Origin of the sequence: Bradyrhizobium sp. WSM2793 (assembly GCF_000379585.1) — a bacterium.
Classification (GTDB): domain Bacteria; phylum Pseudomonadota; class Alphaproteobacteria; order Rhizobiales; family Xanthobacteraceae; genus Bradyrhizobium.
This window is the reverse complement of sequence record NZ_KB902835.1, coordinates 1-109,873: the sequence shown is the minus strand read 5'-3', so window position 1 is coordinate 109,873 and position 109,873 is coordinate 1. Positions and strand designations below refer to the sequence as shown.

114 protein-coding genes (1 of these 114 cut by a window edge) are annotated in these 109,873 nt (G+C 64.4%); 59 read left to right on the top strand and 55 right to left on the bottom strand.

What is annotated here, in order from left to right:
* From A3AS_RS0139915 to A3AS_RS49730, 7 genes are all read right to left on the bottom strand, one after another.
* Positions 1–257: the 5' end (the start) of a DMT family transporter gene (locus A3AS_RS0139915; protein ID WP_026202861.1), read on the bottom strand. It extends 655 nt beyond the left edge of the window; the window shows 257 of its 912 coding nt (coding positions 1–257); it begins with the start codon at positions 255–257; its stop codon lies beyond the left edge, outside the window.
* An 80-nt stretch (positions 258–337) separates the two neighbouring features.
* Positions 338–1,207, bottom strand: a complete 870-nt coding sequence (locus tag A3AS_RS0139910) for a DMT family transporter (RefSeq protein ID WP_018323017.1) — start codon at positions 1,205–1,207, stop codon at positions 338–340.
* Between the two features lie 14 nt (positions 1,208–1,221).
* Positions 1,222–2,103, bottom strand: coding sequence for an NAD(P)-dependent oxidoreductase (locus A3AS_RS0139905; RefSeq protein ID WP_018323016.1), 882 nt, complete (start codon positions 2,101–2,103; stop codon positions 1,222–1,224).
* A 2-nt stretch (positions 2,104–2,105) separates the two neighbouring features.
* Positions 2,106–3,237 (bottom strand): peptide chain release factor 2 gene (gene prfB, locus A3AS_RS0139900; protein WP_099091752.1). Its coding sequence is split into 2 segments (ribosomal slippage): positions 2,106–3,167 and positions 3,169–3,237, totalling 1,131 coding nucleotides; the frame shifts between segments, so codons are not numbered across the junction.
* A gap of 107 nt (positions 3,238–3,344) precedes the next feature.
* Entirely contained in the window at positions 3,345–5,855 is a 2,511-nt protein-coding gene (locus A3AS_RS0139895) for a penicillin-binding protein 1A (protein WP_018323014.1), read from the bottom strand.
* A 255-nt stretch (positions 5,856–6,110) separates the two neighbouring features.
* The gene (locus tag A3AS_RS0139890; protein WP_018323013.1) at positions 6,111–7,406 is read right to left on the bottom strand and encodes an N-acetylmuramoyl-L-alanine amidase; all 1,296 of its coding nucleotides are present in this window, start codon (positions 7,404–7,406) and stop codon (positions 6,111–6,113) included.
* 616 nt (positions 7,407–8,022) lie between these two features.
* Positions 8,023–8,856 carry a hypothetical protein gene (locus A3AS_RS49730; RefSeq protein ID WP_245283402.1) on the bottom strand — a complete coding sequence of 278 codons (834 nt, stop codon included), beginning with the start codon at positions 8,854–8,856 and terminating at the stop codon, positions 8,023–8,025.
* On the opposite strand from A3AS_RS49730, the gene A3AS_RS0139885 reads away from it, so the two are divergent.
* Together A3AS_RS0139885 and A3AS_RS0139880 are read left to right on the top strand one after the other, a co-directional pair.
* A complete protein-coding gene (locus A3AS_RS0139885; protein WP_245283401.1) occupies positions 8,812–11,175 on the top strand; it encodes a ribonuclease E/G in 2,364 nt (787 codons plus the stop codon). The two genes, A3AS_RS49730 and A3AS_RS0139885, sit on opposite strands and share 45 nt — an antisense overlap.
* A gap of 68 nt (positions 11,176–11,243) precedes the next feature.
* Positions 11,244–12,476: an FAD-binding oxidoreductase gene (locus A3AS_RS0139880; protein WP_018323011.1), complete on the top strand. Its 1,233-nt coding sequence runs from the start codon at positions 11,244–11,246 to the stop codon at positions 12,474–12,476.
* Positions 12,477–12,561: 85 nt separating this feature from the next.
* On the opposite strand, the gene A3AS_RS0139875 is transcribed toward A3AS_RS0139880, so the two are convergent.
* From A3AS_RS0139875 to A3AS_RS0139865, 3 genes are all read right to left on the bottom strand, one after another.
* Positions 12,562–13,896 carry a dicarboxylate/amino acid:cation symporter gene (locus A3AS_RS0139875; RefSeq protein WP_018323010.1) on the bottom strand — a complete coding sequence of 445 codons (1,335 nt, stop codon included), beginning with the start codon at positions 13,894–13,896 and terminating at the stop codon, positions 12,562–12,564.
* Between the two features lie 85 nt (positions 13,897–13,981).
* Positions 13,982–14,539 carry a biotin transporter BioY gene (locus A3AS_RS0139870; protein WP_018323009.1) on the bottom strand — a complete coding sequence of 186 codons (558 nt, stop codon included), beginning with the start codon at positions 14,537–14,539 and terminating at the stop codon, positions 13,982–13,984.
* A gap of 89 nt (positions 14,540–14,628) precedes the next feature.
* A complete protein-coding gene (locus A3AS_RS0139865; RefSeq protein ID WP_018323008.1) occupies positions 14,629–15,816 on the bottom strand; it encodes a pyridoxal phosphate-dependent aminotransferase in 1,188 nt (395 codons plus the stop codon).
* A gap of 177 nt (positions 15,817–15,993) precedes the next feature.
* On the opposite strand from A3AS_RS0139865, the gene A3AS_RS0139860 reads away from it, so the two are divergent.
* The 10 genes from A3AS_RS0139860 (at position 15,994) to aat (ending at position 25,863) form a co-directional block, all read left to right on the top strand.
* The gene (locus A3AS_RS0139860; RefSeq protein WP_020508823.1) at positions 15,994–17,394 is read left to right on the top strand and encodes a M48 family metalloprotease; all 1,401 of its coding nucleotides are present in this window, start codon (positions 15,994–15,996) and stop codon (positions 17,392–17,394) included.
* Positions 17,395–17,482: 88 nt separating this feature from the next.
* Positions 17,483–18,250, top strand: coding sequence for a DsbA family protein (locus tag A3AS_RS0139855; protein ID WP_018323006.1), 768 nt, complete (start codon positions 17,483–17,485; stop codon positions 18,248–18,250).
* A gap of 208 nt (positions 18,251–18,458) precedes the next feature.
* Entirely contained in the window at positions 18,459–19,259 is an 801-nt protein-coding gene (locus A3AS_RS0139850; protein ID WP_018323005.1) for a DUF1236 domain-containing protein, read from the top strand.
* 258 nt (positions 19,260–19,517) lie between these two features.
* Entirely contained in the window at positions 19,518–19,985 is a 468-nt protein-coding gene (gene aroQ, locus A3AS_RS0139845) for a type II 3-dehydroquinate dehydratase (protein WP_018323004.1), read from the top strand.
* A 37-nt stretch (positions 19,986–20,022) separates the two neighbouring features.
* Positions 20,023–20,511: an acetyl-CoA carboxylase biotin carboxyl carrier protein gene (gene accB / locus A3AS_RS0139840; protein ID WP_018323003.1), complete on the top strand. Its 489-nt coding sequence runs from the start codon at positions 20,023–20,025 to the stop codon at positions 20,509–20,511.
* 81 nt (positions 20,512–20,592) lie between these two features.
* Entirely contained in the window at positions 20,593–21,951 is a 1,359-nt protein-coding gene (gene accC / locus A3AS_RS0139835) for an acetyl-CoA carboxylase biotin carboxylase subunit (protein ID WP_018323002.1), read from the top strand.
* A 107-nt stretch (positions 21,952–22,058) separates the two neighbouring features.
* Positions 22,059–23,576 (top strand): CHASE3 domain-containing protein, encoded by a 1,518-nt coding sequence (locus A3AS_RS0139830; protein WP_026202860.1) that lies wholly within the window; start codon positions 22,059–22,061, stop codon positions 23,574–23,576.
* Between the two features lie 5 nt (positions 23,577–23,581).
* Complete coding sequence (locus A3AS_RS0139825; protein WP_018323001.1) at positions 23,582–24,022, top strand: response regulator; 441 nt, start codon at positions 23,582–23,584, stop codon at positions 24,020–24,022.
* Positions 24,019–25,122 carry a sensor histidine kinase gene (locus tag A3AS_RS0139820; protein WP_018323000.1) on the top strand — a complete coding sequence of 368 codons (1,104 nt, stop codon included), beginning with the start codon at positions 24,019–24,021 and terminating at the stop codon, positions 25,120–25,122. The genes A3AS_RS0139825 and A3AS_RS0139820 overlap by 4 nt, the downstream gene beginning before the upstream one ends.
* Positions 25,123–25,182: 60 nt before the next feature.
* Positions 25,183–25,863, top strand: a complete 681-nt coding sequence (gene aat, locus A3AS_RS0139815; RefSeq protein ID WP_018322999.1) for a leucyl/phenylalanyl-tRNA--protein transferase — start codon at positions 25,183–25,185, stop codon at positions 25,861–25,863.
* 16 nt (positions 25,864–25,879) lie between these two features.
* Here the strand turns inward: aat and A3AS_RS0139810 are convergent, their stop codons facing one another.
* Positions 25,880–26,914 (bottom strand): DUF2155 domain-containing protein, encoded by a 1,035-nt coding sequence (locus A3AS_RS0139810; RefSeq protein WP_026202859.1) that lies wholly within the window; start codon positions 26,912–26,914, stop codon positions 25,880–25,882.
* A 209-nt stretch (positions 26,915–27,123) separates the two neighbouring features.
* On the opposite strand from A3AS_RS0139810, the gene A3AS_RS0139805 reads away from it, so the two are divergent.
* Positions 27,124–28,071, top strand: coding sequence for an alpha/beta hydrolase (locus tag A3AS_RS0139805; RefSeq protein ID WP_018322997.1), 948 nt, complete (start codon positions 27,124–27,126; stop codon positions 28,069–28,071).
* A gap of 32 nt (positions 28,072–28,103) precedes the next feature.
* Positions 28,104–29,108 (top strand): hypothetical protein, encoded by a 1,005-nt coding sequence (locus A3AS_RS0139800; RefSeq protein WP_018322996.1) that lies wholly within the window; start codon positions 28,104–28,106, stop codon positions 29,106–29,108.
* On the opposite strand, the gene A3AS_RS0139795 is transcribed toward A3AS_RS0139800, so the two are convergent.
* Positions 29,105–30,043: a GlxA family transcriptional regulator gene (locus tag A3AS_RS0139795; RefSeq protein ID WP_018322995.1), complete on the bottom strand. Its 939-nt coding sequence runs from the start codon at positions 30,041–30,043 to the stop codon at positions 29,105–29,107. The genes A3AS_RS0139800 and A3AS_RS0139795 overlap by 4 nt on opposite strands.
* A 95-nt stretch (positions 30,044–30,138) precedes the next feature.
* Between A3AS_RS0139795 and A3AS_RS0139790 the strand changes: the two genes are divergently transcribed.
* Both A3AS_RS0139790 and A3AS_RS0139785 read left to right on the top strand, forming a co-directional pair.
* Positions 30,139–30,825: a DJ-1/PfpI family protein gene (locus A3AS_RS0139790; protein WP_026202858.1), complete on the top strand. Its 687-nt coding sequence runs from the start codon at positions 30,139–30,141 to the stop codon at positions 30,823–30,825.
* Between the two features lie 82 nt (positions 30,826–30,907).
* Positions 30,908–31,627, top strand: coding sequence for a DUF899 family protein (locus tag A3AS_RS0139785; RefSeq protein WP_018322993.1), 720 nt, complete (start codon positions 30,908–30,910; stop codon positions 31,625–31,627).
* Positions 31,628–31,991: 364 nt separating this feature from the next.
* Here A3AS_RS0139785 and A3AS_RS0139780 read toward each other — a convergent pair whose 3' ends face one another.
* Positions 31,992–32,399, bottom strand: a complete 408-nt coding sequence (locus A3AS_RS0139780) for an NADH:ubiquinone oxidoreductase subunit NDUFA12 (RefSeq protein ID WP_018322992.1) — start codon at positions 32,397–32,399, stop codon at positions 31,992–31,994.
* Positions 32,400–32,642: 243 nt separating this feature from the next.
* Between A3AS_RS0139780 and A3AS_RS0139775 the strand changes: the two genes are divergently transcribed.
* From A3AS_RS0139775 to A3AS_RS0139765, 3 genes are all read left to right on the top strand, one after another.
* Positions 32,643–33,311: a BA14K family protein gene (locus tag A3AS_RS0139775; protein WP_018322991.1), complete on the top strand. Its 669-nt coding sequence runs from the start codon at positions 32,643–32,645 to the stop codon at positions 33,309–33,311.
* A 369-nt stretch (positions 33,312–33,680) separates the two neighbouring features.
* Positions 33,681–34,103: a response regulator gene (locus A3AS_RS0139770; RefSeq protein ID WP_018322990.1), complete on the top strand. Its 423-nt coding sequence runs from the start codon at positions 33,681–33,683 to the stop codon at positions 34,101–34,103.
* Positions 34,100–36,358 (top strand): CHASE3 domain-containing protein, encoded by a 2,259-nt coding sequence (locus tag A3AS_RS0139765; protein ID WP_018322989.1) that lies wholly within the window; start codon positions 34,100–34,102, stop codon positions 36,356–36,358. Before A3AS_RS0139770 ends, A3AS_RS0139765 begins: the two co-directional genes overlap by 4 nt.
* A 93-nt stretch (positions 36,359–36,451) precedes the next feature.
* Here the strand turns inward: A3AS_RS0139765 and A3AS_RS0139760 are convergent, their stop codons facing one another.
* Complete coding sequence (locus A3AS_RS0139760) at positions 36,452–38,029, bottom strand: sensor histidine kinase (RefSeq protein WP_018322988.1); 1,578 nt, start codon at positions 38,027–38,029, stop codon at positions 36,452–36,454.
* A gap of 541 nt (positions 38,030–38,570) precedes the next feature.
* Here A3AS_RS0139760 and A3AS_RS0139755 point away from each other — a divergent pair.
* Positions 38,571–39,542 (top strand): ABC transporter substrate-binding protein, encoded by a 972-nt coding sequence (locus tag A3AS_RS0139755; protein WP_018322987.1) that lies wholly within the window; start codon positions 38,571–38,573, stop codon positions 39,540–39,542.
* A gap of 8 nt (positions 39,543–39,550) precedes the next feature.
* Positions 39,551–41,350 (top strand): adenylate/guanylate cyclase domain-containing protein, encoded by a 1,800-nt coding sequence (locus tag A3AS_RS0139750; RefSeq protein ID WP_018322986.1) that lies wholly within the window; start codon positions 39,551–39,553, stop codon positions 41,348–41,350.
* A gap of 19 nt (positions 41,351–41,369) precedes the next feature.
* Here A3AS_RS0139750 and A3AS_RS0139745 read toward each other — a convergent pair whose 3' ends face one another.
* Positions 41,370–42,266 (bottom strand): DMT family transporter, encoded by an 897-nt coding sequence (locus tag A3AS_RS0139745; RefSeq protein WP_018322985.1) that lies wholly within the window; start codon positions 42,264–42,266, stop codon positions 41,370–41,372.
* Positions 42,267–43,027: 761 nt separating this feature from the next.
* On the opposite strand from A3AS_RS0139745, the gene A3AS_RS0139740 reads away from it, so the two are divergent.
* Positions 43,028–46,801: a vitamin B12-dependent ribonucleotide reductase gene (locus tag A3AS_RS0139740; RefSeq protein WP_018322984.1), complete on the top strand. Its 3,774-nt coding sequence runs from the start codon at positions 43,028–43,030 to the stop codon at positions 46,799–46,801.
* A 302-nt stretch (positions 46,802–47,103) separates the two neighbouring features.
* Entirely contained in the window at positions 47,104–48,018 is a 915-nt protein-coding gene (locus A3AS_RS49725; protein ID WP_157644517.1) for a restriction endonuclease, read from the top strand.
* Between the two features lie 57 nt (positions 48,019–48,075).
* On the opposite strand, the gene A3AS_RS0139725 is transcribed toward A3AS_RS49725, so the two are convergent.
* Complete coding sequence (locus tag A3AS_RS0139725) at positions 48,076–48,978, bottom strand: hypothetical protein (RefSeq protein WP_018322981.1); 903 nt, start codon at positions 48,976–48,978, stop codon at positions 48,076–48,078.
* Positions 48,979–49,728: 750 nt separating this feature from the next.
* Between A3AS_RS0139725 and A3AS_RS0139720 the strand changes: the two genes are divergently transcribed.
* The gene (locus A3AS_RS0139720) at positions 49,729–50,244 is read left to right on the top strand and encodes a ParB N-terminal domain-containing protein (protein WP_018322980.1); all 516 of its coding nucleotides are present in this window, start codon (positions 49,729–49,731) and stop codon (positions 50,242–50,244) included.
* 172 nt (positions 50,245–50,416) lie between these two features.
* Here the strand turns inward: A3AS_RS0139720 and A3AS_RS0139715 are convergent, their stop codons facing one another.
* On the bottom strand, positions 50,417–50,887 hold the full coding sequence (locus tag A3AS_RS0139715) for an SMI1/KNR4 family protein (protein WP_018322979.1): 471 nt from the start codon (positions 50,885–50,887) through the stop codon (positions 50,417–50,419).
* 147 nt (positions 50,888–51,034) lie between these two features.
* Between A3AS_RS0139715 and A3AS_RS0139710 the strand changes: the two genes are divergently transcribed.
* A complete protein-coding gene (locus tag A3AS_RS0139710) occupies positions 51,035–51,829 on the top strand; it encodes a transglycosylase SLT domain-containing protein (protein ID WP_018322978.1) in 795 nt (264 codons plus the stop codon).
* Between the two features lie 115 nt (positions 51,830–51,944).
* A complete protein-coding gene (locus A3AS_RS0139705) occupies positions 51,945–52,949 on the top strand; it encodes a hypothetical protein (RefSeq protein ID WP_018322977.1) in 1,005 nt (334 codons plus the stop codon).
* Positions 52,950–53,106: 157 nt separating this feature from the next.
* Here A3AS_RS0139705 and A3AS_RS0139700 read toward each other — a convergent pair whose 3' ends face one another.
* The 4 genes from A3AS_RS0139700 to A3AS_RS0139685 form a co-directional block, all read right to left on the bottom strand.
* Positions 53,107–53,652 carry a hypothetical protein gene (locus A3AS_RS0139700; RefSeq protein WP_018322976.1) on the bottom strand — a complete coding sequence of 182 codons (546 nt, stop codon included), beginning with the start codon at positions 53,650–53,652 and terminating at the stop codon, positions 53,107–53,109.
* Between the two features lie 392 nt (positions 53,653–54,044).
* The gene (locus A3AS_RS0139695) at positions 54,045–54,326 is read right to left on the bottom strand and encodes a hypothetical protein (protein WP_018322975.1); all 282 of its coding nucleotides are present in this window, start codon (positions 54,324–54,326) and stop codon (positions 54,045–54,047) included.
* Positions 54,327–54,576: 250 nt separating this feature from the next.
* A complete protein-coding gene (locus A3AS_RS0139690) occupies positions 54,577–55,113 on the bottom strand; it encodes a helix-turn-helix domain-containing protein (protein ID WP_018322974.1) in 537 nt (178 codons plus the stop codon).
* 162 nt (positions 55,114–55,275) lie between these two features.
* Positions 55,276–55,923, bottom strand: a complete 648-nt coding sequence (locus A3AS_RS0139685; RefSeq protein WP_018322973.1) for a hypothetical protein — start codon at positions 55,921–55,923, stop codon at positions 55,276–55,278.
* Positions 55,924–56,313: 390 nt separating this feature from the next.
* Here A3AS_RS0139685 and A3AS_RS48720 point away from each other — a divergent pair, with 390 nt between their 5' ends.
* Together A3AS_RS48720 and A3AS_RS0139675 are read left to right on the top strand one after the other, a co-directional pair.
* Complete coding sequence (locus A3AS_RS48720; RefSeq protein WP_177237474.1) at positions 56,314–56,487, top strand: hypothetical protein; 174 nt, start codon at positions 56,314–56,316, stop codon at positions 56,485–56,487.
* Between the two features lie 99 nt (positions 56,488–56,586).
* Positions 56,587–56,937 (top strand): zinc ribbon domain-containing protein YjdM, encoded by a 351-nt coding sequence (locus A3AS_RS0139675; RefSeq protein ID WP_018322971.1) that lies wholly within the window; start codon positions 56,587–56,589, stop codon positions 56,935–56,937.
* 7 nt (positions 56,938–56,944) lie between these two features.
* Here the strand turns inward: A3AS_RS0139675 and A3AS_RS0139670 are convergent, their stop codons facing one another.
* Together A3AS_RS0139670 and A3AS_RS0139665 are read right to left on the bottom strand one after the other, a co-directional pair.
* Positions 56,945–57,865: a DMT family transporter gene (locus A3AS_RS0139670; RefSeq protein ID WP_018322970.1), complete on the bottom strand. Its 921-nt coding sequence runs from the start codon at positions 57,863–57,865 to the stop codon at positions 56,945–56,947.
* A gap of 80 nt (positions 57,866–57,945) precedes the next feature.
* Positions 57,946–58,368: a nuclear transport factor 2 family protein gene (locus A3AS_RS0139665; protein ID WP_026202856.1), complete on the bottom strand. Its 423-nt coding sequence runs from the start codon at positions 58,366–58,368 to the stop codon at positions 57,946–57,948.
* A gap of 125 nt (positions 58,369–58,493) precedes the next feature.
* Between A3AS_RS0139665 and A3AS_RS0139660 the strand changes: the two genes are divergently transcribed.
* Entirely contained in the window at positions 58,494–59,054 is a 561-nt protein-coding gene (locus A3AS_RS0139660) for a bifunctional transcriptional activator/DNA repair enzyme AdaA (protein WP_026202855.1), read from the top strand.
* An 18-nt stretch (positions 59,055–59,072) separates the two neighbouring features.
* On the opposite strand, the gene A3AS_RS48715 is transcribed toward A3AS_RS0139660, so the two are convergent.
* The 4 genes from A3AS_RS48715 to A3AS_RS0139640 all read right to left on the bottom strand — a co-directional run bounded on the left by A3AS_RS48715 (position 59,073) and on the right by A3AS_RS0139640 (position 60,417).
* Positions 59,073–59,219: a hypothetical protein gene (locus A3AS_RS48715; protein WP_183230836.1), complete on the bottom strand. Its 147-nt coding sequence runs from the start codon at positions 59,217–59,219 to the stop codon at positions 59,073–59,075.
* Between the two features lie 292 nt (positions 59,220–59,511).
* Complete coding sequence (locus tag A3AS_RS0139650) at positions 59,512–59,760, bottom strand: hypothetical protein (RefSeq protein WP_018322966.1); 249 nt, start codon at positions 59,758–59,760, stop codon at positions 59,512–59,514.
* A gap of 172 nt (positions 59,761–59,932) precedes the next feature.
* Complete coding sequence (locus A3AS_RS0139645) at positions 59,933–60,187, bottom strand: hypothetical protein (RefSeq protein ID WP_245283399.1); 255 nt, start codon at positions 60,185–60,187, stop codon at positions 59,933–59,935.
* 65 nt (positions 60,188–60,252) lie between these two features.
* Entirely contained in the window at positions 60,253–60,417 is a 165-nt protein-coding gene (locus A3AS_RS0139640) for a Flp family type IVb pilin (RefSeq protein ID WP_026202853.1), read from the bottom strand.
* Positions 60,418–60,750: 333 nt separating this feature from the next.
* Here A3AS_RS0139640 and A3AS_RS0139635 point away from each other — a divergent pair, with 333 nt between their 5' ends.
* The gene (locus A3AS_RS0139635) at positions 60,751–62,055 is read left to right on the top strand and encodes a hypothetical protein (RefSeq protein WP_026202852.1); all 1,305 of its coding nucleotides are present in this window, start codon (positions 60,751–60,753) and stop codon (positions 62,053–62,055) included.
* Positions 62,056–62,058: 3 nt separating this feature from the next.
* Here A3AS_RS0139635 and pdxY read toward each other — a convergent pair whose 3' ends face one another.
* Together pdxY and A3AS_RS0139625 are read right to left on the bottom strand one after the other, a co-directional pair.
* Positions 62,059–62,877, bottom strand: a complete 819-nt coding sequence (gene pdxY / locus A3AS_RS0139630) for a pyridoxal kinase (protein WP_018322964.1) — start codon at positions 62,875–62,877, stop codon at positions 62,059–62,061.
* Between the two features lie 45 nt (positions 62,878–62,922).
* Positions 62,923–63,555 carry a TetR family transcriptional regulator gene (locus tag A3AS_RS0139625; RefSeq protein ID WP_018322963.1) on the bottom strand — a complete coding sequence of 211 codons (633 nt, stop codon included), beginning with the start codon at positions 63,553–63,555 and terminating at the stop codon, positions 62,923–62,925.
* Between the two features lie 97 nt (positions 63,556–63,652).
* On the opposite strand from A3AS_RS0139625, the gene A3AS_RS44480 reads away from it, so the two are divergent.
* The 3 genes from A3AS_RS44480 to A3AS_RS0139605 all read left to right on the top strand — a co-directional run bounded on the left by A3AS_RS44480 (position 63,653) and on the right by A3AS_RS0139605 (position 65,420).
* Positions 63,653–64,318, top strand: a complete 666-nt coding sequence (locus A3AS_RS44480) for an O-methyltransferase (protein WP_018322962.1) — start codon at positions 63,653–63,655, stop codon at positions 64,316–64,318.
* A 188-nt stretch (positions 64,319–64,506) separates the two neighbouring features.
* On the top strand, positions 64,507–64,851 hold the full coding sequence (locus tag A3AS_RS0139610) for a multidrug efflux SMR transporter (protein ID WP_018322961.1): 345 nt from the start codon (positions 64,507–64,509) through the stop codon (positions 64,849–64,851).
* The gene (locus A3AS_RS0139605; RefSeq protein WP_018322960.1) at positions 64,851–65,420 is read left to right on the top strand and encodes a TetR family transcriptional regulator; all 570 of its coding nucleotides are present in this window, start codon (positions 64,851–64,853) and stop codon (positions 65,418–65,420) included. The genes A3AS_RS0139610 and A3AS_RS0139605 overlap by 1 nt, the downstream gene beginning before the upstream one ends.
* Positions 65,421–65,434: 14 nt before the next feature.
* On the opposite strand, the gene A3AS_RS0139600 is transcribed toward A3AS_RS0139605, so the two are convergent.
* The 5 genes from A3AS_RS0139600 to A3AS_RS0139580 all read right to left on the bottom strand — a co-directional run bounded on the left by A3AS_RS0139600 (position 65,435) and on the right by A3AS_RS0139580 (position 69,851).
* Entirely contained in the window at positions 65,435–65,755 is a 321-nt protein-coding gene (locus A3AS_RS0139600) for a hypothetical protein (RefSeq protein WP_018322959.1), read from the bottom strand.
* A 71-nt stretch (positions 65,756–65,826) separates the two neighbouring features.
* Positions 65,827–66,033, bottom strand: coding sequence for a hypothetical protein (locus A3AS_RS0139595; protein ID WP_018322958.1), 207 nt, complete (start codon positions 66,031–66,033; stop codon positions 65,827–65,829).
* Between the two features lie 267 nt (positions 66,034–66,300).
* Complete coding sequence (locus tag A3AS_RS0139590) at positions 66,301–66,528, bottom strand: hypothetical protein (protein ID WP_244550826.1); 228 nt, start codon at positions 66,526–66,528, stop codon at positions 66,301–66,303.
* 212 nt (positions 66,529–66,740) lie between these two features.
* On the bottom strand, positions 66,741–67,757 hold the full coding sequence (locus A3AS_RS0139585) for an SH3 domain-containing protein (protein ID WP_018322956.1): 1,017 nt from the start codon (positions 67,755–67,757) through the stop codon (positions 66,741–66,743).
* 171 nt (positions 67,758–67,928) lie between these two features.
* Positions 67,929–69,851: an FAD-binding monooxygenase gene (locus A3AS_RS0139580; RefSeq protein ID WP_018322955.1), complete on the bottom strand. Its 1,923-nt coding sequence runs from the start codon at positions 69,849–69,851 to the stop codon at positions 67,929–67,931.
* Between the two features lie 98 nt (positions 69,852–69,949).
* Here A3AS_RS0139580 and A3AS_RS0139575 point away from each other — a divergent pair, with 98 nt between their 5' ends.
* Complete coding sequence (locus A3AS_RS0139575; RefSeq protein ID WP_026202849.1) at positions 69,950–70,414, top strand: MarR family winged helix-turn-helix transcriptional regulator; 465 nt, start codon at positions 69,950–69,952, stop codon at positions 70,412–70,414.
* A gap of 119 nt (positions 70,415–70,533) precedes the next feature.
* Positions 70,534–70,965 (top strand): hypothetical protein, encoded by a 432-nt coding sequence (locus A3AS_RS0139570; protein ID WP_018322953.1) that lies wholly within the window; start codon positions 70,534–70,536, stop codon positions 70,963–70,965.
* A 10-nt stretch (positions 70,966–70,975) separates the two neighbouring features.
* On the opposite strand, the gene A3AS_RS0139565 is transcribed toward A3AS_RS0139570, so the two are convergent.
* The 3 genes from A3AS_RS0139565 to A3AS_RS0139555 all read right to left on the bottom strand — a co-directional run bounded on the left by A3AS_RS0139565 (position 70,976) and on the right by A3AS_RS0139555 (position 72,870).
* Entirely contained in the window at positions 70,976–71,158 is a 183-nt protein-coding gene (locus A3AS_RS0139565; protein WP_018322952.1) for a hypothetical protein, read from the bottom strand.
* A 17-nt stretch (positions 71,159–71,175) separates the two neighbouring features.
* Positions 71,176–72,162: a hypothetical protein gene (locus tag A3AS_RS0139560; RefSeq protein ID WP_018322951.1), complete on the bottom strand. Its 987-nt coding sequence runs from the start codon at positions 72,160–72,162 to the stop codon at positions 71,176–71,178.
* Between the two features lie 111 nt (positions 72,163–72,273).
* Positions 72,274–72,870, bottom strand: a complete 597-nt coding sequence (locus A3AS_RS0139555) for a L,D-transpeptidase (RefSeq protein WP_177237477.1) — start codon at positions 72,868–72,870, stop codon at positions 72,274–72,276.
* 368 nt (positions 72,871–73,238) lie between these two features.
* Between A3AS_RS0139555 and A3AS_RS0139550 the strand changes: the two genes are divergently transcribed.
* Both A3AS_RS0139550 and A3AS_RS0139545 read left to right on the top strand, forming a co-directional pair.
* The gene (locus tag A3AS_RS0139550; RefSeq protein WP_018322950.1) at positions 73,239–74,282 is read left to right on the top strand and encodes a hypothetical protein; all 1,044 of its coding nucleotides are present in this window, start codon (positions 73,239–73,241) and stop codon (positions 74,280–74,282) included.
* A gap of 374 nt (positions 74,283–74,656) precedes the next feature.
* Positions 74,657–74,887: a hypothetical protein gene (locus tag A3AS_RS0139545; RefSeq protein ID WP_018322949.1), complete on the top strand. Its 231-nt coding sequence runs from the start codon at positions 74,657–74,659 to the stop codon at positions 74,885–74,887.
* On the opposite strand, the gene A3AS_RS0139540 is transcribed toward A3AS_RS0139545, so the two are convergent.
* Entirely contained in the window at positions 74,888–75,673 is a 786-nt protein-coding gene (locus A3AS_RS0139540) for an SDR family NAD(P)-dependent oxidoreductase (RefSeq protein WP_018322948.1), read from the bottom strand.
* A gap of 130 nt (positions 75,674–75,803) precedes the next feature.
* Between A3AS_RS0139540 and A3AS_RS0139535 the strand changes: the two genes are divergently transcribed.
* A complete protein-coding gene (locus A3AS_RS0139535; RefSeq protein WP_026202847.1) occupies positions 75,804–76,193 on the top strand; it encodes a hypothetical protein in 390 nt (129 codons plus the stop codon).
* Between the two features lie 109 nt (positions 76,194–76,302).
* A complete protein-coding gene (locus A3AS_RS0139530) occupies positions 76,303–76,554 on the top strand; it encodes a hypothetical protein (RefSeq protein WP_018322946.1) in 252 nt (83 codons plus the stop codon).
* Positions 76,555–76,573: 19 nt separating this feature from the next.
* On the opposite strand, the gene A3AS_RS0139525 is transcribed toward A3AS_RS0139530, so the two are convergent.
* From A3AS_RS0139525 to A3AS_RS0139505, 5 genes are all read right to left on the bottom strand, one after another.
* Positions 76,574–76,759, bottom strand: a complete 186-nt coding sequence (locus A3AS_RS0139525) for a hypothetical protein (protein ID WP_018322945.1) — start codon at positions 76,757–76,759, stop codon at positions 76,574–76,576.
* A 177-nt stretch (positions 76,760–76,936) separates the two neighbouring features.
* Positions 76,937–77,218, bottom strand: a complete 282-nt coding sequence (gene minE / locus A3AS_RS0139520; protein ID WP_018322944.1) for a cell division topological specificity factor MinE — start codon at positions 77,216–77,218, stop codon at positions 76,937–76,939.
* Positions 77,215–78,030: a septum site-determining protein MinD gene (gene minD / locus A3AS_RS0139515; RefSeq protein ID WP_018322943.1), complete on the bottom strand. Its 816-nt coding sequence runs from the start codon at positions 78,028–78,030 to the stop codon at positions 77,215–77,217. Before minD ends, minE begins: the two co-directional genes overlap by 4 nt.
* A 19-nt stretch (positions 78,031–78,049) precedes the next feature.
* Entirely contained in the window at positions 78,050–78,748 is a 699-nt protein-coding gene (gene minC / locus A3AS_RS0139510) for a septum site-determining protein MinC (protein WP_018322942.1), read from the bottom strand.
* A gap of 303 nt (positions 78,749–79,051) precedes the next feature.
* Positions 79,052–80,068, bottom strand: a complete 1,017-nt coding sequence (locus tag A3AS_RS0139505) for an ABC transporter substrate-binding protein (RefSeq protein ID WP_018322941.1) — start codon at positions 80,066–80,068, stop codon at positions 79,052–79,054.
* A 100-nt stretch (positions 80,069–80,168) separates the two neighbouring features.
* On the opposite strand from A3AS_RS0139505, the gene A3AS_RS0139500 reads away from it, so the two are divergent.
* From A3AS_RS0139500 to A3AS_RS0139475, 6 genes are all read left to right on the top strand, one after another.
* Complete coding sequence (locus tag A3AS_RS0139500; protein ID WP_018322940.1) at positions 80,169–80,816, top strand: TetR/AcrR family transcriptional regulator; 648 nt, start codon at positions 80,169–80,171, stop codon at positions 80,814–80,816.
* 83 nt (positions 80,817–80,899) lie between these two features.
* A complete protein-coding gene (locus tag A3AS_RS0139495) occupies positions 80,900–81,670 on the top strand; it encodes an ABC transporter permease (protein ID WP_018322939.1) in 771 nt (256 codons plus the stop codon).
* Positions 81,671–81,696: 26 nt separating this feature from the next.
* The gene (locus A3AS_RS0139490) at positions 81,697–82,734 is read left to right on the top strand and encodes an NAD(P)-dependent oxidoreductase (RefSeq protein WP_018322938.1); all 1,038 of its coding nucleotides are present in this window, start codon (positions 81,697–81,699) and stop codon (positions 82,732–82,734) included.
* Positions 82,721–83,542, top strand: coding sequence for a GNAT family N-acetyltransferase (locus A3AS_RS0139485; protein ID WP_018322937.1), 822 nt, complete (start codon positions 82,721–82,723; stop codon positions 83,540–83,542). Before A3AS_RS0139490 ends, A3AS_RS0139485 begins: the two co-directional genes overlap by 14 nt.
* A gap of 6 nt (positions 83,543–83,548) precedes the next feature.
* Positions 83,549–84,604 (top strand): dihydrodipicolinate synthase family protein, encoded by a 1,056-nt coding sequence (locus A3AS_RS0139480; RefSeq protein WP_018322936.1) that lies wholly within the window; start codon positions 83,549–83,551, stop codon positions 84,602–84,604.
* Positions 84,601–85,374: an ATP-binding cassette domain-containing protein gene (locus tag A3AS_RS0139475; protein ID WP_020508821.1), complete on the top strand. Its 774-nt coding sequence runs from the start codon at positions 84,601–84,603 to the stop codon at positions 85,372–85,374. The genes A3AS_RS0139480 and A3AS_RS0139475 overlap by 4 nt, the downstream gene beginning before the upstream one ends.
* A gap of 146 nt (positions 85,375–85,520) precedes the next feature.
* On the opposite strand, the gene A3AS_RS0139470 is transcribed toward A3AS_RS0139475, so the two are convergent.
* From A3AS_RS0139470 to A3AS_RS0139460, 3 genes are all read right to left on the bottom strand, one after another.
* Positions 85,521–86,612 carry a TRAP transporter substrate-binding protein gene (locus A3AS_RS0139470; protein ID WP_018322934.1) on the bottom strand — a complete coding sequence of 364 codons (1,092 nt, stop codon included), beginning with the start codon at positions 86,610–86,612 and terminating at the stop codon, positions 85,521–85,523.
* Between the two features lie 219 nt (positions 86,613–86,831).
* Positions 86,832–87,089, bottom strand: a complete 258-nt coding sequence (locus A3AS_RS0139465; RefSeq protein ID WP_018322933.1) for a hypothetical protein — start codon at positions 87,087–87,089, stop codon at positions 86,832–86,834.
* Between the two features lie 66 nt (positions 87,090–87,155).
* Positions 87,156–88,121 (bottom strand): DUF2778 domain-containing protein, encoded by a 966-nt coding sequence (locus A3AS_RS0139460; protein ID WP_026202846.1) that lies wholly within the window; start codon positions 88,119–88,121, stop codon positions 87,156–87,158.
* A 189-nt stretch (positions 88,122–88,310) separates the two neighbouring features.
* On the opposite strand from A3AS_RS0139460, the gene A3AS_RS0139455 reads away from it, so the two are divergent.
* Both A3AS_RS0139455 and A3AS_RS0139450 read left to right on the top strand, forming a co-directional pair.
* Positions 88,311–88,742 carry a DUF1810 domain-containing protein gene (locus A3AS_RS0139455; RefSeq protein WP_018322931.1) on the top strand — a complete coding sequence of 144 codons (432 nt, stop codon included), beginning with the start codon at positions 88,311–88,313 and terminating at the stop codon, positions 88,740–88,742.
* 105 nt (positions 88,743–88,847) lie between these two features.
* Positions 88,848–90,929 (top strand): methyl-accepting chemotaxis protein, encoded by a 2,082-nt coding sequence (locus A3AS_RS0139450; RefSeq protein WP_018322930.1) that lies wholly within the window; start codon positions 88,848–88,850, stop codon positions 90,927–90,929.
* A gap of 6 nt (positions 90,930–90,935) precedes the next feature.
* On the opposite strand, the gene A3AS_RS0139445 is transcribed toward A3AS_RS0139450, so the two are convergent.
* Positions 90,936–91,526, bottom strand: coding sequence for an NADPH-dependent FMN reductase (locus tag A3AS_RS0139445; RefSeq protein ID WP_018322929.1), 591 nt, complete (start codon positions 91,524–91,526; stop codon positions 90,936–90,938).
* 50 nt (positions 91,527–91,576) lie between these two features.
* Positions 91,577–92,524, bottom strand: coding sequence for an AraC family transcriptional regulator (locus A3AS_RS0139440; RefSeq protein ID WP_026202845.1), 948 nt, complete (start codon positions 92,522–92,524; stop codon positions 91,577–91,579).
* A gap of 298 nt (positions 92,525–92,822) precedes the next feature.
* On the opposite strand from A3AS_RS0139440, the gene A3AS_RS0139435 reads away from it, so the two are divergent.
* Genes A3AS_RS0139435 through A3AS_RS0139425 form a run of 3 tightly spaced genes read left to right on the top strand, consistent with a single transcriptional unit; the run spans position 92,823 to position 95,430 of the window.
* Positions 92,823–93,932 carry a DUF2336 domain-containing protein gene (locus A3AS_RS0139435; protein ID WP_018322927.1) on the top strand — a complete coding sequence of 370 codons (1,110 nt, stop codon included), beginning with the start codon at positions 92,823–92,825 and terminating at the stop codon, positions 93,930–93,932.
* The gene (locus tag A3AS_RS0139430) at positions 93,929–94,261 is read left to right on the top strand and encodes a PilZ domain-containing protein (RefSeq protein ID WP_018322926.1); all 333 of its coding nucleotides are present in this window, start codon (positions 93,929–93,931) and stop codon (positions 94,259–94,261) included. Before A3AS_RS0139435 ends, A3AS_RS0139430 begins: the two co-directional genes overlap by 4 nt.
* A 50-nt stretch (positions 94,262–94,311) precedes the next feature.
* Positions 94,312–95,430 carry an HD-GYP domain-containing protein gene (locus A3AS_RS0139425; protein WP_018322925.1) on the top strand — a complete coding sequence of 373 codons (1,119 nt, stop codon included), beginning with the start codon at positions 94,312–94,314 and terminating at the stop codon, positions 95,428–95,430.
* Positions 95,431–95,470: 40 nt separating this feature from the next.
* Here the strand turns inward: A3AS_RS0139425 and A3AS_RS0139420 are convergent, their stop codons facing one another.
* Positions 95,471–95,674, bottom strand: coding sequence for a hypothetical protein (locus tag A3AS_RS0139420; protein ID WP_018322924.1), 204 nt, complete (start codon positions 95,672–95,674; stop codon positions 95,471–95,473).
* A gap of 560 nt (positions 95,675–96,234) precedes the next feature.
* Here A3AS_RS0139420 and A3AS_RS0139410 point away from each other — a divergent pair.
* Entirely contained in the window at positions 96,235–97,197 is a 963-nt protein-coding gene (locus A3AS_RS0139410) for an alpha/beta hydrolase (protein ID WP_018322922.1), read from the top strand.
* A gap of 46 nt (positions 97,198–97,243) precedes the next feature.
* Here A3AS_RS0139410 and A3AS_RS0139405 read toward each other — a convergent pair whose 3' ends face one another.
* Positions 97,244–97,615: a nuclear transport factor 2 family protein gene (locus tag A3AS_RS0139405; protein WP_018322921.1), complete on the bottom strand. Its 372-nt coding sequence runs from the start codon at positions 97,613–97,615 to the stop codon at positions 97,244–97,246.
* A gap of 87 nt (positions 97,616–97,702) precedes the next feature.
* Between A3AS_RS0139405 and A3AS_RS0139400 the strand changes: the two genes are divergently transcribed.
* On the top strand, positions 97,703–98,266 hold the full coding sequence (locus A3AS_RS0139400) for a TetR/AcrR family transcriptional regulator (protein ID WP_018322920.1): 564 nt from the start codon (positions 97,703–97,705) through the stop codon (positions 98,264–98,266).
* A 15-nt stretch (positions 98,267–98,281) separates the two neighbouring features.
* Here the strand turns inward: A3AS_RS0139400 and A3AS_RS0139395 are convergent, their stop codons facing one another.
* On the bottom strand, positions 98,282–98,749 hold the full coding sequence (locus A3AS_RS0139395) for a cupin domain-containing protein (protein ID WP_018322919.1): 468 nt from the start codon (positions 98,747–98,749) through the stop codon (positions 98,282–98,284).
* A gap of 200 nt (positions 98,750–98,949) precedes the next feature.
* Between A3AS_RS0139395 and A3AS_RS0139390 the strand changes: the two genes are divergently transcribed.
* Positions 98,950–99,198, top strand: a complete 249-nt coding sequence (locus A3AS_RS0139390; RefSeq protein ID WP_018322918.1) for a hypothetical protein — start codon at positions 98,950–98,952, stop codon at positions 99,196–99,198.
* 155 nt (positions 99,199–99,353) lie between these two features.
* Here the strand turns inward: A3AS_RS0139390 and A3AS_RS0139385 are convergent, their stop codons facing one another.
* Complete coding sequence (locus A3AS_RS0139385; RefSeq protein WP_018322917.1) at positions 99,354–100,229, bottom strand: MBL fold metallo-hydrolase; 876 nt, start codon at positions 100,227–100,229, stop codon at positions 99,354–99,356.
* Between the two features lie 130 nt (positions 100,230–100,359).
* Here A3AS_RS0139385 and A3AS_RS0139375 point away from each other — a divergent pair, with 130 nt between their 5' ends.
* Positions 100,360–100,893, top strand: coding sequence for a transposase (locus tag A3AS_RS0139375; protein ID WP_018322916.1), 534 nt, complete (start codon positions 100,360–100,362; stop codon positions 100,891–100,893).
* Positions 100,894–101,182: 289 nt separating this feature from the next.
* On the opposite strand, the gene A3AS_RS0139370 is transcribed toward A3AS_RS0139375, so the two are convergent.
* Positions 101,183–102,805, bottom strand: a complete 1,623-nt coding sequence (locus tag A3AS_RS0139370) for an ABC-F family ATP-binding cassette domain-containing protein (protein ID WP_018322915.1) — start codon at positions 102,803–102,805, stop codon at positions 101,183–101,185.
* Between the two features lie 613 nt (positions 102,806–103,418).
* Between A3AS_RS0139370 and A3AS_RS0139360 the strand changes: the two genes are divergently transcribed.
* The 5 genes from A3AS_RS0139360 to A3AS_RS48030 all read left to right on the top strand — a co-directional run bounded on the left by A3AS_RS0139360 (position 103,419) and on the right by A3AS_RS48030 (position 108,205).
* Positions 103,419–104,546: a TRAP transporter substrate-binding protein gene (locus A3AS_RS0139360; protein WP_018322913.1), complete on the top strand. Its 1,128-nt coding sequence runs from the start codon at positions 103,419–103,421 to the stop codon at positions 104,544–104,546.
* Positions 104,547–104,657: 111 nt separating this feature from the next.
* Positions 104,658–105,260 (top strand): TRAP transporter small permease subunit, encoded by a 603-nt coding sequence (locus A3AS_RS0139355; RefSeq protein WP_018322912.1) that lies wholly within the window; start codon positions 104,658–104,660, stop codon positions 105,258–105,260.
* Entirely contained in the window at positions 105,257–106,606 is a 1,350-nt protein-coding gene (locus A3AS_RS0139350; protein WP_018322911.1) for a TRAP transporter large permease subunit, read from the top strand. The genes A3AS_RS0139355 and A3AS_RS0139350 overlap by 4 nt, the downstream gene beginning before the upstream one ends.
* A gap of 31 nt (positions 106,607–106,637) precedes the next feature.
* Complete coding sequence (locus A3AS_RS0139345; protein ID WP_018322910.1) at positions 106,638–108,038, top strand: amidase; 1,401 nt, start codon at positions 106,638–106,640, stop codon at positions 108,036–108,038.
* Positions 108,035–108,205, top strand: a complete 171-nt coding sequence (locus A3AS_RS48030) for a hypothetical protein (protein ID WP_018322909.1) — start codon at positions 108,035–108,037, stop codon at positions 108,203–108,205. Before A3AS_RS0139345 ends, A3AS_RS48030 begins: the two co-directional genes overlap by 4 nt.
* 99 nt (positions 108,206–108,304) lie before the next feature.
* Here the strand turns inward: A3AS_RS48030 and A3AS_RS0139335 are convergent, their stop codons facing one another.
* On the bottom strand, positions 108,305–108,652 hold the full coding sequence (locus A3AS_RS0139335; RefSeq protein ID WP_018322908.1) for a hypothetical protein: 348 nt from the start codon (positions 108,650–108,652) through the stop codon (positions 108,305–108,307).
* Positions 108,653–108,706: 54 nt separating this feature from the next.
* On the bottom strand, positions 108,707–109,873 hold a 1,167-nt coding region (locus A3AS_RS0139330; protein WP_018316727.1), incomplete at its 5' end, for an efflux RND transporter permease subunit.

Sequence of the window (109,873 nt, the reverse complement as noted above, 5' to 3'; positions counted from 1 at the left end):
GGAATGACATTGTTGAGCAACCCGATCGCAACGAAGGGCTTCCAGCCCACAATGCTCTTGGGTAAGCCGATCCCCTGCATGCGCAGCAGCGGCAGCAGAATGGCCGCCCCGAGCGCGACCCGCAAGAACACCAGCGTCAACGGCGGCAATTCACGCAAGGCGGCGCCGTTGAAGAAGAACGAGCCGCCCCAGAGAACGGAGAGCACCGCGAGCAGCGACCAGTCGCGCGCGTCGATCCTGTTGTCGGTTGGGGGCATGCGTTTCACCTCGGCGCGGCTGCTCGCCTAGGACAACGCGGAAAATCTCGCCACCCGGTTTCCGACAAAATTGCTCGAGATCATCCCCGTGACTGGCGATCGCCCGCGATATCCGCAACTACCGCCCCAATCACCAACGCGCCGCCAATGAGCGCGTGGACGGCGGGTATCTCGCGGAAGGCAACCCAGATCCAGAACGGCATCAGCGGCGTTTCCAGCGTCGCGATCAGGGAAGCCTGCCCTGACGGCAGCAAGCGCGAGCCGAGCATGTAGAAGGTCAAGCCCAGCGCGACCTGAAGGCAGCCGAACATCGCGAGGATCGCGAGGCCGTTGCCGCCGACATGAGCGATGTCATGGGCGAATGGAAGGCTGACGAGGCTTCCGATGAAATTCGACAGCGCGGCTGCCGCCACCATCGACGTCTCGCGATGGCGCCGGACCACCACTGTCATGGTGGAGATGGCGAGCACCATCAGGCAACTGAGCGCGATGCCACCGAGATCGGCACCGGCTTGCACACCGCCGACCGTGATCACCACGCCGGCAAAGGCAATCAGGCTCGCGATCAGCGTGCGCCATGTCGCGGCCTCATTGAGCCACAGCCAAGCCAGCGCGGCCGCGACGAACGGCTGTGTTGCGATCAGCACCGCCACGTTCATGACGTCGGTCATCTGCAGCGCGGGAATGAACGAAATCATGCCGATCGCGGACAATGAGGCCACGAGCAGGCCTGCCTTCCCCGGCACTAGCAACTGCCGCAGCCCGGCGCGGCCTTGCATCACGACGAGGAGCATGGTGACCAGGCTGCCGGCGAACAGGCCGCGCCAGAACAGAATGGTCCAGGGATCAAACGGCAGAAGGCGCGTGAAGAACGGCGCCGTGCTCCACGCAATCGCAGCGGCGACGACGAGGGCAATGCCGAGACCGCGTTCCGAACGAGGCTGCCCCATGTGGATGCGACCGGCTAAGACGGCTTCTTCGGCCGCGACACCAGCTCGATCATCTTGCCTTCATCATCATCCGGCATCGCAGCCTTCGCCTGCGCGTAGGCTTCCACCGCGGCGCGCGAGACCAGCGGCTTGTCCGCCAAGAGGCTCTCGGCGAGCTTCACGGCGTAGGCCGCATCCTTGTGCCGCAGTGCCGCCGTGAAGGTCGCGCCGGAAAAATCGCGGGCGACCATGCGCTTGGAGTGACGCGTTACCTGCGGGCTTGCGGCCACCCCTGCCTGGATCGACTCCAGCACGAGCTTCATGTCGAGCCCGGCCTGCTCGGCGATCGCAAGGCCCTCGGCGAGGCCGGCGATCTGGATCGCCCCCATGAGATTGTTGATCAGCTTGTAGACGGTGCCGGAACCGACCGCGCCGAAATGGCGGATGGTCGAACCAATCGGTTCGAGGTAGGGCCGCGCACGTTCGAGATCGGCGGCGTCGGCGCCGACCAGCAGCGTCAGTTTCCCGGCGGCTGCCGCATCCGGCAATCCCGTCACGGGGCAATCGATGTAGATCAGCCCGCGCGCGTTGAGCTCGCGGCCCATCTCGCGGGCGTGGTCATAGGAGACGGTCGAGCATTCGATCGCGATGGTGCCGGCCTTGGCGGTTTTGGCCGCGCCCTCAGGCCCGACCCAGACCGCGCGCGAGGCCTCGTCGTCGGCCACCATGGTCACGACCGCGTCGGCATCGATGGCGGCGTCCTCGGGCGAGGTCGCCCAAAGCGCGCCGCGCGCGATCAGCTCTTCAGCCTTGGCCTTGCTGCGATTCCACACCGTCACCGTGAAGCCCGCATCGAGGTAGCGCCCGGCCATGCCATGACCCATTCGCCCCAATCCGATGAAGGCGACGCGGGGCATGGCTAGTCCACGTCCTCGATGTCGGCACCCGTGGTGCCGAAGGCGCGCTGCGCCAGCGTCGCGGCCATGAAGTCGTCGAGATCGCCGCCGAGCACGCCCGAGGTGTCCGAGGTCTGCACGCCCGTGCGCAGATCCTTCACCATCTGGTAGGGCTGGAGAACGTAGGAGCGGATCTGATGGCCCCAGCCGATATCGGTCTTGGCGGCCTGGTCGGCGGCGGCCTTCTCCTCACGCTTCTTCAACTCGATTTCATACAGGCGCGCGCGCAGCATGTCCCAGGCCTGCGCCCGGTTCTTGTGCTGAGAGCGGCCGGCCTGGCAGACCACGGCGACACCGGTCGGAATGTGCGTCAGCCGCACCGCGGATTCGGTCTTGTTGACGTGCTGGCCGCCGGCGCCGCCCGAGCGCATGGTGTCGACGCGGACGTCGGCTTCCTTGATATCGATCTTGATGCTGTCGTCGATGACCGGGAACACCTGCACGCTCGAGAACGAGGTGTGCCGCCGCGCGTTGGAATCGAACGGCGAGATGCGCACCAGGCGATGCACGCCCGCTTCCGTCTTCAGCCAGCCATAGGCGTTGTGGCCCGAGACCTGGATCGTCGCGGACTTGATGCCGGCCTCTTCGCCCTCGGACTCTTCCAGCACCTCGACCTTGAAGCCGTGGGTGTCGGCCCAGCGCGTGTACATGCGCAACAGCATCTGCGCCCAGTCCTGGCTCTCGGTGCCGCCGGCGCCGGCGTGGACTTCGAGATAGGAATCGAACCGGTCGGCCTCGCCCGACAGCAGCGCCTCGAGCTCGCGCCGCGCCACTTCCTTCTTGAGATTCTTGAGAGCCGCTTCGGCTTCCGCGACGACGCCGGCATCGCCCTCGGCCTCGCCGAGCTCGATCATGCCAATGTCGTCTTCAAGCTCCTGCTCGACCTTGCCGATGCCCGAGAGCGAATCCTCCAGCGAGGTCCGCTCCTGCATCAGCTTCTGGGCTTTCTGGGGATCATTCCAGAGATTGGGATCTTCTGCGAGCTTGTTCAGCTCGGCGAGGCGCGCCGTCGATTTCTCGACGTCAAAGATGCCTCCTCAGCAGCCCGACTGACTGCTTGATCTCTTCTACCAACCGTTCGATTTCGGCGCGCATGTCGTTCTCTGGTCTCGCGGAATCCCGCGTGCAATTGAGTGGGGGATGTAGCGGCGGCGGCTGCAAAGCGCAACCGCTGACGCGATAACGTCCCTATTGTTCTAGCCTCAGTACAGCCTGCCGGTGCCCGGCTGCATGAAGAAGCCGGAATCCGGCTGCTGCTGCTGCGAGGCCGGCATGCCGCCGCCACGCCCGTCAGCGTCGGCAACGCCAATGACCGAATAATTATCCGGCGGCGCCGTGCCCGGCTTGAAGGCCTCCAAAATGGTTCCGCCGGTCTCGCCGGGGCCGGCGCGCATGCCGGTCTTGGAGACGACGCGGACCAGCTTGATGCCGGCAGGCACCTTGAACGGAACGGCGGGCTTGTCGGCGAGCGCGAGCTTGAGGAAATCGCGCGCGATGGGAGCGGCCAGATGGCCGCCGGTGGCGGCATTGCCTTTACCCAGCGGACGCGGCTTGTCGTAGCCCATATAGATGGCGACGGCGACGTCGGGAGAGAAGCCGACGAACCAGGCGTCCTTGGCCTCGTTGGTGGTGCCGGTCTTGCCGGCGACGGGTTTGCCGACTTCCTTGATGACCGTGGCCGTACCGGCCTGCACCACGCCTTCCATCAGCTCGGTGATCTGATAGGCGGTCATGGAGTCCAGCACCTGCTCGCGGCGATCGATCAGCTGCGGCTCGGCCTGGTTCTTCCAGCCGCCCGGCGCGTCGCAGCCGCGGCATTCACGCTGGTCGTGCTTGAAGATGGTGTGTCCGTAGCGGTCCTGGATGCGATCGATCAGCGTCGGCTTCACCCGGCGGCCGCCATTGGCGAGCATCGAGTACGCCGTGACCATGCGCATCGCCGTCGTCTCGCCGGCGCCCAGCGCATAGGAGAGATAGTTCGGCAGTTCGTCATAGACACCGAAACGGCGGGCATATTCGCCGATCAGGGGCATGCCGATGTCCTGCGCGAGCCGCACCGTCACGGTGTTGAGCGATTGCCGCAGCGCGTTGCGCAGCGTCACCGGTCCCTGGAATTTGCCTGAGGAGAAGTTTTCAGGCCGCCACACGCCGGCGCCCTGCCCCTGGTCGATTTCGATGGGGGCGTCGAGCACGACGGTCGAGGGTGTATAGCCGTTGTCGAGGGCGGCCGAATAGACGATCGGCTTGAACGACGAACCTGGCTGCCGATAGGCCTGAGTGGCGCGGTTGAACTGGCTCTGGTCGAACGAGAAGCCGCCGACCATGGCGAGCACGCGGCCGGTCCAGGGATCCATCGCCACCATTGCACCGGACACTTCGGGGATCTGGCGCAACCGGTACTGGCCCTCGACCGGCTGGCCATCCTTGTAGAGCGGATCGGCATAGATGACGTCGCCGGGCTGCAGCACCTGCGACACCGCTGTCGGCGTCTTGCCTTTGGTTCCGCCCTGCACGGCTCGCGCCCACCGCACGCCGTCAACCGTGACAATGCCGGTCTCGCGCTGCTTGCTCACGGCTCCGCCAAGCTCGCGGTTCGGCTGGAAGCCGATCCGCGCCGACTGATCGCTGGTCTCCAGCACCACCGCCATGCGCCAAGGCGAGATGTCGGACAGCGACTTGATCTCGGCGAGCTTGACGCCCCAATCGCCCGAAATATCGAGCTTGCTCATGGCGCCGCGATAGCCCTGCTGCTCGTCATAGTTCACGAGGCCCGAGACCATGGCCTTGCGCGCCATGACCTGGATCTTCGGATCCAGCGTGGTGCGGACGGACAGACCGCCCTCATACAGCTTCTTCTCGCCGTAGCGCTCGAAGATGTCGCGGCGGACTTCCTCGGCAAAATATTCGCCGGCGAAGGTGTGGGCGCCGTTGGACCGGTTGGTGACGGCCAGCGGCTCCTTGCGGGCCTTGTCGGCGTCGGCCTGCTTGATCCAGCCGTTCTCCACCAGACGGTCGATGACGTAGTTGCGGCGCTCGATGGCGCGGTCGCGGTTGCGGACCGGATGCAGCGTCGCCGGCATCTTCGGCAACGCGGCCAGATAGGACGCTTCCGCCACCGTCAGCTCGTTCACCGACTTGTCGAAATAGACCAGCGAGGCGGCTGCAATGCCGTAGGCACCCAGACCGAGATAGATTTCGTTCAGATACAGCTCGAGAATCTTGTCCTTCGAGTAGGTCTTCTCGATCCGCATCGCGAGCAAGGCTTCCTTGATCTTGCGGGCGAAGGAGACCTCGTTGGTCAAAAGGAAGTTCTTGGCGACCTGCTGAGTGATGGTGGAGGCACCCTGCGGACGCCGGTTCGAGCCGTAATTCTGGATGTAGACCACGCCCGCGCGCGCCATGCCGGTGTAGTCGATGCCGCCATGCTCGTAGAAATTCTTGTCCTCGGCCGCGAGGAACGCGTTGATCACGAGCTTCGGCACCGCCTGGATCGGCAAATACAGCCGCCGCTCCTTGGCGTACTCACCGAGCAGCGAGCCGTCGACCGCGTGCACGCGGGTCATCACCGGCGGCTCGTAATCCTGAAGCTGAGAGTAGTCGGGCAAGTCCTTGGAGAAATGCCAGATCAGGCCTGCCACGGCCCCGACACCAACAAGGAACACCACCGTTCCCGCGGCGAACAGGAAGCCCATGAACCGCACCAGCAAGCGCATTATGTGTTTATCCGTTCAATCTCTGGATCAGCTCAGTATCAGCCCCTTGGCACCCAAACAGGGGCCAATCTTCACGTCACGAATTCACCGGCTTACGCAATACCATCAGTGCCGGACTTTAGACGCTTGCCGAGCGGGATTCTCTCCGATTCCGGAACCCCCTGCGGCATTTTTATAAAGCGCCGGCTGTGGCCAAACTAGGGCTTTTGCGGCGGGACGGAAAAACCCTTTCAATGCGACGATCCCCCCCGGTCGTCAATTTGACGATCCCGCCGTGGCCATCCGCTTGGTCAAGAACCCGTCGATCGCCTGCGCCATCGAGCCCACGGCACGCGACCGCCAGCCCTCGGAGACCAAATGCTCGAGATCGCCCTTATTTGAGACATAACCGATCTCGACCAGCACCGAGGGCACGTCGGGCGCCTTCAGCACCCTGAAGCCCGCCGACTTCAGGGGATGCTTGTGCATCCGTACCGTCGACTTCATCTCGCCCATCAGAAGACGGGCAAAACGGTTTGAAAAGGTGCGGGTTTCCCGCTGCGTGAGGTCGATCAGGATGTCGGCGACGTCGGTCGGCTCCTCGGCGAGGTTGAAGCCTGCGATCGCGTCCGCCCGGTTTTCCGCGTCCGCCAGCCGCTGGGCTTCGGCGTCGGACGCCTTGTCGGACAGCGTATAGATGGTCGCGCCCTGCGCATCGCCCTCGGCACGGGGCAGCGCATCAGCGTGAATAGAGACGAACAAGGCGGCCTTCAGATTCCGGGCGATCTTGGTGCGGTCATTGAGGGGAATGAAGGTGTCGTCGTCCCGCGTCATGACCACACGGTATTTGCCGGCCTTCTCCAGCTTGTCGCGGAGCGCCAGTCCAAAGGCCAGCACCAGGTTCTTCTCGCTCTCACCGCTCGACTGCGTGCCGTTGTCGATGCCGCCATGGCCGGGATCGATCACGACCACCGGGCGGCCATCGGCCTTCTGCTGCGCCGTGTCCGGGGTTGTCGTCGCGGGAGCCGTTGCAGGCTGCGCCTCGGCGATCGTGGGTCGCAGCTCGGGGCGGTTCTCAGGTGCGAGCGACTGCACGAAGGCGGTCCGGTCGACCTCCTCCAGCTCCAGCACGAGCCGGGCCGGCTGGCCGTTGGCCGCCTCCAGCACATAGGAATTGGCGATCCGGGCCGGTCCCGTCAGGTCGAACACGATTCGCGAGCCGCCGGGCATGACGAGCCCGTAGCGGAAGGCCTTGACCAGGCCGCGCCCCCCGACCCCCGTGCCCGCGGGCAGCTGAAAATTGACCTGCGGCACGTCAACGACGACCCGGTACGGGTCTGCGAGCGTGACCGCACGGAAGGTAACGGTCTGGTCGATGTCGAGAATGAAGCGGGTCTGCTTGCCGTCGCCGGCCAGCCGGGCGGCGGAGGCGACTGGAAAATTCGCTACCGCAACAGTGGGTTGCGCCTGGCTTTCTGCAGCGCTCAGGCGCGAGGAATCAGCGCACGGCAACGCTGCGGCGCACAGAAGTGCGCATCCCAGCAAAACCCGTTGATTTGTGCGGCTCGCCACCGATTCCGTGCCTCCGAGCAGCCCTTTTAACGCAATAGAACCACAGGGTTAATTGATCCTTAATGACAGAAACGCGAAACTCGCTGACTGTGACCGCCGTGCGACGCTCCCTTGCACCGATGGCTCATTCCTCGTATGTACGGAATGCTGACGGCCGATATTTCCGGTTGTGTCGCATTCAGCCTCCCGGTGCAGCGCCGGAACTCTCAAGGTTTGGGAATTCCAGCGTTTTTCCGTTCCCCTCTAAGACCAGCGCGGTGCGCGGCAGCGAGGTGGAGCGGGTCAAGCGCCGGCGGCGGACGGTCCTGGGTTACCTCTCGCGTTACCGGGACAGTTCTGACAGCGACGTAACCCATTACCCGGTCCCTTGATCCCAAGGGAGCGGTTCGTGATCCTCAAGGCGAGCGCGCTCGCGCCATGCCTGGCCAGCAGCAACTGATTGAAGGGCGGCCTCGCCGCCCAATGTTTCATACGGGCCGACGCTTGATGCGCCAGACTGTGCCGACGAATTCTGAAGGATCATTCGCGACGCTGCGGAGTGAAAATCCCGCGCGCCGCCTTGGTCCTGAAGCTTCCGGTTCGGCAAGGCGCGAGAGACGGCGTTTCGGCCTTCCCCTCACCCCCGAATCAGGTGGACCGTCGCGTCACCCGGCAGCGCAGCTAGCGCCCACGGTGAATCGCGCCCGCCGCCGCCAAGAGTTAAGACATGCCCAACAAGATGTTGATCGATGCCACCCACCCGGAAGAGACCCGGGTCGTCGTGGTCCGCGGCAATCGCGTCGAAGAGTTTGATTTCGAGACCGCGCAACGCAAGCAACTGCGCGGGAATATCTACCTCGCCAAGGTCACAAGGGTCGAACCCTCGCTCCAGGCCGCCTTCGTCGAATATGGCGGCAACCGCCACGGCTTCCTCGCCTTCAGCGAAATCCATCCCGACTACTACCAGATCCCGGTCGCCGACCGTCAGGCACTGATCGAGGCCGAGGAACAGGCCCATCGCGAGGCCGAGGAAGAGAGCGAGAACCGCTCCCACGGCCGTCGCCGTTCGCGCCACCGCAACGCCCGCCGCCGCGGTCATGGCGAGCGCGTGCGCAGCGACATCGTCGAAGGCGCAGATCCCGCGGCCCAGCCGATCGAAGGCGCGGCGCTGCCGGAGCACGCCGAGGGCGCCCTGCACGAAGGCGAGCATCTGCACGCCGACGTAGAGCATCACGGCGAGCACGAAGCTCACGATCACCACGATCATGATCATGGCGAGCATGATCACGACGATCATCATGCCCATGATGACGGGCACCTTCACGCTCACGATCATGACCATGGTCACGATGGCGAGCATGATCATCACGACCACGATCACGCCGACGAGACGCCCGCGCCTGTCGCAACGATTGGCGCCGAGCCCGTGGTCGCTGCCGAGCTGCAGGAGACCGCCGCCCCCGAAGCGCATGCGGAAGCTCTGGCTGAGGCCGTGACCTCCGCCGCTGAGCCTGCCGATGCCGTGTATGCTGCGGTCGAGAGCGCCGAGGCGCCGCATGCCGAGGCTGCGGAAACAACCGGCGAAGACGACGAGGACGAGGACGAAGACGGCGAGGAAGCCGAAGACGAAGTCGTTGAATCCGTCGGCGGCGACGACGTGCTGGAGGAGGTGCCGGAGCGCACCTTCCGCCCGCGCCGCCAGTACAAGATCCAGGAAGTCATCAAGCGCCGCCAGGTGATGCTGGTGCAGGTCGTCAAGGAAGAGCGCGGCAACAAGGGCGCGGCGCTGACCACCTACCTCTCGCTCGCCGGCCGCTATGCCGTGTTGATGCCGAACACCGCACGCGGTGGTGGCATCAGCCGCAAGATCACCAGCGCTCAGGACCGCTCGCGCCTGAAGGAAGTGGTGCAGGATCTCGACGTGCCCGAGGGCATGGGAATCATCCTGCGCACCGCCGGCGCCGCCCGCACCAAGCCCGAGATCAAGCGCGACTTCGAATACCTGATCCGGATGTGGGAGACGGTGCGCGACCTGACGCTGAAGTCGCAGGCCCCGACCCTCGTCTACGAGGAAGGCTCGCTGATCAAGCGCTCGCTGCGCGACCTTTACAACAAGGAGATCGACGAGATCTCGGTTGCCGGTGAAGCCGGTTACCGCGAAGCCCGCGACTTCATGAAGATGCTGATGCCCGCCAATGTCAGTGCGGTGAAGCAGTATCGCGACGGCCAGCCGCTGTTCTCGCGCATGGGCGTCGAGAGCCAGCTCGACGCGATGTTCTCGCCGACCGTGCAGCTGCGCTCCGGCGGCTACATCGTGATCAACCAGACCGAGGCGCTGGTCTCGATCGACGTCAACTCGGGACGATCGACCCGCGAGCACCATATTGAGGACACCGCGCTCAAGACCAATCTGGAGGCGGCCGAAGAGGTCGCCCGCCAGCTTCGCCTGCGCGACCTCGCCGGCCTGATCGTCATCGACTTCATCGACATGGACGAGAAGCGCAACAACCGTGCGGTCGAGCGCAAGCTGTCCGATTGCCTGCGGCAGGACCGCGCGCGCATCCAGGTCGGCCGCATCTCGCATTTCGGCCTGCTCGAGATGTCGCGCCAGCGCATCCGCGCCAGCGTGCTCGAGAGCTCGACCGATCCGTGCCCGCATTGCGGCGGCACCGGCCATGTCCGCTCGGTGTCCTCGGTGGCGCTGCAGCTGCTGCGCGGCCTCGAAGAGATCCTGATGAAGGGCGCGACCCACAATCTCGTGGTCCGCACCCGCACCGACGTCGCGCTGTATGTGCTGAACCACAAGCGCGGCCATCTGCGCGATCTCGAGAACGGCTTCAAGGTGACGCTGTCGGTCATCGCCGACGCAAGCGTCAGCGGGCCGCAGGCCTATCTCATCGACCGCGGCGAGCAGGTCCATACGCTGGAAGCCGCCAAGGCGCTGCTGGCGGCGCAGGCGGCAGCAAGCCCGCCGCCGATCGTTGAAGACGCCTACGACGACGAGGAATTCGATTCCGAACTCGAATCCGAGGTCGAAACCGAGGAGACCGAAGGTCTTACGGAGGAGCAGGCTGCGGGCGAGGCAGCTTCCGAGCAGGACGGCCAGCGCCGCAAGCGCCGCCGTCGCCGGCGCGGCCGCGGTGGCCAGCGCGACGGCGAGTTGCGTGAGGATAGCCCTGCCGCCCTCCCCGAGGCGGCCGTTGCGGCCGGCGAAGGCGAAGAGGATGCCGAGTCCGAGCAGGATGGCGAAGAAGGCGAGGAACAGGCGGCCCGCGGCGAGCAGCAGGGCAGCGGTGACCGTCGCCGCCGGCGTGGTCGCCGCGGCGGACGCCGTCGGCGTGGTGGCGGCGAGGACGGTCTCGCCGGCTCCATCAGCGACGAGCTCGCGGCAAATGCACCGTCGGAAGCGTCCGACGCAGTCGCCGATTTCGACGGCTTCGGCGGCGAGGCTGCGCCCTCGATTGCCCAGGCCGAACACACCGCTGAGCCTGAGGTCTCGCAGCCTGAGCCGCGCGCCGAGGTGCAGACCGAGGCGGTGCCGGCCCAGCCTCAGCCGGTTGCCGCGGAGGAAGAGCCCGCCGACGACAAGACCGCGCGGCGCCGCTCCACGGTCCGGGAAAAGGTGAGCTTCCTGTCGAGCAGCCCGATCGAGCCCGCAGCCCCGATTGCGCAGGCGCCTGAGCCGGCCGCCCCGCCGGCAGCTGAACCCGTGCCGGAACCGGCAAGCGAAACACCGGCGGCGCCACGCCGCGCCGGCTGGTGGTCGCGCCGCTTCGGCGGCGGTGAATAAAGCCGAACACTCAAGAGAAAACGCCCGGGTCAAGCCGGGCGTTTTTTGATTTGGCGAGGTCAGTTCCAATGCAAAGCGCAATTGTTCTCGGCGGCGGCATGATCGGCGTGAGCGCGGCGCTGCACCTCCAGCAGCGCGGCTGGGCCGTCAGGCTCGTCGACCGCAGGGAGCCGGGCCGCGAGACCAGCTACGGCAACGCCGGGATGATCCAGGCCGAAGCGGTCCGCCCCTATCCGATGCCGCGCGACCTTGCGACGCTGCTGAAGATCGCGACCGGCCGCACCAACGATGTGCGCTACAGCCTGTCTTCGCTTCATCTCCATATCGAGCCCCTGCTCCGCTACTGGTGGCATTCGGCCCCGAAGCGCCATCGCGAGGCCGTCGACGCATGGGCGCGGCTGATCGCCTACGCGACGAGCGAGCACGACATCCTCATTCGCGAAGCCCATGCCGACAATCTCATCCGCCGCGCCGGCTATCGCATGCTGCATCGCGATGCCGCTTCATTCGATCTGGCGATCAAGACGGCGGAGGAAGACCGCCGCGAGTTCGGCGTGAATTTTCGCGTGCTCTCCGGCAGCGAGCTTGCCAGGGTCGAGCCGGTCCTGCGCGACGATCTTCCCGGCGCGATCCATTGGCTCGACACCTGGACCGTGTCCGATCCCGGCGCGCTGGTCACGGCCTATGCCGAGCTATTCGAGCGCCGCGGCGGCGCCATTGTGCTTGGCGATGCGCAGTCGCTGCGGCAAACCGCGACCGGCTGGTCGGTCGATACGGACCAGGGGCGTCTCGACGCCGCCAACGCCGTCGTGACCCTCGGGCCGTGGTCGCCCGATCTCCTTCACAAATTCGGCTATCGCATTCCCCTGGTGCGCAAGCGCGGCTACCACATGCATTACAGCGGCGGCGCGTCGCTCGACCTGCCGCTGATCGACAAGGCCGGCGGTTATGCCATGGGGCCGATGGCCAAGGGCATTCGCATCACCACCGGAGCCGAGCTGACGAGCCCGGATGCACTCGCGACGCCCGTGCAGCTTGCCAGCGCCGAAGCATCCGCACGCGAACTGATCGACCTCGGCAAGCGCGTCGAGCCGGATCCGTGGTTCGGCACCCGCCCCTGCACGCCCGACATGCTGCCGGTGCTCGGGCAAGCTCCGCAGCATCCCGGCCTCTGGATGAATTTCGGCCACGGCCACCAGGGCTTTACCCTCGGACCTGCGACCGGGCGCCTGCTCGCCGAGATGATGAGCGGCGAGACGCCTGCGATCGATCCGATGCCGTACCGGCCGGAGCGGTTCTAGCCGAAAGAAAAAGGGCTGATCGAGCAGCTCGACCAGCCCTATGACTTCAAGGTCTGACAGCGCAGCTCGCGCCGTCAGGTCCAGATCAGTCCGTCGTGATCGCCGTCTCCATGTCGGTCGGATCGATCTGCTTGGAGAGGTTGGCGTTGAGCTTGTCGCGGTCGAGCTCACCCTCCCACCAGGCGACGATCACGCAGGCCACGCCGTTGCCGCAAAGATTGGTCAGCGCGCGGCACTCGCTCATGAACTTGTCGATGCCGAGCACGATCGCCATGCCCGGCACGAGGCGCGGATCGACCACGGCCAGCGTCGCCGCCAGCGTGATGAAGCCCGCGCCGGTGATGCCGGAGGCGCCCTTCGAGGTCAGCATCGCCACGACCAGGATGGTGAGCTGCTGGCTGAAGCTGAGATCGACGCCGAGCGCCTGCGCGATGAACAGCGTCGCCAGCGTCATGTAGATGTTGGTGCCGTCGAGGTTGAACGAGTAGCCCGTGGGCACTACCAGACCGACCACCGACTTGGAGCAGCCGAGCCGCTCCAGCTTCTCCATCATGGACGGTAGCGCGCTCTCCGAGGAGGAGGTGCCGAGCACGATCAGCAGCTCGTCCTTGATGTAGGCCAGGAACTTGAAGATCGAGAAGCCGGCCAGGCGCGCGATGATGCCGAGCACGACGAACACGAACAGCGCCGCGGTGGCATAGAAGGTCGCGATCAGACCGATCAGGTTGAGGATCGCACCGGTCCCGAACTTGCCGATGGTGTAGGCCATCGCACCGAACGCACCGATCGGTGCCGCGCGCATCACGATCGAGATGACGCCGAACACCGCATGCGCGGCATCGTCGATGAAGCTGCGGATGGTGTGGCCGCGCTCACCTAAGCTCATGATGGCGAAGCCGAACAGCACCGAGAACAGCAGCACCTGCAGGATCTCGCCCTGCGCGAAGGCGCCGACCACGGTGTCCGGAATGATGTGCAGCACGAAGTCGACGGACTTCTGGCCGGCGGCCTGCTTGGCGTAGTTCGCAACGGCCGCCTCGCTCGCCGCAGCATTGCCGAAGCCTGCGCCCGGCTTGACGAGATTGCCGACGACCAGGCCGATCACCAGGGCGAAGGTCGAGACGACCTCGAAATAGACCAGCGCCTTGACGCCGATGCGGCCGACCTTCTTGGCGTCCTGGATGTGGGCAATGCCGGAGACCACGGTGCAGAAGATGATCGGGGCGATCACCATCTTGATCAGCTTGATGAAACCGTCACCGAGCGCCTTGATCCATTCGTTGGTTGCGAACTGTGGCCACAGCCAGCCGACGATGGCGCCGAGCACGATGGCGATCAGCACCTGGACGTAGAGAACCTTGTACCACGGCTTTGCTGCGGGCGGCGCGATCGGCGCCTCTGCCATCGTTGTCGTCGTCATTGTTTCACTCCCCCTCAAAACGCTGGGCCAGCCAAGATCAACTTGGCCGGCCCTGTCAATTGGAACCGCGAACTCTTTGCGCGCTTTACCGGCGGCGCTCGATCAGCCTGCGCGCCGCCGGCATCAACGTCGCGCCAAGCGCATTCTTGACCAGCGAAGCTGCAATGAACGGCACGATGCCGACCTGCCAGGCCTTTCCAACGCCCAGCCCGAGGCCGAACGCCAGCCAGCCGAACCCGGCGGCCAGAATGACGATATGACCAACCGCCATCGCTGCAAACAGCAGCGCCACGCTGCGATCCCAGCCGCGCTCGGCGAGCCAGCCGGTCACGAAAGCGGCAGCGACGAAGCCGAACAGATAGCCCGCGGTCGGGCCAACCAGCGGTGCAATCCCACCCACCGGTCCGGCGAATACCGGCACGCCAAGCGCGCCCTCGGCGAGGTAGGCGATCATGGTTGCGCTGCCAAGACGCCAGCCATAGGCCGCGCCGATCATCAGCACGACCAGCGTCTGTAATGTCATCGGGACATAGGGCAGCGGCAGGCTGACCTTGGCTGATAGCGCCATCAAAGCGGTGCCGAGCGCAATCAGCACGACGGCACGCATCGCGCCGACGGTTTCGCCCGGCCGGGTCGGCCACATCAATGCGGCGAGAGAAGAATGTGGCGCAGCAGCGGTCGAGACAGATCGGTCAGACAAGTTGAACTCCGGTGGTGGTCGAAAACTGGCGGCTATTTAAGCCAGTGAGCGATCCGGTCAACTGCGTCGCGCATCTCCCCGGGCGAGCGTGCATAAGAAAAGCGAATGAACGATCGGCCGTGAACGGGATCGAAATCGACGCCGGGCGTGGCCGCAACGCGTGCCTGTTCCAGCATCTGCTTGGCGAACTCGAAACTGTCGGAGGTGAAGTCCGAGACGTCGGCATACAGATAAAATGCACCATCGGCCGGCAAGAACTTGCTCAGGCCGGCTTTCGGCAATCCCTCGATCAGAATTCGCCGGTTTTCCTGATAGCCGTGCTTGATCGTCTCCATCTCGGCTGCGCCGTCGAAGGCGGCCTCTGCCGCGATCTGTGACAGCGACGGCACCGAGATCGATAGGTTCTGCTGCAGCCGCTCGATCGGCCGCACCAGAATTTCGGGCACGACCATCCAGCCAACACGCCAGCCGGTCATGCAAAAATATTTCGAGAACGAGTTGATCACGAGTGCGTGCTTGGAGAGCGCGGCCGCGGTGACCGCCGGAAACGCATAATCGAGCCCGTGATAAATCTCGTCCGAGATGAAGCGGATGCCTGCGTCTTCGGCCGCCGCCATCAAGCCGGCGAGCGCTTCGCGGGACATCATCGTCCCCGTCGGATTGGCGGGGCTTCCGACCAGCACGCCCTTCAACGGCGCCTTGCGATGCGCCGCGAGCAACGCCTCGCCGGTGAGCGCATGGCGCGTCTCGTTCGTGGTCTCGATCAGCACCGGCTCGCAACCGAGCGCGGTGAGGATATGGCGATAAGGCGGATAGCCCGGCACCGTCACCGCGACGCGGTCGCCCGGCTCGAACATCGACAGGAAGGCCAGGATGAACCCGCCGGAGGAGCCGGTGGTCACGACGATCCTGTCAGGGCTGACGTCGCAGCCATAGGCATCGCGATAATGGCGCGCGATGCGCTCGCGCAGACCGGGAATACCGAGTGCGGAGGTATAATCGATCCGCCCGGCCTCGAGCGCCGCGTGGGCGGCCGCAATCGCGGTGCTGGGCGCCCCGGCCGCGGGCTGGCCGACCTCCAAATGGATGACATGGCCGCCGGCGGCCTCGATTCGGGCTGCCGCGGCCATGACGTCCATCACCATGAACGGGGGAACATCACTGCGGCGGGAGGGCTCGAGCCACTGCCCCAACCGGTTCCTCAATGTCGCATCGTGCATCGATTTCTGCTATTTCGCTGGCGGGCCGGTGCGTCCGGTCCGGGAAACGGGGCGCTTGCGCCCCAGACTGGCCGCATTGTACGGCTCATAAGGGGTAAGGCTCATAAGGGCATATCGCGTATCCGGTCCGCCGCCAATCGCCAAAACCAATCACGAAACTGCTCTCCAGACCGTTTGATGTTGCTTCAGATCGCATTGCGCAAGAAGGCCACCGCCCTCACCGCCCTCGTCACGGCTGCGGCGATCGCGCTGCTGCCGCTCCCGGCGGCGCGGGCGCAGCAAAAGGGGCCGCCTGTCCTGCGCGACACCGAGACCGAGCAGCTGCTGCGCGAATATACGCGCCCGATCCTGCGCGCCGCGGGTCTGGAGAAGCAGAACATCCAGATGGTGATCCTGAACGACGGCTCGTTCAACGCGTTCGTCGCCGACGGCCGCCGCATCTTCGTCAATTACGGCGCGATCCTTCAATCGGAAACGCCGAACCAGATCATCGGCGTGCTCGCGCACGAGACCGGGCATCTGGCCGGCGGCCATCTGTCCAAGCTGCGCGAGCAGCTCGCCGCCGCCCAGACCCAGATGATCATTGCGATGCTGCTCGGCGCCGGCGCGATCGCCGCGGGCAGCACCCAGCGCAGCAGCGCAGGCAACAACGGGCTGGCCAATGCCGGCGCCGCCGCGATCTCCGCTCCGCAGGAGGTGATCCGCCGGACGCTGCTGTCCTACCAGCGCCAGCAGGAGGAGAACGCCGACCGCGCCGGCGTGAAATTCCTGACCGCGACCCAGCAATCGCCGAAAGGCATGTACGAGACCTTCAAGCGCTTCACCAGTGAGAGCCTGTTCGCCGCGCGCGGCGCCGATCCCTATCTCCAGTCGCATCCAATGCCGGCCGAGCGCGTCGCCGCGCTTCAGGAATTCGCCAGCTCCAGCCCCTACTGGAACAAGAAGGACGATCCCGCGCTCCAGCTCCGCCACGACATGGTGCGCGCCAAGATCTCCGCGTTCATGGAGCGGCCCGAGACGGTGTACCGACGCTATCCCCAGACCAACGACAGCATGCCGGCGCGCTATGCCCGCGCCATCAGCACCTATCTGCACGGCGATCTGCGCAGCGCGCTGGCCCAGATCGACGCGCTGATCCAGGTGCAGCCCAACAACCCGTACTTTTACGAGGTGCGCGGCCAGGCCCTGTTGGAGAGCGGCAAGCCGGCCGATGCGGTCGCTCCGCTGCGCAAGGCCGCGCAGCTTTCCAACAACGCGCCCCTCATCGAGATGTTACTTGGGCAAGCTCTGGTTGGAACCGATAATAAGGCCTACACCGACGACGCCGTTCGGATTCTCCGCGCCGCGGTGGCGCGAGAACCGGAAGCGGTGCTCGGCTATACCCAGCTCGCGATGGCCTATGGCCGGAAGGGCGACTATGCCGAAGCGGATCTCGCCTCGGCGCAAGCCGCTTACCTGCGCGGCGACAACAAGACCGCCCGCGAGCTCGCCACGCGCGCGAAAACCCGTTTCGCTGTCGGCACACCCGGATGGGTCAAGGCCGACGACATCGTGGCGGCGAAGCCGCCGCGCAACTGAACGACGCCCGATAACACGACGTCACGACACCGAGCTTAAGTCCGCCGGGACGTATTCCGAAACCTGCTTTGGATAAAAGGATTTACCTATGCCTTCGCTGCGCCTGCTTGCTCCCGCGTTGTTTGCGCTCGCCCTGTTCGGCGCAGCCGTGCCCGCGTCGGCCGACAATTTCTCCGACACCCAGCGCACCGACATCGAGAAGATCATCAAGAACTATCTCATCAGCCATCCCGAGGTGCTCGAGGAGGCGATGGCCGAGCTCAGCAAGCGGCAGGCCGCGGCCGAGACGCAGAAGCACGAGGCCAGCATCGCGCAGAATGCGGACGCGATCTTCAACTCGCCGCGCCAGGTCGTGCTCGGCAACAAGGACGGCGACGTCACCTTCGTCGAGTTCTTCGATTACAATTGCGGCTACTGCAAGCGCGCGATGGACGACATGCTCACCATCATGAAGGCCGATCCGAAGCTGAAGGTGGTGCTGAAGGAATTTCCGGTGCTGAGCCAGGGCTCGGTGGAGGCTGCGCAGGTCGCGGTCGCCGTGCGCATGCAGGACCCCTCCGGCAAGAAATATCTCGACTTCCACCAGAAGCTGCTCGGTGGCCGCGGCGCGGCCGACAAGGCGCGTGCGCTTCAAGCCGCCAAGGAAGCCGGCCTCGACACCGCAAAGATCGAGAAGGACATCGCCAGCCCCGAGGTGCGCGCCACCATCGAGGAGAACTTCAAGCTCGCCGAAGCGATGGGCATGAACGGCACGCCGAGCTATGTCATCGGCAAGCAGATCGTGATCGGCGCGGTCGGCGTCGAAAGCCTCAAGGAAAAGATCGGCATTGCCCGCTGCGGCAAGGCAACCTGCTGATCATACGTTTTACGATCCTGAAAACCCGAAAAGGCCGGCTGACAAGCCGGCCTTTTTCTTGCGCCGAACGTTGGCGTCTTCGTGCAAAATCATTCATCTGGCATTCAACAAACAAATGCCGCGGAACAGGCGAAGTTCCGGAACAACTCAAATCTCCTTTCGTTGTCGGCGCGGGCAATGACGCAAAGAAACACGTGAGGAGAATTCGATGTTGAACCGCTTTATGATTTCGGTTGCCACGCTCGCGCTCGTCGCCGGCGCCGGTCTGGCGAACGCACAGAACACCATGGGCCGTGACAGCGGCGGCGGCGCCGGTGGCGCGCAGATGCAGCATTCGCAGCCTTCCGGCGGCGCCGCCGAGCGCGGCGCGACCGGCCGCGATTCCATGAGCCATGACAAGGGCACCGTCGGCCAGGCCGGTGGCGCTGGCACCATGAAGTCCGATCGGGCTTCCGAAGACAAATCCGGCGCGATGAAAGACGAGCGCTCCCCGGGCGGCGCGATGAACAAGAACGCGGCCGAGGACAAGGCCGGCGCCACCAAGGGCCAGCGCACCGACGAACGTGCGCAGGACAAGTCCCAGCAGGACAAGTCGAAGAGCATGAGCTCGGACTCGACGACAAAGTCGGACCCCGCCAAGTCTGCCAAGGACATGAAGGCTGAGGACAACAAGGCGGGCGGCGCTGCCAAGACCAACAATGCGGCTACGACCGACAAGTCCCAGACCACGACCGGCACCGCCTCCGCGACGGCTTCCGCGCCGCCGGCCGAAAAGCGGTCTGAAATCTCGACGGCGATCAAGTCGACCAAGATCGAAGAGACGACGAACGTCAACTTCAACATCTCGGTCGGCACCGCGATCCCGGCCTCCGTCCGAGTCCATCCGCTTCCGCCCCGGATCGTGGAGATCTACCCGGAGTGGCGTGGCTATGAGGTGATCTTCGTCCGCGGTCAGTACGTGATCGTCCGTCCGCAGACGCGCGAGATCGTCTACATCATCGAAGGCTAAGCTGCTTCGCTGATCCCCAAATGGGCCCTTGCCGAGAGATCGGCAGGGGCCTTTGGCCTATGCGTCGCCCTCCCCTGCGAGCCTCCCTCCGGCAGCCACGATTAGAACTGGTTAACAAGCGATTTCCGTAGCTTCCACACAGGTTTTTGCACCGGGGATGAGGTACTTGAAGGCCCCTGGGAGGCCCTTCAAGGCTTCCCCTAGGCCGCTTTGTTACCTATAACCCCGCCACGCCGAGCACCTCTTCCCGGGATTGGAATGGCAGAACCTGCAACCGATACGATCCTCGTCCTGAACGGGCCGAACCTCAACCTGTTGGGAACGCGCGAGCCCGAGAAGTACGGCCACGCCACGCTGGCCGACGTCGAGGCACTGTGCCGGGAGACCGCGGCAACGTTCGGCCTCAAGGCCGATTGCCGGCAGTCCAACCGCGAGGGCGAGCTGATCGACTTCATCCACGAGGCGCATGCGCGCAAGATGAAGGGCATCATCGTCAATGCCGGCGGCTATTCGCACACCTCGATCGCGCTGCACGACGCGCTGCTCGCGGTGCAGATCCCGACGGTCGAAGTGCATGTGACCAACATCCACGCCCGCGAGAGCTTTCGTCACCACTCCTACACCGCACGCGCCGCTTTCGCCTCGCTCTGCGGTTTCGGCATCGAGGGCTACCGCCTCGCCATCCAGGGCCTTGCCGCCAAGCTTGCCATCAAGCCCAAAGCCTGAAGCCCCCTCATCAAACAGAACATTCGGATCAAACAACATGGCGCGCCAGCCAGACGACAAAGCAGCCGCAAAGTTTTCCAGCGAGGATTCCGCGCTCGTCCGCGAGCTCGCTTTGCTGCTCGATGAGACCAGTCTCACCGAGATCGAGATCGAACGTGCGGGCCTGCGCCTGCGCGTCGCCCGCAACGTCAGCGTTGCTGCGACCATGCCGATGCAGATGGCAGCCGCTCCCGCCGCCCTGCCGGTCGCCTCCGCCGCGCCTGTCGCCGCCGGACCCGACCTGTCGAAGCATCCTGGCGCCGTCAGCTCGCCGATGGTCGGCACCGCCTATTGGGCACCGGAGCCCGGCGCCAAGCCGTTCATCGAGGTCGGCAGCAAGGTCTCGGTTGGACAGACCCTGCTGATCATCGAAGCCATGAAGACTATGAACCAGATCCCCTCGCCGCGCGCCGGCACGGTGACCCAGATCCTCGTCGAGGACGGCCAGCCGGTCGAGTACGGCGAGCCGCTGGTGATTATTGAGTAAGCGAATGGGGAATAGCGAATAGCGAATGGTCCATCCCTTCCCTACTCGCCATTCGCCACTCGCCATTCGCCACAGGACACCATGTTCGACAAGATCCTCATAGCCAATCGCGGCGAGATCGCCCTTCGCATCCTCAGGGCCTGCAAGGAGCTTGGCATCGCGACCGTCGCCGTGCACTCCACCGCCGACGCCGATGCCATGCATGTGCGCCTGTCGGACGAGAGCGTCTGCATCGGACCGCCGGCATCCAAGGACAGCTATCTCAACGTGCCCGCGCTGCTCGCGGCCTGCGAGATCACCGGCGCCGATGCCGTGCATCCCGGTTACGGCTTCTTGTCCGAGAATGCCCGCTTTGCGGAGATCCTCGCCGAGCACAATCTGCATTTCATCGGCCCCAAGGCCGAGCACATCCGCCTGATGGGCGACAAGATCGAGGCGAAGAAGACCGCCAAGCGGCTCGGCATCCCCGTGGTGCCCGGCTCCGACGGCGCGGTCGGTCCCGATGACGACGCGCTGGCGATCGCCAGGAAGATCGGCTTTCCGGTGCTGGTGAAGGCGGCGGCCGGCGGCGGCGGCCGCGGCATGAAGGTGGCGCACAGCGAGGCCGACCTGCAGGTCGCGCTGTCGACGGCTGCCAACGAGGCCAAATCGGCCTTCGGCGATGCCTCGGTCTATCTGGAAAAATACCTCCAGAAGCCGCGTCACATCGAGATCCAGATTCTCGGCGATGGCCGCGGCGGCGCGATCCATCTCGGCGAACGCGACTGTTCGCTGCAACGCCGCCACCAGAAGGTCTGGGAAGAGGGCCCCTCGCCTGTCCTTGCCGCCGCCGCGCGCGCCAAGATCGGCGAGACCTGTGCGAAAGCCATGCGCGAGATGAAATATCTCGGCGTCGGCACCATCGAGTTCCTGTTCGAGGACGGCGAGTTCTACTTCATCGAGATGAACACCCGCATCCAGGTCGAGCATCCCGTCACCGAGAGCATCACCGACATCGACCTCGTGCTGGAGCAGATCCGCATCGCCGCCGGCGGCGATTTGCCGGCCAGGCAGGAAGAGGTCCAGGTCATCGGCCATGCGATCGAGTGCCGCATCAACGCCGAGAATCCCCAGACCTTCCGTCCCTCGCCCGGCCGCATCCTGCAATACCATCCGCCCGGCGGACTCGGGGTCCGGATCGATTCCGCGGTCTACCAAGGCTACACGATCCCGCCCTATTACGATTCCCTGGTCGGCAAGCTGATCGTGCACGGCAAGACCCGCGCCGAATGCCTGATGCGGCTGCGCCGGGCGCTGGACGAGATGGTCGTGGAAGGCATCGAGACCACGCTGCCGCTGTTCCGCGCGCTGGTGCGTGAAGACGACATCATCAACGGCGATTATCACATCCACTGGCTGGAACAGTATCTGGCCGGCAAGACGGAACCCGCTCCGCGATAAATCCACTTTCGTCGTGGAACCCTTTGGCCCCCCATCGCGTTCTCGACGCGGGGACAGTTCCAAGGGGGCGTTTTGACTTCCGCTGAACGTGACAGAGCGAGGCCGTCGTGACGGCCGAGGCCCATCGACGGCGCGCATTTTGGCAGATCCTGCTGATTTCGGCGGGTCTTCTGATTCTGACCGTGATCAGCGCCGGCTCGGTCTATCTCGTCAACAAGGCGAGGGAAGACAGCACATGGGTGCTTCACACGATCGAGGCGGAGAGCCAGATCAACGCCCTACTGCTTGAAATCCGCCGCGCCGAGAGCAGCGCCCGCGGCTTTCTGCTGACGCAGGGACCGGATTTCCAGTCGGACCACGAGAAGGCCGTCGCAGCGATCATTCCGGCGCTCGACAAGCTCACGCGCCAGATCGGCGACAATCCGGCGCAACGCGACAGCATCGAAAAACTGAGCGCGGCGATCGAGACCCGACTCGACCAGTTCTCGCGCGAAATGAAGTTCGTGAAGGACGGCCAACCGGACCGGGCCACGGCGCTGATCCGCGAGGCCGCGGCCGGCAACACCACAACCACCATCAGCAACCTGGCCAACGCGATGATCCGCGAGGAGGAGCGGCTGTTCCGGGTCCGAACGGCCAACTCCGACCGGAGCCAGACCCTGGCTGCATCGATGACCGGCATCGGCTCCGGCCTCGTCGTGCTGCTGGCCCTGATCTCGACCTGGCTGGTGCGGCGCTCGGCCCGCGCCCGTGACGAGGCCGAAGCGCGCCTGCGCGATGCCAACGTCAATCTGGAGTCCGTCGTCGACGAGCGCACTGCGGATCTGCGCGAAGCCAACGCAGAGATCCAGCGCTTTGCCTATATCGTCAGCCACGATCTGCGCTCGCCGCTCGTCAACATCATGGGCTTCACCAGCGAGCTCGAAGAGCTCAGCGGCGATGTCTTCCGCCGCATCGGCAGCCTCACCCAAGTCCCCGCCGGCGGGCCGCCGCTGGCGCCAGGCGCGCCCGGCGAGATCGTGCTCGAAGGCGCCGACAAGCAGCTCTCGGAGGATTTTTCCGAGGCGCTCGGCTTCATCAAGACGTCGATCGCCAAGATGGACCGGCTGATCTCGGCCATCCTCAACCTCACCCGCGAGGGCCGACGCGAATTCCAGCCGGTGAAGATCGACACCAGCGAGCTGATCGAGGCCATCGTGTCGACGCTGGCGCACCAGGCGGCCGAGGCGCAGGCCGAGATCCACCTCGAGCCGCTGCCTGACATCGTCAGCGACCGGCTCGCACTCGAGCAGATCTTCTCCAATCTGATCGACAATGCGATCAAGTACCTGAAGCGCGGGGTGCCCGGCGAAATTAGAATCCGCGGGCGCACCAAGCTCGGCTACGCTATCTTCGAGATCAGCGACAATGGCCGCGGCATCGATCCGAAGGACCATCAGCGGATATTCGACCTGTTCCGCCGTGCGGGAACCCAGGACAAGCCCGGCCAGGGCATTGGTCTTGCGCATGTGCGTGCACTTGTGCGTCGCCTCGGCGGCACCATGTCGGTATCGTCGGAACTGGAGGCGGGCAGCACCTTCACGATCACGCTGCCGATCGCCTGGAATGTGAGCAACCGGAACTGAGATCGATGACCCAGCCTGTCACCATCATCATGATCGAGGACGATGAGGGCCACGCCCGCCTGATCGAGCGCAACATCCGCCGCTCGGGAGTCAACAACGAGATCGTCTCGTTCCCCAACGGCACGGACGCAATGCAGCATTTGTTCGGCGCCGACGGCTCAGGGCTCGTGCAGAAGGGTAATGCACTGCTGATCCTGCTCGACCTCAACCTGCCCGACATGACCGGGATCGACATCCTGAGGCAGATCAAGGAAAACAAATATCTGAAGGCTTCGCCCGTGGTGGTGCTGACGACCACCGACGATTCCCAGGAAATCAAGCGTTGCTACGAGCTCGGCTGCAACGTCTACATCACCAAGCCCGTCAACTACGAGAATTTCGCCAATGCCATCCGGCAGCTTGGCCTGTTCTTCTCGGTCATCCAGGTCCCTCCCGCCGCCCCATGAACCAGCGCACGCCAACACTGCTCTACATCGACGACGACAGTGCGCTGGCGCGCCTGGTCGATCGCGGCCTGACGCGGCGCGGCTACAGGGTCGTCCATGCCGCGAGCGGCGAGGAAGGCCTGGAGCGCATCCGCCGCGCCGCGGCCGAGGGCGGCATCGACGTGGTGGCGCTCGACCAGTACATGCCCGGCCTCGACGGGCTGGAGACGCTGGAGCAGATCATGGCGATCCCGGGTGCGCCGCCCGTGGTGTTCGTCACGGCCTCGCAGGATTCCAGCATCGCGGTGACCGCGCTGAAGGCCGGCGCGGCCGACTATCTCGTCAAGGACGTCACCGGCGATTTCATCCCCCTGCTCCACGTCGCAACGGAGGGCGCGCTGCGCCAGGCCGAACTGCAGAAGGCGCGCGAGGAAGCCGAGGCCGAGATTCATGCCTCGCGCGACCGCTACGCCGCCCTTGCCGCCGAACGCGAGCTGCTGCTGCGCGAGGTCAACCACCGCGTCGGCAACTCGCTCCAGATCATCGCCTCGTTGCTGCACCTCCAGGCAAGCTCCGCCGCGCAGGACGAGGTCAAGGCGGCACTGACCAACGCGATGGGCCGCGTCGCCGCGGTCGCGCAAGTGCACCGCCGCCTCTACACCTCGCAGGATCTGAAGAGCGTGGTCCTGAACCAGTATCTGGACTCGCTGCTCGAGGATCTCCGCCGCTCCGCCGAAGGCAACCGGATGTCGCGCCTGACGCTGAAGGCCGAGCCGATCGAGATCGATCCCGACCGCGCGGTCGCCGTCGGCATCATCGTCAACGAGCTGGTGATGAACGCGGTGAAATACGCCTATCCCGACGGCGCCGGCCCGATCCATGTCGAGCTGCACGCGCAGGGCGAGGATGTCCTGCTGTCGATCACCGACAACGGCGTTGGTGACAACGTCAAGGCCGATCCGCGCTCCACCGGCATGGGCCAGCGCATCGTTGCGGCCATGGCCTCCAAGCTCGACGCCACGGTCGAGCGCGATCCCGCCCATTCCGGAACCCGGATCGTGCTGAAATTCGCGCGCATGCCGGCAGCCCCCGGCAGGACCAGCACCGCGGCCGCGAGCTGATCTCGCTGCCCTTCTCACCCCCATCGCAACCGCGTCGCGATCCTGCTATGGTTGCGAACCATGACTTCGCGCGACTCCGCCCCGTCTGAAATCACACCGGCCGTGCTGCTGCGCGCCTATGCCTGCGGCATCTTTCCGATGGCCGAAAGCGCCGAAGATCCGACCCTGTTCTGGGTCGAGCCGGAGCTGCGCGGCGTCATCCCCCTCGACGGATTTCGCGTCGCCTCGCGGCTCGCGCGCACCGTGCGCTCGGATGTGTTTCGCGTAACCGTCAACACCGCGTTCAAGGCGACGATCGCCGGCTGCGCCGCGCCGCAGGCCGGACGCGAGGACACCTGGATCAACAAGCGCATCCGTGACCTCTATGGCGGCCTGTTCGAGCTCGGCCATTGCCATAGCGTCGAGGCCTGGCAGGGCGAGGACCTCGTCGGCGGGCTGTACGGCGTCAGCCTCGGACGGGCCTTCTTCGGCGAGAGCATGTTCCACACCGCGCGCGATGCCTCGAAGGTCGCTCTGGTGCATCTGGTCGCGCGGCTCATCCATGGCGGCTTCGAGCTGCTCGACACCCAATATGTCACCGAACATCTGAAGAGCTTTGGTGCGGCCGAGATCTCGCGGCGGCGCTACACCGCGCTGCTCGACAAGGCGCTCGCGGGCGAGCCGGGCGATTTCCTGAAGCTCTCGGCGGGTGAGGCGATCCCAGGCGCACGGGCGCTCGAGATCATCGCCGCGCGGCAATAATCGATAGCCAGAAGGCTTAGCGGCCAAACCCTGGGATACCGAACAGACCTGGTCGCTGCTCCGGCGGCGGAGGCGGCGGCGGTGCCGGTTGCTGCTGCTGGATCGGCGGCAGAGGCTGCGGCGGACGCTGCTGCACCTGTTTCGGCGCGGCCTTCTTCTGCGCGGGCGGCGGCGGAGGTGCAGGCTTGGTCGCCGGATCCGGCGCTGCGGTCGCAATGGTCTGCTGCGGCTCTTTGCAGTCGGTGAGCCAGATGTCGTAGATCGGATGCTCGACGCCGTGCAGGCCCGGGCTTGCCGCGTACATCCAGCCCGAGAAGATCCGCTTCACCTCGCCCTGCAAGGTGATCTCGTCGACCTCGACGAAGGCGTCGGTGTTGGTGGCCTCGGTCGCCGGTCGCGTGTAGCAGGCGTCGGTCTTGACCCTGAGCGCGCCGAACTGGACGGTCTCGCCGATCTCCTCGTCGAAATTGATGATGCGCCCGGTGATCTTGTCGAGCCCCGAGAAGGTCGCCTTCTTGTTCACGATCTTCTGGGCCGGCGGCTCGGTGACGACCTCGTCGCCCGGCTGCAGGCTCGCCGGGGTCTGCGGCACGGCGCCACCCGGCCCGCCCTTCTGCTGCGGCTGGCGACCCGGCGCACCCGGCTGGCCGGCGCCCGGCGGCGCGACCGCCACAGGCGGCGGCTGGTTTGGCGGGGCGACGGTGGAGCCCGGCGGCGGCGCCAGCGGCTGGGTCTCGACTGGCCCCGGCATCACATTGCCCTGCCGGCCCGGCGGCGGAGGCATCGGGCGCGACGGCAGCACGCGGCCCTGCGGCGGCAGCTCCGGCACCTCTTCGTCGTCATCGGGAATCTGCTGCGGCTGGGGCTGGCCGCGCGGAATGTTGCCGGGCGGCCGCAGCGGCGGTGGATCGGAAAAAATCGTGCCGATCTGCGCCTGAGCCGGCGTCGCAACCGTCAGTGCGGTGGCGGCCAAAAACGCCGCAAGACCTGTCAGGGTAATGGTTCGAAACATCTCGCGCGGCTTCAACAGCGAATCGGGCTTGTTGGACATTCTACAGGGGATACCGCCGCTCGCAGGCCCTCCGGTTAACACGGGGAATACGGCGGGGGAAGGGCGGCATCCCTGCCCTGCCCGCTGCCCGCTGGCCAGGGCGGCTGACGGGTGGGATAGTCGGAAAGCCCCTCCTTGGGGGCGCGCGGCGGGCATCGCCCCGAAAATCACATTCAACGATAACCGGAAACCCCGAGGTGCGCCGTTCCATGCCCGTTATGCTCGATCCCGATGCCGCCGCCGTCTATAGGGCGTTCCAGGAGGCCGGCCGCCCCGCTTACGAGACCCTGACCGCGGACCAAGCGCGCGCCTATTACGCTCAGGCCCGCTTTGCCACCAACCCCGAGCCGCCGGAGCTCGCGCGCGTCACGCCGCTATCGATCCCGGCGCCGCACGGGGTGATCCCCACCCGCCTCTACGTTCCCAAGGAGCCACGCCGGCACGACGGCCTGTCGCCGGCGCTGGTGTTCTTCCATGGCGGCGGCTGGGTGATCGGCGATCTCGACTCCCACGACGTCGTCTGCCGCCAGCTCGCGGTTGAGGGCGCGCTGATCGTGATCTCGGTCGACTACCGTCTCGCGCCTGAGCACAAGTTTCCCGCGGCGACTGAGGACGCCATCGCCGCGACCCAATGGATCGCCGCGAACGCACGCGAGCTCGGCATCGACGCCTCGCGCCTGTCGATCGGCGGCGACAGCGCTGGCGGCAACCTCACCGCGGTCGTCGCGCTCGCCGCGCGCGAGGCTGGCGGTCCCGCACTCGCAGGCCAGGTGTTGATCTACCCGGCGACCGACTTCGCCATGGCCCACGGCTCCCACAGCGAGCCCGAGACCAGCGTGCTGCTGACGCATTCGGTGATCCGCTGGTTTCGCGACCACTACCTCAATGGCGCCGCCGACATCCATGACTGGCGCGCTTCGCCGGCGCGTGCGCAAAACCTGGCCGGCCTGCCGCCCGCCTATGTGCTGACCGCCGGCGCCGATCCGCTGCGCGACGAAGGCAACGATTATGCCGAGCGCCTCAGACAGGCCGGCGTATCGGTCACGACCAAGCACTATCCCGGCCAATTCCATGGCTTCTTCACGATGGGCAAGTTGTTGCAGCAGGCCAATGTCGCCGTCGGCGAGATCGGCGCATGGTTGAAGGGATTGGGATGACAGTCCCGTAGCCCGACGCACCAACGATACCGATGCCTGTCCTTCTCCAAACCATCATCACCTTCCCGCTGCGCGTCCTGACATGGCTCGGCAGCCAGGGCACGCGCGGAGTCGCGGCTGTCGTGTTCATCGCGGCTGCGGTGCCACCGCTCGGCGCGCTGCTGCGTCCCTATCTCACCGAGGCAATCCTCTGCCTGCTCTGCATCTCCTTCATGCGGGTCGATCTGGCCGCCCTCTACGGCCATCTGCGCCGGCCGGCGCTGGTTGCAACCGCCACGGCCTGGACCACGATCGGCGTGCCGCTGATCGTCGGATTGATCGCCCACGCAACCGGGCTCACGGCTCGCGCGCCCGGGCTTTCGCTCGCGCTGATGCTCCAGAGCATGGCCTCGCCGATGATGGCCTCTCCGGCACTGGCCGCACTGATGGGTCTCGATGCCACGCTCGTGCTGATCACGCTGGTGACCTCGACCGCGCTGGTGCCCTTCACGGCCTCGCTATTCGCCGGCCTCTTCCTCGGCGACATGCTCAGCGTCACGCCGCTGACGCTGGGCCTGAAACTGCTCGGCATCCTCGCAGCGTCGCTGCTGGCCGCCACAGCGATCCGATGGATCTTCGGCGCGGAGGCGATCCAGCGTCACAAGACGCCGATCGACGGCCTCAACATCATCATCCTCTTCATCTTCGCTGCTGCGATCATGGGCGATGTCGTCAGCGACCTTCTCGCACAGCCGCTGTTCACCCTCGGCCTCGCAGCTCTCTCATTCGCGATCTATTTCACCCTGCTCGCGATCACCACGCTGCTATTCCGCCGCATCGGCACCGAGCGCGCGCTCGCACTCGGGCTGATGGTGTCACAGCGCAATCTGGGCCTGATGCTGGCGGCCACGGCCGGCGCATTGCCGCCCACCACCTGGCTCTATTTCGCGATGACACAGTTTCCGATTCATCTTGCGCCATACATGCTGATGCCGATCGCGCGGCGCCTGACGGTACGCGCGAACACCTCCAGCTCTGCTGCGACGAGCATCCCCTAACCCGCCCGCGCCGCGCGCCGCAGCGCCTGGGGCGGCTGGCCGAAGGCGCGGATGAAGGCGCGGCGCATGCGCTCGGGATCGCCGAAGCCGGTCGCCTCTGCGACCAGCTCGATCGCTTCGCGCGAGGACTGCACGCGCTCGCGCGCGACTTCGAGCCGCAGCCGCTCGATCGCTTTCGACGGCGTCGCGCCGGTCTCGGCGGCGAACGCGCGGGCGAAATGCCGTGCGCTCATGCCGGCGCGATCGGCGAGGTCCTCCACCGTCAGCGGCGCGTCGAGATTTTCGCGCGCCCAGGACAACAGCGCGCCGAAGCGGCCGTTCGGTGTCTTCAGCTCCAGCAGCGAGGAGAACTGCGACTGGCCGCCGCTGCGGCGATGGTAGAGCACGAGCTGCCGCGCGGCCTGCTGCGCGATCTCCTCGCCATGGTCCTCGGTGACCATCGCGAGCGCGAGGTCGATGCCCGCCGTAATTCCTGCCGACGTCCAGACATTGCCGTCGCGGGTGAAGATCTGGTCCGGCTCGAACTTCACCTTCGGATAGCGCGCGACGAAATCGCGCGTCCGTCCCCAATGCGTGGTGGCGCGGCGGCCGTCAAGCAGTCCCGCCTCGGCAAGCACATAGGCGCCCGAGCAGACGCTTGCGACCCGCACGCCGCGCCGCGCCAGCCGCTGCACGAAGGCGCGCGTGACCTCGCAGCGCGCGGCATCCGCAACGCCCGCGCCGCCCGCGATCACCAGGGTCGTGATCGCATTCGCCGACCTGAAATCACGCGCCATCATCTCGACGCCCGACGAGCTGCGCACCAGTCCCGCGCTCGCGGCCAGCACGCGCAGCGCAAGCGTCTTGCCAGTGCAGCGCGCCGCGACCTCGAACACCGAGATCGGGCCGGCCGCATCGAGCAGCTGGAAGTCCGGGAAGATCAGGATGCCGATCATAGGGTATGTCCGAAATAGAGGGAATTACGCCATTTCAGACACAACCGCACCATGCCAATCTTCGCCCGTCAAGCTCATCTTTGGAGGACCTGCCGATGTCGTCACCGCTCCAGATCGGTCTTCTGGTATTTCCGCGCGTCACCCAGCTCGACTTCACCGGTCCCTTGCAGGTGTTTGCCATGGTGCCCGGCGCAAAGCTGCATTTGATCTGGAAGCGGATCGAGCCGGTGCCGAGCGATTCCGTGCTGACGCTGACGCCGACCACGACATTCGCCGATTGCCCGCAACTGGACGTGATCTGCGTACCCGGCGGCCGCGGCACTGACGACCTGCTCAATGACGAGGAGGTGCTCGACTTCCTGCGCCGGCAGGCCGAGGGCGCAAAATACGTCACCTCCGTCTGCACGGGATCGCTGGCGCTCGGCGCTGCCGGTCTGCTCAAGGGCTACCGCGCCGCCACCCATTGGAGCGCGATGGAGATGCTGAGCCAACTTGGCGCCACGCCGACCAAGACGCGTGTCTGCATCGACCGCAACCGCATCACCGGCGGCGGCGTCACCGCGGGAATCGATTTCGCGCTGACGCTGGTGTCGATCCTCGTCAATCGTACCACCGCGGAAGCGATCCAGCTCCAGATGGAATATAACCCCGCCCCGCCGTTCAATTCGGGCTCGCCCGATACAGCGCCGGCCGAAGTAATGACCTTGCTCCGGGAGCGCGGCGCGCAAAACCATGCACGGCGGCTCGAGGCGGTGAAGCGCGCGGCGGAGCGGGTGGTGTAGACGTTCCACTTTCGGCGACGGAACCGAGGTTTCGGGTGACGAGTTGAATGCGCACGAAACTCACAGCATCCGGAGCGCAATCATGGAGCATCTCCACTACCCCAACGAAAGCACTGAGTATCGTGCCGCGCGAAATGCATTGCTGGATGAGGAGATTGCCCTCCGGGCTCAGATTGAGGTCGTTTCTGCCAGGCGTCGCGCGCTGCCGCTCGGTGGCGAGGTGCCCCAGGATTACGTCTTCGAACGCATCGGCAAAACGAACATGCCGGAACAGGTCAGGATGTCGGAGCTGTTCGGCCCGCATGACACGCTGATCCTGTACAGCTTCATGTATGGGCCGGAGCGCGAGCTGCCGTGCCCCGGCTGCACCCATTTGCTTGACGGGCTCGACGGCGCCGCAAGGCATGTCGGCGAGCGTGCCGCGCTTCACATCGTTGCAAAATCGCCGATCGCGCGTCTCGCCGCCTGGGCCCACGAACGCGGTTGGGAGCATCTGTCGCTGCTGTCCACCGCTGGCAACTCCTTTGACGCGGATTACTTCGGCGACACATCGAAGTTCTCCAAGGGTATGCGCGCGCAGCACCACGTTCCCGACGGGCAGAATTGGGACGAGACGATCTTCAACGTCTTCAAGAGAGCGAACGGCAAGATCAGGCACTTCTGGGGCTCGGAGATGAGTTTCGCGCCGCCCGCGCCGAAGCAGCATCATCGCGCCGGTGATCTGGTCGATCCGCTCTGGGGCCTGCTCGACATGACACCTGAAGGCCGCGGCGACTTCTTCCCGAAGGTGCGCTACGACTGAGGCGCACAAACCGGCCGACGAAGCGCCTCAAAGAAAAAGGCCGCTCGGTTTCCCAAGCGGCCTTTCCTGTCTTACGGCGGCTGCACATTCACATCGGGCGATTTCGGACCTTCCAGACCGGGGGCCTATCTCCCGATCGAGTCCTTGTCGGCGGCCGCTGCATTTCGGGACAGTCGCGAGCTGTTGCCCGAACCGAACGCGATGGTTTCCCATCTCCGTAAGATGGGATCATTGAGCCACATGGCTTGCGCGGCTGCAACGCCCACGCAGAAGGCATCCCCGCTGTTCCCGTTGTCCACAGCAGGGTGAGGCGGATGCGCGTGCATCCAACCGAACGATCGAGATTCGAGGAAGGACCGAAAGCCTAGCCAGGCGTCCAGGGCTGATAATCGCCGGTCGCCTTCGGACGCCTGCCGCTGGCAAGGGTCGAGCCCGAGGGCCGATAGGCCTTTGCCGTGCCGGTAAGATTCGGCTGGTGCGGCTTTTCCCATTCGCGCGGCTGATAGTTGGCCTCGGTCGGCGGCACATCGACAACGTGATGAATCCAGCCGTGCCAGGACGGCGGGATCCGGCTGGCTTCCGCATAGCCGTTATAGACCACCCAGCGTCGCTCGAAGCCGAGCGTGGGATCGACCGCCCCGCCGCGGGTGCGATAGTAGAGATTGCCCTGCTCGTCCTGGCCGACCAGCTCTCCGTACCGCTTGGTCCAGAGTTGGGTGCCAAAAGTCTGGCCGTTCCACCAGGTGAAGAACTTGAGGAAGAATTGTTTCATGCGGCAAGGGCCCTGCTTCGTCGGGTCCTGATGCCATCCGGGCGGCGAAATGTCCAGTTCGGCGGGGCGGCGGTGCCCTCGGCAAATGCGCCGGCCTCGCCATGAACGCTGCCGCAAATCGGACGCGATCCGTTCATGCGGGGTACAGCCATTGAGAGCGAGGCTCCGTTCACGCGCAAACCGGCGTGATCCCAGGAACTCCAGCCCTTTCATAGGGTTTGCTTCCGGGAAAGGAGTTTTATCATGAAAAGTCTGAAAGTTTTGAGTGCCGCCGCAGCGCTGGCGCTCGTTCTACCCATGACTTCACCGAGCTTTGCACAGGGGCCCGGCGGCGGTGGCCGTGGCGGCGGTGGTGGCGGCCACGTCGGCGGTGGCGGTGGTGGTGCTCACATCGGCGGTGGCGGTGGCGGCGGCGCTCACTTCGGTGGTGGCGGCGGCGCGCGCATGGGTGGCGGCGGCTTCGGTGGCGGAGCACGGGTTGGCGGCGGCCCTGCGCTGCAGGGAGGTGGCGGCAGCTTCGCGGCCGGCCCAGCGGTCCGTCCGGGCGGCGGCACGTCCTTTACCGGCGGCGTCAGCCGTAACTTTGCAGCCGCCAACAGCGGCACCTGGCAAGGCCGCGGCGGCAACTGGAGCGGCGGAGGCTGGCATCATCATCATCATCGTCGCGGCGGCTTCTGGCCGGGCTTCGCGGCCGGTGCGGCGATCGGCGGGCTCGGCTCGTATGCCTATTACGGCGGCGGCTATTACGATGACCCCTACTACTATGGCGACAGCTACTATGATGAGCCGACCGTGGCGGTGGTGCCGGATAGCGGCGGCGACTCTGCCTATTGCGCGCGGCGCTACAAGTCATACGACCCGGCTTCGGGCACCTATCTCGGTTATGACGGCCAGCGGCATCCCTGCCCGTAAGACGGTCTGAACAATCGACGATGCAACAAACCCCATGGGCGGCGCCGGTGATGGCCGGGCGCCGCCCATGTCTGTTCTGCGAGCCGCTGCAGTTTCGCCAGTCGTCTTGCCGATCGCGTTCGGCCTCGCGATCCCCCTCGACTTTGCTTCAACCTTTCATCGAAGCTGCTCCCACTTCGCGTGCCGCGTGCGCTCCCGCGCGAACCATGACGCATAGATGACGCGTGGCCCAAGATAAGGCACGGAACACGCGCCGCAGCCTATGCACCGCACCGTGCATATCTACCCCGATCCAATCCAAAATTGACCCGAGGCACGATTCGCGGATATCACCAATCACAGTGGGGACTTCGATTACTGGGAAGTGTCATGCCGCGTATTCTCGTGGTTGATGACGATCCGATGGTCGGCGCGACCATCGAGGTCCTCCTCCAACGTCAGGGCTTCGACGTCACGCTGGCCGACGGCGGCGAAACAGGACTGGCTGCGCTGGAAGCGCAGGCCTTTGAGGTGATGCTCGTTGATATCTTCATGCCGCATATGCGCGGCTTCGAATCCATCCGCATCTTTCACGAGCGCGCGCCGGCTACTCCGCTGATCGCGATGTCCGGCTATGCCTTCGCCTCATCCGCCTCGCCCTCTCCCGATTTCCTCCGCATGGCGCTGGAGCTCGGGGCGACGCGCTGCCTGCGCAAGCCGTTCACGCCGGAAGCGCTGCTGACCACGATCCGGGAATGCCTCGCCGGTCCGGGCGAGAGCGCACAGCCGAAGGACAAGAAAGAAGCCCCTTGATCCCAACGCAGCGCGTCATTCTCGGTGCTGGACTTGCCATCCTCCTGATCATCACCGCGGCCTCGATCGCCCTCGACGTCAAGTCGCGGTCCGACGCGGCGTGGGTCAACCACACCGTCCAGGTGCAGAAGAAGATCTCCGATCTGCGCGTGCTGCTGCGCCGCGCCGAGAGCGCCGCCCGCGGCTATGAACTCTATCGCAGCCAAACGCTCGCCGACGAGTTTCAGGGCGTGCGGGTCCAGATCGCACCGGCGCTGGCCGAGCTGAAGCGCGGCGTGCGCGACAATCCCGATCAGGTCACGCTGCTGGAGGGCACCGAACCGCTGGCGCTGCGCCGGGTCGAGATCGCCGCCGAAGCGATGCGCCTGCGCGCGGCGAATGACCAGGCCGGCATTGCCGCGCTCAACAGCAAGGCCGAGGGCCGCGGCCTGATGGACACGGTGATGGGCAATCTCGACCATCTGAGCGCGGATGAAGAACGCCTGCTCACCGCGCGCTCCCAGGACTCACGTCGCACCGGCATCGTGCTGCTCGGCATCGACGTCGCCGGCGCCGTGCTGATCCTGCTGCTGGTGGCGCTGGTGATGCGCGAGAGCCAGCGCGCCACGGTGCAGCTGCAGAGCACGCTCGAGCAAACACAAGCCGCCAAGCACGCCCTCGAAGCGGCGGTGGCCGAGCGGACCGAGCATCTGGTGACCGCGCATGACGAGCTGCGCCTGTCGGTCAACGTGCTGCAAAGCACGTTTCACAGCATGGCGGAGGCGGTGCTGGTCATCGACGCCGAGGGCAACGTCCTGCTGTCCAATCCGGCCGCGGAGCGCATGCTGCTGCATCGCGCCGGCATGAACCTGCGCAATCTGCGCGCGCTGTCAGATGTGTTTCACGGCGACGGGGTCACGCCGATGAAGGCCGACGAGCTGCCCTCGGTGCGCGTGCTGCGCGGCGAGAAGTTCGAGGATCTGGAGATGATCGTCCGCCCGCACAGCGGCAATGCTCCCCGCCATCTCATGATCAGCGGCCGGCCGATGCTGGACGGGCAAGGCGACATCACGGGCGCGGTACTGGTCTATCACGACGCCACCATGTCGCGCGAGACCGAGCGGCAGCTGTACCAGTCGCAGAAGCTGGATGCGATCGGCAAGCTGACCGGCGGCGTCGCGCACGACTTCAACAACATGCTGACAGTGATCTCCGGCAACACCGAGACGCTGGTGGCGAGCCTGAAGCAGCAGCCCGAGCTCCAGCGCGCGGCGCGGCTGATCGACGATGCTGCCGAGCGCTGCGCCGAGCTGATCCAGCATCTGCTCGCGTTTGCGCGCAGGCAGCCGCTGCAGCCGCGCAACGTCGAGATCAACGCCGCGATCGCGGACATCGCGAAACTTCTGCGTCCCACCCTCGGCGAGCAGATCCAGATCGAGACCGTGCTTGAACAGGGGCCGATGACCGCGCATATCGATCCGTCCCGGCTCACCAACGCCGTGCTCAACATGGCGATCAACGCGCGCGACGCCATGCCGAACGGTGGCAAGCTGCTGCTGGAGACCCACCGCGTCGTGCTGGATGAGGCCTATGCGCAGGCCCATGCGGACGTGGTGGCCGGCCCCTACGTCATGCTCGCGGTGAGCGACACCGGCACCGGCATGTCGCCCGACATCCAGCAGAAGGCGTTCGAGCCCTTCTTCACCACCAAGGAAGTCGGCAAGGGATCAGGCCTCGGCCTTTCCATGGTCTACGGCTTCGTCAAGCAGTCCGGCGGCCACATCAAGATCTACAGCGAAGAAAACCACGGCACCACGATCAAGCTCTATCTCCCGCCGGGCGAAGGCGCGGCGGACGTCGCAGCCGCCGCCGCGCCGCAGGTCGAAGGCGGCGCCGAGACCATCTTCGTCGTCGAGGACGACAATCTCGTGCGCAACTTCGTCACCGCGCAGCTCGAGAGCCTCGGCTACAAGACGGTTGCCGCGCCCGACGGCAAATCCGCGCTGGAATTGATCGCGGCCGGCCAGCCGTTCGATCTCCTCTTCACCGACGTCGTCATCCCCGGCGGCATGAGCGGACGCGACCTTGCCGACGAGGTGGCCAAGCTGCGGCCGGGTGTGAAGGTGCTCTACACCTCCGGTTACACCGACAACGCCATCGTCCATCACGGCAAGTTAGATGACGGCGTGATGCTGCTGACCAAGCCGTATCGGAGGAACCAACTCGCCGAGATGATCAGGAAGGCGCTGGGCGGCGGGACGATGACGGCGAGCTAGCGCGTGCACTCATAAATCCGCGATGTCCGCCTATCCCCCAAACAACGGCGCAGTAGCGGACATAACAGGAGGTCCGAGAAGGGCCATAAGCAATCATTCCGGCCGCGGGGCGGATGCGGTGCCGTTGCCGCGCGGCAGGGTAATGATAAACTCAGTAAAAGCGCCAGGCTCGGTCTCGACGTCGATCCTGCCGCCGTGTTGTTTGACAATGATGTCATGGGTCATTGAGAGGCCGAGCCCCGTTCCTTCTCCGGCCGGTTTAGTGGTGAAGAAGGGATCGAAAATCTTTTCTCTGACTTCGGGTGAAATGCCGACACCATTGTCGCGAATCCGGATTTCGACTGTCTTGCCAAGGTTCTTGGTGGCAGCGCTAAGGACAGGCTCAAAGGTATCGTCGGCTGCTTCGGCCTTTCGCCTAGTCGCGGCATAGAAACCGTTCGAGATCAGATTAAGCAACGCGCGCGTGATCTCCTGCGGAAACAGCTCGGCCGCACCCGCATTCGCATCGAAGTCGCGCTGCAGCGTGATGCTGAAGCCGGGCTTTTCGGCGCGTGCGCCGTGGTAGGCAAGATTGAGGCTTTCATCCACCAGCGAATTGATGTCGGCGGGCCGCTGCTCACCCGGCCCCTCGCGGGAATGCAGCAGCATGTTCTTGACGATGGAGTCGGCGCGCTTGCCGTGCTGCCCGACCTTTTCCAGATTCTCCTTGAGCAACTTCGTCAGTTCGTTGACTTCCTCGCGGAGCTTGTCGTTCAGAGCAGCGGCTTTCAGCGTATCGTTCAGCTCGTCGATGAGCTCGGCAGAGAGCGCGGAGAAATTGTTGACGAAGTTGAGCGGATTCTTGATCTCGTGGGCGATGCCGGCGGTGAGTTGACCGAGCGACGCCAGCTTCTCGGTCTGCACCAGGCGGTCCTGCGCGGCGCGCAGGTCGTCGAGGGAACGAGTCAAATCGTCAGTGCGCTCGCGCAGCTCGCGGAGCAGCCGCGTGTTCTCGATGGCGATCACCGCTTGTGCCGCAAAATGTTCTAGCAACTCGACCTGCTTGTCGCTGAACTCTTGCACCTCCTTGCGGTAGACGGCAAAGGCGCCGATCAGCTCGCTCTCCTTGAGCATCGGCACAATCAGAACGGTGCGGGCTGCGGCGACCTTGTAGATCAGATCGTCGGGATACTCGATGGCAATATCGGCAATGTGAACCAGCGCCTTGGTCTCGACGAGGCGCCCCAGCGAAGGCGTCCCATCAAACGGCGCGATGAAGTGTGGCGGCGTTTCCTGGTCGGGCGCATACAATTGCGGCACGTTTTGCGCGGCCATTCGCGCCACCCGCCGGAACCTGTCGCCTTCGTATAGGAGCAGCGTCCCAAAACTGGCGCTGCAGATGCGCACGGCATTTTCCAGCATGGCCTCGAACACGGGCCCAAGCTCACCAGGCGAACTGGATATGACTTGCAGCACTTCCGAAGTCGCGGTCTGCTGCTCCAGCGCTTGATCCAGCTCCACAGTCCGACGTTCAAGCTGCGCCTGTAGATCGGCAACCGAAGCTGCCTCGCGACGAGTGACAGATGGGGCTATCCCGCGCTTGGTCTTGGCCGATTTGCGATCTTTTGGCGAACTTCTCCTGCGGGCTCTCGCCTTGGCTGCCTTGTTGCCCGTCTTTACCACGCGCGTCATTTCCGGCCCCTGGGTCGAGCGCGGGCATCTTATCTGTCTTGGCCATCGGAACGGAAGGGCGGTTCGCCCAGTCAGCCGCAGACTAGCCGCTTAACGTCCGGCTTGGGTCACAAGCCGTAGTACTCCGGCCGATCAGAAGATCTCCGCTCGTCCCTCTGGAGCGGACATTGCCTTGATGAGTACTCTAGGGCGTGAACTGCCGAAGGCGCGCTGGGCACTGGCTCCTGATGTGAGTTCCGGTTGTCCTCTTGAGACGCCGTAGCTCGCCTGGATCCGCGTCCGAGGTGTTTAGACACCGTGCTATGCACCAAGTAAGGCCGTTTTGATCTCGATCGGGCCGGTCTCAAGCAAAACTCAAGCGCACCTCAAGGACAAATCGTCTCACCAACCCAATCTCTGAGCATGCTCTCAGCGACAAATGTTGGAGCCGGTGTCGCGACAGTCCGCTTGCGGAGCGCGATACCGAGCGCAGTCATCAGATGCACAGCTAGGATCTTGGTCTGCGGCCGGAATTGACGGCGCAGCTTCGACAGGTGCTCGCATGAAAAGACGAGAGTTCATCTTGTTGATTGGTGGAGGACTGGCCTGGCCTGCGATCGCACGGGCGCAGGGCGGAGCCAAGCTGCATCGGATCTTCTGGGCCTCCACCGAGTCCCAACCAGATCCCTTCCTGGACGGCTTTCGCGAGGGAATGCGCGCGCTGGGATACGTCGAGGGCAAGACCGTCACCTTCGAGACGCATTATGCCCCTGGAAATCCGCAGGCACTGCGCAAGATCGTCTCCGAGTTGCAGCGAGGGGATATCGACCTTGTGGTCTCGAGCGGTCCGGCGACACGCGTCATGACTGCGGTCACCGACATCCCCGTGCTGTTTGCATTGAGCGGTGACCCCGTCGCCTTGGGTGTGGTGAAGAGCCTTGCTCACCCCGGCACCAATTTCACCGGCAGCACATTCCTGTCGCTCGAGCTGGCAGGAAAGCGCGTTGAGCTGCTCAAGGACATTTATCCAAAGCTGCGAAAACTGGCGGTTCTCTCCAACACGGATCATCCGGGAGAGCCATTGGAATGGCGTGCGACTTTGGAGTCGTGCCGGAAGCTCGGCATTGAGGCAGCCTACGTTCCGTTCTGTGGCGCTCGCGAAATCGAGAATGGGTTGATGGCTGCCGGCAAGGTGGACGCGGATGCTCTCCTCGTGTTTCCCGATGTCGTGACGCTGGTGCACCGTGCGAAGATTGCGGAGTTTGCAATCGCGCACCGGCTGCCTTCGATGTTTGGCTGGTCTGAATATTGTGACGCTGGAGGTCTCTTGAGTTACGGCGCAAACCAGCGCACGACCTATTTTCGGCTTGCCACTTATGCCGATCGCATCCTGCGCGGTGAAAATCCGTCAGATCTTCCGGTGATGCGCCCCGAGAAGTTTGAACTGGCAGTCAATCTGAAGACAGCCAGGCTTCTGGGTATCGACCTGGATGTGTCGTCGATCCTGTTTCGCGCCAGCAAGGTGATCTCCTGAGAGTAGTTATGACGGACGGTGCTGCGCAGTCCTCTTCGTGTACGATGCCCCCGCGTCGCTCGCTGTTCTGCAAGTACTTCGCGACGTTGTTTGTCGCTGCGGTCGTGCCTCTGATACTCGGCGCGGCCGTCGAGGCTTCTTTCGGTTACCGAGACCAGCGCCGCCAGATCAGCGCGGTGCTGCAGGCCGATGCCCGCGCGGCGTCCGACAGGATCGAGGCGTTCACCGATGGCATCCGAGATCAGCTGGGTTGGATGGTACAGCTTCCCTGGTCTGTCGGAGACGATGCGCAACACAAGATCGATGCCTTGCGCCTCCTCCAGCAGGTGCCCGCAATCGTTTCGGTTTCGCTGCTGGATGAGACCGGTGCCGAACGGGTCTTTGTTTCCAGGTTGCAGCTGAACAGGACCGGGCGCGGCATTGATATGTCTACGGATCCCGCTGTTCTGGACGCACGCGCCAACAAGGTTTGGTACGGACCGGTTCAGTACCAGCGAGATTCAGAGCCCTACATGAGGATCGCGGTTGCCGGGAGCCTGCCGGCCGCGGGGGTTGCGATCGCCGAGGTCAATCTGAAGCTGATCTGGGATGTCATCGCAGCCATCAGAATTGGCGAGAACGGCTACGCCATTGTTGTCGATGATTCCGGTCATCTGATCGCACATCCCGATATCAGTCTGGTCCTGCGCGGCCGCGCCAGCTCGGGCAGTTTCGGCCGGATCAAGCATCTCGCCGGCGCGGCGAGCGGAGCGGCGGTGATAACCGGGGACCGAGGCAACCCGGTGGTGGCGCTATCCGTTCAGGCCGCCGATGTGGGATGGACGGTGATCGCGATGCAGCCGGTCTCGGAAGCCTTTGCATCAATTCGCGCGGCGTTGTGGCGCTCGTCAATTCTCATTGCCTTTGGTGTTCTCATCGCGCTGGCGCTCGCCTATTGGCGCGCGCACAGAATGTCCGGCCCGATCAAGCAACTGGAAGAGGGCGTGGAGCGGATCAGAACTGGACAATTCGAGCATCGCATCAAAATCTTCAGCGGTGACGAGTTGCAGCAACTGGCGTTGCGCTTCAATGAAATGGCTTCTGAACTGGCGATCTCGCAGCAGAAATCCGCGCGGATCGAACGGCTGAAGCAGTTCCTGCCGTCACAGGTCGCCGAACTGGTCGAGCATTCTCATGAGCTGCTCGAAGGGCAGCGACGCGAAGTGGCTGTCATTTTTGGCGACTTGCGCGGCTTCACCGCGTTCTCCACGCGCAATGAACCCGATGTCATCATGGCCGTCATGCGCGAATACTACGAGGCCGTCGGCGCCGTGACGACTCGTCACGAGGCAACGCTCATCGGCTTTGATGGCGACGGAGTCATGCTCCTGGTCAATGCCCCGGTCGCATGCGAACAGCCGGCAACTCAAGCGGTCCGACTCGCGATCGACCTGCAAATGACGGTGCAGTCCCTTGCCGGCAAATGGTGCGACGCCGGCCACGCGATCGGCTTTGGTGTGGGCGTTGCGATGGGACCAGCAACGGTAGGAACGGTTGGTTATAATGGTCGGCTGGACTACACGGCGATGGGAGCCGTGGTGAATTTGGCGTCGCGGCTCTGCAATCTCGCGAAGGACGCGCAGATCCTGGCTGATCCCACTATCGCTGGAAGGGTAAGGGATAGCGTTCCGTTGGCATCGCTCGGACAGCGGACCATCAAAGGCTACGACCAGGCCCTCGAAGTCTTTGCTGTCTCACCTGCTGACCTGCGGTTGAAATCGCCGGGCTCCGGACAACACCGGCGGGAGAAAGAGCCTCAGGACCACTGATACCCCGGCGTCCGGACGGCTAACGCGTCGCCAGCACCACCGCCGCCAGCGTGAAGACCAGCGCCGCGATCTGACCTGCCCCCAGCGGCTCGCCGAGCGCGATCGCGGAGGCGACGACGCCGATGACGGGCACCGCCATGGTGCCGATCGCGGCAACCGAGGCCGGCAGGCGGGCCAGTGCTGCGAACCAGCTGACATAGGCGATGCAGAACTGCACCACGGTCGAATAGACCAGGAGCCACCAGCCGACCGGCGTCACCTGGGACAGATGCGTGGTCTCGACCAGGAGGCCAATGATCGAGATCGGCAGGCAGCCGATCCCGATCTGCCAGGCCGCGGCCGTGATCGGCGGCAGATGGATCGGGTACTTCTTCGAGAACACCGTGCCGACGGCAAAGCCCAGCGCGCCGCACAGCGCCATGATGATGCCGGGCAGCTTCTCGACGCTGGCGGCGATGCCGTTGCCGCCCATGATCGAGGCGAGGCCGACGAAGGCCATCACCAGCCCCAGCGTGCGCGGCACGGTCGGCCGCTCGCCGAGCACCGGCCAGGCGATGATCGAGGCCCAGACCGGCATCGTATAGGCGATCAGCGCCGCCTCGCTCGCCGGCAGCCAGAGCAACGCCAGGCCCATCAGCACCATCCAGCCGGTGACGTTGAGCACGGCGGCGGTGAGGAGGCGCGGCCAGATCGCGGGGTCCACCTTGAGGCTCTGCCGGCGGAGGACCGCCAGCGCCGCCAGCAGCACCGCCCCCAGCACGCCGGTCACCCCGCGCAGCGTCAGCGGCGGCAGCTCGGAGAGCAGGAATTTCGTCACCGGCCAATTGAAGCCCCAGCCGATCGAGGTGATGGCAAGGAACATCAGGCCGGCCGGGGCGATGCGCGGCCGCGCATCCCGGCGGGTCGAATCAAGCATGTGGGTGGTCCGGCAAAATCGACCCTCAGCTTGGCCCGGATTCGCCCCTCTCGCCACCACCTCGGCGGGCATGCCTGCCCTCACCTTCCGTAGGGCTACGTGAGTCCCGCTGACGCAATCCCATTGCTCAAAAATATACCTGCCCTGTGAACAGCGGGATGAAGCATCCGCAGCACCACGGGATGCAAATTTTTTCGGTTGGGAATCTCTGAGGACTCACTGATACTTGCCTCCACAACAGGCGCGGGCTTGCCCCCTGTTATCCCCCGCAATCCACCATATTTAGTATTTGATTCAGGAACTCGCACTAGTTCTTGACGGGCGCAACGGAGAGTCCTAGCTTTCGGTCCGTTCGGCGCGAGTGAGTTTGCGTCCCGCCGGCACTCCCCCAAAGGGTCTCGCAAATCTCAACTCCGCCAAGCCAGCCAAAGGCAGCGGATGAGGGCTTGTCTGCCCGCGAAAGGCGGACTTTTCGGGCGCCAGAACGGGCCGGCAAAAGGCTCGAATGGCATCGGTAGAAGTAACGTTGTGGGGCGTTGAACGCATGTCGGGCCCATCCCCTTGGGGGCGGATGGGTCTGGACATGCCGGCGGATGATCGGTGCGCGCATCGAGCCATCGCGTCGGGAGAACAAGAGCCGGATCCACCGGCTGAACTGCGGTGCCAAAGGCCGAATGGCTGACAGCGCCGCGAAACGAAATGTCGACCGGCACGCCTGAACGGAGGCGGGACCGGTCAAAACTTAAGGACGGGGCAAGACGATGCGGATTGAGCGGCGCCACACCACGGCAGGACAGTCACCTTACGCGGGAATCGATTTCCGCCAGACCACGTCGGAGATCAGGAATCCCGACGGCTCGGTCGTGTTTAAACTTGATGGCGTCGAGGTCCCGACCGAGTGGTCGCAGGTCGCCTCCGACGTGCTCGCCCAGAAGTATTTCCGCAAAGCCGGCGTCGCCGCGCGCCTCAAGAAGGTCGAGGAGGAATCCGTCCCCTCCTTCCTGTGGCGCTCCGTGCCCGATACTGACGCACTCGCCGCGCTCCCCGAGAAGGAGCGCTATGTCAGCGAGCTCAGCGCAAAGCAGGTGTTCGACCGCCTCGCCGGCTGCTGGACCTATTGGGGCTGGAAGGGCAAGTATTTCTCGACCGACGAGGACGCCCAGGCCTTCTACGACGAGCTCCGCTACATGCTTGCCATGCAGATGGTCGCGCCGAACTCGCCGCAATGGTTCAACACCGGCCTGCATTGGGCCTATGGCATCGACGGCCCCGGCCAGGGCCACTATTACGTCGACCCCTTCACCGGCAAGCTGACCCGCTCGAAATCCTCCTACGAGCATCCGCAGCCGCACGCCTGCTTCATCCAGGGCGTCGGTGACGACCTCGTCAACGAGGGCGGCATCATGGACCTCTGGGTCCGCGAAGCGCGCCTGTTCAAATACGGCTCCGGCACCGGCTCCAACTTCTCGCGCCTGCGCGGCGAAGGCGAAAAGCTCTCCGGCGGCGGCCGCTCATCCGGCCTGATGAGCTTCCTCAAGATCGGCGACCGCGCCGCCGGCGCGATCAAGTCGGGCGGCACCACCCGCCGCGCCGCCAAGATGGTCGTGGTCGACGTCGATCACCCCGACATCGAGACCTATATCGACTGGAAGGTGAAGGAGGAGCAGAAGGTCGCCGCCCTCGTCACGGGCTCGAAGATCAACCAGAAGCACCTCAAGCTGGTGCTCAAGGCCTGCGTCAACTGCGAAGGCTCGGGCGACGACTGCTTCGATCCCGAGAAGAACCCTGCCCTCCGCCGGGAGATCAAGCTGGCGCGCCGCAGCCTCGTGCCTGACAATTACATCAAGCGCGTCATCCAGTTTGCGAAGCAAGGCTACAAGGATATCCAGTTCGACACCTACGACACCGACTGGGACAGCGAAGCCTACCTCACCGTCTCCGGCCAGAACTCCAACAATTCGGTTTCGCTGAAGGACGATTTCCTGCGCGCCGTCGAGACCGATGGCGACTGGAATCTCAACGCCCGCACCTCCAAGAAGGTGACGAAGACGCTGAAGGCGCGCGACCTCTGGGAAAAGATTGGCTACGCCGCCTGGGCCTCGGCCGATCCGGGCCTGCACTTCAACACCACCATGAACGACTGGCACACCTGCAAGGCGTCGGGCGACATCCGCGCCTCCAATCCGTGCTCGGAATACATGTTCCTGGACGACACGGCGTGCAACCTGGCCTCGGCGAACCTGCTGACGTTCTACAACACCGAGACCAAGCAGTTCGACGTCAGGGGTTACGAGCACCTCTGCCAGCTCTGGACCATCGTGCTCGAAATCTCGGTGATGATGGCGCAGTTCCCGTCGAAGGCGATCGCCGAGCTCTCCTATGAGTTCCGCACGCTCGGCCTCGGCTACGCCAATATCGGCGGCCTCCTGATGACCATGGGCCTGTCCTATGACAGCAAGGAAGGCCGCGCGCTCTGCGGTGCCCTCACCGCTGTGATGACCGGCATCACCTACAAGACCTCCGCGGAGATGGCGGCCGAGCTCGGCACCTTCCCCGGCTACAAGAAGAACGCCGCGCACATGCTGCGCGTCATCCGCAACCACCGCCGCGCCGCGCACGGTGAGTCCTCCGGTTACGAGGCGCTCAGCGTCAACCCGGTGCCGCTCGACCACGCCTCCTGCCCGCAACAAGACCTCGTCACCCATGCCAAGGCGGCCTGGGATGCGGCGCTTCAGCTCGGCGAGCAGCACGGCTATCGCAATGCCCAGACCACGGTGATCGCGCCGACCGGCACGATCGGCCTCGTGATGGATTGCGACACCACCGGCATCGAGCCCGACTTCGCGCTGGTGAAGTTCAAGAAGCTCGCCGGCGGCGGCTACTTCAAGATCATCAACCGCGCGGTCCCCGCGGCGCTGCGCGCGCTCGGCTATCGCGAAGCTGATATCGCGGAGATCGAGGCCTACGCCGTCGGCCACGGCTCGCTCTCCAACGCGCCCGGCATCAACGCCTCGACCCTCAAGGCAAAGGGCTTCACCGATGAAGCCATCGCCAAGGTCGAAAAGGCGCTGCCGACCGCCTTCGACATCAAGTTCGCCTTCAACAAGTGGACCTTTGGCGAAGACTTCATCCGCGACCAGCTCGGCATCGGCGCCGAGGCGATCGCCGCCCCCGGCTTCGACCTGCTCCAGGCCGTCGGCTTCACCAAGCGCGAGATCGAGGCGGCCAACGTCCACATCTGCGGCGCCATGACGGTGGAAGGTGCCCCGCACCTCAAGGCCGAGCACTATGCGGTGTTCGACTGCGCCAACCCCTGCGGCAAGATCGGCAAGCGCTATCTGTCGGTCGAGAGCCACATCCGCATGATGGCGGCGGCGCAGCCCTTCATCTCGGGTGCGATCTCCAAGACCATCAACATGCCGAACGACGCCACGGTGGAGGACTGCAAGTCCGCCTACATGCTGTCGTGGAAGCTGGCGCTGAAAGCCAACGCGCTCTATCGCGACGGCTCGAAACTCTCCCAGCCGCTCAACTCGCAGCTCATCAGCGACGACGAGGACGAGGACGATGCGGTCGAGAGCCTCTACGAGAAGCCGATGGCCGCACGCGCGACCCAGGTCTCGGAGAAGATCGTCGAAAAGCTGGTCGAGCGCATCATCGTGATGCGCGAGCGCGAGAAGATGCCGGATCGCCGCAAGGGCTACACCCAGAAGGCGGTCGTCGGCGGCCACAAGGTGTACTTGCGCACCGGCGAATATGACGACGGCCGTCTCGGCGAGATCTTCATCGACATGCACAAGGAAGGCGCCGCGCTGCGCTCCTTCATCAACAACTTCGCCATCGCAGTGTCGCTCGGCCTGCAATACGGCGTGCCGCTGGACGAATATGTCGACGCCTTCACCTTCACCCGCTTCGAGCCGGCGGGCCCCGTGCAGGGCAACGACAGCATCAAGTACGCGACCTCGATCCTCGACTACGTCTTCCGCGAGCTGGCGGTGAGCTACATGTCGCGCTTCGACCTCGCCCATGTCGATCCCAACGAGACCGGCTTCGACGCGCTCGGCAAGGGCGTCGAGGAAGGCAAGGAGCCGGACGAGGACGGCGGCCACCACGCCACCCGCCTGGTCTCGCGCGGCCTCACCCGCTCGCGGACCGACAACCTCGTCGTGATGCGCGGCGGCAGCGCCGCGATCGCGCCAGGCAATGACGGCGCCCCCACCGGCGGCAGCAAGGTCACCGCGCTCGCCGCGCACGGCACCAGCGCCCGCGTCGGCGACGCCCTCGAAGGCGCCGTCGCCCTGAAGCAGGAAGCCGCCCACGACCTCTCCCCCACGGAGAAGCTCGAGGCGCTGCAATGGAGCAAGGCCGGCAGCACCGCCCAGACCCTCGTCCCCACCAAGGCCGAGCGCCGCGCGGAGGCCAAGGCCAAGGGCTACGAAGGCGAGATGTGCTCGGAGTGCGGCAACTTCACGCTGGTGCGGAATGGGACGTGCATGAAGTGTGATACTTGCGGCAGCACGACGGGATGTTCGTGAGGGGGCAGCGCGGCGGCGTCTCGACGATCGTTAGACCCAGACATCTACGAAGGGCGGCCGAGAGGCCGCCCTTCTTTGTTGTAGTGTGCGCTAGTTGGTTGTTGGCAATGCCCAACGACCTTCGACTCTCAAACACCTCGGCGAGTGCTCAACCCAATCCTTGAACCCAGAGGCGGAACATCATATTTAACAGCGAATCAGGCTGGCTCAGCTATTTCAAATTGCACGCCGCGCCTGACGTTGTTCTAACGCTCTTATTTTGGCCTTCGGAGGGACTATGTCTCTTTCCCTTAGACAAGCAGGTGTTGAACAGCCTCTCCGGAGTTTTCTATGACTTCTTGCCGGCCAGCTTCAATAACAACACCTCGTTTCCGATAGCGGCGAACCGCGCAGGTGTATCTGAGTGTTGGGAGCTGAACGGCAGCAAGGGGCCTGCGGTTACGCAGCTATTGACGAAGGTACTGGAACATCGCCGATCACGCTTTTGCCCGCTTGTGATCCAGATCGTCGAGCTGGGTGCCGCTTACCGAACTCGAAAAGGCAATCCAATCACGCGACAGGAGATAGATCGCGTGAACGAGTGCCTTCGACAATTGGATTTCGCAATACCCGAACTACGTGACGCTCGCTTCCTTTCGAGTTTTCCTTCCTCCGCTCCGCAGAATGAGAAAGGAGGCGTAGCACCAACCGCCGCACGGACGTCTCCACCCAAACCGGACGACAAAATCACCGCGGATCTCCGTAGTCAGTTACTGGCCTTGAGCACCTTTGATCCGCAAAGGCGCGGTTACGAATTTGAGAGTTTTTTGAGTACCCTCTTTAAGGCTCACAATTTGTCCCCGAGAGACGCATTTAGGAACCGCGGGGAACAAATTGATGGATCATTCGTTCACCGTCATGAAACATTTCTGCTCGAAGCAAAATGGCAAACTAAGGAGATTGCGGTTCAATCACTTTGGGCGTTTGCAAGCAAAGTGGAGACGAAGTCCACTTGGGCAAAGGGCCTCTTTGTTAGTGAAAGTGGATTTAGCGAAGACGGCCTTCATGCATTTCGGCAGGGCAAGCCAACGCCCCTAGTCTGCATGGATGGTTACGATATCTTCCTGCTATTGGAACACGGGCTTTGGCTCGAGGAGGTACTTGACCGCAAGAAACGACGCGCGGCAGAAACTGGCGAAGCCTTCGTTCAAGTCAGAACCCTGTATCCCAATCTTTAGCGCTTCGAGTTTTCACTTATCGCACCATCGTAAACAGCAAGCTCCGATACAGCAAAGTCAGATCGACAGATCGTCCAACATCCGAAGGCTCTTGAATCGCTCCATATCTTCGTCTGTCACTTCACGCAGCGTTCGTTGCGCCAAAGCCAAATAGATTTCTTTCATCCGATCGTGAGCGCTGTCGCTGAACTGCTTGGGATCTCGGCGAAGCAAATTCATATATGTCAGCATATTCTTCATAAATAGAACTGGATTAAACAGATCGTTTAGCTCTTCCCACGAGGTTATCTGATCCTTCCTATTGAAACGATCTTGAACTCGACTATCGCAATCCCCTTTGCAGGCCACGAACACATTTCTATATCTCGGGGCTTCCTTGATATTGCACTCCCAAACGATGTTTGCTCGAGCGGGCCCAAGCACACTTCGCGCAAGGATATCAGCGCCGCAGACATCACACAGCAGATCGATCTTAGTTCCTAAGATTTGCTGGATTGGGCGCAGGCGGCCGTAGCTAACCGGAAAATAGCGCAGCGCTAGCTTTGACATGCCCGCGGCGGCGAAATGCCCCTCAATCTTCTTCGCGTCAAATATCTCATAAGCTTCGATATCGCCGCGATCCAGATACTCCTGCAAGCGATTGATCAGTGAGGTGCTAGGCATTGTCGAGTAGATGCCGAGAAAGCCCTTGGCCGAGTGATGCTTTAGGCGATCAGTGATATTTGTCTCCTGCTCTGGTCCGACCGCCTTTTCGCTCCCTGCAAAGTGCTTACAGCTGACGAGCCAGCTAAACTTCTTTGATTGAACCCTCCCCTTCAGCTGCTCCGAGACCAACAGATCTCGCCCCGCATCCGGACCGCGTCCGGGTCCAATTTCAATGACGAAACCTAGTTCGGACAAGAAGTCTCTCGTAAACAGTTCCCACTGGTCTCCGTCCGGAATTTCTTTCCAGTTGATCATCTAAGCATCTCACAGAGGAAGATTCGCTTTCACCAAGCATCATATTCACTGGGAGTTCAAACAATTCTGACCGGCGCTACTGCAATAAGCCCATGATCGCTCACATCAGAAACACAAAAAAACGCCCGGCGGTTTCCCTCCGGGTCGTTTCCCTTCCATCAGGAATTAAGGAGCAGGGCAACTGCAAGCGCAAGCTGACCTAAGTCCACGGTAATTATCCACTTCGTTGGTGGAGTATTCCTTCTTTGTGTTGTCGCCCCGTCGGGCGATTGATCTTTGGCTGCTAGCGAGCCGGCTCTTGCAGTTGCCAACCTGCACTCCGAGCCCACTTGCCAGTTGAGCTCTCGGCGATGCCTGATCACGGGGGCGGACCGGAGCGGCCTATTTCCGCTCTCCCAGGATTAACGCCACTGCGGGCGGGACTTTTACGTCTGTTCCTACTCGACGACTCCAATGGGAGTGACGAGGAGATAGCACGGCGAAGTTGAACGCGCTACGGGACAACTAGGTATGGAATATTGACTCAATAGAGCTTAACACTTCACGCCGTTCGGTATCACCGATGGCGAAGCTCGCAGCAACAGTCTACGCGAGCGATTGCTTTCGACCTTCCGTCGGACACGCAGTAGTCCAACGATGCTCATCAATACTCTGCCGCCGAAATTGCCCTTGCGATCGCCCCCTTCCCTCCTAAACTCCCGCCACCACCGGCATGGGTTCCGACCGCCCCGGTAGAAGCGGAGTCAGATTATGCCCAAACCGGAAAGCTTCCCGATCGAGAAGATCTTCGTTCCCACGAAGCAGAAGAAGACTCTCAAGCCCGAGACCGTCGCGGAGGTCGCGGAAAGTATGCTGGAGATCGGACAACAGGCCCCCATTTCCGTTCGGCTCGACGGAGACCGCCTCGTTCTGGTCGAGGGACTGCATCGGTTAGAGGCCTGCAAGGCGCTCGGCGAGACGACCATTATCGGTGTCCTTGTTACGGCCGAGCTTGCTCAGCACAAGCCGCAGCTCGCCGAGCGACCCGAAGTCGAGGCGGAGCGCATCAAGATGGCGCGATTGAAACAGTTGCGCCTGGAGAAGGAAGCCGCGGAGGCATCGACTTCTGCCTTGAGGGGCGCTGGCGCAACGGACGCGCCGCGCACCCGTCTGGCGAAGGGCGTCCGCGACAATCCGAAGGCATCACCGGGCCGGACTGCGAAGGCGGCACCGAAATCATTGTCGGCCTGGATCACGCAGCAGAAGGGCAGCGGCGGCCGCTATTGATGGCCGGCAATTAGCACATGGAGCGCGTAGCCCGGATGGAGCGCAGCGAAATCCGGGGCGGTATACCCTGCGGCAACATCCCGGATTGCGCTGCGCTCCATCCGGGCTACCAAATTACAGTGACAGTGCACTCAACTCTTTTGGCCTGATCTTTGGGGACTAAACTCCGAACTCACGCCTCCCCCAACCCGAGAATAAAGCTCTCAAGATCAGGCGCCAGTTCGTTCGTATTCGCGAAATCGGCGAACTCTTCGCCACCCTCCGGCGGCTCACGCTCGTGCTCCCAGTAGAACACGTGGCCATAGCTGTCCGGCTCGAGGCTCAGCAGGAACAGGTCGCCGCCGGGATCGGGCGCGAAGGGGCAGCTCAGGCGGGGGATTCTACTCATGCTCCGATACATGTCGTAATTGTCGATGACGCCGTAGCTGTCGGTCGGATGAGTCGTGAACAGCAGATCCAGGACGGTGCGGTCGTTGCGCCAGGGCAGCTCGACGCCGCAGGGCTCGAAGCCGCCGCCGTCGGATTGCGCCAGCAGCGCCTTGTAGGGCGCGGGCAGCGGCGCGCCGATATGTTGTTCCAGCGCGCGGATGGCGTCGGCGGACGCCGGTGGGCGTCGGTTGTCCATGAGATCGAGATAGTTCATGTGCCTAGGCGTCCTGTCCTGGTCATGAAGTCGCCGCCACTGTGGCCGAGCGCTCTATCTATGCTACGTGATCCCAGCTGCATGGTCTTCATGTCTTGATGGTGGCGCCATGCATCATTGTCTCCGCGATTTACGCCCACAGCGCCCATGCCAAGGAAAAGCAAGCTCCTCCTCCGCCTGCGCAGTGTCCGGCGGAGCGTCCAGTGGGCGCGAAAGAAGTTTGCGCGCGCGCCGCGGACGGCCCGGATCACGGGCAGCGTCTTGATCCTTCTGGCAACGATCGCGCTCCTCAACATCGCCTATCAAATCATCCGCAAGCCAACCGAACTCTTCGCCGTCGTCGGTCACGCCCTCGACAAGGAGCCGACCGAGACCTGGGCGAGATACGGTCCCCTCTTCCGCACTTATTCCACCGCGACGATCACGCCGGAATTGCTGGCCGCGCTGGCGCAGGTCGAGAGTTCGGGCAATCCGGTGGCGCGCACCTATTGGCGCTGGCGATGGAGCCTTAATCCGCTGGCGATTTACAAGCCCGCCTCCAGCGCCGTCGGCCTCTTCCAGATGACCGATCCGGCCTTCGCGGAGGCCGCACGGTTCTGCGTCCGCGGCAACGCAGTCACGCAGACCGGCTGCGGCTCTCCCTTCCTCTACATCCGCGCGATCCCGAGCCACGCCATCGAGCTGGCGTCGGTGTATCTGGACCGCCAGGTAGCGCTGGTTCTCACGCTTGCAGGCGACGTAAAGGCGAGCGCGCAGCAGAAGCAGGATCTGGCCGCCTTCATCCATCTCTGCGGCGCAGGTCCCGCCGCGGCCTATGCGCGGCGCAAGTTTGTGATGATCGCTGGGACACGCTGCGGCGATCATCTCGTCGCGGGCTATGTCGGCAGGGTCAATGCGATGAAACGGCAGTTTGCGCGGCTGGCGGCGGACCAGGATCATTGAAGAGCACAGCCCCGCTCCCGTCCCGCCATAATTTTTCCTTTGCACGCGCGTTGTGTTGGATAGCGGCGAGACCTATCCTTCTTGATCGGACTGCCTCCCATTGACGCCCGACCGGATGGAGAGCGCATCGGTGCCTGACACGAACGACCCCAAACCTGACACCAGCAAGCCTGACGCCCCCAAGCCGGACGAGGCGCGCGCCGATAGCGGGTTCGCGCAGGCCTACGACCGGATCAAGAGCGCGGAGCAAGACCTGGCGCGGTTGGACCGACTGGTTTCCGGAATGGAACGCGAGAGCGAGAGCCCGCGGACCTCACGTGCAAGCGCCGCGCCGACGGCAGCCGCCACTCCCGGAGACGAGGCGCCGAAGTCCGATGCCAGGGTTCCGAGCCCCTACGTTCCGAATACCGGGGGTCGCGATCGCGGCTTGAAGAACGATCCGGCCATGATGCGCGCCTTGGTCATTCTCGTGCTGGCGATCGGCCTGCTCGGTGCCGCCGTCGCTTCGCAATATCGCGATGAGGCCCAATCGATCGGCCAGTCGATCATGGCGCGATGGGCTCCGCCGGTCGCGAGCACGCCCCCGCAGGCGTCCGCGGCGGAAAACCCGGTGCAGCCGCCCGTCGTGCTGCTGGCTGCTGCGGATGAGCCGAGCCCGGTGGCCGCGCCGCCAGTGCCCAAGGAAACGGACAGCGCCCCAAGGTCCGGCGCCGCGGCGCCTGAGGCGTCGTCATCGGAGCTGGCGCAATCGCTCAAGGCCATCACGAGCGAGCTTGCGAGCATCAATGGCAAGCTCGAGCAACTGAAAAGCCGGAGCGAGCAGACCCTGCGCGAGCAGGCCGACACCATTCAACAGCTCAAGACAGCGCGAGAGAAGGATGCGGCGGACAATGCGCGCCTCGCCGCACAGGTCCAGGCGCTGCAAACGCAATTGACCGCGTCACCGGCGTCATCCGCCTCTGCAGCCGCCAAGCCGGTCGCGCGCAGTGTGAACAACGATTCGGCTGCGCGTGCCCGGGCGCACGTACCAGACGCGGCGCCACGGCGGCCGAGGCCGCCGCCGCGAGGCCCGTGGATGCCGCCGCCCTACGACCCTTATTACGGCGATCCGGATTGGTGAGCGAGCTGCCGTAGGGTGGGCAAAGCGACTTGTCCGCCGTAGCTCGAAGAGCGAAGGCGGAAGCGTGCCCACGTCTTGGCTGATCGAGGAGAAGACGTGGGCACGGCGCAAGTGCGCGTTTGCCCACCCTACGAAGCTACTATGCTCTCCACTCGCCTTACCGTATCTCGCTCATCGTCACCTTGGCCGCGATCCCCGTCAGCTCGGGATCTTGCGGCGCAAGCTCCTCATCGGAAGATGGGCCAAATGAAACTCCAGCCATTCTGCGTTTGACCTGTTCGCAGGTCTTGCGCACGTCTTCGGTGAACAGCGCGCATTCTTCGATGCGTTGGAAGATCTTCCGTCCCTCTTCACGATACCCCGCCGCCGTTTCTCGCATGAAGGCGATCGCATCATGAACCTGAGCCGTCAGCGCCTCGCATTTTCGCGCGGCGTCGATCAACTCGGTGCCCATGGCCTCGATCTCTTTTGCGGCGGACTCATAGTCGCGAACGACCGCCTCTGCACTGAGCGCACCGACGCGCGACACGCCCGCGGTGTGCTCGACGTAATCAGGCAAATTAATTGAAGTAATGGAGCTTCCCGAGCGGATCGACGTGATGTCCGCTTCGAGTTGGACCAAGTTCACTCCCTCTCGTCTGTGCAATTGTTCAACACTTGCCACGACTGATCCTCCCGATACGCCCAGAACCCCAAACAGCATCGGGTTTATTACGGGGATAAGTGTCGTTCTACCTCGATGTACTCTTGACAGCCTCCATTTTGCCATTTTTCCAAATCGTCAACTCTGCACGCAGAGATGACGAGCCATCAGACTTCAACTTATCGGAGATGTCGTTTTCTCAAGCTCCGGACCTGTCAAACACAAATGAACCGGTCCGAATTGCTGAACGAGCCTGGCCCCGATCGAGCGTGGCGGAATCGAGGGCCGCCGCACGCGCAGTGCCGTAGGGTGGGCAAAGCGACTTGTCCGCCGTAGCTCGAAGAGCGAAGGCGGAAGCGTGCCCACGTCTTGGCTAATCGAGGAGAACGTGGGCACGGCGCAAGTGCGCCTTTGCCCACCCTACGAAGCTACGAACTGCGAAGCGTCGATCACTACCACCAATACGGCCAGCGCCATCCCTCATAACGAACATAGGACGGCACCAGCGGCGGGCCGTAGGGATCGACCTTGTCGTCCTCGGGGCGATAGCGATAGCGCGGAACGACATTGTAATCCCACGGCGTCGGCCTCAGCACCGGCGCCGTGACGATGAGCCGCTCTTGTGGGGCTCGAACGACGACGGCTTTCCGCGTCCGCGCTTCCGCGCCTGATGTTGCAAGGCTGCTCAGCACCAGGGCAGTTCCGAGCGCGCAGGCGGCGGTCATTTTTGTCATGCGGTGGTCTCCTTCGCGGCAAGAGTGCAAAAGGACTCGGGGCAAGGCAAGCGAATTTCGCGCGACTTTTTCTGCGGCCATCCTTTGAGACGCTCGCCTTGAGCGGGCTCCTCAGCGACGAGGCGCGCGCTTGGGCGCTTCAGCGCGCGTAGCCCGGATGGAGCGCAGCGTAATCCGGGACCAGTGAATCCGGTGGCAACATCCCGGATTGCGCTTCGCTCCATCCGGGCTACGGGAGGCTTGCGAAACCCTACCCCGCATCAACATCCTCAGGCACCGGCCCCGCCACGAGCCCGTCGAGACTGACCATCAGCAGATCGGCGATGTGCATCAGCTGGTACAGCGGAATGTCCGCCTCGCCCTGCTCGGCCAGTGCCACGAAGGCAGGGGTGACGCTGAGGCGCTCGGCGAACTGGGCCGCGGTATAGCCGCGGGCCTCGCGTGCGGCCTTGACGCGCGCGCCGATGCCGAGCCGGTGCCGGGCCTGCTCGTCCGCGGTCATCATGGCCGCCTGCTCGTCCACGCTCGCATAGCTGTCCGCGAACGCGCCGCCGATCAGCCGCTCCTTGCGCCAGGCGAGCCGGCAGCCCTTGCGCAGACCGTTCGAGAAGATCAGCGAAAACTGCTCCGGCACCCATGCCGAGCTGTTCAGAGCCACGCGCGCGCCGGTGCCGGAGACATCGCGGATCGTGCAGGGCACGCTGACGATGCTGCCGGTGCCGTTGTCGAATTCGACCATGCCGGTGCGCAACGTGTGATGCCTGACTGCGGCGCGATGATCGCTCATGACAGCTCCCGAAAACTTGCGGCAGCGTTTCCAACGCTGCCGAAATCGGGACGAAGATAGCGCAGAACTTTCCTGCAACTCCTAACCGGCAGCCGCCTCAGCCGGGACTGGATGGCATGGTAAAGGAATTGCTCTCGCGATCTCTTGGATCGTAGCAAGGCCCTACTCCCGCGCGCGGCGCAGGGTCTGCTCCAGCTTCGCCCGCTGCTTGTCCCAGCGCGCCTCCTCCGCCGCGGCGCGCTCATCCAGTGCGGCCCGCTCGGCGTCGATCTCCTCCGCCTTGGCATCGTGCTCCCGTCTCGCTTGGTCCAGCGCCGCCTCGGCGAGGGCGACCGCCTTGTCGCGGCGCGCGCGCTCTTTGGCACGGGCGGCCTCCTCCTTGCGGCGCTCGGCCTCGCGCCGCCGCTCCTCCTTCTCGAATGCCGCAGCCGCCTTGCGGGCGGCCTGAGCGTCGATCTTGCCGGATGATTTGTTGGCGGCCTTGGAGGGAGCCTTCGTCGATCGCGTCTTGCCCTTGGCCTTGCGTCTGGGCCTGGCGTCGTCATCGACGAGATCGGTGGGCAGCTCGGCGCTCTCGGTGAACCGCCCGTCCGATCCCACGGGGCGCCTGAGCACGACGCCTGGCTTTGCCATGGTCGCCGCGACGATATCGGGATCGTCAGTCTCCTTCGCCGCGCCCTGATGGAACAGGTTGGAGCTGGCGCCCCAGGCCTCCAGCGCCGCCTTCATCGAAGGCGCGGCGATGGCCTGGTCATAGAAGCCGAGCGAGGTCTGGTAGGTCTTCAGTTTTCGTTTCGGTTTTGCCGGCATGTGGTCCCGTTATCTCGACTGCCGGCGCAGCGTAGCCCGGATGGAGCGAAGCGCAATCCGGGTCTTGTCTCGGAAGGATGAAATCCCGGATGACGCTTGCGCTCCATCCGTGCTGCGCACTCCGCTCAAAGCGCCTCGCGGACGAGCGGCACCATCGCACCATGCCACTGTTTTGCCCGACGCATCAGAACATTATTCGGCACAACCGAAAACACGAGCCTTATCAAGGCTGTCTCTACTGTGCATGGGGTTGTTTTCGCGATTCGATGTGTCGGAGGCGTTGAGGCCGTCAACTCGCAAGGGCGACATTGCCTCATGGATCAAGCCGGTCGCCAGGATCGCGGCAACCGCATAGGCTCGCGCCCGTCAACGACTCACGGAGGCATCACCATGAACGGCAATCGCTCTTACGGCGTCCGCGTCGAGGGCGCGAAATACGGCGTCGGCTTCGGCTCGGCGCTCGCCATCGCGATCTCCTACACCAACAACCATTCCATCCTGTGGGCGATCATCCACGGCATCCTGGGCTGGTTCTACGTGATCTTCGTCGCGCTGTTTCGGTGATATCGCACCGGCAGCGATCGCAGGCCGCAGCTTTCCCTTGCTTTCCCAAATCCTGCCCCTACGGTCGCGCCGCGAACGAAGCATGAGACCAGACTTGCCATGACCGACACGATGAAATGCCCCGCCTGCAGCTCCGAGCACGCCTATCAGGACCGCGATCTCTGGGTCTGCCCGGAATGCGGCCATGAATGGAGCGGTGCGGCGGAGGCGGCCGCGGACACCGCGCAGGACGCGGGCGTGCGCGATGCCAACGGCAATGTGCTCGCGGACGGCGACAGCGTCATCGTGATCAAGGATCTCAAGATCAAGGGCTCCTCCTCGGTGGTCAAGGGCGGCACCAAGGTGCGCAACATCCGCCTGCAGGACGCCAGCGACGGTCACAACATCGCCTGCAAGATCGACGGAATCGGCGCGATGAACCTGAAGTCGGAGTTCGTGAAGAAGGCGTAGCTCGCGCTTACCTTTGCCGCTGCGCCAGATAGAACCCGCACAGCACCGTCACCAGTCCCGCCGCCTGCAGCATCGTCGGCGGCTCGCCGAGCAGCAGCCAGCCGGTGAGCAGCGTCAGCGCCGGCACGCAGGCCGGAAACACCGCCGCGCGGGCAACGCCGAGGCGCTGGACCGAGACGGCGTAGAGATAGAGCGCGGCGGGGCCGGCGAGCACGCCCTGCGCCAGCGCCTGGATCGCATTCTCGGTCACGCCGATCGCCGCAACATGGCCGAGCCCGACGGTTGCGATGTAGACCGGCAGCAGCAGCAGCGACAGCACGTTGATCACCAGCGCAGCCGACACGGCCGAGACGCGCCAGTGGCGCAGAGCTGCGCCGAAGCCGGCGAACATCAATCCGGTGAGCACGAAGATCAAATCGCCGAGCACGCCGTCGGCCCCGATATGGTCGATCGATTCCGCCCCGATCACGCCGAGGCCGCCGACGATGACGATCGCGCCGGCAAGGCGCGAGGCGGAGATGTGCTCCTTCAGCACGACCGCCGCGAGCAGCAGGCCGCCGAGCGTCGCGCAGGAGGGCTGGATCACGCTGCCGTGGCCGAGCGGCACGAACAGGAAGCCGGTGTAGGAGATCAGCGACATCACGGGGCCGCCGAGCACCATCAGCACAAGGCCCCTGCTCCAGCCGATGCCGCAGAGATCGGAGATGCCGGCGCGGAACACCAGCGGCAGGAACGCGATCCCCGACCAGACATAGCGATGCACCAGGAGATCGACCGGCGTGAAGCCGAGCTTGAGGCCATGCCGCGTGGCGGCAAAGCCGAGCGCCCAGAACAGCGCCGCGGCAAGGCCGCAAGTGACGCCGAGCAGTGCCGGCGCCGCAATCTTGTTCTGAGATAGAGCGTCGGCGCCGCTCGTTCGCTGGTCCATGGGGTCAAGCCTTATGTCAACGCGTATATCGGCTCAACCCACGCGGCTGCAGGGCTGGCACGCGGCGGTGATTGTGGGGCTCACGCATCAGCCTCCTGTTCGAAGACCATCTGCCATCCCTTGCGCGTATCCATGTATTCCCGCACCTGCCGGATCCGGTCGCCCGCCACCGTGAACACGAAGCAATAGTCGTTCTCGTAGGGCTTGCCGCCGACCAGCGTGGCGCGCATCCGTTCCTCCACGATCACGACATCGCCGTCGGCATAGACGCCGCGGAACGCGATATCGATGTTCGAGAACATCCTGTGCATCTCCTGCGCGATGAAGCGTGCGATCTGGTGCGGTCCCACCATGTGGTCGGTGTGATCGAGCGCGACGGCGGTGGCATTGCCCTTCGGCGCGATCCATTCGGCGTCATCGGTGAACAATGCGGCGATGCGCTCGGCATCGCGCGTCGAAAAGATCTTCCACGCGTTCAGGACGATATCTCTTGGGCTGGACATGATGCGCTCCCTCGTTTTCGTTGAGGGGCGCCTTCTAGGCCGCGATGCGCCTTGCAGCTCGCCACAATCGGACTCGGTCATCCCGCAGCCCTTCCGCCCCTGCCCTCATGCGTTATGATCCGGCCATGCTGAGCTTCGATGTCTGCAACGCCGCCCGCCTCCGCCGCGATCCCCGGTATGACGGCCGCTTCTTCACGGCCGTGAAGACCACGGGCATCTATTGCCGCCCGGTCTGTCCGGCCAAGCAACCGCTGACGCGCAACGTCGCCTATTATCCGACGGCGGCGGCGGCCGAGGCCGCCGGCTTCCGGCCCTGCCTGCGCTGCCGGCCCGAAACCGCGCCGTTCTGCCCGGCCTGGAACGGCACGCGCTCCACGGTGGCGCGGGCCATGAAGCTGATCGATGACGGCGCGCTCGACGAAGGCTCGGTGGTCGATCTGGCGATGCGGCTCGGCATCTCCTCGCGTCACCTGGCGCGCCTGTTCGAGCGCCACGTCGGCGCAACGCCGCATCAGCTCGCCAGGACGCTGCGGGTCCAGCGCGCCAAGCGCCTGCTCGACGCCGGCGACGACAGCATGACCGATATCGCATTCCAGGCCGGCTTCGGCAGCCTGCGCAGATTCAACGCCGCCTTCGCCGAGCTCTACGGCCGCGCGCCGTCAAGCCTGCGCGCGCGGAGAGCTTAGCGCGCGGCGGAAGATCGCTCAGAAAAATCCGGGGCTGAGATCGAGGCCGTAGGTCAGGCTCAGCACGAACACGAACAAAGCGGCGGCGGCGAACAAAGCTGTCTGCTTGAGAATGAACGCACGCGGCGACGTGGTGGGGGCAACGACTTTCTGCGCAACGGGCATAATGGCCTCCATTATGATTTCAAAATTGGCCGCAACAATGCGGCGGCCGCATCAAGCAACCCGACGTGCAAAGCAACAATTAAAAGGATCAAGCCCGTTATGAACGGGCATACATCACCGGCACATTCACGCGAACTTGTTCGCGGCCGGATTCTCAATCAGCGCATCGGTGTCAATTCATCGTGCCGAGACCTTGCACGATTTGCGATGCGCGAGCAGCGTCGACTTCGATCACGTGATGCAGATGGGACCCGCCTCTCCGCGGAACCCATCTGCCGGTCACGATGTCAGCTTAGTGGGACACGCCAACGGTCGCGGTCTTCACCTTGCGCGGGCTGAGCGCCTTCGCCTGGTGGACCGAGGCCAGCGTGGTCGGCGCAGCGGTCTGCTGCTCGACATGCGCGGCGCCGAGGACGCGAACCTGCAAGGGCGAGACCGGAAATCCGTTGGTCTCGTAAGTCGGCAGTTCGGCGGCGAAGGCCGCGGTGCTGCCCGCGATCGTCAGGATGGCGGCGGCGATCGACAGAGTCTTCTTGTTCATTAGTGATGCTCCTGAGTGGAAGAGTCGGAGCATATTTAGGCGCGGTTTGCTGCAATGCGACATGCTTTGTTGCATTGCAACAGCGCGTGTTATGCATGGCGATATGTTTAATGCGTACAAGGCGTTGGCCGAATCACCGCCGGCCGCGACATGACGGTTTTATGGACGGTGCTCAGCCACCGAGCACATTGCCCCAGCCATCGAACACGTAGGCCTTCCAGGCGACGGTTCCGTCCTCACCCGGGCGGCTGGCCTGGCGGTAATCGTCGGTCTGGTCGGCGGTCCAGGTGATGATCGTGTCCGTGATGCGATCGTGCAGAATGGCGGGTTCGGTGGGATCGAAGGCGTCCATGGGACGAAGCGAGGAATGCGTCATGGCCGACCAAACGCGCCAGCCGCAGCAAAGTTGCGGCAACGCGTCAGGCAAGACGCCCTCATCAAGAAGGTGATGCTGGCCCCCGCACTCCATCATCGATGCCGTGGCGCGACTCCCTATTTCAAAGCGGTCGCCAGCGATTGCAGCTTTGCGATCAGATTGGTGCCGAGCGCATAGATGATCTCGATGATCGCGAGCGCGATGCCGGCTGCGATCAGGCCGTATTCGATCGCGGTGGCGCCGGATTCATCGGCGGCGAATTCAGCCCATTTGCATTTCAACTTCACAATCGTGTCCTTCCCAACTCTGCCGGAACGGCCGGCAGGCGAGAAATGCACGACCACAATCCAAGATTGAGTAAACCCAATGGCTTCAAGTTGACGACAATGAACGCCGCATTTGCCGACGATTCCCTTGAAAACTGCGGTGGGAACTCGCGTTGCAGCTTGGCAACACCTCCGCGAAAAGCCCGATTTCACCGAATTACGCCATTGCGTCGCCACACGGTCCTCCGAACAATCGAGGCGCTGCGTGCCTTTCCGTGCAAGATTGTTTTTGCATCATGACTGTTCCGACAGAGCGTGTCCGAACAGAACCGTTTGGAGGCAGGGATCATGAACGATCGGCGGTCTCTTCTGGTGGCGGTCGCGTGCCCCTCGGCCGTTCTCGCCGGCTGGCTGGCACTTTCCCTCTCCGCCTATGCCCCTGCCCTCATCGAGAACAGCGGCGCCAATGCCGCTGCCGTGTCGCGCGCGAAAGATCTCAGCCGGCTCGACCTCGCGGACGTGCCGCACGCTGCGACGATCGAGGACGGCATCGCCTTGACCGCCGACATCGCGGCTGCCGTCGCTGCGGCCCCGGCCCCGATGATCACTGAAGCGGTGCCCGAGCCTCCCGCCATCAAGCTCGCCTCGGCAGATCCGGCGCTGATCCTTCCGACGGAGACGCCGCCCGCGCCGCAGATATCGCCTGAACCAGAGCCCGTCATCAGCGAGACTGCTCCAGTTGCAGCGCCGGCGCCCGTCAAGCTCGCATTTGCCGATCCCACCGAGATCGTGACGACCGACGCGCTGTCCCCCGCGGCGATCGCGAGCGGCCCCGTCACGCCTGCGAGCAAGGCATCGCCGCCGGCCGACACCGTCGCCGTGCTCGACGAATGCTTCGTCATGGATGCCTGCATCGACCGCTACCTCTGGGCGCTCTATCAGCGCACCGCAAAAGAGGACTCGATCAAGGTCCAGGAGCGCCGCGCCGTCACCATCAAGCGCAAGGGCAAGACGGTCACGGTGATGCGCAGCTTCACCAAGCTGGTCGACCAGGATTTCACATGGAAGGATCCGAAGGCCGCCGAGCACGCCGGCATGTCGATGATGGACTACGTCATCGGCGGCATGGACAAGAGCTTCAAGCGGAAACTATTCCGCACGCTGCTCGCTGCGGAAGCCGCCGGCCTCTCGCCCGGCATCACCAGCGCGTTCCGTGACGATTATCGCCAGTCGATTGCGAGCGGCCTGAAGGCCGCCTCCGACCGCTCCTATCACGGTGGCAGCACGCGCGGCGGCTACGGCCATGGCATGGCGGCGGATATTGTCAGCACCCAGGGCAATAACCGCGCGCAGCGCTGGGTCTCGACGGAAATTCTGTGGAAGTGGGTCGACGCCAACGGCAAGGCCTACGGCATCGGCCGGCCCTATCTCGGCCGCGATCCGCCGCATGTCGGCCCGGTCGACGGCGCTGAATACATCTCAAAGCGTGGCACGAGCGAGCGCAAGGAAGTCGCCAGCGCCAAATCGAAGAAGACGCGGACTGTTGCGAGCGCCAAGCCGTCAAAGGCCCAAAAGGCACAGGCCGCGCGCGAGCAGAAGAGCCCGGCCAAGCCACAGAAATCGGCGCAATCGACCGGCAAGCGCGCGACCTGAGGCCTACGGCTGGTGTCCCGGCGTCGGCAGCGGCACGAGCCGCATCTCGGCCGTGCCGGCCTCCTGCGTGCGCACGAGCACCGCAAAGATGGTCTCGACCGCAAGCCGCACCGCGGCCTCCGTCGCCTGGCCGTTGGCCAGATGCGCGGCGATCAGGCCGGTGAGGAGATCACCGGTGCCGTAGGGGCGGATCGGCAGGCGCGACGTCGCAAAGCGCGACAATTGCCCGTCGGCGCACAGGATCGTCTCCACCTGCCCTTCGGGCGTATCGGTGAGCGCACAGCCAGTGGCGACGATTTCGATGCGGCCGGTCCCCGCCAACGCCGCACACGCCGCGCGCAGGCCCCGCGCATCCGCAGTTCTGAGGCCTGAGAGCAGCTCGAGCTCGAACTGGTTCGGCGTCGCCAGCTTCGCTGCCGGCAGCAGCCGGTGCCGGACCACGTCCAAAATGCCGTCGGCGACATAGACGCGGCCATCATCGCCGATCACGGGATCGCAGAGATAAACGAGCTTGGAATTCCGCGTGAGCGCCCGCTCGACGAAATCGGCGATGACGGCAGCGTTGCCCGGCGAGCCGAGATAGCCGGTGACGAGCACGGCGGCCTCATCGACCAGACCGCGCTCCTCCACGCCCGTCAGAAGATCGGCAATGAGCTCGGTCTCCAGCACCCGCCCGCGCAGGCTCGGATAGCGCGGATGATTGGACAGCAGCGTCGTCGGCACCGCCGCAACGTTCACGCCCTCCGCCTGGATGGCGTAGGCGGCCGCGCTGTTGCCGACATGGCCGTGGACCACCTGGCTTTGAATGGAGATCACGAGCATGAAAGAGGTCCGTAAGGTCAAACGTCGTGTGTGGCAAGAGTAGCCTCAGCGTCGCGCCAGCTCGCCGAGGTAAGCGCAGAACATGTCGGCGAGCCCGTCAGCATGACGCGCGATCTCGGCCTCGCTGCGCGGCGTCTCCGAAAACCGCTTGCCGACCTCACTCAGCGTCGTCTTGATCAACTCGCCGGCAAGCGCGCGGGTCGCCTCGGAGGCTTTGGGCAACGCTTCCCGCATGAACGCCGCGATGATCCCCTCGCCGGCGGCGCGCGCGTCCTGCGCCTCGGGCGCGTCGCGATAGAGCGGCGCGGCATCGCTGAGCGCGCCGCGGATCGCGGCCTCATCGCACTCGGACAGAATGAAGGCATGGACCAGCTCGCGCAGCCGCGCCGGCGGTGGCTTCACCCGGTCTTCGAGGATGCCGCGCAAGAGGTCACTCGTGCGCCGCCACTCATCGCTTTGCAGGCGGAACAGGATCGCGGCCTTGTTCGGAAAATATTGATAGAGCGAGCCGACGCTCACCCCGGCCCGCTCCGCCACCCGCGCCGTGGTGAAACGCTGCGCGCCCTCCTTGGTCAGGACCTGAACAGCAGCATCGAGAATGGCCGCGACCAGCTCGCTGGAGCGGGCCTGTTGCGGCTGTTTTCGTGAAGAAATTGAACGGCTTCGACGATCGGCCATGGCTCACTCAGGCAATGCGAATAGGAAATGCGACGAATTAGTCGTATTTCACTCGGCACGCAAGCACGCGTTTCTTCGCCAACTCTGGAGACCTCATATGACCACCCCGACCATCACATCGCTTGCGCCGCTGCTGGACCGCCTGTTCGACGAGGCCGCGGCGGCAAATGGCGCAACGCGGGCCGCCGTCGCAGATTTGTCCGACGCAGACCGGGCGCGCTTGATGCGAAGCAAGACCGACTATCGCGACCTCTACGGGCGCCTGAAGGACGCGCCGCTCGCGGTCTCGCGCGAGACGGGCCACCTGCTCTACATGCTGGCACGCAGCTCCAGCGCCCGGGTGATCGTCGAGTTCGGCACGTCGTTCGGCATCTCGACGCTGCACCTTGCCGCAGGCCTGCGCGACAATGGCGGCGGCCACCTCATCACGAGCGAGTTCGAGCCGTCCAAGGCGGCGCGGGCGCGGGAGAACCTGATCGCCGGCGGCTTGATCGATCTGGTCGAAATCCGTGAAGGCGACGCGCTGAAGACGCTGAGCGCCGATCTGCCCGATGCGGTCGACCTCGTGCTGCTCGACGGCGCCAAGGCGCTCTATCCGGATATCCTCGATCTGCTGGAAGGCCATCTCGGACCGGGTGCGATCATCGTCGCCGACAATGCCGACGAGAGCCCGGACTATCTGGCGCGCGTGCGCGCGCCTGGCAGCGGCTACATGTCCACGCCCTTCGCCGAAGACGTCGAACTCTCGATGCGGATCAGCTGACACCGGCCTAAACGCCACGAAAGCTTGAAGCCGCTGCGCGATCCATCGCGCGGCGGCGTCCTGCTGCGTTGCCGGGTGTCGCAGCCGCGTCACGCACACGTGATACCTCGTCCTGGCCAAAGCCGGACACGGCGTGCTAAACATACCTACCGCGCGGTATCTTTCTATCGCCCCCGCCGGAGCTGATCATGACCTCCGCCTTCAGTGCCTACGCAGCGCTCGCCCTCGCCATCGTTCTCGAGGTCACGGCGTCCGCCTTCCTGCAGCAATCCGCGCAATTCACTCGCCCGTGGCCGACGCTGGCGATGGTGCTGTTCTATGTCGCCTCATTCTATGCGCTGTCGGTGGCGATCCGCGTCATCCCCCTGAGCATCGCCTATGCGATCTGGGGCGGGGTCGGCATCATCCTGACGGCGACCGTCTCCTTCGTGCTGTTCCGCCAGATGCTGGACTCCGCGGCCTTCGTCGGCATCGCGCTGATCGTGTCAGGGGTCGTGGTCATCAACCTGTTCTCGCAGACCACGGCGCATTGATGCCGGAGAACCGCTACACCCGCGCCAAGCAGCCCGAGCAGGTCCGGCGCGCCCTGCTCGACTGTGCCGCGGCGATCGCCATGGACCACGGCGTCGCCGGCGTCACGGTGCAGGCGGTCGCAGTGGCGGCGGGCGTCACCAAGGGCGGGCTGTTTCACCACTTTGGCAGCAAGCAGGCGTTGATCGAGGGCCTGTTTGCCGACCTGCTCGCGCGCGTCGATACCGAGATCGACGCCGCGATTGAAGCCGATCCGAAGCCTCGCGGCCGCTTCACGCGGGCCTATGTGAATGCGGTGTTCACCGGCAAGGCCTTCGGCTTCGCGACCCCATGGGCGGCGTTGAGCATGGTCGTCGTCACCGATCCGCCGCTGCGCCGGCTCTGGAACGACTGGATCAAGGCGCGCCTGAAGCGTCATCGCACGACCGACGACGCGCCCGATCTGCAAATCGTGCGTCTCGCCGCCGACGGCGCATGGCTCTCCTATGTCACGACGGGACAGACGCGGATGAGCGCCGAGCTACGCGCCCTGCACGCACGGTTGCTCGCTCAGACCAATCGGCGCAGATAGCAGCCTCGCACGTGCTACTGGCTCTGCACGGGCTTGGGCGGACGCGATGCGGACCGGGCGGGCTTCTTCTTGGCGGGCTTGGCCGCAGCGCGCGGCGGCGGCTCGTCGACTGACTCAAGATACGCCGCGAGCGCCTTGGCCGAGTCCGAGCTGGTCGCGTAGTGGTCCTTCAGGAACCAAGTTAACGTCAGGCTGAAGCGACCCTTGGCAAGGCCGCGCGGGCTGCGATGGCAGGTCGCGCAGCCCTCAGCGAAGAGCTTTGCGGGCGGCTTGCCGGCGTCGAGATTTTGCGCGGCGGCGACCGTCACCGTCAGAACGGCGGCTGCAAAAGTCATCACGGGCACGATCCGATCGCGCCCCAGTCGAAACAGCGATCTCAAATGCCGTCCCCTCGCCCGCCCTTCGGTCACGCCGCCGACAGCTGATCGAACTCCGGCGGTGCGTAGGCCTTGCCGTCCTGGTCGGTGATGACGACCCGCCATCCCTCGCTCGCCCACACCTTCGCCTTCGCCACGATGAGCAGCCGGCTCTCGCGAGCGAAACTGTACTTCTCGTTGTCGCGTTCTGCGACCATCTTGTAGGCCAATTCGCATCCCCTTGCGTCGCCCTGCACCCGGCCTCCTCGTGGCAGCGGGCTTTGGCGGCAATTCGCCGGGAGCATGGCAATTTGGTGCCAACCGCAGGCATGGCGCCGATGATCGGCGCCGGCGACCGGCGTCGAGCCGTGCCCCGCTGGGATGCGATTCCGGCCCGCCGCAGGTTTTCCCTGCGACGACGGGGCCGTCTACCAGCCGTGCTGGACCATGGCGTGCCGGATCGACCGCCGGGGGCGGCCCGTCACGGCAGCAACGGAACCGCGCGTCCCATGGCCGAGCCCCCGCTAGTGCACGCGGATGATGTGGGGTCGGCCGAGATCGATCAGCCCCTGCACCGCGGAAAGACGGTCGTCGAGGGCTGCGATGGTGAGCAGCAGGTTGTTGCGACGCTCGTCGAGCATGCCCATCTCGGCGCCGGTGAGCTTTGTGCTCGTCCGTTCCTTGTGGATCCCTTCGAGGGATTCGCGCAGCCCGGCAATCAGGCCGGTCAGCTGTTTGGCCTCCTTCGTCATCGAACGCTTCGCGACATTTTGGCGGCGCGTCTCCGCCTGGCTCTGTCTCATATCATCCTCCCGTGCCCCGCTGCCCCGAGTGGATGCTTACACCTTTGGGTAGACATGTTACGATCGATGAAATCTACCCGCGAAGATCTGACTTAAATTGTAAAGGCCTCGGCACGGCGAAGAAAAAGCCCGGCATCAGGGCCGGGCTTTTCCTTGCAAAGCTAGTGCTTCTGATGTCCGCCGGCGGGCCCGCCCGCCGGGGCGCCGCCGCCACGCGGGGCGGCATTGATATGCGGAGCACCACCCCCGCCGCCGTGCGGCATGGCAGGCGCGGCCGCGCGCGGCGCCGGCATCTGCGCACGGGCATTCATCGGCGAACCATGGCTCACGCTTGGCTGGGCGACATGCGGCGTCGCGGGACGTGCTGAAGGCGCGGCCGACGCACGCGGCGCTTCATGCGTGCGGGCCATCGGCTGCGCGCGCACCGGGGCGCGGGTCGGGGCCTGCTCACGCATCATGCGGGCTTGTGCATCACGCGGATTGCGGGTCTGCACATTGGTCCGCTCATGCGCGATGCGCTCACTTGGTCCAACGCGGGTCCGGTCGGGCGTAACCGCAGCGCCGCGCTTGGCGACCGCAGCGTCCCGCCTCGCGATCGCAGCGTCGCGCTTCGCGATCGCCGCATCGCGCTGTGTAGTCGCGGCGTCGCGCGTTGAGATCGCGGCGGCTCCCTTACCGCGCACACCGCTGCGTTCGAGTGCGATCGCCGCGTCGCGCGTTGCCGCGCGGCCGATGCGGGCCGCGCGCGGATCAATCGTCATCCGCGTCGCGACGCTCTGATGAGAGGTCCAGTAATTGCTCCAATAGGCATGGCGTCGATACCAGGGACGTCCCCCATAGTAACTCGACCAATACGAGGTCAGCACGAAGGGAACGACGGGCACATCGATCTGGTCGACATAGTCGGGGAGATAGACGTAGTGATTGCGATAGAGATATTCGAGATATTGCGACGACACCCAGCCGCGATCATCGGAGAAGCTGACGTCGCACCAGGCATTGCCGCGCAGGCAGCCATGGATGTTGACGCGGGCGCCCCCGGGGATGCGATCGACCAGGGGAAAGCCTGAACCCGGCCCGGCGCGCAGGCCGGTCGAGACGGTGACGATGCCCGGCGCGGCCAATGCGGCTGTTGGCGCGAGCAGCAATGCGGCAACCAAAACGCTCTTGAATGTCATGGCGTGTTCCTCCTATTTCGAGTCGGAACGCGCGGGCAGAACAGGCGTTCCGCACATGGCGCGCCCATCCATCGAAAGATTGAAACGCGTGCCGCGCGCGGTTCAATATTCATCCGCCATTCATCGGCGCAACGCGTAAGCGGCGCTGGCGGACCGTCAGTCGACCTGCAATCAGTTGGCCTGCAACATGAACGCGTCGAAGTACGACGCAAGCCCGGCGAAGTCAGAGAGCGGCAGCACGTTCGCGACATACTGGTCCGGCCGCACCACGACCATGCAGCCGGCTTTCCGATCGATGCCGCGCATGGCGAAAACGTCCTGGCCGCTCTTGAGGTCCGGACAGAACATCTTCTCGTAGTCGTACAAGCCGTAACGGCCTTTGCTCGGAAGCAACATGGGCGGCATCGCCTCGATCGCGAGTTCTCGATGATCCTGCTGAAACACCACCCGCAGATCGATCACGCTGTCGATGTCGGAGCTTCGGGTCGTGTATCGCCGGATCGGAGATTTCGGGGATTCCGCGAGAAAATTGCACAATTTACGAATGGCCGAGCCCGATGCTGCGGGATTTTCAGCAGGCGAAAACGCATAGATCCGGAAGCGGCCATCAGCCTGCGCGGCGTGGCCGAGATGAAACGGCTTGGCATCCGCCAGCCGGATCACCGGGGCGGAATGGAAGCGCTTGCCGATGACGAGGCCTTGCGCGAGGTGCTGATGCGAGGCTGCACCGGTGAGGATCGATGGCGTGTAATGTGTCGCCGTGCCCGCGGTGTAGCGGCCATGCCTGACAAAATAGTCTTGCGTCCTGGCGGCATCGGCGCCGCCCGCCTTTGCTGACGAAGCCAAAATCCCCGCCCACTCGCGATCGAAATCGATCAGCTCTTTCGCAACCGCCTGACGCTCCGCCGAATAGGAATGCAGCAGGTGTGGGGCGCACTGCTTCCGGAGGACGGCGGCAAGCTTCCAGCCGAGATTGAAGGCATCCTGCATCGAGACGTTCATGCCCTGCCCGGCTTTCGGACTGTGGGTATGGCAGGCATCGCCGGCGATGAAGATGCGCGGCAGCCGCGTTGCGATCTCGGCTTCCGGCACGTCGTCGAACTTGTCGGCGAGACGCTGGCCGATCTCGTAGACCGACCACCAGGCGATCTCCTTCACGTCCAGCGTATGGGGCTTCAGGACCCTCTGCGCTTTCGCAATCACGTCATCGGCGGTGATGTTGCGGCTGGCGACGCGCTCGCCGACATCGAGCTTGGCGAGCTCGACATAGATGCGGACCATGTAGCCGCCTTCGCGCGGAATGATCAGCAGGCTGCCGTCCTTCGCCGATTGGATCAGCGACTTGAAGCGGATGTCCGGAAAATCGGTCACCGCCAGCACGTCCATCACGCCCCAGGCGTGGTTGGCGGAATCGCCATGCAGCTCGCGCCCGATCGACTTGCGCACGGTGCTGCGCGCGCCATCGCAGCCGACGACATAGCGCGCCTTGATCGTCTCGACCTTGCCCTCGCTTCCGACATCAACGCGTTCGAGGCGCGCGGTCACGGCATGGTCGGCCGGACCCGCGTCCGGATCGACCTCGAGGTCGAGCAGGCGGCGGCTGTAATGTGGGGCGAGCTTGGCCGGCGATTTGCGCATCACGTCCAGAAAGCCGTCATGGATGCGCGCCTGGTTGAGGATGACATGCGGGAATTCGGACAGGCCGTCCTCGACGTCCTGCACCCTTCCGCTGCGGACGATGGTCTCGGGCAGGCGCTCGTCCGGCTTCCAGAATGTCGTCTCGTTGACCCAATAGGCCTCCTTCAACACGCGCTCGCTGAAGCCGTAGGCGTGAAACATTTCCATGGTGCGGCAGGCGATGCCGTCGGCCTGCCCGACCAGCAAGCGATCCGGCTTCTGCTCGACGATGCAGGTCTTGATGTCGGGGAATTGCGCGAGCTGGGCAGCGAGCGTGAGGCCCGCAGGACCGCAGCCGACGATGAGGACATCGACCTCGCCAGGCACGGCGCCCGCCGCGCCCGGGGCCTGAACGCGCTCGGCGGGGTCGGCGATGTCAGGGTCGCCCGGCTGAAATCCATTCAGATGGAATTGCATGAGCCTCTCCCGTCAACCTGTTTTGATATTGCTCAGTATGCTGACTATCAGTATACTTGTCAACGATCGTGCACCGCCCCGCCTTTGAGGAGAATTCGGTGAAAGACAACAACGACATGCCCGGGCATCTGGCACGCCGGTTCCAGCAGATCGCCGTCGCGGTGTTCCTGGCCGAGGTCGAGGATGCCGGCTTCGATCTCACGCCGGTGCAATACGCCGCGCTCGCGACTATCAAGGCCAATCCGGGGCTCGACCAGGTGACGCTTGCAGGCCTGATCGCCTATGACCGCACCACCATCACCGGCGTGATCGACCGCCTCGTGCAGAAGGGACTGGCCGAACGCCGCGCCTCCAGCCGCGATCGCCGCGCCCGCGAGCTCGAGATCACCGACGAAGGCCGGCGCACGCTGCGCAAGATCACCCCGGCCGTGGAATCGGCCCAGCGCATCCTGCTGCGTGGTCTCAGCGCAAAAGAGGGCGAGGATCTGATGCGGCTGCTGCGCAAAGCGATTGCCGCCGGCAACGATCTGAGCCGCGCACCGCTGCGCGAAACTCCGGTATGATACGGTATGTTTGCCTGCAATTGTCGCAGGGCTGCGAAACCTTGAACTAACCTTCGGCTGCTACGGTCCGCAACATTCTGCGCTTAACGCGCGATTAACTTTGCGCTTCGGGGGTTCGGATGTTCAGGTTTCTCATCGCGGCCGCGGCCATCGCACTCACGTCAGGCCATGCGCTCGCAAACGGCCATGGCGGCGGCGACCCTCCTCCGCCCAAGCCCGAAGCGACGGTCGCGCCGGCGAAGGTTGTTCTGACCAAGCAGGGACCCAAGCTCGTCGATCTCAAGGGCATGACGCTCTACACTTACGAGCGCGACACCACGGGAAAGACGTCGAACTGCAACGGCAAGTGCACCGAGAGCTGGGTGCCGCTCGCCGCGACGGCCGACGCCAAGGCGGTCGGCGACTTCACCGTGATCAGCCGCGACGACGGCAGCAGGATGTGGGCGTATCGCTATCGCCCGCTCTACACCTCCCCCGCCGACAAGACGCCGGGTGAAGCCAACGGCAATGCGACGACGCTGCAATGGCGCGTTGCCCGGCCTGAGAACTAGAGCGAGATCGTCACCGGTTGTCGCGACCGGTCGGGCCGGCCAGTTCGTTCGGAACGGGTCTGAAGGCCGGCATATCTGCGCTCGGCTGAAGCGGCTTGATCTCGGCATCCACCACCACGGGCCCGGTCGCGAACCAGAGCACCGCCACGGCCGCGATTGCCAATCCCGCGCCAAGCGCCGCAAGCTCTTTCATGTCACTGTCCCAGGCGATCAGTTGCTGAGGATGACGCCATGCTGGTGACGCGACGGATGATCGGCATCGACCAGCGTGTTCGGATCGGTCGCGATCACGGCTTCCGGTAGCGGCATCGGCTCGAGGCCGGCGAAGCGGCGGTAGATCGCGCCCATGACAGCCCCGCAGAATGCTGCCGGCACCACGAGAAAGGCAAGCAGTGGCACCGCGAACGCAAGCAACAGTATGCAGGCGAACGCCGCAACGCCGCCAATCGCCGCGTACTCCCATGCGTTGCGGCGGCTCATCGCTCGCGCGGCGTGGTGAACGCAGAGCACGAAGATGCTCGAAGGAATGACAGAGATTACCATCATGACCATGAAGGTCTGCGCCGGGATCACCGCCGCGAAGATATGTGCGGTGCTCTTGTCGCCGAAACCGTTCATCAGCAGCGGCACCAACGTGTAGGGCAGCAGAGTTGCGAGCACCGTCGGTATCAGCGCGGCGATGATGATGCCCGCGAAGGACGTGCGGACGCGGACCGGCCCGTTGAACACCAGCGGCAGCGGCTTTCCTGACGCGTCGGCAGCGGAAGCATCCACGGCTGCGCGCGCAACAGGGCTCAGCCCGGCGAACTGGCCGTAGAGGAAGCCACCGATCATTCCCGCAATGGTCGGCAACAGTCCGATCGTCATCACTGTGCCGTCGCCCGGCGCCGTCAGCTGGATGTGGTTGCGGATCGCAATGCCGTAGCTCACCGCCGCCATGACGCCGCCCATCAGGCCGTAGGCGAGCCGGCTGGAGACCGTCCATTGCCGCAGCACAATATGTCCGGCGAACAGCAAGGCGGCGTTCATCGCCATGCGGCCAGCATACAGCACCAGGATCTGATCCGGCGCGGGCACCCCCACCGGATCGTTCACCTGTCCGCCCGCGAGGGCATAGACCAGCAGCACGGCTTCGACGATGGCCAGCGGAATCAGCGCTGCGAACAACGCGCGCGGCGAATTCTTCACGAGATACATGCGAGCAACCCCTTGCTCGCTGCACGCTAGGCGCGAGACGTTAGAGACCGCGCAAGACAATGGCTAAAATTGTCCGCAAGCAGCGCGCCGGACGTGCACGCCTGCGAGCCTTCACCCGCGCCAGCGCGCGCCCGTCTCGGCCTGCGCGTTCTGTCCGGGCGGCAGCACCACAACCATCGAATTGAGCTTCACCCGGTCGTAGAGATCGATCACGTCCTCGTTGCGCATCCGGATGCAGCCGGACGAGATCGCCTGCCCGATATATTCCGGCTGGTTGGTGCCGTGGATGCGGTAGAGCGTGTCCTTGTTGCCGGAATAGAGATAGATGCCCCGCGCGCCCAAGGGATTGGCGGGACCGCCGGGAACGCGCGCCGGATACGGTCCGAGCCGTGCCTGGATATCAGCCGTCGGAACCCAATCCGGCCATTCCGCCAGGCGGCCGACCCGCGCGACGCCGGAGAACGCCATGGCTTCCTCGCCGACCGCGACCCCGTAGCGGATCGCCTTGCCCCCAGGCAGCACGTAATAGAGGTAGCGCGCGTCGGTATCGACCAGAATGGTACCTGGTTGCTCCTTGCGCTGGTAGTCGACGACGTGACGGAGATATTGCTCGGGCACATTCGCTTGCGCGTAAGGCGTGTGCGCAAGCAACTGCCGGTCGCGCGGCGTCATGCTCGCGTCGGTCGACGGCGAAAGCGTGGCCTGCATGCAGCCGCCCAGCGGCAGCAAGGCAACGACGAACAAAGCGATTAAAGATTTTGGCACCGCCGGCCCCCGATAGCGGATAGCAGCGCCCCCAGCGTCCCAGATGCTGCCAAAATCGTGCTGAAAACAAGGCAGCGCGGAACACGTGCGCGTGTTCAACAAAAGGGGTTCCCTCACCACAAACGGCGGAAGACAGTCGCATCATCTCCATCCCCTCGCCTTGCTTTGGTCAAACCCGGCTGGACTCGTGCGTCATCATGCGAGGCTCATCCGGTTGGATGGGCTCGCCCCAATAGATCGGCTCGCGCCAATGCGGACGACCAGTATTTCAAGCGCCCGGCCTTCGAACACCGGGCTTCAAAGGAGCTGCGATGCTCGCGACGCTGAACCCCAAGCAAATCGTCGATGAGATCGTGAAGGACACGGTCAAGGACAACGATCCGCACGACGCGATTCAGATTTCGCCCGACATTGTGCTGGCCTCGCGCCCCGTCAGCGTTGCGCCCGCGCTCGCGCCTGACATCGCGACGCGTCCGGAGCCGAAATTCGCGCCGGAGCCCAAACCCTTGCTCGATCGCAAAATCTCCATTGAGCCCAAGTTCAGTCCCGTCTCGGAGCCGCAGGCGGCGCCCCCGCCCTCTGTCGACACGGCCGTCCGTGTCGCGGCGAGCGATGGTCTCGGTCCGCGGAAGCGATCCGCCGCGGGCAAGTGGCTGCGCGGCGCTTTCGTCACGTTTCTGTTTGCAGGCGGCAGTGCAGCCGCCACCATCGCGTGGGAGAAGCACGGCGACACCGCCAAACAGATGCTCGCCGAATGGACACCGGCATTGACGTCGCTGCTGCCGTCGACATCGCAGACCGCGCCGGTCGCTGCCGCACAGGCCGCGCCGCCCGCGGAACAGGCCGCCCCGCCCGTAGCGCAACCGGCAACCGATCAAACGGCCGATCAATCTGCGACGCCACCCGCAGTCCAGGTCGCGGCCGCCACGCCCGCAGCGACGCAGCCCGATGCAGCGCAGTCGGTGCAAGCGATGACGCGCGACCTCGCCGCGATGGCGCAGCAGATCGAAGCGCTCAAGGCCAACATCGCCGAGTTGAAGGCCGGACAGGAGCAGATGGCGCGCGAGATGGCAAGACCGCCTGCGCCGAAGCCGGTAGCTGAGGTCAAGCCCGTTGATCCGCGCGCACGTGCTGCTGCGGTCCCACCGCGAGCTCCGTCACCGCCGCCGGTTCGCAAACCGAAGCCGGTCGTGTCGCACACCTACATGCCGGCCTATTCGCCCGCGCCGCTCGCAGCTCCGCCGCCGCCTTCGCAGGCTGCCGCGATGCCGCCGCCGGCCGCACCTGTTACCACGACCCAAGCAGTTGCCGATGACGACGGACCGGTCGTGCGTCCGCCGATGCCGTTGCGCTAGACTGAAACCGCGCAAACAGCACGGCGCGCTGCGACCACTCGCGCACGCTGTCCGAGTCGATGTGATGCGTTGAGTCCGGACAATTACGGAAAGCGATTTTTCTCGCTCAAGAGAAAAGGCCGTCGGGATCTATGCCGGCGGCCTTCTCTTGCAGCTGCCGGTTCCCGGAGCCCGGTTCTGCTGCAATTCCATGCCTTATGATCACGCCAACATATTTAATTAAATGTTAAGGCCGCCACACGTTGCACATCATTTCTGCGCCATAAGCACAGAGATTGCGCGGTCCGTTCATCGGTAGATGTCGACTCAGTGGTACCATCCGACATGTGTTGAGACTTCCACTGAAGCTCATCTCGTCACACCGGGGAATTCGGATGCCGTACTACTCTTTCGATCTTGTGGTTGGTGGAGAGTTCAGGAACCAGGGCGGAATCATCCTCGAAGACATCGAGGTTGCCTCCGATCGTGCCGACCAGCTCGCCACCGAGCTGTCGCAGGTGAAGCCGGAGCTGCAGCAGAAGGGTTGCGCGGTGCGCGTCACCGATCGCGACGACAACGAGCTTTACCGCACGCCGCTCGATCCCGTGCCGGCCTGGCGCCGCTGACTACTCGTCAAGCGCGGGCGGTTCGAACCAGTTCGTCAGCGACAATCCTCCGTCGACGACGAAGGCTGCGCCGGTGACGTAAGCGGAGAGCTTGTTCGACAATACGGTGAGCGCCATCGGCGCAAGGTCATTGGCCTCGCCGAGACGCCCGAGCGGAATGTGCCGCGCCAGCGCGGGGTCCGCAACGAACCCGCCGGCGGCGATCGCGCCGGGCACCAGCGCATTGACGCGGATGTCGTGGCGGCCGAACGTCTTGGCCAACTCCTTCACCAGCATCGCGATCGCCGCCTTCGCCGTCGAATAATGCGGCAGGTTGCGCGGCGTGCCCGCATGCAGCGAGGTGAGGAACAGGAACGAGCCCGGCCGCTTCGCCGCGATCAGCCGCTTTGCGAGTTCGCGCGCCAGGTGAAAGCCGGCATCGAGATTGACGGCATGCATCTGCTGCCAGATCCTGCGATCGACCGCGAGCGCATGATCGGCCTCCCGCCGCGGCGGCGAAGCGCTGTGGACGAAATGCGTGATCCCGCCCAACGCTGCGTCCGCGGCGGCAAGCAGCGCGTCGCACGCATCCAATTCGGCGAGATCGCCGACCCAGGGCACCGCCAGCTCGGGCCTCTTGCTCGCGCCGATCGCGGCGCTCACCCGCTCCGCGCTGATGTCGGCGAACACGGTCCGGACGCCCTCGCCGACCAGGGCCTGCGCGATGGCGCGCCCGATGCCGTTGCCCGCGCCGGTGACGAGCGCTGTGTCACTGGCAGGATCGAATGGCGTGCTGAACAGGCTCATGTCCCTCTCCGAGGCCGGGATGCGGGCCACGATAGCGCACCGCGCCGGGGCGCGACAAATTCGCCCCGATACCATTGCGGAGCAGCCCGGCGGACGCTAGCCTCCCAAAAAAATGGAGGAGATACCAAGGATGCGCTACGGTTTCCTGATGGCTGGCCTGTTGCTGATCGCCGCTCCGGCCCAGGCCGAGGACCATCTACGCTCGACCTATGTGACCCTGGTCCTGCAGGCCTTTGCCACCAAGGTCGAATGTCCGGGCACGGACGTCGTCTACCAGGATCTCGTGCAGAAGGCGCAGCAGATGAAGCTGCCTGACGGCACCGCCGAGAAGGTGCGCAAGGCGATTGCCTGGATGCATACCGGCGGCAAGATGGGCGAGAAGCAGGACGACGATCTGATGGCCGAGGTCGCGGTCGCGACCCAGGCGACCGATCTCAACCAGCGCCGCCTCGGCATGCCCAACTGGTGCGAGGCCCAGAAGACCAACCTCGCCGGCCTGATCCGGGCCAAGGGCGGCTAGCAAGCCGGCTGTCGCGGCGTTAAGCACACCGCGGCGGAACCCTCGTTTCGGCCAATAATCGTCACATTCCTCGCCAGCATGCGGGCTCCTTTCGCACAGGAGAAGCCCAATGCGGATGACGCATCTCATGGTCGCCGGCTTGCTCGCGATGAGCGCAACGCTGGCCGCCCCGGCACAGGCAAAGAATTCCGACGCCCAAAAGGGCGAGGACAAATCGACCTCGTCGTCCTCGTGCAGCGCCTATCAGCAGGCGCCGGACGGATCGTGGGAACAGCTCCCCTGCAGGGAGGCGGGCGAGCGCGGCCAGCCGCAGACGCAGCATCGATCCCCGTCACGGGGGCCGGATCGAGAGGAACGCTGAAGTGATTCCGGTCCAGCGATCAGCTGTGGGCCGGCCCGCGGATGATCCTCATGGCGTCGGCGATGTGACGCCATTCCTTGGCCTCATCGGCCTCGCCGCGGCCCTCGCAGGCCTGGGCCTGCTCAGCGGCCTTCGCAATCGCAGCAAAACCATGCCGTTCGAGCATCTGCCGCGCGACGGTGTGGACCTGGACCTCGGACATCATGGGCGCTCTCCCGTCTGACCAGACCGCAGGCCGCATCGCTCCCGCGGTCGTTCACAACGATTGAGGGCGGGACCTCGTTCCGCACCGTCCCTATGGTCCCAAAACAAAGGCGGCCCGCTATGCCCAGCGGACCGCCTTCTCACCCACCCCAAAGCTGGAGTTCGTCGGCCGCGTCCCCTATGCGACCGCCGCTTTCTTGCGATCGAAGTCGTTGGGCACCTCGATATCGACCTCCAGGGTCGATACGTCGTCGCCACGCTCGAGCCGGACGATGACCTTGGTCGGGTCAAGCGTGACATGCTTGGACACGACGGCGAGAATTTCCTCACGCAGCACCCCGAGCAGATCGGGTTGGCCACGCATTCCGCGTTCATGGGCAAGCAGGATCTGCAGCCGCTCGCGAGCGACGGGTGCAGAGGCCTTTTTGCCGCGGAGAAGCCGAAGCAGACCCATGCTCATGCAGCCCTCCGTCGCAGCAGACGATCCATAAAACGCTTGCGCTCAGTCGGAACCTGCATCGGCACGGTGTCGCCGCACAGCCGGCGCGCCGCGTCGATATAGGCCCGCGCCGGTGCGCCGTCCGCGTTCGACAGCGTCACCGGTGTGCCGACATTGGAGGCCTTCAAAACGTCCTGGCTCTCGGGGATGATGCCGAGCAAGGGCGTTGCGAGGATTTCCAGGATGTCGTCGATGGTCAGCATCTCGCCGCGCGCGGCGCGGGAGGGATCGTAGCGGGTGATGAGAATGTGCTTCTCGACGCGCTCGCCCTTCTCGGCCCGCACCGTCTTGGAATCGAGCATGCCGATGATGCGGTCGGAATCGCGCACCGAAGAGACTTCCGGATTGGTGACGATCACGGCCTCGTCGGCAAAGCGCATCGCCATGGAGGCGCCGCGCTCGATGCCGGCGGGGCTGTCGCAGATCACCCAGTCGAAACGGCTGCGCAGATCGTCGATGACCTTGCCGACGCCCTCTTCCGTCAGCGCATCCTTATCGCGGGTTTGCGAGGCTGGGAGCAGCCAGAGGTTTTCCAGCCGCTTGTCCTTGATCAGCGCCTGCGGCAGCTTTGCAACGCCCTGCACCACGTTGATGAGGTCGAACACGACGCGGCGTTCGGCGCCCATCACGAGGTCGAGGTTGCGCAGGCCGACGTCGAAGTCGACGACGACGACCTTGTCGCCGCGTTGCGCCAACGCGGCCCCCAGCGCGGCGGTCGTCGTGGTCTTGCCGACGCCCCCCTTGCCTGATGTCACGACCAGTACCTTTGCCATTTCTGAAATCTCCTTCTGGTCAGTTCAGCGCGGTAATTCGCATGGTGTTGCCCTGCAGCCAGGCCTGGGCCGGCTTGCCGCGCAGGGCCTCGTCGATATCGTCGGCGGTCTGATAAAACCCATCGATTGCAAGCAGTTCGGCTTCGATCTTCTGGCAATAGATGCGCGCGCTCGTGCGACCGTTCACGCCCGCCATGGCGCGGCCGCGTAGCGCGCCATAGACGTGGATGGAACCGCCGGCGACGACTTCGGCACCCGAGCCGACCGAGCCGAGGATGGTGACGTCGCCTTCGGGAAAGATCACGGTCTGGCCCGATCGAATTGGGTTCTCCAGCAGCAGCGATGTCGGCTTGGCCTCGGACTTCGTCTCGGCCTTCTTCGGCGCGTTCGGCTCGATCACGCAGCTGCGCCCGCCTGAGAGCAGCGGCGGCATCATCGGGGTCAGCCTCGCCTCCTCAACACCCTCGATGCCGAGCACGCGGATGTTGCGGTCCTGAAGGCTCGTGAGCAAATGGCCGATCCCGGACTGGCTGAGATCGACCGAGGACAGGTCGATCACCACGGGCCGGCCGGCAAAGAAGCCCGGCGAGCGCGCAATGGTGGCATCGATCTCGTGCAGCCAGTCCTGCACCGGAACCGTCGGCGTAAACACGAAGGCCACATAAGAGCGCCCGCGCAGGCGCACCATTTGGCGTTGAGGTTTGACTGCAGCCTCCATATCGGCCGACTCGTTCCCTGTTATTGAATGGTTAACGATGCGGCGGATATGGTTAATGGCCGGTTAATTTCTCCGTGGGGTTACGTCGGGGTGGTTAGCTGGCTGGTCGGCGCTCTGGATCCCGTCATCCTGAGGCGCGAGTGGCGCGATGCTCAAGCATCGCGCCGGGAGCCTCGAAGTATGAACGGCCCCCCTGATGCAGCCGGGCCGTCGCCCTTCGAGGGCCGCTGAAGAAGCGGCCGCCTCAGGGTGACGGGACGCAGAGCTGCTCGCAATCACGAGGACCGACGATGAGCCCGCCCCCTACTTCTTCACCTTGCTCGCATCCATCTTGATGCTCGGATCCAGCATCTTCGTCGTGAACGCCGTCGAGACGTCGAAAGGCTTCTCCATGCCGAGATAGGTCTGGACCAGCTCGTAGTCCTTCTTCATCCGCTCGCCGTCGATCCAGCCGAGACCCTTGGTGGTGGTGAACTCGTCGGTCATCAGGAACTTGATGCGCTCCCACTGGCGCTCCTGGTTCGCCTGGTCGAGACCGGAGACCTGGTCGAGCAGCGCTTTCAGGCACGGCGCGACGTCGGCAACGCAGGCCGCAAAGGCCTTCTGCGTGACGCGCACGAACTCTTCGACGACCTTCGGATTCTTCTGCAAGTAGGCGCCGTTGACGATCAGCGAATTGCCGTAAGGGTTGAGCCCGATGTCCTTCCAGTTGACGTAGCCGAGGTCCTGGCCGAACTCGATCACCTTCAGATCGTGCTCGTTGTAGAAGTCGCTGATGATGTCGACGGTGTGGCTCTTCAATGCCGCGATCTTCGCGGTCGGCCCGACATTGACGAAGCCGACGGCATCGGGCGCAAGCCCGGCGGCCTTGGCAAACGCCGGCCACATCACGCGCGAGGCATCGCCGGGCGGATTGCCGATCTTGTGGCCGGCAAAGTCCTTGACGCCGTTCACGCCGTAGCTCTTCAGCCAGTAGAAGGTTTGCCCGGTATTGGCATAGACGCTCATCACCGCGACCGTGTCGGCGCCCTTGCTCTTGGCCACCAGCATGGTGGCGAGATCGGCGACGCCGAAGGGCGAGCCGCCGGAGCCGACCTTGGCGGCGGAAACGCCCGAGCCCTTGCCGGTCTCGATCGTGAGGTCGATGCCCGCCTTCTCGTACCAGCCTTGCGCCTTGGCATAATAATACGGCGCGTGATCGGCCGTCGGCGTCCAGTTCAGGATCAGATTGACCGCTTCGCCCGCATGCGCGGGCGCCGCGGCTGCACCGAGCATCAGGGTCAAGACCAGGGCCGAGCCCGCCGCCTGCAAACGCTTCATCGCATCTCTCCTCGTTGCCGCGACCCGGCTTGTCGCTCTCCCCTTGTGAGGATACCAATGCAACAAGCCCGCCCTCAACTTGTCAACTGTTTGGTTGGAAATGCCCGCAAAACGATCTGGCGACACCGTGCCGCAGCGCCGCGACCCCGTCGCCACCCGCAACAAGCTGCTGACCGCGGCGCGCCTGGAATTTGCCCGGCACGGCTTTGCGGGCGCCCGCGTCGACGAGATCGCCGAGCGCGCCGGCGTCAACAAGCAGCTCGTCTACCACTATTTCGGAGACAAGGACGCGCTTTACCTCGCCGTACTCGAATGGGTCTATGAGGACATCCGCGAGCAGGAGCGCAAGCTCAATCTCGAAGGCCTGCCGCCGGAGAAAGCGATCCGCAAGCTGATCGAGGCTTCGTTCGACCATCTGGCCGCACACCCTGATTTCATCGTGCTTTTGAACGACGAGAACCGCGGCGGCGCCCGCCACGTCCGCGGCTCGACGCGGCTGGAAGCGATGCACTCCCCGCTGGTGAAGAGCGTCTCCCACATTCTCAACGAGGGGGTGCGCGCGGGCGTGTTCCGCAAGGGCGTCGACCCCGTCCAGCTCTATATCTCCATTGCGGGCCTCAGCTATTTCTTCTTCTCCAACACGCCGACGCTGTCGGCGATCTTCGGCAAGGACCTGTCGAGCCGCACTGCACGGCGCGCCCGCCGCCGCCATGTCGCCGATTTGGTGCTGCAGTCGCTCCGACCCTAATCAACCAACTGGTTGAAACTTCCCCGGAAGGCGGCTAGGCTTGCGACCTGCGGCATCGCCGCCGCGCCAACAGGGAGCAATCGGTGGCAGGAGACAGCGCACGCGCCTCGCGCAGCTTTGCGATCATCCTGATCGTGCACCTCGGCGTGCTCGTGCTCTGGCAGGTCGCGGTCGATGCCTTTCACGTGCCGAAATTCATCCTGCCCTCCCCGCTGGCGACGGTGCAGACGCTGGGAACCGCGAGCTACGCCTGGGGCGCCAATACGCTTGTGACAGCGGTCGAGATCCTCGGCGGCTTCGCGCTCGGCGCCTTCGTCGGCGTCGCGCTGGCCGTGATCTTCAGCTGGGCGCCGCTGCTCAGCCTCGTGCTGCTGCCGCTGTTCGTGACGCTGAACATGATCCCGAAGGTCGCGCTCGGCCCGCTCTTCATCGTCTGGTTCTCCTACGGCATCATCCCGAACATCCTGATCGCCTTCAGCATCTGCTTCTTTCCGATCCTGCTCACCACCGCGCGGGGCCTGCGCGAGGTCGAGCCGGACCTGCTCGATCTCGTCAAATCCCTGCGCGGCTCGCGCTGGACGCTGTTCCGCAAGATCCAGCTGCCGGGGTCGCTGCCTTACGTGTTCTCAGGCATGAAGGTCGGCGCCATCCTGGCGGTTGCCGGCGCCATCGTCGGCGAGTTCATCGCCTCCGAGCGCGGGCTCGGCTACCTCATGATCCAGGTGCAGTCGGCGCTCGACACGCCCGCGATGGTGATGGCCGTCGTGCTGCTGACGCTGCTCGGGGTCGCTCTCTACGGCCTCGTCCTGATCCTCGAACGCATGTTCGTGGTCGGTGACGCAAGGCAAACCTGACAACGGCAGAACCAAGGGACAAATCCATGCTGCTCACCCGCCAGACGCTGCCGAAGACCATCCCCGATATCGCAGCCCTCGACGAGTTGCTGTGCCGTCCGACGCAAGCGCTGATCGACGACCTCGCCAAGGTCGAGGGCGACATCATGATCCTCGGCGTCGGCGGCAAGATGGGCCCGACGCTGGCCGGGCTCGCCAAGGCCGCCGCGCCCGATCGCCGGATCATCGGCGTGGCCCGCTTCAGCGACGCCGGCGTGAAGGACTGGCTGCACGCGCGCGGCGTCGAAACCATCAATTGCGACCTGATGGACGAGAAGGCAATTGCGGCGCTGCCGAAGGCGCCCAACATCGTCTTCATGGCCGGCCGCAAGTTCGGCGCCGAGGGCGATCTGTCGCTGACCTGGGCGATGAACGCGCATGTGCCGGCGCTGGTGGCACAGGCCTTCCCGTCCTCGCGCATCGTGGCGTTCTCGACCGGCTGCATCTATCCCTTCGTCCCCGTCGACGGCAAAGGCTCGACCGAGGACATGGCGCCGAACCCGCCCGGCGAATACGCGCAATCCTGTGTCGGCCGCGAGCGGATGTTTGAGTATTTCTCGCACAAATTCGCGACGCCGGGCCGGCTGTTCCGTCTCAATTACGCAATCGACATGCGCTATGGCGTGCTGCACGACATCGCGACGAAGGTGCTCACGGGCACGCCGATCGACGTCAGCCTCGGTCATGTCAATTTCATCTGGCAGGGCGATGCCTCGGCGCAGGCGCTGCGCTGCCTCGCTCATTGCACGACACCGACCTCGCCGATCAATGTCAGCGGCCACGAGATTCTGGCGGTGCGCGATCTCGCCCAAAGTTTCGGCGCAAGGTTCGGCCGCGCGCCGGTGCTGACCGGCAAGGAAGAGCCGACAGCTTGGCTGACCGACACATCAAGGGCGGTTGACCTGTTCGGCCTTCCGGTCGTCGACACCGAGCAGTTGATCGCCTGGACCGCCGATTGGGTCTCGCGCGCCATGCCGAGCCTCGGCAAGCCCACCAAGTACGAGGTGCGCGATGGCCGTTACTGACGCCCCGCACATCGTCCAGCTCGGCGTCGACGACGCGATCGCGGGGCTGGCGTTGTCGACGGAAGCGCACTGGAACCAGACCGACGAGGATTGGCGCATCTTCCTGCGCGACGGCGTCGTGTTCGGCATTCGCGACGGCATGCGGCTGGTCGCAACCGCAGCACTGCTGCCCTATTCCGGCAACAACGCCTGGATCAGCATGGTGCTGGTATCAGGCACGCATCGCCGCCGTGGCCTTGCCACCCGTCTCGTCGACGCCTGCCTGGAGACGGCGCGTCAGAACGGCCTGACCAGCTGGCTCGATGCCACGCCGGACGGCGCCGCCGTTTACGGACCGCTGGGGTTTACTCCGACCCTGCAATTGCGCCGCCTGAAGCTGATGAAGCCTGCGCGGGCCGAAGCGCCGCCATCGTCATCCGCGACGCTCGATGCGCTTCGTATACGGGACCGGCGGGCCACCGGTTTCGACCGGACCGCCCTCCTCTCCGCCTTCGCACAGCGTTCCGGCTCGCGCATCGTCGGTGCGAACGGCGCCATCGCACTGGTTCGCGACGGCCGGACCGCCCGCCATATCGGCCCGTTGTTGGCCGACAATGCCGCGGCAGCTCTGGCGCTCGTTGACGCGATCGTGCGTTCCGAGACCAGCCCGCTCCTGCTCGACGCCGTCGCGTCGCAAGCAGCGTTCCTGGAAGGCTTGACCGCCTCCAGCTGGACCATCGAGCGGCCGTTCCAGCGCATGCGGTTCGGCCCCGCCACCGTCACGGGCGAGGAAATGCCATTCGCCGTCGCCGGCCCTGAATTCGGATAGGACATCATGCATCACAGCCAGATCAACAGCGACATCCGCAACCTGATCACTGAGGGCACCGTGATACCGGCGCATCCGCTCGCGCTCACCGCTGCGCGCCAGCTCGACAAGGCGCATCAGCGTGCGCTGACGCGCTATTACATCGACGCCGGCTCTGGCGGCCTTGCCGTCGGCGTGCACACGACGCAGTTCGCGATCCGCGACGTCGGTCTCGACCGTCCGGTGCTCGAGCTCGCCGCCGAGACCGCGGCGAGCTGGACCAAGCGACCGCTGGCGATGGTCGCAGGCCTCGCGGGTCCGACAAACCAGGCGGTCACCGAAGCCCGTACCGCGCGCGACATCGGCTATCATGCCGGCCTGCTCAGCCTCGCCGCGATGAAGAGCGCCTCCGAGGACGAGATCATCGCGCACTGCACGGCGGTCGCCGCCGAGATCCCGCTGGTCGGCTTCTATCTTCAACCGGCCGTCGGCGGCGTCATCCTCTCCGCCCGGTTCTGGCAGCGCTTCGCCTCGATCGACAATGTCATCGCGATCAAGATCGCGCCGTTCAACCGCTATCGTACCCTCGACGTCCTGCGCGGCGTCGCGGCCGCCGGCGCGCTCGACCGCGTCGCGCTCTACACCGGCAATGACGACCACATCCTGCTCGATCTGATGCTGCCGTTCGATCTGCGCGACAACGGCGTCACCACGCGCACCTACTTCAAGGGCGGTCTGCTCGGCCATTGGTCGGTGTGGACGGCCAGTGCAATCAAGCAGTTCGAGCGCTGCAAGGCGGCGCGGCACAAGGACAGCGTGCCGGCCGACCTGCTGGCACTCGATGCCCGCGTCACCGACTGCAACAGCGCCTTCTTCGACGTCGCCAACAATTTCCACGGCTGCATCGCCGGCTGCCACGAAGTGCTGCGGCGCCAGGGCCTGATGAAAGGCCTGTGGTGCCTCGATCCGAACGAGGGCCTCAGCCCCGGTCAGAAAGAGGAGATCGACCGCGTCTATCGCGCGCACGCCGACCTCAGCGACGATGCCTTCGTCGCCGCCAATCGGGACAAGTGGCTGGCATGAGCCCTGCCCCCTTCATCAGCCTGCAGGGCGTCCGCAAGGTCTATCGCAGCGGCGGCGCCGAATTCCTGGCGGTTTCCGACGTCACCATGGACGTGCAGGAAGGCGAGCTGGTCTCGCTGGTCGGCCCGTCCGGCTGCGGCAAGACCACGGTGATGAAGATCCTGGCCGGCCTGCACGGTGCCGACGGCGGCACGGTGAAGATCGGCAACGCCAACAGCCCGTTCGATCCGACCCGCGACATCGGCATGGTGTTCCAGCAGGCCTTGCTGCTGAAATGGCGGACGATCCTGGACAATGTGCTGCTGCCGGCCGAGATCGTCGGCCTGCCAATGAAGGCGGCACGCGAGCGGGCGCGCGACCTGCTCAACCTGGTCGGACTCGTCGGCTTCGAGCAGAAATATCCGCAGCAGCTCTCCGGCGGCATGCAGCAACGCACCGCGATCGCACGCGCCTTCATTCACGACCCAAAGCTGATCCTGATGGACGAGCCGTTCGGCGCGCTGGACGCGCTGACGCGCGAGCAGATGAATCTGGAGATGCTGCGGATTTGGCGGGAGAGCGGCAAGACCATCATCTTCGTCACGCATTCGATCCAGGAAGCCGTGTTCCTGTCGTCGCACTGCGCGGTGCTGACGGCGGGACCTGCGAAGATGGCCGACTATTTCCCGATCGACCTGCCCTTCCCGCGCGACTTGCCGCTCAAGACGACCGATGCGTTCGGCGCCTATGCAAGGCGGATCTACGCGAAGCTGGGGCTTGGGGCGGCGTAGGACCGCTTGCTCAGGTCCCGTAGGGTGGGCAAAGCGAAGCGTGCCCACCATTGCAAGCGGCAGAAAGAACGTGGGCACGGCGCAAGTGCGCCTTTGCCCACCCTACGAGAGCGCGGCGCGATCGCGGCACCGCGCCCTCCTCACAATCAGCTCTTGTTGCGCATCTTGCTGAGCAGATAGTTGTCGTAGAAGTTCTCCGCGATCTGCGTATAGAACAGCAGCTCCTTCATATACGCGTCGTGGCTTTCCTTGGTCCGCTTGAACAGGTCGCTCTTGGCGGCGAGCTCGCTCAGATGCTCCTGGGTGGCGTTGTAACAGGCCTCCAGCACCGGTTGCGGGAACGCCCTCAGCTCCGCGCCGTTGGCGATCAGCCGCTTCAGCGCCGCCGGATTCACGCTGTCGTATTTCTCGAGCATCCATGCGCCAGCCGCCGCGCCGGCCTGGTTGACGATCGCCTGGTACTGCTTGGGCAGCGACGCCCATTTCTCGTCGTTGACGATCATGTGCAGCATCGCGCCGCCTTCCCACCAGCCCGGGAAGTAATAGTACTTGGCGACCTTCTGGAAGCCGAGCTTCTCGTCGTCATAGGGGCCGACGAATTCGACCGCGTCGATCGTGCCCTTCTCCAGCGCCGGATAGATGTCGCCGCCTGCGATCTGCTGCGGCACGACGCCGAGCTTGGCAAGCACGTGGCCGCCCATGCCCGCGATGCGGAATTTGAGGCCCTTGAGGTCGTCGACGGTCTTGATCTCCTTGCGGAACCAGCCGCCCATCTGGGTGCCCGAATTGCCGCAGAGGATGGCGTGCGCCTTGAACGGTTTCAGCGCCCCGTTGGTGAGATCGGCGCCGCCGCCGAAGTGCCACCACGATTCCTGATGGCGGTGATTCATGCCGAACGGCGCGCCGGTGGCGTAGGCCAGCGCCGGCTCCTTGCCGATGTAGAAATAGAGCGGGGTCTGCGCCATCTCCACCGATGCGGTGCTGACGGCATCGAGCGCCTGCAGGCCCGGAACGATCTCGCCGGCGCCGAAGGTCTGGATCTGGAATTTGTTGTCGGTGGCCTCAGCGACGTATTTCGCGAAGGTCTGCGCCGTGCCGTAGATGGTGTCGAGCGACTTCGGGAAGCTCGACGTCAGGCGCCATTTGATCTCGGGCGCGCTCTGCGCGATCGCAGGTGCTGCAACCAGCGACGTCGCGCCGGCGACCGCGCCGCCCTGCAGAAATGTACGGCGTTTCATGATGGGGTCTCTCCCTGAACTAAATTTCAAACATATGGCTTGCGGCGGCGATCTTCGCGGACCGTTTGCCCGTTCCCGTAGCGGAGTTCAAGATGCGCGAGGAGATGGCCCTGTAGCCTGGATGGAGCGGAGCGAAATCCAGGAATCGTGCCACAAGCGACAGGGGTCCCGGACTACGCTGCGCTCCATCCGAGCTACGAGACTATGAGCTGAAGGGCTTCAGAGCAGCTTGGCGCTGACGAACAGCGCGCGCACGGCGTTGGTTGCCTGCACCGCCAGCATCGCGTTACCGGCTGCGCCTTCCAGAGCCTCGACGGCGTCCTCGTGCAGGGAGCGGAATTCCATCCATTCGACCGACTTGAAGTTGGTCAGGAATTGATAGGCCTGACCGACGGTCGCGATCGCCAACGTGTCGCCGTTCAGCTTGATCTTGAACGTCGTACGCAGCGGGGTCTCGGAACTTGATGGATCACTCATGGGCTGCTTCTGGACGATGACGGCTTAACGAAGGGGAAACGGCAGCCCCGCCGCAGCAGGCGAATATCAGGAGTCGGTGCTGGCGCGCTGCGAGGCAGTCGCAGATCCGCTCAGACTCGGCACCACGACCAGGCGGTTGAACTCGCCATTGTCGTAAGCCTTGAGGAAGCGATCATAGTCCTTGATCGAGACGCAGCCGTTGGAATCGCCGCGCGGCCCGAGCATGTAATTGTGGGTGAGAAGGCCGACGCGGCCGAGCGCGCTGGTGCCATCGGTGGGCGTCAGGCGCAGCGCGCGGACACCGTGGAACAGCTTCTCGCGCGGCTTCAGGTCGTAGGTTGCGGGCGGGGTCGCGCCGACCATGCGCTGGTCGACATGATTGGGGTCGTCCATCAGCGCGCCCATGCCGGAATGGGCTTCCAGCGCGACGCCGCTCGGCAGGTAAAGTGCCTTGGCCTTGATGTCATAGACCGCCGTACGCGAATCGTAGCCGAGAGCGGCCAGATCTGGCGCCTTGCCGAACAGGCCGTCGCTGGGTGTCAGCGAGGCGAGCCTGATCTTGTCGGTGAATTTTTCGAAGAAGTTGCGGTTGTCGACCTTGGGGTTGGTCTCCGCATAGGCCTGGCTGGAGGCGATCTGGGCGGAGAAGTCCGCCTGGGTCGGGCGCGAGCGCGGCATCGGGATGGCGTCGGCACGCTGCGAGGGCCTCGTCTCGTCGACCACGTGCCGGTCATCATCGGTCAGGGTCGTGCGCCAATCGTCGCCCTGGAGCTTCTGGGCGAGCATCGCCTTGGCGTCGCGGAGCTTGAGCTGGACCGCACTCAGGGCGGAACGCTCCATCGTCCGCAGGCCGAGCTCGCGGGCGGGCGGGTTGCCGGACGCCGACGCGAAACGGTCCTCGAAAGAAGGGGCATTGGCCGGCGGCAGCGCAGCAGTGATTAGCGGGGTCGAATTGCCAAAATTCGAATTCCCGATGTCAGTGACCCAGGCGGCGGCGCCAAGCGCCATCGCGACGGCGGCCAGAGACAGCAGAACTCTCTCGGCTCGCCCGACACGGCGGCGCGACAACAGCCTCTCGGCATGTGCTGCGTCGGAAACCATCAGATCCCCAAATCGACCCCCGGGGGGCCCAACCCCCGCCCGGAGACTCTATACCAGCTACCACATTGGGAGCCAAAAGTTAGGCATAATCGCGGCCGGCAAGCCCTCCTAAGGTATCCAATGACCGATCCTTTCGATCTAGAGCGCTTCGTAACGGCCCAGAACCCGGTTTTTCGCGCCGTCCAGGCGGAGCTGGCCCGGGGCCGGAAGCAGACTCACTGGATGTGGTTCGTCTTCCCTCAGATCGCCGGCCTCGGCTTCAGCGCCATGTCGCAGCGCTACGCCATCGGCTCCCCCGCGGAGGCCAAGGCCTATCTCGCCCATCCCGTGCTCGGGGCGCGCCTGATCGAATGCACCGGGCTGGTGCTCGCGGTTCAGGGCCGGAGCATCAACGCGATCCTCGGCGCGCCAGACGATTCCAAATTCCGCTCGTCGATGACGCTGTTCGGCGCGGTCTCCGATGAGCCCGTCTTCGGCGAGGCGCTCGCCCGCTATTTCGCAGGCGAACGCGACGCCGCGACGCTGGAAATCCTTGCCACCCTCGGTCGCTAAGCCAGGCGCGCACCCGCGGCATCCACCAGCGTAAACCCGCGATTAATACGGTCTGTCTATTTTCCGGAGAATATCTTTCTCCCCGCGCCAATTGCCGGACAGATCATGAAAATCGGAACGCTGCTGACCATCGCCATCGTCTCACTCTCGACCGTGGGCGGCGGCCTCGCCGTCTACGTCGCCGTGACCAAGTACCAGACGATGGAGCGGATCGGCGAGGCGCAAGGCCGCCTGGCGATCGTCCGCGCAGCCAGCGACATCCCGCGCTATCTCAACCCCGAGCGCGGCTTCTCCACCAACATCCTCTACGGCCCCGCCACGATCGACCCTGCACTGCTCGCCGAACAGAACAAGCTGCGCAAGCAGACCGACGGCGCCCGCGACAGGATGAACGTGCTGCGCAAGGAGCTGCCCGGCTCGTTCGACGACGGCAACAGCGTCGGCAGCAACATCGATGGCATCAATGCGAAATTCACCGCCTTGCGCGAGGCCATCGACAAGGCGCTCACCGGGCCGGCGGAGGCCCGCAAGGACGCAGCCAAGAAGATCGTCGCAGACAATGCCGTGCTCAACAGCGGCGTGACCGCGCTGCTGAACGAGCAGGTCCGCCGCATGGCGATCCTGAACGGCGACGCCTACCGGCAGGCCAGCTACGCCAATACCGCCATGACGCTGCGCGACGTCGGCGGCTTCAACTCGAGCCTGCACAAGAACCTCGTCGGCGGCAAGAAGCCGGCGACCGATGCCGAGAAGGCTGACATCGGCCGCTCGCAGGGCCGCAACGACCAACTCGTGATGGCCCTTCTGGAATTGCGCGGCAATCCGGCAACGCCGGCGAACGTCGCCACCGCACTGGAAAAGTTCAATTCGATCTATGTCGAGGAATTCGGCCGCGAGCTCAAGCTCGTCAAGGACGGCGCCGTCAGCGGCAAGTACGAACACGATATGGACACCTATTACGCCGCCACGCAGCGCGGCCTCGGCACCATCATCGAGGTCCGCGACGCGTTCTATGACAATGCCGAGCAGATCCTCGCCGGCGCCTCCTCGGCCGCGCGCACCAGCTTCACCATCGCGCTTGCAGGCCTTGCCGCCGTGCTCGTCGCGAGCGTCGGCCTCATCGTGATGGTTCGCCGCCGCGTCTGCGCGCCGATCGTCGGCCTGACGAGCCGGATGTCGCGGCTTGCCGAGGGCGAGGTTGCGGACAGCATCCCGGGCGCCGAGCGCTCCGACGAGATCGGGGCGATGGCTGCCGCCGTCCAGGTCTTCAAGGACAACATGATCCGGGCCGACCGGCTCGCGGCCGAGAAGCAGGCCGAGAACGACGGCAAGATGCGCCGCGCCCAGGCGCTCGACGAACTCACCCGCGCGTTCGAGGCCAAGGTCACCGAGCTCGTCGGCGGCCTGTCCCGGGCCTCCTCGACCATGGAAAGCACGGCCCAGTCGATGACTTCGACGGCGGCCCAGACCAACAGCCAGGCCGCGGTCGTCGCCACAGCCTCGGAGCAGACCTCGACCAACGTGCAGACCGTCGCCAGCGCCACCGAGGAGCTGACCTCCTCGATCTCCGAGATTGGTCGTCAGGTCGCTCAATCCACCGAGATCGCGGCCCGCGCCGTCGAGAACGCCCGCCGCACCGGCGACACCGCACGCACCCTCGCCGAGGGCGCGCAGAAGATCGGCGACGTCGTCACGCTGATCCAGAGCATTGCCGAGCAGACCAATCTGCTCGCGCTGAACGCGACCATCGAGGCCGCCCGCGCCGGTGAGGCCGGCCGCGGCTTTGCCGTGGTCGCCTCCGAGGTGAAATCGCTGGCGGGCCAGACCGCCAAGGCCACCACCGAAATCTCCGAGCAGATCACGGCGATCCAGACCGCGAGCGACGAGACCGTGGCCGCGATCCGCAACGTGGCCGACGTTATCGGCGAGATCGACCAGATCGGCACCGCGATCGCCGCAGCGATCGAGGAGCAGGGCTCGGCGACCAAGGAGATTGCCCGCAGCGTCCAGGAGGCCGCCCGCGGCACCCAGGAGGTGAACACCAACATCGCAGGCGTGCAGCGGGCCGCCGACGATACCGGCGCGGCCGCAAGGGAAGTGCTCGGCGCCGCCGAGCAGCTCTCGACCCAGTCGCGCGATCTCGCCGGCCAGTTCGACCGCTTCCTCGGCGAAGTCAGGGCGGCGTAGACAAGTTCAATAAGGCGGCGCCTTGCGCGCCCGCTGCGCCTTCGCCGCCTCGATCCACCAGGCGAGATCGTCGGCAAAGCGCGGGAACGCGCGCTCCAGGGCCTTGCCGCCGTCGCCGATCGGCTCGCCCTCGGCCGACAATGTCTGCGCGATCGGGCCGACGCCGATGGTGCTCGACACCACCACCATGCCCATCTCCGACAGCGTGCCGTGCCAGGCGGTCGCGGCGCGCGCGCCGGAAAAACGGCCGGCGGAATAGCTCACGATCGCGGCCGGACGCCAGAACCACTCTTCGAGGAAATGGTCGGTGAGATTCTTCAGGCCGGGCTGGATGCCCCAATTGTATTCGCCGGTGACGAAGACGAAGCCGTCGGCGCCGCGGATCTGTCCCGCCAGAATCTCAAGCGCTTCAGGTGCCGAACCCTTCGGATACTCCTTGTACATGCGGTCGAGCATCGGCAGGCCGATCGCCTTGGCGTCGATCAAGGTGACATCGTCGCCCCGCGCGCTCAGCCGATTGATGACGAAATTCGCAAGGCGGATGCCCATGCGGTCGGAACGGTACGAACCGTAGAGGACGAGGATGTGATTGCTCATGGCCGGATGGTAGCACAAAAGCCGGCGTCCGGCCCTACTCGATCCGTCAACTATCGCCCGCGTCCGCGCTCCAGCGTTTGCGACGGCGTCTCGCCGAACTGGTCGCGGTAACTTCGGGAGAAATCGCTGAGATGCCAGAAGCCGAACGCAAGCGCCACCGCCTTGACGCTGTCGGCGCCGGCGAGCAGCCGTCGGCGCACCAGCCACAGCCGGCGCAGGCGCAAGTAACGGTGCAGGCTCATGCCGCGATAGCGGCGGATGACGTCGTGCATGGTGCGGACGGACAGTCCGAGCTTGCGGGCAATCTCCTCGCTGTAGATCGGCTGCGAGAGGTCATCGGACAGTAGCGCACTGATATCCCGGAACATCCTGAAGTTCCGCTCGTCATTGGGGCGCAGCGTCCAGCGGACCGAAACGACATCTCCCAACACGTGGTCGACGGCCGCGAGCAGGGATTCCTTCATTGCCCTTGCCTTGACCGGGAGATCTGACGCCTCGACGGGCTCTGAGGCCGCGGCCAGCACCTCACGCACCACACGGCGCAGCCGGTCCAGGCCAGCGGCACTCGTTTCGAAAATCTTGAAGGTCTGGGAAGCTCTGGGCCAGCCGCGGTCCCTCACCTCCGGGCTGAAAACCACTGAGGCGATTTGCCGCTGCACCTCCTCGATGACGGTGTAGGCCGCGCCGCCGCTGCCAATGACCACGGCCGGGCGCGCACGTTGCGAGCCATTGAAGCGAATGGGGACGTTGAGGTCGTCCATCGTGAAGCCGATCGCCGTGCAATTCCCGACGAGCTGTGCATCAACGACCCGGGGAAACGCGCACGTCAAATTCACGTCGCACCCGGGCAACGACAGAATTGTCTGCTCAGACGAAATCTTCCGTACGAAAGGCGTGAACTCGAAATTCAGCCCGCGTATGGCGCTTCGAAATTCGTCGACGTCTGAAAAACGAAATGTCTTGAGTGCCAGCCTGGGCACGTCATCAATGCTGTTCATGAAAATACGAAACCCGGTGTCGCAATCGACGCGCATCCGGCAACGGTGCCGATCCGCTTCCCCTTTTTGGTTTCTCGTCGGACCTGAAGAATCAATCCTAACGTGTCCTGATCAATTGGGAAGGGTCCAAGTGAAAGGACAAGCCGGGACGTCGAGCCTTGCCGATTTTCGATAGCATTTCCCGAAATGCCGCGGTGTATAATACCCTGGGATTTAATTCTCAAAATTAAAAATTAACATCTTTGAGGCCCAATAAAGCTCGTTAAATCGTATAGCTATTTTATTTCAGGCTCCTGCCATGATGGCAAATTCGCCTGCTGATATTTTGGTCGAGTTGGAGGATGCGGTCGCAACTTGCCCGCTGGACCGCTGCGCTCGCATCCTCGAAGGCATTTTGCAGCTGCTCACCGGCAGCCGCGACCGGCCTCAGGAATTGCTGGCCAGTGTGGTCGACGGCGTCCTGCTTCGATTGACGGAGCGGGTCGAGGCCAGCGCATTGATTCAACTCGGCGCGGCGCTTGCCGAGCTCAAAGTGGCTCCGCCGAAGACCCTGCAACGTCTTGCCTTACACGACGATCCCGGCGTGGCCTGCCCCGTTCTGCTCAAATCGCAGGCGCTCTCCACGTCCGATCTCGAAACAATCGCGATTTCGAGCGGCGAACCGCAGCAACTCGCGATCGCTGTCCGAGCGCGCATCGAACCCCGATTGACCGAGACGCTCATCAAGCGCGGCGGCCGCGCCGTTCACCTTGCGCTGATCAGCAACGCAGGGGCGCGGTTCTCCGATGCCGCCTACGTCGCGCTCGTTGAAACGTGCGCAAGCGATGACGAACTCACGAAGGCCCTGGCGCTCAGACCAGGCACGCCAGATCCGGTCCTGCGGAAATTGCTGCCGGCCTCGCCGGCCCCCGACGCTCGCGCGGAGCCAAAGGCTTCCACCGTCTCGTGTCCTCGAGCGGCAGCGCCGATCGTGCCCAAGCTGCCTAGCGCGGCCGCCTATGCAAGCGCACGGCCGGAGATCGTCGCGCTCAACCGCATCGGCAAGCTCAACGATTCTGCGGTGAACCGCTTCGCGATCCGCGGCGAGACCGCCAATTTGTTCACCGCCTTGTCGGTGCTTTCGGGGACCCCCATCGAGATCGTCGAGCACGTCATGACCGACGGCGATTGCGAAGGCCTGGTGATGGCCTGCCGGGCGTCGCGGCTGAACTGGCAGACCACGCTTGCCATCCTGAGCAACCGCAGCGGCACCAGGCTTTCCTTTACCGAGCGCGAACGCGCACAACACGTTTTCGAGACGCTGCTTCTGTCGACCAGTCAGTGGACGGTGCGTTGGGGGGAAATCGCCGCAAGCGTCAAGGAGAGCGGTCGGCGAGATCGCGGCGCAAAAACGGGGGGTAGCCGATGAAGTTCGACGGCCGCAAGGCGGCGCGCGTGCGGATGGACCACAGGCAGGCCGTCAATCTGATGGGCTCTGACGGCACATGGCGGCGCAGCTGCGTTCTGCTCGACGTGTCGCAGACAGGCGCAAAGGTCGAGGTCGAGGGCACGCTGGACGTGCTGCAGGCCAAGGAATTCTTCATGCTGCTGTCGTCGACCGGGCTCGCCTATCGGCGCTGCGAGTTGGTCTGGATCGATGGCACCACGGCCGGCATTCACTTCGTCACCGCTGACGGCAAAAAGAAGCCGGCGAGCGCACCCTCGGCTGCTACGCAGACCGTCGCCCGAAACAAATAGGCCAACAATTCATCCCAATTATTGCAATCCACGATAGTCCAGGTCGAGCCGTGCAGAACGCGCGAACCATCCTCAGCCCCGTCAATGCGGACGGCATCCGCGAGAAGGAAGCGGCCCGCTCCTTCGTGCATGTGCTGGCGGATACGTCCGACAGGCTGGCCGGCGTCTGCACGATCCTTGAGGACCGTTTCGCCGTCGCCGGCGAACGGCTGGACGCCGAAGCCAAGCTGTCGCAGGTGCCCGCCGCCATCGTCATCCGCGCGGACCTGCGCGACGTCGACAATATCGCCGCCCTCAAGAGACGGGCTGGCAAGCTCGCCAAGGCGAAGAAGCGGATATTTCTCCTCGAGCACAGCTCTCACGTCGGTATCTCGCAAGCCTACGCGCTCGGGGCGACGCACGTCCTGTCCGGTACGATCAACCGGCCCAAACTACTGTCTGCGCTGTGCGATCCGGCGAATCCGTCCTCCGCCGCGCCGGGCGGGATGTCACGGTCCGACAACGCCGTCGAGGCGGCGGCGACCGCTGTCGCCTCGATGTTCACGGCTGTGACCCTGGGCCAACCTCTTGACATAGACGGCACCAAGGAGGCCGGCCGCCAGATCGCCGATCGCATAACCGAGCGAGGTCTTTCGGAATGGCTCTCGACGGTACGGCGCCACCACGAGGGAACCTATCAGCACTGCCTGCTCGTGACCGGCCTCGCCATCGACTTCGGCCTGAGCCTCGGTGTCGGAAGAGCCGATCTGGAGCGTCTGTACTCGGCAGCCATGTTCCACGACATCGGCAAGGCGCAGATTCCGCTGGCCATTCTCGACAAGCCGGGCCGCCTCGATGCGGAGGAACGTGGCCTGATCGAGACCCATCCGGCCGCTGGCCATGAGTTTCTAAAGGGCCACGACAAGATTTCACCGGAAATTCTCGATGCCGTTCGTCATCATCACGAGTACCTCGACGGCAGCGGCTATCCCGATGCGCTCTGCGCCGAGAGCATCGGCGACGTCGTAAGGATTCTCACGATCTCCGACATCTTCGCAGCGCTGATCGAGCACCGGCATTACAAGCCCACCATGCCTCGTGCGGAAGCCTACGACGTCCTCTGCGGGATGAGCGGAAAATTGGAGAAAGCGCTGGTGACCTCGTTCAAGGAGGTCGCGCTCACGCGATAAGGCCGGCTGGCCTATGGCGATGGCCGCGAAGCGAGCCCGGCTAGTGCGTGGCGCGATGGCTGGCGCGGTGCGGGATGGACCGGCAGGCCAGCCCGTCGGCCAGCAGCTTCATGTCCTCATGCCTGCCGCTGCGTATCAGCCGGCCGAACTCTTCGGGTGTGAAAGGAAGACTTGGATCAGCATCGATGGGGCGCCGCAGCCGCGGGCCGAAGAACCATCGAACCAGGCTAGCCAGCCGCCGCATGTCAATTCCCTCGCGCCAGCAACAAACCTCTCAGTCTGCATATTGTTCCTCCCGCATCTTCGAGATTGCAAGAGGCCGCGAACGACTCCGCACCAAAAAAATTTTGCGAGAGAATAATCTCCTCTTCATGATGCTAATCGGCAAAACCCACGTAGCGCACGAACTCTTCGTTATGCTCGCGGTCCGAGCGAACGGCGTTCGCGGCGAGTCGTCGTCGGGATAGCCCATCGCGACGGAGGTCATGATCATCTCGTCCTCCGGAATTTCTCGCGACCTCGCGCACGATGTCGGAGCGCATGATGCCCTGCCCGTTGGTGACAGAGCCGAGACCGCGGTCCGTGCCGCGAGCATGATGCCGTAGCAGGGCGCACCGAGATCGACCCGGCTCGTTCTTGAAGCCACGCACGCTGCGGCATGACTAGACCAGCGTTTCGAATTCCACCCTCTAAAGCCTCCCCGCCCTTCATCCACCGGCCTGACGACACGGCCGGTTGCCGATGCGGCGCGCAAAATCTATGCTAAGCGGCAAGCAAGACCAAGAACCCTGGAGGACCGCAACCATGGCCGCGCCACTCGATCCCGTCATCGCCCAGATCATTCCGCTCATGCCGATGCGCGATCCCACGGTCATGACGCCACAGAGCGCCCGCGATTCCTTGCGCGCACTGGCTGCCTCGCGCGCCGCCATCCCGCCGCCGCCCGTCGCCAGCGTCGAGGACATCAAGGTGAAAGGTGGCGCCGGCCCGCTTCCGGCACGCGTCTATCGGATCGGCAGCACGCCCGCGCCAACCGTGGTGTTCTTTCACGGTGGCGGCTGGGTCGCGGGCGACCTCGAGACCCATGACCGGCAGGCGCGCAATCTTGCGATCGAGACCGGCGCCGTCGTTATCTCCGTCGACTATCGCCGCCCGCCGGAGACGCGCTTTCCGGGCGCGTTCGAGGACGCCTTCGCCGCCGTGAGTGATATCTTCGACCGCGTCGCAGAATTTGGCGGCGACGCAAAACGCCTCGGCGTTGCCGGCGACAGCGCCGGCGGCAATCTCGCCGCGACCACTGCGATCGCCTGCCGCGATGCTGGCATCAAGCTCGCCGCGCAATTGCTGGTCTACCCCGTGACCGACGTCCTCGGCGCTTACGCCGACGTGCGCGAGAACGCGCGCTATCCCTCACGCGCCGAGAATGCCGAGGGTTACTTTCTGACGCGTGCCACGATGGAATGGTTTTGCGGCCATTATCTCGCCGAGCCCGATCACGCCCTTGATTGGCGCGTCTCGCCGCTGCGGGCCGCCTCACTTGCGGGCCTTGCACCCGCGGTCGTGACCACCGCCTGGTTCGATCCCCTGCGCGACGAGGGCGCAGCCTATGCGCGGGCGCTGGAGGCCGCCGGCGTGCGGGTCAAGCATCACGAGGGCCCCGGCCTGATCCACGGCTATTTCGGCATGGGCGACGCCTCGGACGTGGCGCGTGCCGAGGCGCAGCGCGCGCGAGCCGACTTCAAGGCCCTGCTGGCGCGCGGGACCTGACGCAGAGCCGAGACACGGCGGACCCGATCTCAAGCGGCAGCGACGGTCAGCCGTTGGCCGCCGCCACCTCGAAGAAGCCGGTCGCCTGAACCAGGCGACCATCTTCGCCAAAGCGGCCGAAGCTCTCGCCCTTGACGAAGACGCGGCCGGCGCCGTCGTACATGGTCCAGCGGAAAAGCGCCTGCTCGTGGTGTTCGAGGAAGCTGTCGTTTCTGAAGTAGGCGCCCGGAAATTTTTGCTGCGTCTGCCCGATGCGGGCCATCAAGGCTTCCCGCCCCGCCACCTGCGAGCCCGGATCCGTGTACACGCAATCGGCGGCCACGCTCTGTTCGAGCAGCCGACGCCGTTCGCTCTCCTCAACGGGCCCCCATGCGGCCTGATAGGCGTTCCACGTCCTCAGTCGCGCTTCGTCGTTCATCTCGCAACACCCTCTTGCTTTTCCTGATCATGACAAATTGACAATTATCGAAATTTTGTCAAGATGCGAACGATTGATGGGGAGATCATGGTTCAATCCCGCGCCTCGAAAGAACAGCTTGCCGTCGCGGCTGCGACCACGGTCTTTTCGCGCTACGGCTATGCCCGAACGACGATGGGCGACATCGCCTCTGAGGCGGGGATATCGCGGCCCGCGCTCTACCTGCTCTTCCCCGACAAGGACGCGGTGTTCGCGGCAGTCATCCAGGGAATGGACGAGCAGAAGCATCGCGAGATCAGGGCCGCGATCGCCCGCCTCGACGGGCTTCACGCCAAGCTGCTCCACGCTTGCAAATCCTGGGGATGTCATGGCTTCGACCTGGTCGAGGCGCATCCGGATTCGGCCGATCTCTTCGACCTCCGCTTCCCCGCAGTCCGACAGGTCTATGACAATTTCCAGTCCCTGGTCGTCGAGCTCATCGGCGATCAGGTGCGGTCCGCAAGGGGAGCGGACGAACCCGAAGTTTTGGCGCGCTGCCTCGTGTTCGGCATGCGCGGACTGCGGGAAACAGCCAGGAGCGGCAAGGAGATGCGGCGCTTGATCGCCGTTCAGGTCGCCATGCTCATCAGAAGCATCGGCGGCAAGGTTTAGACTGTGCAGAGCGGCCTATCGCGCGCTCCGCGTTCCCTCTGCGCGGGTGTGCCCCCAAGTCTCGTCCCAATCCTGGCCGGCGGCGTCGACCACGCGGCCGTCGGCTTCGAAGAACTTGTTCGGCACCTGGAAGATCGCGAGGATCAGGGCCCCGTCCGGACACCAGGCGGCATGCCGGCTGCCTGCCTCGCGCCAGATGAATTCGCCGGCCTTGCAGGCGATGCCCTTGGCCGGCCCCTCCTTGTCGACGAGTGCGCCTTCGATCACCCAGCTCTGCTCGATGCCGACATGCTCGTGATCCGGCAGCACCGATCCCGGCGCAAATCGCATCAAGGCGGTCATCAGGCCGGTGCGGCGATCGAACAGCAGCGTCTTGGCCTCGCACCCCGGAAAGCGCGTCGTCTGCCATTCCATGTCTTGCGGCCGAACCAGGTGCGAATGCTGATCGGCGGCTTCCCAGTGTTTCGGGATCACGGCGTCCATCACGATGCTCCATCCAGACTGAGCTGGCCAACCCTAGCAGCATTGCCCGCCGCGGTCTGCGAGCAGTGCAACAGGACGCCTGGCCAACTCCCGCTCGAAAAAATCGCCAGCCCGACCGGACGGCAGGCCCTCATCCAGCTTGATTGCGCCACGATTCCCGGCTCCAATCTCTCCGCCATTTCTGGTTTACGGAGACACCCATGATGAAGCGGATTTTCCTGGCTGCAATCGTTGCCACCTTTGCGGCAGGCTCGGCCTTCGCGCAAGAAACCTGCGAGAGCAAGGCGGTCGGCAAGGACGGCAAGCCGCTTGCCGGCGCCGCCAAGACCTCGTTCCTGAAGAAGTGCAAGGCCGACGCCTGCACGCCCAAGGCCGTGAGCGCCGACGGCAAGCCGCTCGCCGGCGCTGCCAAGAACAGCTTTATGAAGAAGTGCGAGGTCAGCGCGTAAGGCGCGCTCGATCTACCCCCTCGCCCCGAGAGGGTTGGGGTGAGGGGAGTCTCCGTGGGGCGGTGACAGCTGAGCCCGAGGAGAGTCCCCCTCACCCGAATTTGCGCTTCGCGCAAATTCGACCTCTCCCCGCAAGCGGGGCGAGGTGAAGAGGTTCACTCCCGCTTGAACTTATAATCAAACGCGTCGCCCAGCGGCTTGATCAGCCCCGCCGTCGGCGCAGGGAAATGAACCGGTAAAATCAGCGTGTCGGTGTCCGCCACGGAGGCGAAGAATTTTCGCCGCGAGAGAGCCGACTGCTTCGGGTCCCAATCCGGCTTCGCCGACCAGTCCGGCTCGCGGCACTGGATCTGGTGATGCATGAGGTCGCCCGCGACCACCGCGCGCTGGCCCTTCGAAAAGATGTTCACACAGCAATGACAGGGCGAATGTCCCGGCGTCGGCGTCAGCGTGATGGTGTCGTCGAGCGCGTAATCATCGTCGACCAAGAGCGCCTGCCCCGCTTCGACGATCGGCAGGCAATTGTCGCGAAACACGGTGCCGGGCGGATTGCTGCCCTTGGCGTTCTCCGCTTCCCAGGCCGCGTATTCACCCTTGTGAAAGACGTATTTCGCATTCGGAAATGTCGGCACCCAGCGGCCGTCGCGCAAACTCGTGTTCCAGCCGGTGTGATCGATATGCAGATGCGTGCAGAACACGTAGTCGATCTGCTCAAAACCGATGCCGAGCGCGAACAGCTCGTTGCGCCAGCGCTCCTTGCCCGGAAAATCGAACGGCGGCGGATGGCCCTTGTCCTCGCCGGTGCAGGTATCGACCAAAATGGTGTAGCGCGGCGTGCGCACCACAAAGGTCTGGTAGGTGATGACCATCATGCCGCGCGCGGCGTCGAACACCTCGGCCTCCATCGTCGGCAGATGACGGCCGAACACGCCCTCGTCATAGGCCGGGAAGAAATCCCGCGGCCGCCGCCACGGCCCCTCCCGCTCGATCACGGCGTCGATGGTGATCTCGCCGATCCGGAGTTGCTTCATCGCCGTTTCACTCCCTTTTTTTCAAAAGCGTAGCGAGGGCGGCCGGGGCGTTCAAGCGAGCGAATTGATTGCAAATCTCTCGATGTGGTTGTAGCCCGGATGAAGCGAAGCGTAATCCGGGACGGTCTGCATGGTTCGCTATCGCCGCAATCTTCTTCCCGGCGGCACCTTCTTCTTCACCGTGACGCTGGACGATCGAACATCGTCCGCGCTGATCGATCATGTCGACCAACTGCGCGGCGCATTCCGCGTCACACGGGCCGAACGACCATTCGAGATCGACGCGATCGTGATCCTGCCCGATCACCTGCACGTCATCATGACGCTCCCGGACGAAGACGCTGACTTCTTCGGGAGATGGCGGCGGATCAAGAGCCTATTCACTCACCGGCTGGCGTCGTCCGGCGCCCCGATCTCCCGCAACGACCGTGGCGAATTCGCTTTGTGGCAAAAGCGCTTCTGGGAGCACACGGTCCGCGACGATGCGGATTTCGAACGATGCGCCGATTACATTCATTATAATCCGGTCAAGCACGGGCTCGTCGCGTCACCGGTCGATTGGCCGTACTCATCGCTCCATCGCTACGTTCGGGCTGGTATGCTCGCTCCCGATTGGGGAGGCGTTGGCGAGATCACAGGCAATTTCGGCGAACGTGGAGACTGATCCCGGATTGCGCTGCGCTTCATCCGGGCTACGGGCCCAACAACCTGCACTTCGTAGCCTGGATGGAGCGAAGCGTAATCCGGGGCGACCATCCACATCGCACGACTGCCCATGTGGCACGAATCCCGGATTGCGCTGAGCTTCATCCGGGCTACGGGTCCAACGACCTGCACTTCGTAGCCCGGATGGAGCGAAGCGTAATCCGGGGCGACCATCCGCATCGCACGACTGCCCATGTGGCACGAATCCCGGATTGCGCTGCGCTCCATCCGGGCTACCCGCCCCCCAATTACGACCGCAACCCCGGCGCCTCCTGCCCGGTGCGCGCAACATATTCCGTGTAGCCGCCGCCGAACTGATGGATGCCTTCCGGCGTCAGCTCCAGCACCCGGTTCGACAATGTCGCCAGGAAATGCCGGTCATGCGAGACGAACAGCATGGTGCCCTCGAAATCGGAAAGCGCCGTGATCAGCATCTCCTTGGTGGCGAGGTCGAGATGGTTGGTCGGCTCGTCCAGCACCAGGAAGTTCGGCGGGTCGAACAGCATCTTGGCCATCACCAGCCGTGCCTTCTCGCCGCCTGACAGCACGCGGCAGCGCTTCTCGACGTCGTCGCCGGAGAAGCCGAAGCAGCCGGCGAGCGCGCGCAGGCTTCCCTGCCCCGCGGTCGGAAACGCGTATTCGAGCGATTGAAACACCGTCTGCTCGCCATCAAGCAGGTCCATCGCGTGCTGGGCGAAATAGCCCATCTTGACGCTTCCGCCGACCGCCACCGTGCCCTGGTCCGGCTCGCTCGCACCCGCAACGAGCTTGAGCAGCGTCGACTTGCCGGCGCCGTTGACGCCCATCACGCACCAGCGCTCCCTGCGCCGGATCATGAAATCGAGCCCGTCATAGATGCGCTTGGCTCCGTAGCCCTTGTGCACGTTCTTGAGCGCCACGACGTCCTCGCCCGAACGCGGTGCCGGCGGAAAATCGAATGCCACGCTCTGGCGGCGGCGCGGCGGCTCGACCCGCTCGATCTTGTCGAGCTTCTTCACCCGGCTCTGCACCTGGGCGGCATGCGAGGCGCGCGCCTTGAAGCGCTCGATGAACTTGATCTCCTTGGCGAGCATCGCCTGCTGGCGCTCGAACTGCGCCTGCTGCTGCTTCTCGTTCTGCGCGCGCTGCTGCTCGTAGAATTCGTAGTCGCCGGTATAGGTGGTGAGCGAGCCGCTATCGATCTCGATCACTTTTGAGATCACGCGGTTGATGAACTCGCGGTCATGCGAAGTCATCAGCAGCGTGCCTTCGTAATCGTGCAGGAATTTTTCCAGCCAGATCAGGCTTTCGAGGTCGAGATGGTTACTCGGCTCGTCGAGCAGCATCACGTCCGGGCGCATCAAAAGAATACGCGCCAGCGCTACGCGCATCTTCCAGCCGCCGGAGAGTTTTCCGACGTCGCCGTCCATCATCTCCTGGCTGAAGCCGAGGCCGGACAGCGCTTCGCGCGCGCGGCCGTCAAGCGCGTAGCCGTCGAGCTCCTCGAAACGGTGCTGCACCTCGCCGTAGCGGGTGATGATCTCGTCCATCTGGTCGGCTTTGTCAGGATCGGCCATGGCGGCCTCGAGCTCGCGCAGCTCGGCCGCGACCTCGCTGACGGGGCCGGCCCCGTCCATCACCTCGGCCACGGCACTGCGGCCCGACATCTCGCCGACGTCCTGGTTGAAATAGCCGATGGTGATACCGCGATCGGTCGAAACCTGCCCCTCGTCGGGCAGTTCCTCACCGGCGATCATCCGGAACAGCGTGGTCTTGCCGGCGCCGTTCGGCCCGACCAGGCCGATCTTCTCCCCCTTGCTGAGGGCCGCGGAGGCTTCAATGAAAAGGATCTGGTGGCCGGCTTGCTTGCTGACGTTGTCGAGGCGGATCATGACTGTCTTTTGGGGGATTTTTGCGTTGCAGCGTCATAGGCCATGCCGGCGCGGAGGGGAAGCCCGGCGGGGTACGAAATCGGACGAGGCCGATACCGCCTCATGTCAGGGGCCCGACCGCTCACGGCAACTAAACCGCGACCGACAGCCCAGGAGCGGGCTGCCGGCGGCCAGCCCCGCTGTCCCTCGCGGCTTGTGCTCCACATCGTGCGGGAGCTTGCGCCGAGCGTTTCCGCCTCCTCCGATCTTTGGAAGGTCATTGGCCTATGCCGTGGTCTCGATGACTTCCACACATCCGGCGACTGGAGTTGGCATGGTCTCGTGACGGTCAGCCGGCTCGGCCACAACATTCCTGTAGAGACTCAACATGCGAACGCCGCGATGCAGACGTTCGCCTTCATCTTTGCTGCGCCGCGACAGGCCCGTGAGTATCTCACTACTGAACGCTCGAATGGGATCGCCTAAGACTAAGGAATGCGACATCGGGTAGCTTGTCGGATGCCGGCAATACGTCCAAACTTCGATCAAAGTCGCTGGAATGCGGCCTACCTCCAGCGGTCATCGACGCGCACCGAAACGCGTTCGAACAACGAAGCCGCCAGGGAGGACGTCCATGACTGTAAAGTCTGAAAAGACCAGAACCACTCGTCGCAAATTCTTGCTGACGGCCGGCGCCGCCGGCGCTGCCACCATCGCCATGCCGCAAGTCAGCCGCGCGCAAACGGCGACCCTGAAGATGCAGGGCTCGTGGGGCAAGGCCGATGTCTTCAACGAAATGGCCGAAGACTATGTGAAGCGCGTCAACGAGATGGCCGGAGGTCGACTGCGCATCGACTATCTGGTCGGCGGCTCCGTCGTGCATCCCTTCCAGGTGTTCGATGGCGTTCATGGCGGCCAGATCGACGCCGCACACACGGTCACTGTCTACTGGTACGGCAAGCACAAGGCCGCCTCGCTGTTCGGTACAGGCCCCGTGTTCGGCTTCAACGCCAACGAAGGCCTCGGCTGGATCCACAACGGCGGCGGCAAGGAGCTGTTTGAGGAGCTCCAGACCAAGATCATGAACGTCAACATCAAGAGCTTCTTCGCCATGCCGATGCCGACCCAGCCGCTCGGTTGGTTCAAGAAGCCCATCACCAGCGCGGATGACCTCAAGGGCTTGAAGTATCGCACGGTGGGCCTGGCCGCCGATCTCTTCCAGGCGATGGGTGCATCCGTCGCGCAGCTACCCGGTGGCGAGATCGTGCCCGCGATGGAGCGCGGCGTGATCGACGGGTTCGAATTCAACAATCCGACCTCGGACCGGCGCTTCGGCGCGCAGGATGTCGCCAAGAACTACATGATGGGCAGCCATCATCAGGCGACGGAATATTTCGAGATCATGTTCAACCGGACGAAATTCAACGCCCTGCCGAAGGAACAGCAGGCGATCCTGCAATACGCCGCGGAAGCTGTGTCCTCCGCCAACGAATGGAAAGCCATGGATTATTATTCGAAGGACCTGCAGGAGCTGATTAACAAGGACAAGGTCAACGTCGCGCGGACGCCGAAGTCGGTGTTCGACGCGCAGATCAAGGCATGGGACGGCCTGATCGCCCAGCTCGGCTCCGATCCGTTCATGAAGAAAGTCATGGACTCGCAGAAGGAATGGGTGCGCCGCGTGGTCTACTACAACACGAATAACGCGACGGACTACCGCGGCGCCTTCGAGCATCACTTTCCAGGCGTGCTCAAGGTCTGAGGGCTGTCGCGGCGCTTGGCGTGAGGCCGTATAGAGGGACGGCGCGATCGAAGCGCCGCCCACGAATTAGGGGGACGTCCGGATGTATTGCTCGCAGCGAGTTCGGCTCGCATGACGAAATTTCTGTTCTTCATCGACGAGCTGAGCACGTGGGTCGGCAAGGCGTTTGCATGGCTGATTCTCGTCCTTACGCTGGGGGTCAGCTACGAGGTGTTCGTGCGCTACGTGCTGCGTGCGCCGACCACTTGGGCTTTCGACATCAGCTACATCACCTATGGCGCGATGTTTCTGATGGCCGGCGCATATACGCTCTCGCGCAACGGCCATGTCCGCGCCGACGTGGTCTACCGCCTCTGGTCGCCGCGCACCCAGGCAACGATGGACCTCGTCCTGTATATCCTGTTCTTCCTGCCGGCGATCGGGGCGCTGATGTATGCGGGCTGGAATTACGCCCAGATGTCGGTGCGGTTCCGCGAGGTCAGCATCTTCAGTCCGGCCGGCGTGCCGGTGTTTCCGCTGAAGGCGCTGATCCCGCTCACCGGCTTCCTTCTGTTCCTGCAAGGGATCGCCGAAATCATTCGCTGTGTGCTTTGCATCCGCACCGGCCGATGGCCGCAACGCCTGCACGACGTGGAAGAAACCGAGAGCCTCGTCATCCGCGAGCATCAGCAGCAGGCGGTTGAGCCGCAGCGCGAGAAGGGACCAGGCGCATGACCGATCCTCAACTCGGCATGCTGATGTTGGGCCTCTTCATCTTCATCATCATGCTCGGATTCCCGATAGCCTTCACGCTGATGGCGATGGGCGTCTCGTTCGGCTACTATGCCTACTACACCCCCGGTCAGGACTTCTTCCAGAATCGCATCTTCACGCTGCTGGTGCAGAAGACGTTCGAGGTCACGTCCAGCGACGTTCTAGTTGCGGTTCCGCTCTTCCTGTTCATGGGCTATCTGGTCGAGCGCGCCAACATTCTCGACCGCCTGTTCTACTCGCTGCAATTGTCGATGAAGAACGTGCCGGGCGCGCTTGCGGTGGCCACGCTGATCACCTGCGCGATGTTCGCGACCGCCACCGGCATTGTCGGCGCCGTTGTCACGCTAATGGGCCTGCTGGCCCTGCCCGCGATGTTGCGAGCGGGCTACGACACCAAGCTGTCGGCAGGCGTGGTCTGCGCCGGTGGCTGCCTCGGCATCCTGATTCCGCCGAGCATTCTCCTGATTGTCTATGCGGCGACCGCCGGCGTTTCAGCGGTCAAGCTTTATGCGGCCGCGTTCTTTCCGGGATTCTTGCTCGCTGGCTTCTACGTCCTCTATGCGATGACCCGCGCGATCATCAATCCCGCGCTCGCGCCGAAGCTGCCGCGCGAGCAGACCGACGTGCCGACGTCCAAGGTCGTCTGGGCACTTGCCACGTCATTCCTGCCACTTGCGTTGCTTATCGTTTCGGTGCTCGGCGCGATTCTGTTTGGCTTGGCAACGCCATCCGAGGCGGCCGCGGTGGGTGCCCTCATGAGCATGGTTCTGGCGGCCGCCTATCGTTCGCTCAACTACGAGATGCTGCGCGAATCCGTGTATCTGACCGTGCGCGCCACCGCGATGGTTTGCTACCTGTTCATCGGGTCGTGGACGTTTTCCGCGGTGTTTGCCGTCCTTGGCGGACAGTCGGTGGTGGAGCAGTTCTTCACCTCGATGGACCTTTCGCCGATCCAGTTCCTGCTGCTGACCCAGCTGATCATCTTTCTGCTCGGTTGGCCACTGGAATGGACCGAGATCATCATCATCTTCGTGCCGATTTTCCTGCCGCTGCTTCCCCAGTACGGCATCGATCCGATCTTCTTCGGCATCCTGGTGGCACTGAACACGCAGACGGCGTTCAACACGCCGCCGGTCGCGATGGCCGCCTTCTATCTGAAGGGCGTGGCGCCGCCTCAGGTGAAGCTAACCGACATCTTCTCCGGCGCGCTTCCCTTTGTCGGCCTCGTCTTCCTCACCATGGCGTTGGTCTACATCTTCCCGGAGATCGCATTGTGGCTGCCCACCTATCTCTATGGATCCCGATGAGCGGACCCGGTAAACCGCAGAAAGTCGGCGCATGAGTCTCAACGCGCTCGGTCTCACGGAAGCTGCGACCGGCATCCGCGATGGCCGCCTCAGTTCGACCGAGCTTGTCGGCGACTGCCTCAGGCGCATCGATGAGGTCGATCGCGATATCCATGCGTGGGCATTCCTCGATCCCGACCACGCGATGCGGCAGGCAGAGGCAGCCGACGATCATCGCAAGCACGGCAAGGCTTTAGGCCCGCTGCATGGCGTGCCCGTCGGCATCAAGGATATCTTCGACACCGGCGACATGCCGACGGAATTCGGCTCAGATCTGTGGGCCGGACGCACGCCGCGCCGCGATGCGGCGGCCGTGGCGCGTCTGCGGGCGGCTGGCGCTGTGATCCTCGGCAAGACGGTGACCACCGAGTACGCGTACTACAATCCCGGCAAGACCCGAAATCCGCACGACACGGCTCACACGCCCGGCGGATCGTCCTCGGGCTCCGCCGCGGCCGTTGCGGCGCTGATGGTGCCAGGTGCCATCGGCTCGCAGACCAACGGCTCGGTAATCCGTCCTGCCGCCTTCTGCGGCGTGGTCGGTTTCAAGCCCACGCACGGCATCATTCCGCGCACCGGCGCGCTTGAATTGTCGCGCACGCTCGATCATGTCGGCGTGTTTGGGCGCAGCGTCGAGGACGTGGCCCTGCTCGCCGAGGCCCTCGCCGGCTTCGACCAGGAGGATCCGGACACCCGGTCTGTTGCGTGTCCGCCATTCTCCACGGTCGCGGCGAGCGAGCCGCCGTTACCGCCGCGATTTGCCTTCGTGCGCTCTCCGGTCTGGGATCAGGCCGAGCCGGTGACGCATGATGCCTTTGCCGAGCTCGTCGAGGTTTTGGGTGACGCGTCGAGCGAAGTCGAGCTTGGGCCCAGCTTCGACATGGCCGTCGATATGCACCGCATCATCATGGAAGTCGATATGGCGCACAATCTGCGGCGCGACTACCAGCGGGGCGCCGACAGGCTGAGCACACCGCTGCGTCAGGCGATCGAGCGCGGCCGCACGCATCTCGCGCTGGATTATCGCAACGCACTGTCCGGCATTGCGCCGCTCAATCAGGCGCTGGACCATATCTTTGACGAATATGACGCGATCCTGACGCCCGCAGCGCCGGGCCCGGCGCCCGGAATTGAGACGACGGGCAACCCGATTTTCTGCACGCTTTGGACCTATCTCGGCGTGCCCGCCATCAGCCTGCCGTTGATGAGCTCCGAAACCGGCCTTCCGCTCGGCGTTCAGCTCGTCGGCCGCCGCGACAACGATGCCCGCCTCCTGCGCACGGCGCACTGGCTTGTCAGGACCATCGGATGCACCGGTCGTGGCACTCGGCGCAAACTCGCGAGCGCCGGGGCGAAATCGGCTCCCGGTGCGGAGAAAAGGAACGTGCGATGACCAATGCGATCACCGGACTCATCGGCCTCGCGCTCGTGGTGACATTTCTTGGAATCCTGGTGGTTTGGATCAAGGCCATCCCGCTCATCATCATTGTTGTCAGCGTCATGATTCTGGCAGTGATCGATTTCGTGCGATCCCTGCGGACGAACGGCGGGCTTCGCTGACTGCCGGGCTGGCAAGACCGCCGCGTCTCCATCGATTCACCAGAAATCCAGGCGCTTGCAGGCCATCGGCCTGCATCATGGCCACCTATTGCGCGCCAACTATTCCGCAGTGTATCTCGCCGTCAGCGAATGACCGTGCAAACTCGCGGAAAACACCACAATGGCCTTTGGCGACAGCTCGGCCTGCAGCTTTCCCGCCATCAGGTTGGGGTTGGCCGGCGCGAGCGGAACGGTGACGGTCTTGCCGCCGTCCTGAATTGTTGCGCGACCTCGCATGTCCTTGGTCGGAAGCGGCGATCCATCGTCGTCCCCAACATAGAAGACGATATCCGTACCCTTGCGGACAAACTCAATGGGATGCCCCTGCGATTTGACGACGGGACCGCCATTGCTCCCCTTCGTCTGTGCCATGGCAACGTCCGGCATGGCCGCGATCACAGCCAGCATGGCCGGGATAATATATCTTCTCATCGGTAGCTCCTCGGTGGTTTGGTGCGGACGTCAATAGGCTTCCGCAGGGGTGAAGGTTGCAGCATGTCCGGCCACGAGCCGCTCCAGCGGCTGCTTACCAAACATCAAGAACAGGATCGGGGTCACGACGGTGTCGAGGATAGTGGCACTCAGCAGACCGCCAAAAATCGTCACGGCCACGGGGTGAAGGATCTCCCTGCCCGGTTGGTCCGCGCCGATCAAAAGCGGCGTCAGGGCCAGTCCTGCGCAAAGCGCTGTCATCAGAACGGGACTGAGGCGCTCCATGCTCCCCCGAACGATCAGCTCGATTCCGAAATGCTCACCTTCGTGAATGGCGAGATTGATATAATGGGATATCTTCAAGATCCCATTGCGAGCCGAGATGCCGGCCAGCGTGATGAAGCCGATCATCGAGGCCACCGACAAGGGCTGCCCGGGAATCTTCAACGCGGCAACGCTCCCGATCAAAGCGAGCGGAATACCGCCCATGATGATCAGCGCCAGCGCGGTCGATCGATAGCGGCTGTAGAGAACGATGAAGATCATCGCCATCGACGCCAGCGACAGAATGCCGATGCGCCAGGACGCCTCCTGCTGGGCCTGAAATGCGCCCTCGAGGTTAGTTGTGTAGCCTTGCGGAAAGTCGAGTTCCCGAACGGTCTTCTGGATGTCGGCGGCGATATCGGCGATGTCGCGGCGTCCATCCCCGTTGCCGTAGACGACGATCCTGCGTTGGGTCCCCTCCCGTTGAATCTGGTTCGGGCCGTCGGTCTCGACAACCTCGGCCAAAGCACTCAGCGGAACGAATTCCAGGCCCGTCGGAATGAGCAGGTTTTGCAGCCCGGTTGTCGAACGGTCTTGCTCCGACAGGCGCATGACGACGTCGAAGCGGCGGTTACCGTCGACGATCTGGGAGACCTTCCGGCCATTGGAAAGCGTGTCGAGTGCCTGGGTGATCGCGGCCGGCGTCAGGCCATGAAGTGCGGCGCGAGCATGGTCGACCTGAACCCGCACCTGCGGAATGAGCACCTGCTTTTCGACCTGGAGGTCGACCAGACCGGGGGTCGTCGATAGACGTTGCCGCACGGTTTCGGACAGGCGGCGCAACATCTCGATGTCCTGTCCAAAGATCTTGAGCACGATCTGGGCACGAATACCCGACTGGAGATGATCCAGGCGGTGGCTGATCGGCTGTCC

What these genes read in the sequence shown, in the direction of transcription:
- A3AS_RS0139430 (WP_018322926.1), top strand. Translation starts at nt 93,929, where the DNA reads ATGAAGTTCGACGGCCGCAAGGCGGCGCGCGTGCGGATGGACCACAGG.
- A3AS_RS0139490 (WP_018322938.1), top strand. Translation starts at nt 81,697, where the DNA reads ATGCTGCTCACCCGCCAGACGCTGCCGAAGACCATCCCCGATATCGCA.
- A3AS_RS0139705 (WP_018322977.1), top strand. Translation starts at nt 51,945, where the DNA reads ATGGAGAGCGCATCGGTGCCTGACACGAACGACCCCAAACCTGACACC.
- A3AS_RS0139385 (WP_018322917.1), bottom strand. Translation starts at nt 100,229, where the DNA reads ATGAAGCAACTCCGGATCGGCGAGATCACCATCGACGCCGTGATCGAG.
- A3AS_RS0139825 (WP_018323001.1), top strand. Translation starts at nt 23,582, where the DNA reads ATGACCCAGCCTGTCACCATCATCATGATCGAGGACGATGAGGGCCAC.
- A3AS_RS0139675 (WP_018322971.1), top strand. Translation starts at nt 56,587, where the DNA reads ATGACCGACACGATGAAATGCCCCGCCTGCAGCTCCGAGCACGCCTAT.
- A3AS_RS0139710 (WP_018322978.1), top strand. Translation starts at nt 51,035, where the DNA reads ATGCCAAGGAAAAGCAAGCTCCTCCTCCGCCTGCGCAGTGTCCGGCGG.
- A3AS_RS48720 (WP_177237474.1), top strand. Translation starts at nt 56,314, where the DNA reads ATGAACGGCAATCGCTCTTACGGCGTCCGCGTCGAGGGCGCGAAATAC.
- A3AS_RS0139850 (WP_018323005.1), top strand. Translation starts at nt 18,459, where the DNA reads ATGTTGAACCGCTTTATGATTTCGGTTGCCACGCTCGCGCTCGTCGCC.
- A3AS_RS0139435 (WP_018322927.1), top strand. Translation starts at nt 92,823, where the DNA reads ATGATGGCAAATTCGCCTGCTGATATTTTGGTCGAGTTGGAGGATGCG.
- A3AS_RS0139505 (WP_018322941.1), bottom strand. Translation starts at nt 80,068, where the DNA reads ATGAAGCGTTTGCAGGCGGCGGGCTCGGCCCTGGTCTTGACCCTGATG.
- minD (WP_018322943.1), bottom strand. Translation starts at nt 78,030, where the DNA reads ATGGCAAAGGTACTGGTCGTGACATCAGGCAAGGGGGGCGTCGGCAAG.
- aroQ (WP_018323004.1), top strand. Translation starts at nt 19,518, where the DNA reads ATGGCAGAACCTGCAACCGATACGATCCTCGTCCTGAACGGGCCGAAC.
- A3AS_RS0139820 (WP_018323000.1), top strand. Translation starts at nt 24,019, where the DNA reads ATGAACCAGCGCACGCCAACACTGCTCTACATCGACGACGACAGTGCG.
- A3AS_RS0139560 (WP_018322951.1), bottom strand. Translation starts at nt 72,162, where the DNA reads ATGTATCTCGTGAAGAATTCGCCGCGCGCGTTGTTCGCAGCGCTGATT.
- A3AS_RS0139715 (WP_018322979.1), bottom strand. Translation starts at nt 50,887, where the DNA reads ATGAACTATCTCGATCTCATGGACAACCGACGCCCACCGGCGTCCGCC.
- A3AS_RS0139700 (WP_018322976.1), bottom strand. Translation starts at nt 53,652, where the DNA reads ATGCTGTTTGGGGTTCTGGGCGTATCGGGAGGATCAGTCGTGGCAAGT.
- A3AS_RS0139875 (WP_018323010.1), bottom strand. Translation starts at nt 13,896, where the DNA reads ATGACGACGACAACGATGGCAGAGGCGCCGATCGCGCCGCCCGCAGCA.
- A3AS_RS0139470 (WP_018322934.1), bottom strand. Translation starts at nt 86,612, where the DNA reads ATGAAACGCCGTACATTTCTGCAGGGCGGCGCGGTCGCCGGCGCGACG.
- A3AS_RS0139405 (WP_018322921.1), bottom strand. Translation starts at nt 97,615, where the DNA reads ATGAACGACGAAGCGCGACTGAGGACGTGGAACGCCTATCAGGCCGCA.
- A3AS_RS0139910 (WP_018323017.1), bottom strand. Translation starts at nt 1,207, where the DNA reads ATGGGGCAGCCTCGTTCGGAACGCGGTCTCGGCATTGCCCTCGTCGTC.
- A3AS_RS0139895 (WP_018323014.1), bottom strand. Translation starts at nt 5,855, where the DNA reads ATGCGCTTGCTGGTGCGGTTCATGGGCTTCCTGTTCGCCGCGGGAACG.
- A3AS_RS0139525 (WP_018322945.1), bottom strand. Translation starts at nt 76,759, where the DNA reads ATGATGTCCGAGGTCCAGGTCCACACCGTCGCGCGGCAGATGCTCGAA.
- A3AS_RS0139600 (WP_018322959.1), bottom strand. Translation starts at nt 65,755, where the DNA reads ATGACTTTTGCAGCCGCCGTTCTGACGGTGACGGTCGCCGCCGCGCAA.
- minC (WP_018322942.1), bottom strand. Translation starts at nt 78,748, where the DNA reads ATGGAGGCTGCAGTCAAACCTCAACGCCAAATGGTGCGCCTGCGCGGG.
- A3AS_RS0139860 (WP_020508823.1), top strand. Translation starts at nt 15,994, where the DNA reads ATGTTGCTTCAGATCGCATTGCGCAAGAAGGCCACCGCCCTCACCGCC.
- A3AS_RS0139580 (WP_018322955.1), bottom strand. Translation starts at nt 69,851, where the DNA reads ATGCAATTCCATCTGAATGGATTTCAGCCGGGCGACCCTGACATCGCC.
- A3AS_RS0139455 (WP_018322931.1), top strand. Translation starts at nt 88,311, where the DNA reads ATGACCGATCCTTTCGATCTAGAGCGCTTCGTAACGGCCCAGAACCCG.
- A3AS_RS0139395 (WP_018322919.1), bottom strand. Translation starts at nt 98,749, where the DNA reads ATGGACGCCGTGATCCCGAAACACTGGGAAGCCGCCGATCAGCATTCG.
- A3AS_RS0139440 (WP_026202845.1), bottom strand. Translation starts at nt 92,524, where the DNA reads ATGAACAGCATTGATGACGTGCCCAGGCTGGCACTCAAGACATTTCGT.
- A3AS_RS0139540 (WP_018322948.1), bottom strand. Translation starts at nt 75,673, where the DNA reads ATGAGCCTGTTCAGCACGCCATTCGATCCTGCCAGTGACACAGCGCTC.
- A3AS_RS0139725 (WP_018322981.1), bottom strand. Translation starts at nt 48,978, where the DNA reads ATGATCAACTGGAAAGAAATTCCGGACGGAGACCAGTGGGAACTGTTT.
- A3AS_RS0139570 (WP_018322953.1), top strand. Translation starts at nt 70,534, where the DNA reads ATGTTCAGGTTTCTCATCGCGGCCGCGGCCATCGCACTCACGTCAGGC.
- A3AS_RS0139565 (WP_018322952.1), bottom strand. Translation starts at nt 71,158, where the DNA reads ATGAAAGAGCTTGCGGCGCTTGGCGCGGGATTGGCAATCGCGGCCGTG.
- A3AS_RS0139650 (WP_018322966.1), bottom strand. Translation starts at nt 59,760, where the DNA reads ATGAACAAGAAGACTCTGTCGATCGCCGCCGCCATCCTGACGATCGCG.
- A3AS_RS0139690 (WP_018322974.1), bottom strand. Translation starts at nt 55,113, where the DNA reads ATGAGCGATCATCGCGCCGCAGTCAGGCATCACACGTTGCGCACCGGC.
- aat (WP_018322999.1), top strand. Translation starts at nt 25,183, where the DNA reads ATGACTTCGCGCGACTCCGCCCCGTCTGAAATCACACCGGCCGTGCTG.
- A3AS_RS0139370 (WP_018322915.1), bottom strand. Translation starts at nt 102,805, where the DNA reads ATGATCCGCCTCGACAACGTCAGCAAGCAAGCCGGCCACCAGATCCTT.
- A3AS_RS0139865 (WP_018323008.1), bottom strand. Translation starts at nt 15,816, where the DNA reads ATGCACGATGCGACATTGAGGAACCGGTTGGGGCAGTGGCTCGAGCCC.
- A3AS_RS0139795 (WP_018322995.1), bottom strand. Translation starts at nt 30,043, where the DNA reads ATGATCGGCATCCTGATCTTCCCGGACTTCCAGCTGCTCGATGCGGCC.
- A3AS_RS0139480 (WP_018322936.1), top strand. Translation starts at nt 83,549, where the DNA reads ATGCATCACAGCCAGATCAACAGCGACATCCGCAACCTGATCACTGAG.
- A3AS_RS0139390 (WP_018322918.1), top strand. Translation starts at nt 98,950, where the DNA reads ATGATGAAGCGGATTTTCCTGGCTGCAATCGTTGCCACCTTTGCGGCA.
- A3AS_RS0139345 (WP_018322910.1), top strand. Translation starts at nt 106,638, where the DNA reads ATGAGTCTCAACGCGCTCGGTCTCACGGAAGCTGCGACCGGCATCCGC.
- A3AS_RS0139400 (WP_018322920.1), top strand. Translation starts at nt 97,703, where the DNA reads ATGGTTCAATCCCGCGCCTCGAAAGAACAGCTTGCCGTCGCGGCTGCG.
- A3AS_RS0139625 (WP_018322963.1), bottom strand. Translation starts at nt 63,555, where the DNA reads ATGGCCGATCGTCGAAGCCGTTCAATTTCTTCACGAAAACAGCCGCAA.
- A3AS_RS0139740 (WP_018322984.1), top strand. Translation starts at nt 43,028, where the DNA reads ATGCGGATTGAGCGGCGCCACACCACGGCAGGACAGTCACCTTACGCG.
- A3AS_RS49730 (WP_245283402.1), bottom strand. Translation starts at nt 8,856, where the DNA reads ATGCGCTTCGGGGGCGGCGGTCTCCTGCAGCTCGGCAGCGACCACGGG.
- A3AS_RS0139790 (WP_026202858.1), top strand. Translation starts at nt 30,139, where the DNA reads ATGTCGTCACCGCTCCAGATCGGTCTTCTGGTATTTCCGCGCGTCACC.
- A3AS_RS0139375 (WP_018322916.1), top strand. Translation starts at nt 100,360, where the DNA reads ATGGTTCGCTATCGCCGCAATCTTCTTCCCGGCGGCACCTTCTTCTTC.
- A3AS_RS0139360 (WP_018322913.1), top strand. Translation starts at nt 103,419, where the DNA reads ATGACTGTAAAGTCTGAAAAGACCAGAACCACTCGTCGCAAATTCTTG.
- A3AS_RS0139855 (WP_018323006.1), top strand. Translation starts at nt 17,483, where the DNA reads ATGCCTTCGCTGCGCCTGCTTGCTCCCGCGTTGTTTGCGCTCGCCCTG.
- accB (WP_018323003.1), top strand. Translation starts at nt 20,023, where the DNA reads ATGGCGCGCCAGCCAGACGACAAAGCAGCCGCAAAGTTTTCCAGCGAG.
- A3AS_RS0139695 (WP_018322975.1), bottom strand. Translation starts at nt 54,326, where the DNA reads ATGACAAAAATGACCGCCGCCTGCGCGCTCGGAACTGCCCTGGTGCTG.
- A3AS_RS0139350 (WP_018322911.1), top strand. Translation starts at nt 105,257, where the DNA reads ATGACCGATCCTCAACTCGGCATGCTGATGTTGGGCCTCTTCATCTTC.
- A3AS_RS0139770 (WP_018322990.1), top strand. Translation starts at nt 33,681, where the DNA reads ATGCCGCGTATTCTCGTGGTTGATGACGATCCGATGGTCGGCGCGACC.
- A3AS_RS0139450 (WP_018322930.1), top strand. Translation starts at nt 88,848, where the DNA reads ATGAAAATCGGAACGCTGCTGACCATCGCCATCGTCTCACTCTCGACC.
- A3AS_RS0139585 (WP_018322956.1), bottom strand. Translation starts at nt 67,757, where the DNA reads ATGACATTCAAGAGCGTTTTGGTTGCCGCATTGCTGCTCGCGCCAACA.
- A3AS_RS0139685 (WP_018322973.1), bottom strand. Translation starts at nt 55,923, where the DNA reads ATGCCGGCAAAACCGAAACGAAAACTGAAGACCTACCAGACCTCGCTC.
- A3AS_RS0139880 (WP_018323011.1), top strand. Translation starts at nt 11,244, where the DNA reads ATGCAAAGCGCAATTGTTCTCGGCGGCGGCATGATCGGCGTGAGCGCG.
- A3AS_RS0139760 (WP_018322988.1), bottom strand. Translation starts at nt 38,029, where the DNA reads ATGACGCGCGTGGTAAAGACGGGCAACAAGGCAGCCAAGGCGAGAGCC.
- A3AS_RS0139465 (WP_018322933.1), bottom strand. Translation starts at nt 87,089, where the DNA reads ATGAGTGATCCATCAAGTTCCGAGACCCCGCTGCGTACGACGTTCAAG.
- A3AS_RS0139905 (WP_018323016.1), bottom strand. Translation starts at nt 2,103, where the DNA reads ATGCCCCGCGTCGCCTTCATCGGATTGGGGCGAATGGGTCATGGCATG.
- A3AS_RS0139355 (WP_018322912.1), top strand. Translation starts at nt 104,658, where the DNA reads ATGACGAAATTTCTGTTCTTCATCGACGAGCTGAGCACGTGGGTCGGC.
- A3AS_RS0139485 (WP_018322937.1), top strand. Translation starts at nt 82,721, where the DNA reads ATGGCCGTTACTGACGCCCCGCACATCGTCCAGCTCGGCGTCGACGAC.
- A3AS_RS48030 (WP_018322909.1), top strand. Translation starts at nt 108,035, where the DNA reads ATGACCAATGCGATCACCGGACTCATCGGCCTCGCGCTCGTGGTGACA.
- A3AS_RS0139810 (WP_026202859.1), bottom strand. Translation starts at nt 26,914, where the DNA reads ATGTCCAACAAGCCCGATTCGCTGTTGAAGCCGCGCGAGATGTTTCGA.
- A3AS_RS0139335 (WP_018322908.1), bottom strand. Translation starts at nt 108,652, where the DNA reads ATGCTGGCTGTGATCGCGGCCATGCCGGACGTTGCCATGGCACAGACG.
- A3AS_RS0139780 (WP_018322992.1), bottom strand. Translation starts at nt 32,399, where the DNA reads ATGAAACAATTCTTCCTCAAGTTCTTCACCTGGTGGAACGGCCAGACT.
- A3AS_RS0139420 (WP_018322924.1), bottom strand. Translation starts at nt 95,674, where the DNA reads ATGCGGCGGCTGGCTAGCCTGGTTCGATGGTTCTTCGGCCCGCGGCTG.
- A3AS_RS0139550 (WP_018322950.1), top strand. Translation starts at nt 73,239, where the DNA reads ATGCTCGCGACGCTGAACCCCAAGCAAATCGTCGATGAGATCGTGAAG.
- A3AS_RS0139800 (WP_018322996.1), top strand. Translation starts at nt 28,104, where the DNA reads ATGCCTGTCCTTCTCCAAACCATCATCACCTTCCCGCTGCGCGTCCTG.
- A3AS_RS0139660 (WP_026202855.1), top strand. Translation starts at nt 58,494, where the DNA reads ATGCTGAGCTTCGATGTCTGCAACGCCGCCCGCCTCCGCCGCGATCCC.
- A3AS_RS0139665 (WP_026202856.1), bottom strand. Translation starts at nt 58,368, where the DNA reads ATGTCCAGCCCAAGAGATATCGTCCTGAACGCGTGGAAGATCTTTTCG.
- A3AS_RS0139500 (WP_018322940.1), top strand. Translation starts at nt 80,169, where the DNA reads ATGCCCGCAAAACGATCTGGCGACACCGTGCCGCAGCGCCGCGACCCC.
- A3AS_RS0139775 (WP_018322991.1), top strand. Translation starts at nt 32,643, where the DNA reads ATGAAAAGTCTGAAAGTTTTGAGTGCCGCCGCAGCGCTGGCGCTCGTT.
- pdxY (WP_018322964.1), bottom strand. Translation starts at nt 62,877, where the DNA reads ATGCTCGTGATCTCCATTCAAAGCCAGGTGGTCCACGGCCATGTCGGC.
- A3AS_RS0139545 (WP_018322949.1), top strand. Translation starts at nt 74,657, where the DNA reads ATGCCGTACTACTCTTTCGATCTTGTGGTTGGTGGAGAGTTCAGGAAC.
- A3AS_RS48715 (WP_183230836.1), bottom strand. Translation starts at nt 59,219, where the DNA reads ATGCCCGTTGCGCAGAAAGTCGTTGCCCCCACCACGTCGCCGCGTGCG.
- A3AS_RS0139745 (WP_018322985.1), bottom strand. Translation starts at nt 42,266, where the DNA reads ATGCTTGATTCGACCCGCCGGGATGCGCGGCCGCGCATCGCCCCGGCC.
- A3AS_RS0139610 (WP_018322961.1), top strand. Translation starts at nt 64,507, where the DNA reads ATGACCTCCGCCTTCAGTGCCTACGCAGCGCTCGCCCTCGCCATCGTT.
- A3AS_RS0139750 (WP_018322986.1), top strand. Translation starts at nt 39,551, where the DNA reads ATGACGGACGGTGCTGCGCAGTCCTCTTCGTGTACGATGCCCCCGCGT.
- A3AS_RS0139605 (WP_018322960.1), top strand. Translation starts at nt 64,851, where the DNA reads ATGCCGGAGAACCGCTACACCCGCGCCAAGCAGCCCGAGCAGGTCCGG.
- A3AS_RS0139785 (WP_018322993.1), top strand. Translation starts at nt 30,908, where the DNA reads ATGGAGCATCTCCACTACCCCAACGAAAGCACTGAGTATCGTGCCGCG.
- A3AS_RS0139635 (WP_026202852.1), top strand. Translation starts at nt 60,751, where the DNA reads ATGAACGATCGGCGGTCTCTTCTGGTGGCGGTCGCGTGCCCCTCGGCC.
- A3AS_RS0139530 (WP_018322946.1), top strand. Translation starts at nt 76,303, where the DNA reads ATGCGGATGACGCATCTCATGGTCGCCGGCTTGCTCGCGATGAGCGCA.
- A3AS_RS0139670 (WP_018322970.1), bottom strand. Translation starts at nt 57,865, where the DNA reads ATGGACCAGCGAACGAGCGGCGCCGACGCTCTATCTCAGAACAAGATT.
- A3AS_RS0139720 (WP_018322980.1), top strand. Translation starts at nt 49,729, where the DNA reads ATGCCCAAACCGGAAAGCTTCCCGATCGAGAAGATCTTCGTTCCCACG.
- A3AS_RS44480 (WP_018322962.1), top strand. Translation starts at nt 63,653, where the DNA reads ATGACCACCCCGACCATCACATCGCTTGCGCCGCTGCTGGACCGCCTG.
- A3AS_RS0139870 (WP_018323009.1), bottom strand. Translation starts at nt 14,539, where the DNA reads ATGTGGCCGACCCGGCCGGGCGAAACCGTCGGCGCGATGCGTGCCGTC.
- A3AS_RS0139755 (WP_018322987.1), top strand. Translation starts at nt 38,571, where the DNA reads ATGAAAAGACGAGAGTTCATCTTGTTGATTGGTGGAGGACTGGCCTGG.
- A3AS_RS0139445 (WP_018322929.1), bottom strand. Translation starts at nt 91,526, where the DNA reads ATGAGCAATCACATCCTCGTCCTCTACGGTTCGTACCGTTCCGACCGC.
- A3AS_RS0139535 (WP_026202847.1), top strand. Translation starts at nt 75,804, where the DNA reads ATGCGCTACGGTTTCCTGATGGCTGGCCTGTTGCTGATCGCCGCTCCG.
- A3AS_RS0139590 (WP_244550826.1), bottom strand. Translation starts at nt 66,528, where the DNA reads ATGACGAAGGAGGCCAAACAGCTGACCGGCCTGATTGCCGGGCTGCGC.
- accC (WP_018323002.1), top strand. Translation starts at nt 20,593, where the DNA reads ATGTTCGACAAGATCCTCATAGCCAATCGCGGCGAGATCGCCCTTCGC.
- minE (WP_018322944.1), bottom strand. Translation starts at nt 77,218, where the DNA reads ATGAGCATGGGTCTGCTTCGGCTTCTCCGCGGCAAAAAGGCCTCTGCA.
- A3AS_RS0139805 (WP_018322997.1), top strand. Translation starts at nt 27,124, where the DNA reads ATGCCCGTTATGCTCGATCCCGATGCCGCCGCCGTCTATAGGGCGTTC.
- A3AS_RS0139475 (WP_020508821.1), top strand. Translation starts at nt 84,601, where the DNA reads ATGAGCCCTGCCCCCTTCATCAGCCTGCAGGGCGTCCGCAAGGTCTAT.
- A3AS_RS0139555 (WP_177237477.1), bottom strand. Translation starts at nt 72,870, where the DNA reads ATGCAGGCCACGCTTTCGCCGTCGACCGACGCGAGCATGACGCCGCGC.
- A3AS_RS0139410 (WP_018322922.1), top strand. Translation starts at nt 96,235, where the DNA reads ATGGCCGCGCCACTCGATCCCGTCATCGCCCAGATCATTCCGCTCATG.